We start from the raw sequence: 115,343 nt of genomic DNA on the forward strand, positions 1-115,343 counted from the left end.
CTCGAAGCCGGATACGAGGATATGCTAGCAAATTCACGAATTTATTCTTCCCTGAATTACATTTCTTCATCTATGCCAGACATACCTCAGGTCTATTTATACCGTGTCAAGGATAGCAAAGCCACGCTGCTCTCCCAGAATACACCGAAGCGTTGGCAGGGTATTCCGCCTTATCCTGACTCCAAGATCACTACCGATTCTACGGTATCCATACAGAGTACGCATTTAAGCCATAGCTATGGCCTAACGGCACCGATCCCGCAATTCATATCGGAGCCAGTGTTTACCTTGCACAGAAGAATCGAAAAAGTTCCCACCCCAACGGCGCTTGGGTATCTGTCGATTGATGTCAAACTAACGGCTTTATCTGACATCATCAGTCAGTTATATGATCAGAAACAAGAGAACATTTGGCTGCTGGATGGCGGTGGAAACATTGTCTACGGGGACAATAGTGAAGAATACGGAAAGAGGCTGAATGCCCCTTGGTACGATACACACATCGCTAACAATCAAAACTCGCAGGGATACTTTGAAGAGGATAAATCTATGTTTATTTACCAGAGTATCGAAGGTCCAGGGTTAAATTGGACGCTGGTGAAGCAGATTCCAGTGTCTTATCTTTTCAGAGAAGCCAAAGAGGCGGCAACGATCAATATAGCACTGCTAGTCCTGCTGCTGATTACAATTACTACGCTGACGATCCTGATTTCTTTTCGGATTACTGCCCCGATCAAGCAGTTGACCCGCTATATGAATCAGGTCCAAACCGGAAAACTTGATATCGATATCCGCCCCATGGGCAAAGACGAGATTGGTGTTGTTACAGAGCGATTCCGCAGTATGATGGATACAATCAACAATCTGATCTTGAGAGAATACAAGCTGGAATTGTCTAATAAAACGAATGAACTGCGGGCTTTGCAAGCACAGATCAACCCGCATTTCCTCAACAATACTTTACAGATCATCGGTACACTTGCCTTGGAGCTTAAAGTACCCCAAATCTACTCACTTCTTTCAGCACTAGCGAAAATGATGCGCTACAGTATGTACAATGAGGAGAAGATTGTCACCGTTAAAGACGAACTGGATCATGTTAAAGCTTACATCGAATTGCAAAAGGAACGTTTTGAAAATAAATTCAGTTTCCGTTACGATATGGAGGAATCTCTTTTAGAGACATTTATGCCTAAGATGATTCTGCAGCCCATTGTAGAAAATTATTTCAAACATGGCTTTAATCTGACCCGCTCAGATGGATTCATTGAGATCACCGCAGCAAAAGTGAGTGACACGCGGATGGAAATCTGTATTCAAAACAACGGAAATGCCATTCCTTCTGCGAAGCTGGATCTTTTGTGGCAGAAACTTCAACATTCCACTAGAACAGATATAGATTTATTAAGAAATACAGAGCCAGACAAGGAAACAACAGGATCTGGTATTGGTCTGCCTAACGTTCTGGCACGACTCAAGTTCGTATGCGGAGATAGTGCAACCTTGACTGTGGACAACCTCAGAGCAGGTGGGGTTGTCGTTAGACTGGAAATAGACATTATAGCGGAGCGTGAGACGATATGAAGGCGTTAATTGTTGATGACGAAGCGAGAGTTAGAAAGGCTGTTAGACTTCTTGTCGACTGGGACGCACATCAAATAGATGAGGTTTTGGAAGCCGGAAATGGAAATGAAGCCATTGAGGTTATTCGGCAAGCGAAACCAGCCTTAGTCATTATGGACATGATGATGGAATCCGGTAATGGCATAGAGCTGATGACATGGGTAAACGAATTTGCCGGCAACATCAAATTCATTGTGGTCAGCGGACATAATGATTTCGAGTTCGTGCGCCAGACCGTTCGCCATGGCGGAATTGATTACATCCTTAAACCCATTGAAGCAGAAGCAATAAATGTAGCGGTCGCTAAGGCGGTGTCCGCTTGGCGTTCAGAGGAAGCTGACCGGAGCGAACGACAGAAGCAGAGCATTCAGCTTAACGAATTCAAACCCATCTATGGAGAAAAGCTGCTATCCGCGCTAATCGATGACCCGATCAATTCGGAAATATCCTTCCGAAGATTGTGTAGCGATGGCATTATCCCGGACAATACCCACTCTTCTCGCCTAATACTGGTGCAGACAGACACAGGAAATAATCTCCTGCTTAAGCGTTTTGGAGGAGACACTGGGCTCTTGAACTACGCTATCGTCAATATTTGCAATGAATTTTTACAAGGTCAGCATAAAGGTGTGGCTTTTCGTTACTGGGGAGGTCCTTCGGAGATTGCTATTATTCTATGGGATATCCAAACGTCCGTTGTCGAGCTTATAGGCAGAATTAATCATGGTATCTACGCTACTCTGCAGGTCCGAATGCATTTCGGAATTAGCTGCATCGGCAGCCTGCCAAAGCAATTGCCTTTTCAGCGTGCAGAAGTTGCTGAGGCCTTGCAGCGTCGAAATTTATTAATTCATGAGGATTACTGTCATTTCTCCACTTCCTCCGAAGAGTATACCGAACGCAATGAGACCGCAAAAAAAGAAATGAACGGAAATGCATCACCGACGATCTTTGCTCATGTGAAGGAAGATTGGAAAATGGCGGTCATCAGTGGAAGTCCTGAGGTATTGTCCTCGGCAGCGCAGCATTGGGTAGATGAGCTTAGCCGAGGCGGGATTGTTACGCCGGAGATCCTAAACTCGTGGAAGAATGATGCACTCTTATTCCGTTCCCAGTTGGTACGGGAAATGTTAGGCCCTGAAGCCGATAGCGCGCTAGCCGAGCTAGAACAGGCCGACCAGCTTCACCCGGCTCCTTATACGAACGGTTACTCGTTCTCCTTATTCGCCTGGCGTGACTGGTCATTTGACCTGATGGAGCGACTGTCACAAGTGATAGCCGCTAAACAAGCTAAAGAAAGCAATCCAATGCATGAAATCGTAAAATATATCGAACTCAATTACGCCTCCGACCTTTCCCTTCAGGAGGTAGCCGGAAAGTTCTTTGTTAGCCGAGAATATATTTCACGCAGATTCAAACAGGAATACGGCATTAATTTTTCCGATTTTATTGTTAACATCCGGATAGATAAGGCTAAATTGCTAATGCAGAACCCTCGTCTGAAGCTGTTACAAATTTCCGAAATGGTCGGGTTTCATGATGTGAAGTACTTTAGTAAGGTATTTAAGAAACAGGTTGGTGCATCACCCAAGGACTACCGAAACCAATTAAATGATTAATACCAGCTTAAGAAGGCATCCGCAACCGTCTTGCCGGCTATGCCGTTCGGGTGCGGGTCGTCTGTTCCACTCATATATTCCGGTCTGATCCGGTGATCGTCTGGTGCAGGCAACGACAATAAGCTTGCTATATCAAATACACGGCTCACACCTATAGGCGGATTGGACAAAATCGAAGAATTCACCTTGCGCCAAGTCCCTTCTCTATCACCCTGGAAATTAAATGGCGGTACCGTACTTAGAATAATACTAGCTTCAGCATTTGCAGCCTTGATTTTGGAAATAATGGTCGTCAAATCACCAAGAAGCTCGTCCGCCGAACGGCAGCCAATATCAATATCATTTACTCCGAGTACAATCATCACTTCATCACTTTGCTTAGCTTTGTTTAGCCATGGACCATCCGCAGCAACATCATAAGCTCTAGCCCAGCCCGAACCGAGATTCCATACGCCAATATCTGTACCAAGGCCATCCGCGATTCTCGCGACCCAATATTCGTACTCATCCTTTAATGTCCGCACACCTTGAGTAATTGAATCCCCCAAGAACACTAGCTTCTTCTCAACAGATTTCTTATACCCAATGAAACTTGGCAGAACCAAAAGCTTATCAGACTCCGTGAAACCATCCGCTGATTGTTGCCCTGCAAGATTACCGGGCGCGTCATAAGCTGTTGCAAGCATCCCCTCAACGTTGAAGGGAACCGATTTACCAGCAGTGAGTGTCTTAATCGTCCACGTGAACGCCAAATAATGACCCTTCGGTAGAACAATACTTGTCTCATCACTCCAGAAGCATTCGCCCGCCGCAACGGCTTTAGAGACGCTCCCTTCAAAGGTAAGGGCATGTTGCGTATTCTCAATGATGCTTCCGTCTGGTTCTGTTCCTCCGTCAGCGATATAAGCTGTCTCGATAACCCAGTCGCCTCCAGGTTCACTACCTGTAGCTTCTTTCCCTTGATCCCATGTAGAATCTACCGCGTTGCTGTGCCAGAACTTTAGCTTCAATTTACCATTTTCCCTTAAGCGAATATAAGTCCGAAAGGTATGTGTGAACGGTTCTTGCTTATTCATTATAAAATTCGCGGCGGTTGAAAGAACCGTTGCTGAGGTGAAATCCGTCTGGTTCAATACTCCACTTCCCGTAATTAAATTAGTATTCATAACGTTTCCCCCGTTATTTCATTAAGATTGTAACACTAAAACCTCTCTTATAAACCAGGAGAACGGATCGTCCGCACAGTTTACAAGAGAGGTTATGGCTATATCAATATACTTTGAGAAACCATTTTATTTCAGTGTAATTGTAAACGATACGGATTTCGCACCTGCGTTTACTTTTACTGTAGTTTCATCTACTTGCTCTGCACCTTCTACGGATACGATAGTACCTAGATCTTTAAGGGAAATCGAGAATTCTTTACCACTGCCTTCTGCAGTAACCGTCACGACGTTGCCTTTACGCTCAGCCTTCACAGTCAGTTCAGGAGTACCTTTAAGATCGCGAACGGTTGCGGAAGTTGCAACACCATCTTCTAGGGAGTACAGACCGAATTTAACACCTTCAGCATAATCATAGTCCGGTTTGTTATCTACACTACCAGTTGCCAACAAGGAGTTCTGACGTACGTACAGCGGCAGGCTGAAGAAATCATACTTCTCTTTGCGCCATGATCCACCTTGTACGGTTTCACCAGTAAGCAAGTGTGTCCAGCGACCAGCAGGCAAGTAATACTTCGCTTCGCCGTCTTCTTGGAAGATAGGGGCTACAAGCAAGGATTCACCTAGCATGTATTGACGATCCAGCACTTCGCAAGTAGGATCTTCCGGGAATTCCATAACCATAGCCCGCATAGAAGCCCAGCCATGCTCATGAGCCTGTCCAGCTACATCATACAGATAAGGCATCAAGCTGCATTTGAGCTTAGTAAAGAAGCGGGTAACATCACATGCTTCATCATCATACGCCCAAGGCACACGGTACGAAGTACTACCATGCAGACGGCTGTGACTGGACAACAGTCCAAAGGCCAACCAGCGTTTGAATACATGCGCAGGAGCAGTGTTCTCGAAGCCACCGATATCATGACTCCAGAAACCGAAACCGGACAAACCAAGCGACAATCCACCGCGAAGGCTCTCTGCCATGGATTCATAATCTGCGTAGCAGTCACCGCCCCAGTGAACTGGGAACTGTTGGCCACCGGCAGTTGCAGAACGTGCGAACAAAGCCGCTTCATTCTTACCAAGCTTCTCTTCCAGTACTTCAAATACAACCTTGTTGTACAGTTGAGTGTAATAGTTGTGCATTTTCATTGGATCAGATCCGTCGAAGTAAACTACATCTGTAGGAATACGCTCGCCGAAGTCTGTCTTGAAGCTATCTACGCCCATATCTACCAAATCACGCAGGTAGCCGGCATACCATTCACAAGCCGCAGGGTTGGTGAAGTCCACCAGTGCCATGCCCGCTTGCCACAAATCACATTGATAAACGTCGCCGTTAGGTTTTTTAAGCAGATAACCATTTTTCTTGCCTTCTTCAAACAAGCGGGAACGTTGCCCGATATAAGAGTTGATCCATACACAGATCTTCAGACCTTTTTCTTTCAGACGTTTCAGCATGCCCACTGGATCTGGGAATACACTCGAATCCCACTGGAAGTCAGTCCATTGATACTCACGCATCCAGAAGCAGTCAAAGTGGAATACGCTTAGTGGCAAATCACGCTCTGCCATGCCGTCTACGAAGGAGTTTACTGTTGCTTCATCGTAGTCGGTTGTGAAAGAAGTTGTCAGCCACAGGCCAAATGTCCATGCTGGCGGAAGTGCAGGCTTACCAGTGAGTGATGTATAGTTGCTGATAACTTCCTTAATGGTAGGACCATCAATTACGAAGTATTCCAAGCTTTCTCCAGCTACGCTGAACTGAGCTTTTTTAACTTTTTCAGAAGCGATTTCATAGGAAACCAGTTCAGGATGGTTAACAAACACGCCGTAACCTTTGCTGCTTACATAGAATGGAACGTTCTTATAAGCCTGCTCGGAGCTAGTGCCGCCATCTTTGTTCCAAAGATCTACGGTCTGGCCATTCTTTACAAAAGCGGTAAAACGCTCGCCCAAACCGTATACGAATTCGCCTACACCGAGATCCAGCTCTTCACGCATAAACGTGTTGCCGTCTTGATCCGTGATATAAGCCATCGATTTGAAACCGCTACCTGTAATTCTCTCGTCGCCGCGATAGAAATCTACTGCCCATTGCTGGCCTTTGCGAATCACAACACGAAGTCCGCCGCTGATCAGCACAGTCTCCGAATCAGTTTCTTCAATCTTAACGTGATCTCCAGTCCCTTTCGTGAGTTCGAAGACCGGACCGCGTTCTTGTACGCCGTCATGATGAATAATCTTAACCCCTACCACACCTGGAAGCGGGGAATGAAATTTTACAGTAAGCAGGGTTGAATTCAGCGTTGCTGAACGCCCTGTGATTGGAGTCGTTTGAGTAATTGCTGTTAATCCTTCTGGAGTCTTTTCTACAACGTAATTTTGAACTGCGCCGTTAATCGTGATACCTTCACGAACTAGCCAGAGACCATCAGTAAATTTCATTGTGTACTTGCCACCTTTCAATTTGGTGTTTATAGTTGCATTATACCGATAAAAAATGAACAAAACTAATACTATATAGCTCATTTATAACACTATTTTGATGTTTTCCCGAAAGGAGTGGCATTTATGGACCGTACAACCCAGAGTTTGCTAAAAGAAGACAGGGTTCATGGCGATAGCATGTTTCCACTTGCAGCTTATTGGATAGAATTGCCCGCTGGAACACATGTACTCGATACACATTGGCATGAAGAAGCGGAGTTCTTTATGCTGCTAGAAGGAGAAATTCTGTTTCAAGTGGATACCGAATATTTCCCAGTTCGCGCCGGCGAGGCTGTATTTATCGAGTCCGGTGATATTCACGCCGCTTATGTACTGAACGAAGACACGCCCTGCAAATTTTGCGCGCTCGTGTTTCTCCCTGATCTTCTAGCTAGCGCCCAATATGATGCTATCCAGCAGAATGCCATTTTACCACTTCAGGAGAAAAGACAAAGCTTTCCTCGCCACCTTACACCGGATGTGCCTTGGCAACAAGAACTACTACGACACTTAGAGCGCATGATGGATGCTTATGACGCACAATCTCCCGGCTTTGAAGCTTTTATTAAAGGCACACTGCTTATTATGCTCTCGCAGATTGCCCCAGAGGATCGTTTCGTAAACCGCAGCCAGCTGGATGACGCTGATACTACTAAGATCAATCGTCTTAAGAAGATTATTCTCTATATTCAGGATAACTATCAGGAGCCGATTCGAACCCGCGATCTCTCCGAGCTTATTCCCATGAGTGAAGGACAGTTCTGCCGTTTTTTCAAAGAGATGACCCGAAAGACTCCAGTGGATTACATTAACTCTTACCGGATTCGCCAAGCTGCCGATCTACTGCAACAAAGCGACAGAAAAATATCCGACATCGCATTCGAGGTCGGATTTGATAATGTAAGCTATTTTATAAAAGTGTTTCGCAGAGCGATGAAATGTTCGCCCTCGGAGTTTAGGAAGGGATCCCGTTGATTTCTCGCTGTTCAACTTCTATTCATCTTTCGCTTCTTGAATCCAAACCGTCATTTCACCAACCCCACGGTTGGCCCAGGTGAAGTAGGGGATAAATTTCAACTCTAACTGTTCAATGCTCCAGCGTGAGTCATTGCGGTATAGTTCATCCGCCCATTCCTCCGTGGGCTTCATGCGCTGTCCGGCTGCCCGAATCACCTTCACTCCTCCTGGGGAACCCACCTGCTCTGCGATCGTAAACTCTGTCTTCCGCGGAAGCTGAAGCTGATACAAGCCTCTACCGTTATCCACCTGCTCCATACAGTATACGAACGGCCCGCGCTGAAGTGCGACCTTGCTAAACGTCTGTCTGACTTGCGGATGACTCTTCATGAGCTGGACCGGCATAGAGAATGCGATTTCAACCTCATCTCCAGGCTTCCATTCACGAGTTAGCGCAATATAACCATTCTTGTCTCCTGCAAAATAAGTCTTGTTCACTCCATCCACTGTAACCTCAGCTTGGTCGCACCAGTCCGGCATACGGAGTGCAAGCGTAAACTCACTGGTTTGTTCAGAAGTGATGATAAATTTGGATTTCCCGTCAGAGATGTACTGCGACTGTTGCTCAATCCTAACCAATGTCTCGTTTATACTTGCTTCCATCTGGCCTCCAATATAAAGCTGCACATAGATAGAAGCATCATGAACGGTATAAACGTACTGTCCGAGCGAAGCGAGTAGACGAGAGACGTTCGGAGGGCAACAAGCACAGCTGAACCACCCCTGACGTTCGGCCTTCACATGTTTATAATTTTTATTTTTACCTAGTACCTCTGGATAGACCTCCAACGGATTTACGTAGAAGAATTTCGTTCCATCCAGTGACATCCCGCTGATTACAGTATTGTATAACGCCCGCTCCAGCACATCTGCATATTTAGAGTCCTGATGTAGCCGTAGCATACGCTTAGCGAAGAATATCAGTCCAACCGATGCACAAGTCTCAGCGTAAGCTAAATCACCAGGCAAATCATAGTCTGCCGTAAAAGATTCCCCTTGCTCCATCGAGCCGATGCCGCCGGTGATATACATTCGTTTATTGACGATGTTATCCCATAATTCACAGCAAGCCGCCAGCATTCCGGCATCCCCGGTTTCAGCAGCGATATCTGCCATCGCCGTGCACATATAAACTAAGCGTACCGCATGTCCTTCAGCCTTGTCCTGTTCCCTCACAGGCAGATGAGACTGGCTATAATGATGATCGTGAACCATCGACAATTGAGGAAAATGTAATCCTCTCCCCCTCTTCTCCCACTCCTGCTCAAAATAATGAGGTTTCTTCCCCCGCTCATCCAAGAAATAGCGACTCAGGTTCAAATACTTCTCATTACCTGTGGCATGATAAAGTTTAACCAGAGCGAGTTCAATTTCCTGATGGCCATCATAGCCCTTCAGCTTCCCTGGCTCCTGTCCAAATACCGTATCTATGTAATCCGCAAACCGCGAAACGGCATCCAGCAGCTTTCTTTTACCCGTCGCCTTATAATAGGCTGTTCCAGCTTCGATCATATGCCCTGCACAGTACAACTCATGGCATTCCGCCAAATTACTCCACTCAAGACCGGGTTCCTTAAGCGTGAAATAAGTATTAAGATACCCATCCTCCCGCTGTGCTTTGACGATTATATCAATAGCGCCGTCTACTACCTTCTCCAGCACAGGATCACGTTTTTCCTCTATTAAATAGGCTGCTGCTTCTAGCCACTTAGCCACATCGCTATCCTGAAATACCATACCGTAGAATTCGCCCTGCTCGAGTCCAGCAGCGATTTTGAAATTGTGAATGGCATGGCTTGGCTCTGCATCTGATATACGATCGTTCAGTGCCTCCCATTGATAGGGAACCATTACCTCACGCACTAGACGAATATATTCTGACCAGAAAGGGTCCTCTATTTGATTTTTCCTTACCTCGTTTGTTGCTACTGACTGACTCATGTTAGATTCTCCTCTCTTCTCTGTAGGGTGTAAACTCACACCGCATCTGGTCTATCCCTTGACCCCGCCAACCGTCAATCCTTCAATAAAGAAACGCTGGAAGAACAGAAACAGAATTAATATAAGCAGGGTAGCTAACACCGCACCCGCAATCAGCGCATCGTAATTGTTACCTAGTGGGGACACAAATGAAGCGAGCCCAATGGGCAGAGTGAATTGTTCGGTCGTCCGTAGCACAATAATGTGGATTGTTCTAAAGTATCTCATCAACATTGTTCATATAATTACATTATTACAACTTTAAAAGGAAACGCTTTATTTATAATAATACATGTTATATCATGAAAATAAACGATGAATTACAACCTGTTTTTTAAAAATTACAACATTTTGGAGGTGTAAGATGAACTCCCCGATTCTTCACTTTATCACACCACCTATCCCTTATTTCATAGACTGTGGCCGCGCTCATTACGATGCTGGGGACTATCATATCAGTCGAAACCACATCGGTGTCTTCGATCTCATCATCGTTAAGAAGGGCATCCTTCCTATCGCAGAGAACGATTTGCAGTGGGAACTGAAAGAAGGTCAATTCCTCTTCCTTCGTCCAGATGCACATCATTACGGCTTCGCCCCCTGTCCCATCGAAACCGAAATTATCTGGATTCATTTCCAGACCTTTGGTAGCTGGAAAGAGTGTCAGGATATGGACGAATGTCTGGAAAATCAGAGCGAGCTCATCGAGAATCATAAACAAATAGCGTACTTGAATCACTGTGATGTATGCTCAATCTTTATTCCGAAACATATGGAAATCTCACAGAAAGCAATGGAAGTGCTGGAGTTCTTTTTCCATCTAGAACAGGAGCCCCAGTCCATGCGCAACTGGAAGCGCCAAGCCTCCTTCCAACAATTTCTGCAATTCTTAGACCGCGATCTTGCTGAAGCGTCAGATGCAACCGCAATTCAATTGGCTGAGAAGATTGAGCTGTTCATTCGGCAAAACTACACACGTGAAGTGACCAACTCCCTCCTTCAAAAGGAGCTCAACTATCATCCCAACTATCTCGCCAAGAATATGCTAAAAATATACGGTGTAACGCCTATGGGATATCTCCTAGCCTACCGTTTGGAGCAATCCAAAAGGCTGTTAATCCAAACGTCCTGGTCTATCGCACGTATTGCTGAAGAGGTTGGCTTTCATCATATTACTTATTACTCTTCCTGCTTCTCCAAGAAAGAAGGGATCTCACCCTCTAATTTCAGGCGAAAATTCACCTGTAAATAAGCAAGAAGAAACGGTTGCCCCCTTTATAAGATGACAACCGTTTCTTCAATCGATTACTTAAGCACGTTGTAAACGAATAACATTCCAAGATAATTTGGACAAGGAAGCCTCGAGGCGCCCATCGGCCGCTTTTGCATCCCCACGATCATGTGGCGTTACCGTATCTTGCTGCGCTACTGTATTTACCGCTTTTACATCCGTATTCTCCAGCACGGTATGCTGAATTACACGATAGCCTTCAAATCCTCGAATATCACATTCCAGTAGCAGCATATCCTCCATACTTTTATTTACAGCAAAAATAACCAATTCTTCATTCTCTTCGTTATAAACTACACTGGAGTCAAGTAGCGGTACATCCGTATAATCCTTACTGTCATATAGGGGTGAAGACACGATAGGATGCAGTACCGCACCCCGGCCATACAAGGACGCATGCATATACGGATAAAAAATACTTTGGCGCCAAGCCAAGCCTCCACTTACGGTCATAATAGGAGCAATCACGTTGACCAGCTGGGCCAAGCAAGCAATCTTCACACGGTCGGCATTATTCAGAAGCGTGATCAGCATACTTCCTACCATTAGTGCATCTTCAAACGTATACTGATCCTCCAGTTGGGCTGGTGCTACTTGCCAAGGATCAATCTGCTTATCTGACTCCAGCGTATGAAACCAGACATTCCATTCGTCGAAGGAGAGATACATTGTTTTCTTGCTGCGTTTCTTCGCTTTAATATAATCACACACTGCAACGATTTCTTTTATAAAAAGATCCATATCCAGTGATTTAGCTAGATAGTTAGCCGTATCGTTCTCCGTATTTCCATAGTAAGTATGCAGCGAAACATAATCTACCTGCTCGTAAGTATGATCCAGTACGGTAGCTTCCCACTCAGCGTAGGTAGGCATAGAACGGAAGGAGCTTCCGCAAGCCACCAGCTCGATGCTCGGATCGACCAATCTCATCGCTTTAGCGGTTTCGCTTGCTAATCTTCCATATTCAGTTGCTGTCTTCTGACCGATTTGCCAAGGGCCATCCATCTCATTGCCAAGACACCAGGTCTTAATGGCATGTGGTTGTTCGAAGCCATGAGATCTCCGCAAATCGCTATAATAGGAGCCAGACGGATGATTGCAATATTCAAGCAGATTTCGTGCCGCATCTACGCCTCTCGTGCCTAGATTGACCGCCATCATAACATCCGAACGGATTCCTTTTGCCCAGCGAATAAATTCATTGGTGCCCACTTCATTGGGTTCTGTCGTTCGCCACGCTAATTCCAGCCGCCGAGGACGATCTGCTGTTGGTCCTACTCCATCCTCCCAATTGTAACCGGATACAAAATTTCCGCCAGGATAACGAATCATCGGCACACCGATCTCTCCGATCATCGATGCTACATCTTGCCGAAATCCGTATTCATCTGCCGAAGGGTGACCCGGATCATATATTCCCCCGTATATCGCACGTCCCAAATGCTCGATAAATGAGCTGTAAATTCTAGGATCTACTTCTGCCAGTTTGAATTCCTTTTCTATTGTCATCTTGGCCTTTTTCAACATGGGCATCACTCTCTCTCGTCTTCACCTGCAAGTAAGCGCTATATTGATTATACTAACAACATTCAAAGGTTAATAAAATTAATAAATTGAACTACTTTTTTAAAATTTCCAACCACAATTTCTTATAATCAGTCAGCTAGAAATACTAATCTAACAAGGGCAAGCTTCGCTACATAGAAAAAGCAATCGGACCTCCTCCATTTCAGAGGGTTTGCCGATTGCTTTTTTAGATGCAAATGATGTTATTCTTTCGTTATTCCTTCCGAATCACAATAAAGCAGGTGCTGTCCGGCAGCGCTACTTCCTGCCCGCTCTCGTCCATGATCCTTACCCTATCACGCAGCGCTTCGGTATAACCTTCTTGCAGGTAATGCCGGAAGACCTCAATCTTCGCCTGCTTTCCTAAATTCCGTTCAATAAATGAGGCAAACTCCGTAGGGGTAAAATAACCAAACTGTTCCTGAACTTCATGAATGTAAGCCTCTTCGCCCCAAGTATACGTATATAAAAATTCCATAGCATCATTAACTGGCATAAGCACTTCTTGTTCCTCGAATCTCTCATATTGAATCTGACGTCCGGCAAAATCCTTCGCGTAACGCTCCAGCCATGCTAAACCGTCCTCCTCCAGAAAGCGAACTCTCCGCAGCAAAGATGTGGGTTCGGTCATAACCCCATCACGGATAATGATAACCCCGCCAACTGACAATACATCAAAGGCACTTCGCAGAGCGGCCGAGACGGTGTCATGATTGAACTTTTTACCATTAAGCGGTACATAAGAGTATAGCTCATGCAAAATCGAAGAGAAGATTACCGTGTCCACCGTTCCAGCCTCCACGAAATCTTTAAGATTCAGCGCATCTCCCTGAAGAACCTCCCAATGCCGTCCTTCCCGCTGCTTACGCTGACCTAGGGCTTCCACTACATTGCTCGATATATCAATGCCGATTGGGGTAACCTCTGGCATACGTTCTTCCAGCAAATCCAGCAGCACACCGCCGCCCGGGCCGATATCCAGCACCTTCTTCCCAGTGACATGTTCCAGAATCACAGCCTTATAATCTGCCGTACTATTCATTTGTGTTAAGTAGGTATCTTCATTATGAAAACGGTCGAAGGCGTCCCTCCGCAACTCGAACAGGTCGAACAACAGCAGCACAGCACGTTCATATAAAGGTGATTTTTCAGCTTCCATACAGAATTCGATCAGCTTCTCTGCCGCTGCTGAGAATTGGAACTGAAAAAACATCGTGTCTGGCAAATGCGCCTTAGAATATTGACGAAGTATTAGATGAGGGTTCTCAGCAGGTAAAGTCCCTTGTTCAATATTCTCCCATGTAAGCTCCGATAAATATTTTTCTATAATCCGCTTCTTATAAACATTGATCTTCTTAACACCCTTGTAGTCGTAGTAAATGCTGTTCATAACGTGCTCAAAGCTAATATGGCTTATGGGTTTATTCTGCGCCCTTTCGGCAGCAAGCACCATCACCTTCAGAAATTGCTCCAACGAGAAGGTCTGCATTGCAGATTCCACATACCAGAAGATAATCTTACTTAAAGACTCCAACCGTTCCGCATGGAAGCCTTCCTGTGTCAGCTTAGTCCATTCCGTAGTGAAATCCTCTCCTCTAGCGATCGGACCTAGACGCATTCTGCGCAGCCTTTCCTTCATCGGCATAGGACTAGCAAGGTTACCGGAGGAAATCAAGGCGATAAGCTGCTTCACTTCATGCTGTACATTCAGCCATAACTCCGGAGATACTGCTCCGATAATGCAATGATTGAGTACCGTCAGCAAGCGTTCCAGTTCCTCCGCAGTCAGCAGCTGCTCTTCCACAAGTTCATGGAGAGGCTTATTCACTTCTGAAGGCACCTCCCCACGAATTTGCTGCCCTATGAGTCCATGAGTCTCAATTAACCGATGAACCATCGCGCCTTTCTCGGAGACAGTCCTATCCAAATGTCTGTCATATATCTGTGCGGAACCAATGTTATGTACAAAACAATTAATACCTTCCTCCTGCCAAAGCAGCCGCTCTTTTGATGTGCCACCCTTAGCCGTTTCTGACCAGATTAACGTTTCTTCCACAAGCTCTTTGATCCAAATCGAACGGGGCAGCTGATCCAGAATCCGCAGACTGCGTTCCACATAGTCCAGCACTGGATTTCTGTGATCCAACTCTTCCAGAGATTCCACACGTTCCAAATTTACAATTTGCTCCTCGGCTTGGACAATAAGCTTCAGCCAAAGATTATCCTCCAAATGCTCTTGTACGCCTTCACGGTATAAGGTGATGGCTTCCAACGATTTCAGCATATACTCCTCCTTCGCTCCACAATGGAGACTATAAAGACTTATTATTATATATACACTCCCGTAAATTAAAAAACAGAACCAGGACTCATGAAATAGCCATGTCCAAGTTCTGTTTACATTCAAATCATTAAGTTCCGAACCGCTGCCGATATCCGCACTTGCGGCACAGCTCTTCTACTGCCTCTCTACGAGAGAACCCATAAAATAGATTATTCGCTCGCTCACCCTCAACGATTTCTGAGAACGGAGTCTCATGAATGTTTCCGAGGTTGATTACTCCTTCACCATCCAGACAGCACGGCACGACGGTACCATCTACGAGGATTGCTGCTTGGCTACGTAGCGCATGACAGAACCCTTTTCCGTCATCCTCTGGCTCGTTCAGCGCAGGCCAACGGAACTCATGGTCCTGATTGAGATACACGCGTGGGGCAATCTTGACGCCGCTGCCAGGTACGACCTTTTCTTCGATCTTGAAATCAAGGTTAAAGGCTTCCTCCAGCAGAGCAAGCGTCTCACGGTTACGATTCTTCTCCAAATTAGTCAGATTATCCTCCGTCAAATTCCACAACCGGAAGGAAATAATCACTCCTTGCGCAGAAGCTTCCCTTACAAAAGAAATGATCTCTGACAGATATCCTTCGCGGTTCTCTGAGCCTTCATGTCCATCAAAGCTATGCAGAGAGAAGTTCATCTGACGTAGTGCGGGTTTTCCAAGAATCTTAGGCCCAGCCTTATGAATTAACGTACCATTAGTTGTAATATTGACCTTGAACCCCTTGGCATGGGCGGCATCGAGCAGCTCACCAATCTTGGGATGCAGCAGGGGCTCACCTTTAACGTGAAGGTAAATATGATTACTATGTGGCTTAATTTCATCTAATATCGTATTAAACGTATCGAGCTTCATAAAGTTCTTCGTTCGGGCAGTTTGTGGGCAAAAGCTGCAGGCCAGGTTGCAGACGCTTGTTATCTCAATGTATACCTTTTTAAAAGTCTTCAAGTGCTGCTCCCCTTCTATTTATAAATCTGCGGCATAGCGGAGGCCGATCTGCGCTCTGGCTTCCTCCATAACCTCTGCTACCGCCAAGGAATTCGCATGCGTATTAATTCTACTCTCCCGTTCACCAATCTTAATTAGGTTGATGAATTCCTCAACCTCATAATACATAGACTCGTACACCTGAGGCTGCGTAAGCTCCTCGACAGTCCCGTCACGATAATGAATCTTCACTTGATAAGGCTGGTTGATCTTGTCGATCACCATTGTACCATTTTCCCCTTGAATCTCGGCTGGCAAATAGGAATCAGCGATTTTGGAATGCATCACAACTGCGTCCATATCATCGTATTGCATGACAATGCTTCCTTCGCCATCCACTCCAGAAGTAAGCATGAGACCCACGGCCTGTACAGACTTTGGTTTCCCGAACAAGACTACCATAGGATACAAGCAGTAAACACCAAGATCCATCAACGAGCCATTAGAGTAGGCTGGATTGAAGGCATTTAACACCGTTCCCTGCCGATAGGCATCATATCTCGATGAGTATTGACAATAGCTTGCGAAATAACGGCGAACTTGGCCGATTTTATACAAATTGTCTCTGATCACTCCGAAATTCGGCATGAATGTCGACTTCATCGCTTCTACTAGTAACACATCATTGTCCCGCGCAGCTTCAATCATAGCTCTAAGCTCCGCGCTGTTTGAGGCAGCCGGTTTCTCACAAAGCACATGCTTGCCATGATTTAAGCACATAATCGCCTGCTCAGCATGCATGGAGTTTGGGCTCGCAATATATATAGCATCGACATCTTTACTGGAAACCATATCTTCCAGATTCGTATAAATTGTAGCTCCAGCATATTTTGCAGCAAAGGCCTGACCCTTCTCCATTGTGCGGGAGTACACGGCTGTCAGGATAAACTCCTCATTCTCCAAGCCGGCTTGCACGAAGCGGTCTGTAATAAAGTTTGTTCCAATGACCCCGAAACGAATTGTCATGATAATCCCGTCCTTTTTAGTTCTTACTAAAACTCTATATGCTATTTTCTCACTCTCTGGGTGGTCATGTCTACTTTTCAGGACAATTTTCCGACAAATTCCGATAGATCCATCTTGTGAAAAAAAGCACCACTCTTCATCTTTCGTCAATACCACACTTTTCATAGTAAATGCAACATGATTTGTCCCAAGGTGCAGCAAGCATAAACGCCTTCGGCGTCCCTATATATACTTTCTAAAACGTTAAAAAAAGGCTCCCATTCTTAACCAAGAACAGGAGCCTTTTGAGCCATATTAAATTACAGCTTATTTATAAAAAGCCTGCAATTGACGTACAATTTCATCCTTGTCATGATCCACTACCATTTGGTGCTGTGGCATCTCGAACAAAGCTTTAATTTGTGCCGGGAATTCTTGCTTAATGTCGATCAGGGTAATCGCCTCATCAAACTTAGCTGGATGTGCGGTCGCAAAGGTAATCCCAATCTCATCCGAGCCATTAAAAGCCTCATAAGCCGCGATTCCACATGCAGTATGCGGATCAAGCAGATAGCTATGTTCTTTTTGATACTTAGTGATCGTATTTAAGCATTCGTCATTCTTCACACCCAGCGCTGCAAAATCCTGCTGCACCTGCTGAAGTGCTTCGCCTTCAACCGTAATCTTACCCTCAGTCTGCAGCTTGGACATATACGCAGATAACTTCTCGGAATCCTCGCCTACCAAATAATACAGATAACGTTCAAAATTGCTCGCCACTTGGATATCCATCGAAGGACTGTACGTGCTTGTAAAGCTGCCTGGCTTGTATTCACCAGTGTTCACGAAACGCTCTAAAATGTTATTTTCATTCGTAGCAATAATTAGTTTGTTAATCGGTAAGCCCATTTGCTTAGCCAAATATCCGGAGAAAATATTACCGAAGTTACCGGAAGGTACGCTGATGTTAATCTTCTTCTCGCTGCTGCCATCGACATGCAAATACGCATAAAAATAGTAGACGGTCTGCGCCAGAATACGCACAAAGTTAATGGAGTTAATCGCACGTAGGTGATAACGACCCTTAAAGTCGAGATCCGCGAACAGATCCTTAATCACCTTCTGGCAATCATCAAAGTTACCATGAACAGACAGGTTCAGTACATTGCTGTCATCTACCGTAGTCATCTGCAGCTCCTGCACTTTACTTACCTTACCATGTGGATGAAGAATACAGATCTTGATTCCTTCTTTACCGCGAACACCCTGAATGGCAGCAGCCCCAGTATCCCCCGAGGTTGCTCCGAGGATGTGGATGATCTTGTTCTGCTTTTTGGAAATATAAGAGTACAGCTCACCCATAAACTGCAGCGCTACATCTTTGAAGGCAAAAGTAGGCCCATGGAACAATTCCAGTACATATAAGGAATCATTTACTTGGTGAATTGGCGTTACTTCCGGTGCGCGGAAATTGCCATAACTAGTGTTGACCATTTCCTGCAAATCCTCGAAAGGAATCTCATCATTAGTGTAATAGGCGAAGATCTTCAGGAACAGCTCCTGGTAGCTAAGACTTCTCCACTCTTCCAAAGTAGCTGCTGAAACGACAGGAATCTCTGAAGGGACCATCAGTCCGCCATCATCCGCAAGTCCCATCAACACCGTATCGATAAAGCCTTTAGGTTCCACATTGCCTCTTGTGCTTATATACTTCATGCTCATCCTCCTGAACCCCTCTATATAATATATATAAATATAAATTTCACTTTATAGCTGCTTGTTTTCCCTATATACTACCACGTTTACGCGCTAAAGTCCGTTAATTCTTTGTCTTATTTTGTAGCTCTTTCCAGACCGTTTTGTTGCTGTACTGCCGCTCCGTGCTGACATCCTTGCCGAACCATTCAGGCGCCTTGAAGCTTTCCGCTTCCTCCAGAGATTCAAATTCAACCTCTAGAACGGACAGTTTTAGTTGAGAATAGACGTCGATCTCAACCGTTACGTCATTCCATACCGCCGTAATCCGCTCTTTGACCAAAGCTACCGCATTTACCGCCTCAATCATCTGATTATATAAACCTTCTGAGATAAAATATTCGATTTCTTCGCGTTTGATCCCTTTGCCATCCTTAAACGTGTGTGTGTAGGTTACCTCACCTGAGTCCAAATCCGTAATTTTACGCACGCGCAGCTCTTGTCCTCCGTCTATCGCCAGATACGTCTGATCGATATTATGCCGGGTCACAATCTTCAATTCACCTTCTTGAATTAGTCGCTCCGGAAATTCCGGCAGCAGAAACTTGCGTTCGATCTCCAAAGCCATGATGTTTCGCTCCTCTTCGTGCCATTTATTTTATATTAATAATCATCATAGGGGTGAGACAAACTCAAGTCAATGTGGATTACGGGGAAAATAGTCTGCTCCTGAAGAAAAAGTGAACCTGTTGCGCTCAGTGTGCTTGGGCGGATTCGTCATGCGGTTAGCGGGAGTGTGCTTGTGCAGATTCGTCATGCGTTGGCGGGAGCGTGCTTGGTGGGGTTCGTCATGCGTTTGGCGGGAGTGTGCTTGGGCGGATTCGTCATGCGGTCAGCGGGAGTGTGCTTGGTCGGTTTCGTCATGCGGTTGGTGGGAGCGTGCTTGGGCGGATTCTTCATGCGGTTAGCGGGAGCGTGGCTGGTTGGATTGTTCATGCGGTTGCGGGAGCGTGTTTGGTGGGATTCGTCATGAGTTGGTGGGAGTGTGGCTGGTTGGATTCGTCATGCGGTTGCGGGAGCGTGTTTAGTGGGATTCGTCATGCGGTCAGCGGGAGTGTGCTTGGTCGGTTTCGTCATGCGGTTGGTGGGAGCGTGCTTGGGCGGATTCTTCATGCGGTTAGCGGGAGCGTGGCTGGTTGGATTGTTCATGCGGTTGCGGGAGCGTGTTTGGTGGGATTCGTCATGAGTTGGTGGGAGTGTGGCTGGTTGGATTCGTCATGCGGTTGCGGGAGCGTGTTTGGTGGGATTCGTCATGAGTTGGTGGGAGTGTGGCTGGTTGGATTCGTCATGCGGTTGCGGGAGCGTGTTTAGTGGGATTCTTCATGAGTTGGCACGAGCGTGCATTAGGTGAGGTTCCTAATTGTCTTGCGGACTGTATAGTCGCTATTTACGAAAAAAGCGCCTTTTGGGGCAGCTATCGGACCCAGAAGGCACTATTCACTCCAAAACACCTCATTTTGCCACAGTTTTCAGCCAATAGCTGCACTGGAGTCCGAAAAAGCCCCAAATCAGCTACTTTTGAGCAAATAAGGACTCCTGTGTCCGTTGGCAGCGCAGACCGCATTTAATCTTCACTGAAATTACTTAGTAGACTAACCTCAATAATTGAAACAGCGGCAGTCATCGACTGGGAAAACAAAGCCCTAGACTGTCGCTGTTTAATTGAACTATAGTGTTCCGCGTTGTCTAAATATTCCCTAACAAAGCGGACAACTTTTTTTGATTTTCAGCAAGCCAAATCATTTCCTTTGCAAAGCGAGCTGGCGGTACACTATGTTGATCCATGTTAGCATTAATCCACCATGTGCTTTCCATATACCACAACAACTGTAATGAATGTGTTAAATAGCCCTCTACCACGTCGCGTTCCTCACTGTACCCTTCCATAAACGCCGATGCCAAGGAGACATCTAAATTATCATCTAAGGCACATGACATCACAGCACGAGCTACATCAAGTTGCGGATAGTCATATTTTAGTCGATCAAAATCTAGAATTGCAGTTAATCCGTTATCATTAAATAAAAGATTATCTACCCAAAGGTCACGATGTGCCCATCCTGTTTGAAGTAATTCGAGTAGTTCAATATTCATTTCTTCAGTAGCTTTAATTTGAGTTTCTATATCAGTAAGCAACTGAGGGTTACCAACTCCCTTAGTCTTTTCCCAAACGGAGTTCCAATGAGCTAAACGCTCCTCACGGCTTGGAGGAATAAATTGTGGGCTATTTTCACTGCCAAGTGTCCCGTCATTTAGCAATCGATGCATTTTTCCTGTTGCTCGGCCTAAATCGTATATTTGGTTGACATTAGTTTTACCTGATGAAATTAGTTTTCCCTGACAATATTCCATCACCAGGAAGCGTTCTCCATTATCAGATTCAAGCAAAATACTTTCATTCTGTGATAACACTTTCGGGCACGCTAGACCTTGGTCATACAATCTAATCTGTTGAGAGAGTGCTAACAATATCTCCTCTGGGTTATATAATTTATATCTTTCTTTGTTGTATTGTTTAAGTAAAAAATCTCCTGCATCCGTCGTAACTTTCCACTTTAAATTTAACCAGCCTCGTTTTATTGAAGTAGTATCAATTACATTCAAACCGAATGAACGATGAAATGTTTTTATGAGGTCATCCAAGATCATTTCCTCCGTTAATATTGTCTCCATTTGGTCAACTCCTATATTTATACTGTATAAGTTTTTATTCCTTATGGAGACCTATATAACCTCTGGGATAAATCTAAGTTTTTGCGCTATACTGCCCGTTAATAATCAATCTGTTATCAATTTGGAATACATATTGAGATCGTTAAACTTCCCGTTTACTCTTTCAGACTGTCTTAGTGTTCCTTCAAACGTAAAGTTCAGCTTCTGTAAGACTTTTACTGAATTCACGTTTTCGGGTTCCACTTTTGCTTCGATTCGATTCAGCTTTAATGATAAGAATGCGTAATCTAACAAAGCACAGATAGCCTCTGAAGCGTATCCTCTTCCCCAAAATGCTCTAGTAATGTCATATCCAATTTCCGCTTTTGCATTTTCAAAATCTAAGAAATTAAAACCACAAGAACCTATGATTTCATCGGATTCCATTTCAATTATAGAGAAACGAATAGCTTTGTTATCTTGAGAAAATTCATCAAGAAGCTTAATCATATCTTTCGCCTGACTTTCATCAGTAAAACAATCAACATTCATGAACTTGGTAACCTCTGGATCAGACCAAATTTTAAACAAACTAGGAGAATCCGAGACTTTCATTTTTCTTAAATGTAATCGTTCTGTACGTAACTCTGTAGTTAACATTATTTTTACCTCCATTAAATTTTAATAGTTGGTTTAAAAATAATGATCTCTGCGCATAGTTCAGTCCCTTCATTTAACATTCTCCATTAATGTATCACAACATCGCTAAAACGAATAATATACCTCTTTTCCCTCAAGAAAATCTCGACAAAGCGTGCTACATATTTTGGAGGCATGCTCTTGAATCCAGCCGTTCCTCTCAGAGTCATGAATGAAAAATACGTAACTAATAAAAATATCCATAAATATTTGTCCTTCAATGTACCGAATCTCATCCAGTGAAAAGCTTGTTTTAGATGCATAACCATCCAAAAGCGTTTTTCGGAGCTCACTTTTTAGCATGGAAGATGCGGAGCCCAAATCAAACAAGTAGTATCCGTAACCAAATAAGCAATAATCTATTAAGATTGGATTGTATTCTGACACAACGACATTCCCCAGTTGAAAATCAGCATGAATGAATCCCCATGAGTTGTCCCTAGCGTCCAGTTCTGTTAACTGTTGTTTTACTACGAATAGAACGCTACTAATAACATCGTAATCCTCCTGATTCAGGACTCCGTTGTTTGTACCCTGTCGAAGTTCTTTCAACGTTTCATCAATCTTTTGGACGTCGTAGACAGGTCTATGTAACTTCAAGGGCATTAACGTTCGTGAAAATTTATGTAAACTGGCAAGATTTTCGCCTAATCTAAATACAATTTGTTCAATGTTGTCTTCATCTTGGGTAAGCGTCGAACCTTCGATCCATTCTAAAAGAGTTGCCAAACTGGTACCAAATTGATCAGAAATATATTCAGTAACCAATTCTCCCTTTTGATTTACTACAGGTCTTTGAACCTTCAGTATGTTATTTTGATCGATTTCTCGTAGAAAAAACATTTCAGACTGCAATCCATCTCGAGTATGTTGCAAGCCTGAGAACCCTTCAGATATTGGTTTATGTATGCGTAACAAGTACTGCTTATTATCCGGTTTGTTGGTCACTTTAAATGTAATATTTTCATTATGTCTAATGAATTCAATGATTGGCTCGATGAACGAATACTGCAACAATACTTTCTCAGCTTCAATGATCACAAGACTTCCCTCCTTCAAATCTAGAGTATCCTTTATATTGTACCTGTTGCTCATTGTATTTACTTGGAATAAATAACTATATTTAAAAAGTATCCCCTTGAAGAGCTCTAATAAAAAAAAAATAGAGTTACATATTAGATCTCTAATACGTAACTCCAATTATTTTCATTAGCTATTTCATAGTCTTAATGCAAAATCAATACACCAAAGCCTTCCAGAGTAATCTCACCCGATAACGTTGTTCCGCTCAGTAAATCCGTTTTAGTCTCATGCAGATGTAAAGAGGCAGGCGTTTCACTATAGTTAAGTAAAAAAGTATAGCTGAAAGAAGCCCCGTTACGAATTTGCAGCTCTACTTCTGCTGGAAGCTCGATCCACTTTGCTGGCGACTGCAAACCGATTTGATCAATGATTATGGACGCTGCCTGTTCATTAAAGACTGCTCCGTAGTACCACACCTCACCCTTACCGCGACGATTTCTCGTAACCGCCGGTTTTCCCGCATAATAATCAGAGGCATAAACCGCCATGACTTCGGCCGAAGCATCCTCAATACGAAGAATATCATTAAAATCATCTGCCCCAGTAATCACTTCGGTCGCACCCGACCAGCTAATCGTTGTTGGCTGACGACTGCCCTTAACCATTGTGAATTCTTCGACTGTGATTCCGCATAAATCCCTAGCAGCACCTGGGAAAGGACGCATATAGCATTGGCCGCGTTCATCCTTATAGCCGGTTCTGCATCCGAAGATCAGTTTTCCACCTTGCTGAACATATGCATCTAGGAGTGACGCTGTCTCATCTGTCATGATCGCCGGGTGAGGATAGATAAGCACGTCGTACCGTGCAAGCTCTTCCAGCGTTGTCTTTTTGCGTAAATAGAGTACGTCATTTGGGATATGCTTCCGCTGAAGGGCCTTGTACCACTCCTTGTTACTCTTCCACATAAATGGACCATGCCAAACATCGTATTCTCCATCCCACTCATTAGCATAATCACGAACAATAGCAACGTTAGCCTGATTACGTGTACCGACAAGCGCTTGACCTGCCGCTGCCAACTCTTGACCGATCTGTCCCGCTTCCCGCACTCTTCGGTTCGGCTGGTTATGGTAGTCGTTAATGCCATGCCAATAAATTTCATTGCCCATCGTAGCGGTCCGCCAGCGGAAATATAGCACCATGTCGGCGCCATGAGCGATCGATTGATAGGTCCATAACCGCATCTGTCCCGGCTTCGGAGAAGGCATATCCATCCGGTTCACCCATCCCCCAGGTCCCGACTGCTGCTCCATAATACAGAAATTCGGGGAAATGGAACGAACAACCGATAATGACAGCCCCCAGCCTCTATCATTCAGCGGATTCTGCTCATTCGGATCATAAAAAATAGTAGAGAACTGAGGATAGGAATCATAGCTGAAGAAATCTAGCAATCCATCCGTCAATTCATGACTGTCGAGATGCCCGAACAGACCGTTTGTTGTTACCCATTGCTTAGGGGCGAGTTTACGGATGATATCCGCTTGGTTTTTGGCAAAAGAAATCGTATTGTCCGATATGAACCTTTTTTCATCCAAAGCCTGATGAGGATTGGGCTGCTTAGGTGATGGAGTCGGACGTGGAAGATATACCTGAGACCAATCACTGTAGCTCTGATTCCAAAAAACAGCCCCCCAAGCCTCGTTTAGCTGCTCAAGCGTGACATATTTATGCTGCAGCCATTCCCGAAAAGCCCTGTGGTCACTCTCCGAATAAAATTCACTGATCTCGCAGTTCAGTTCATTATCAATTTGCCAGCCAACCACACCCGGATGATTCCCATAATGTTCAGCCATTTGTTCCGTAATCCGCGCACACAGCTCACGGTATTTGAGGCTGCTGTAATTATAATGACGGCGCATGCCATGCTGAAGCGTAACACCTTCATAGGTCACATTGAGTACTTCTGGATACTTATAGGTCAGCCAAGCTGGAGGTGTAGCCGTCGGAGTGCCAAGCACAACCTGAAGACCATGTTTATGAGCTAGATCAATCACTCGATCAAAGAGCCCGAACTGAAATTCACCCTCAGCAGGTTCGAAAATCGACCAGGCAAACTCCCCGATCCGTATGATCGTGAAGCCTAATTCTCGCATCCGGCGATAATCGTCCTCCCACATGCTTTCCGGCCAGTGCTCCGGATAATAACAGACGCCAAGCTCGAACTTTTCTGTTGCGACAGGTTTCTTCATCATTACCTCCAAAGTATTAAAAATATGCTTTCGGTATTTTATAATTCTATTGTAGTATCAGTGATAAGAACCCTTATATAACAAAATATTGCGATCATATAACAATATTGCGTGATTGCCTTGGTTCACCTAGGGCATCTAGAAATGGGAGGCTCCAAACATGAAGAAACAATGGTATTTGCCGAATCCGGCTTTTTCAAAATATGTCTGTTATCCTGAGTTTCTAGGTCATTACACTGACTTTCCACAGCATACAGAGAGAAGAAGTGAAGGGTTTCTGGGAAGCTATAATCTACATTTGATCTTTGGTGGGGAGGGCTATGTATTTCATGACGGAGAACGCATTCCCATGAGCAGAGGAAGAGGTTTCCTATACCCTAAAGGGGCCTATCAGCAGTATGGCTCCGATCTAGGAGATCCTTGGGATGTTCGCTGGGTTCATTTCGGGACTGAAATTGCTTTACCCTTACTAGAGGATGCTGACCAGTCTCGTGCATACTTATTCACCTTTGATCCAGAAGCCAAGCTAGACGATCTATTCGACGAAATGTACTCGCTCAGCGAATCTTACGTGACACGTAGTGAGCCAAGACTATCCGCACTACTCTATGAACTTCTAGTGAAATTGCTACAGAACTCCGAGCCGCTTCACGGTTCAGTACCTCACGAGGTCAGACAGTCTATCCGCAGTGCCGCAGATATCATTCATGTCGAATGTGCCCGCCCATGGTCACTGGAATCGATGGCGAGACTAACAGGGTATAGCAGCTATCATTTTCTACGACTGTTCCGAATGATTATGGGCAAAACACCCAACCGTTACTTAACGGATTGTCGACTGGCCAGAGCCAAGCTTCTACTTGTATCTACTGGGCTCTCTGTTGCTCAGGTAGCGATACAATCAGGCTTTGCCCAATCCAGCTATTTCATTAAAGTGTTCAGAAAGTTTGAGGGCATGTCCCCTGTGAAGTATCGGCAAGCATTCGGATCATCTTCTTGAATACTTATACCAACACAAAAAACAAGCCAAGAACCGCGCTCTTAGCTTGCTTTCTTTTGAAATAAACGGTCTATTCCCGTGCCTTCAGCTTATAACATCCGCTAACATAATCCTGCTGGATATCCGGTAGCGTTAGTCCTATCTGCATCAATCGATCACCGCCATAAACCTCACCACTCGCTTCCAGTACATAATCGAGTTCTGGATTCAGGCCATTCAGCTTCAAGCTGCGGCGGGGCGGGTGCGGCACAGCCATTACCCGGAAGTAATAAACGAGCGCCTCACACTGATCGTCTGAGACGAACATCCATGCCGTTTCGTTACCCTCGAACGGGCTTTGCAGACGGTACAGATTGCCCTGCTGTACAAGACTTCGGATCTGTTTATAGTTCGCAACCTGTTCCTTCACAAGCTCCTTCTCTTCGTCTGTAAACTTCGTAAGATCCAGCTCGTAACCGAAATTACCGGACATAGCTACATCTCCACGGAAGGACAGCGGGGTGATCCGCCCTACCTGATGATTCGGCACAGCGGACACATGCGCACCTATCGAACTAACCGGATACACCAGACTTGTTCCATACTGAATCTTTAGCCGTTCCACAGCATCCGTATCATCACTAGTCCAGGTCTGCGGCATGTAATGCAGCATGCCTGGGTCAAAACGGCCACCACCACTACAGCAGCTCTCAAACAGAATATTTGGAAACTCTGAAGTGATTTGCTCCAATAGTTCATACAGACCAAGCACATAACGATGTGCGGTTTCCCCTTGGCGTTCAGCTGGTAGCTCTGCAGAGCCAATCTCCGTTAAACAACGGTTCATATCCCATTTCACATAGCTAATGGGCACAGTCGAGAAAATCTGGGACAGCGACTCATAAATATACTGGCGCACATCCTCCCGAGTATAGTCCAGCACCAGTTGCCAGCGCGCTTCGCTGCGGCGACGTCCCGGTACATGCAGACACCAGTCGGGATGCTTCCGGTAGAGCTCACTGTCTGGCGAGATCATTTCCGGTTCGAACCAGAGGCCGAACTGCAAGCCTAGATTGTTGACGCGCTGGGCGACATCAGTCAATCCACCTGGAAGCTTGCGCAGATCCTCCACCCAATCTCCGAGAGAGGAGTTGTCTGCATCTCTTTTGCCAAACCAGCCATCATCCAGCACGAATAGCTCGATCCCAAGCTTCGCTCCTTCGGCCGCAATCGACTCCAGTTTGTCCGCGTTGAAGTTGAAATAGGTAGCTTCCCAGTTGTTGACCAGAATCGGCCGTTCCTTGTCTCTATATAACCCTCTGCATAAACGGGTCCGGTATAGACGGTGATAGGTTCTCGACATTTCCCCGATCCCCTCGGATGAATACACCATAACTACCTCTGGGGTCTGGAATTGTTCCCCCGGCTCAAGCAGCCACGAGAAATCAAAGGAGTTCAGCCCCATCGTAAACCGTGTCATCCCAAAGGAATCAACCTCTGCCTCGGCTTCAAAGCCTCCACTATACACAAGACTGAAGCCGTATGCCTCGCCATGATTTTCATTCGTTTCAGGTTTCACCAGCGCTGCAAATGGATTTAACTGATGGCTGCTCATCCCTCTGCGGCTCCCAATGGTCGTTCCGCCTTGCATCAGACGTCTGCGAGTCAGATTACCTTCCCTTGACCAAGCTCCTGCCAAATAGATCATATCCATTTCGCCAGCATGAAAATCAACACTAGCACTCAGTGCTCGGAGTAATTGGAGCTTGGATTCCCCACCATTTGTGAACTCCACAGAGCGGGTAATTACGTTGGAATGCTCATATATGGTATATCGTAAAATAACAGTTACCTTGGCGTAATCATCCTTAAGCGTAAGCTCCAACGTCTGTGCTTCTTGATCAGACTCTACATATACCGAAGGCAAGCCAGCAAGCGCTGGTTTACCCTTCATTACCCGATACCCGCTGTATTTCAATTCCGTGATACGTGTGCCATCTTCAAGCCGAATTTGATAGGCAGGCGTTCTGAAATCTCCCGTGCCGTATTGTGGGTATTCCTGCGGAAGCCGGTCGAGACCTGTATTCCCCCCTAGATTCAACAGCCCTTCCAAGTTGCTGTCACTACGCAGCTTTTTCCCCCAATACACATGTGCCGGATAATCATTAATAAGCTGAAGAATATAGCTCATGCCTGCACTCTGTAAATGGAACAATCCTTTATCTTCATGAACCGAAATCCCCATCTCCTACTCCTTCTCTCTTTTAGGATTTACAGCAAAGCTTCGCTCACAAAATCAACCATCGATTGAACCCTTAGCCCTTTAGGAACGGCCGGAGTCCAGTCCCTTCCATCCTTCCCGCGTAGCGAGATCTCTATCGTCTTGGACTGACCAGGGAGTAGATCAAAGTAATTATCAGAGAAAATCCCTTCGTCTTCTGAGGTCAGGTATACGCCTCTAGACAATACATCACTTGACACTGTGAAGCTTAAACCATCACTATTCGGAGTTTCCGTTACGGTAATTACTGAACGCTGCAACGGAATTTCTTTTTCCGGGACAAAATAATGCACCTTGCGGTCTATCGTCTGACCATCAGCCTGCAAGCAGATTTCAAGCAATACATCGTCCGATCTCTGACCTTCTACCAGTTCTGCAACAGGAGACGAGAATACGATAGCAGCAGAATCGGCTCCCAGCTCAACCGGATGTGTCCACTCTCGCAGCACCGAACCGTTAAACTGATACAACTTAAATACCAACTCTGCGTTCATTGCTTTTATTAAATCAGATACGACATGAACGTCTATCCGCTCACGGTCAGTTCCGTCGATAGACAACAGAACATCCTGAAAGCTCTTGCGGACGGTATATTGCAATGCTTTCCAGCGACCGTTGTAATCCATGCCTGCCCAAGAAGCGACCGGCCAGCAATCATTCATCTGCCAGTATAAAGTGCCCATACAATAAGGTTTATTTCTTCTGTGACTTTCAATCGCCATTCGAATCGCTTCGGCCTGTAGGATATGACTCATATACAGAAATGATTTGAAATCCTTCGGCTGCGGCAGATACATATCCATGTATTCCTTGATCAGCAGATTTCCGCGTCCATTCTTCTGATGAGCCAGCATCACCTCTGAGGTAAGCTCCAAATCCTGCTCTTCCGCATAGCTCATTACGGTCTTCAGTTCCGGGAACGACTGGAAGCCGTATTCACTCATAAAGCGACCAACCTTCGTATTATAATTCTCAAAAGGCTCAATCCCGTGCCAGACGCCCCAGTAATGAACATCACCATCGCCTACAATCCGCGTCGCATGTTGATTCATATCTCCAGTCAAGTTCCGCATCGGCGAAGACGGCCAATAGTCCACATCTGGATGGAACGCGGCTACAGCCTCAGGCAGAATACGGTGGAATATTTCCTCATAATCAGCCCACATGGTCGCTCTATGCTCAGCGCTGAGTTTTTCTTTCCAGCCCCAGCCCATATTCTCTTCAAACTGTGACCAAGCCGAATCAATCTCGTTATTGCCACACCATAGAGCGATGCAGGGATGATTGCGCAATCTTTTGACGTTATATTCCGCTTCTTTCTTCACATTCGCAAGGAATGCTTCATCCCCCGGATACATGCTGCAAGCAAACATGAAGTCCTGCCAGACCAACAGCCCGTATTCATCACAGAGCTTGTAAAAAATCTCCTCTTCATAAAACCCGCCGCCCCAAACGCGCAGCATATTCATGTTCGATTCTACCGCCGTGGCAATTTCATGCCGATACCGTTCCTCGGTTACTTCTGTGATGAAGCTATCATTCGGAATATGGTTAGCACCTTTGGCGAAGACCGACACACCATTCAGCGCAAAAGAAAACGAAGCTCCCTTGGCATCATGCTCCCGAATCAGTTGAATGCTGCGGAGTCCGGTTCTTACGCTTTTGCTCCCCTCAACTTCCGTACCCTGCACCAAATCCGCTTGGAATGTATATAAATGCGGCTCGCCTAGCCCTCTGCACCACCAGAGCTGCGGCTGGTCTACCACAATATCCAGCTCTATTTGCTGAATGCCACACTCTAAAGTAACCGCTTGCATCCACTCTAAACCATCTGCACTCATTCGCAGCATTCCCTGCCATGCCACAGGAGCATCTACTTCTATGATTGCCGTTAGTCGAGCCTCTTCCTTAGTGATTACATTTTGGCGGATATATAGATCTGTGATCTGAACTGCGTCACGTCCCACAAGAGATGCCTCACGCCAAATCCCACTGGTCAAGAAACGAGGGCCCCAGTCCCAGCCGTAATGGTAAGGAGCTTTGCGAGCAAAAACACTAATCCGCTGTTCATCTAGTCCCCCAAGCTCGGATTGATCATTCGGTGCAGGTAATGCATACCCCAGCTTCGCTAGTTTAGGCAGATCCTCTTTTACTACAGAGCGGAATCTCACTCTTATATTGTTCTCTCCAGTTTTCAGCTGATCTTTGACATCCACTTTCCACGCTAAGAACATATTGTCCGCAGCAAGTACATGTACATTATTCACATACACGTCAGCATATGTATCAAGACCTTCAAAGATCAGCTCCGTGCAAGTAAGCTCTGACCACTCTTCACCAAGCTGCAAAGTCGTTTGATATTCCCAGTCCTTCTTATCAATCCATTGTAGCTCATGTTCATTTGTTCCATAGAAGGGATCCGCAATCTTTCCGTTCTTCAGTAAATCCGTATGGACCGTGCCTGGCACAGTAGCCGGAAGCCATTCCTCATCGCCGCAGCCTCTAAATTCCCACTTTGCAAGTTTCATCTCTAGATGTTTCATATTATCCTCCTCATATCTCTTCTACCATTTCATTGAATCCGCTTGATATTATTTGTATTTTGTTATCCATTCGTTAGGTATATACTAATTATAAACGCTCAAACAAAACAAATAAAGACAATAAATAATAATACAATACATTTCTAAACAGTTTGTTTAACGCTATAATCTTCATGTAAACGCTAACAATAAAACTAAAAAGGGGATTAGAGCATGAGTAAAAAGTTATATTCGTTATCTTTTGTTATGATTATGGCATTATCATCAGCCATTGCTGGCTGCGGTTCAAACACTAACAACAACACGAATAACAGCGCTGCCGCAACAGATAAACCCACAGCAACTAATGCAGAGAATACAGCTGGTAACACAACAAGCAATGCAGCTGCTGAACCTGCAGCAGGAGCTGATACCAGCGGTAAAATCACCTTTCTAACCAACAGAACAGATATGATCGGCAAAGAATACGACGAATATTTAAAGCGCTTTAATGAGAAATACCCGAATATTAAAGTCGAATTTGAAGCTTCCCAAACGGATTATAATCAACAAGCTAAAGTGAGAATGGCCAGTGGTGAGCTTCCTGACGTTATGTTCATCCCTACTATTCCTAACTCCGACCTGCCGAAGTATTTCGCTTCTCTAGATGATCTCGGTCTGAATGACCAAGTCACCTTTAAAGACTTCAAATCCTTTGATGGTAAGCTATACGGGATTACTACCGGGAACTCTACTTCAGGGATTGTATATAACAAAAAAGCATTTGCCGATGCCGGCATTACAGAAGTCCCTAAGACTTGGGATGAGTTTCTGGCTGCCTGCGAGAAGCTGAAAGAAAAAGGTGTCATTCCTCTGGCTTCCAACTTCAAAGACAAATGGCCGCTCAATGACTGGGTGTATGCAGTACCACGTGTGATTGAAGGTAAAGCAGACTTCCCAAATGAAAAGCTAAATACAGATACACCTTTCACTATGGATAATGGATACGGCAAAGCACTTGGACTGCTGAGAGAGCTGAATGAAAAAGGCTATCTGGAAAAAGACATTAACTCCACCAACTGGGAACAATCGAAAAAAGACATTGCTTCCGGTAAATTCGCAATGTACTTCCTGGGCAACTGGGTTATCAATCAAGTCATTGGCGCCGGCACTACTGCTGACAATGTAGGCTTCTTCCCACTTCCTTATGACAATTCAGGTACACCGTCTGCTCCACTAAGCCCAGACTTCTTCTACGCGGTATCCAAGAACAGTAAAAGTGTAGATGCGGCTAAGGTTTTTGTGAAATGGATGATTGAAGAGTCCGGTTACGAAGATTTTGCAGGCTTCATCTCCCCACTGAAAGGGAAGGAATCCTCGCTTGCTCAGCTTAAGGAGTTCCAATCCACGGGCGTGGTATTGCAAGAGGGTACTGTAGATGACGCTAAAGTAACTGAAATTAGCAATAAAGCACAGCTTGACTTGCCAGCAGTTGTACAGGAATTCGTTCTTGCTAAAGATCCACAATCGGTCTTTGACAAATGGAACAAGGCTTGGGCTAAAGCTAAGAAAGACCTCGGCTATTAATTCAAACCTTTGTTGATTAGAAGTACACTACGGCGCAAAATGGATTATCGCCTTTACGGATAATCCATTTTTCCTTTCCATACCATGCTTTTACGAAAGAAGGTCTAGCGATGTTCGGAACACTCTCCTATAACAAACAGAAGACGATAATAATCGTATCCTTCCTTACGATCCCATTGTTGCTGCTCGCAACATTTACGTACTACCCAGCGCTCAAGCTGATCTATTACAGCTTTACGAATTGGGATGGCTATAGTCCCGAGAAACCATGGGTCGGGCTTGATAATTACCGTGAAGTTTTCGCTAACCCTGCAATTTTCAAGGTGTTTACTCATAACTTTGCTTATTTCGCGATGGGAATTCTCCAGAATATCGTCGCTATTTATTTTGCAATTGTGCTGAATAGTAAGCTGAAAGGAAAAAATGCATTTCGAATCTTACTTTTCCTCCCTTACATTATGAACGGAGTCGCCGTCGCCTTTATGTTTGGTTATGTCTTTGACACCACGAACGGCTCCCTGAATATGTTCCTGAATAGCATCGGTCTAACCGGACTAGGACAGACCAGCTGGCTTGGAACAGAAGGACTGGTCAACTATTCTCTAGCCTCCACAGGATTTTGGCGTTTCATGGGCTATAACATGGTAATCTACATCGCTTCCTTGCAGGCCATTCCAAACGATATATATGAAGCCTCAAAGATCGATGGTGCCGGGCCTTTTCAGACGCTTTGGAGAATTACTTTACCAAATATGAAGCCTGTTATTCAGCTCAACTTATTTCTTACCGTCACAGGGGCACTGGAAGTATTCGATCTCCCGTTCGTGTTGACCAAAGGCGGTCCTGCAGGCGCCAGCGAAACTTACGTACAAAAAGTTGTAGATACTGCATTTGCTTATAACAACTATGGCCTTGCTTCTGCCATGAGTATTATCCTGCTCTTCTTTGTCGTCATCGTACTGTTAATTCAGCAACTAGTTCTTAGCCGGGGGGGAGACAAATAGACATGGCACACTCCAAATTCAGCTTCACAGGTGTTATTAAATACTTCACGCTGCTTATCGGCGTATTTGTTGTCCTATTTCCTCCTTATGTGGTTATCGTCAATGCCTTTAAATCAACTGACGAGTTTAACAGCAGCAGCTCCATGGCGCTACCCAATAGCTTTTTAAATTTCGATAATTTCATTGCCGTCTTTCAACGTGGAGGTCTACTTAACGGCTTTGGTAACGTATTAATTATTATCGCTATTACTTTAATTCTGAACATTCTGTTCGGCACTATGGTAGCATTTGTATTGGGACGCTTCTCTTTCAAATTAAAACCCGTTGTCTTCGGCGCTTATCTAATAGCCACCATTATTCCTAGTATCACGACACAAGTGGCGACTTTTGGTATCATCAAAAGCATGGGGCTCTACAATACACTTGGCGCCCCAATCGTGCTCTATATTGGAGCAGATGTGATTCAGATTATTCTATATTTGCAATTCATCCGTAATATTCCCGTGGATCTCGATGAAAGTGCAATGGTAGAAGGTGCATCTTTGTTCAGAATCTATCGAACGATTATTTTCCCATTACTTACGCCAGCTACAGCGACTTTAATTATATTAAAAACCATCAGTATCTATAATGACATGTACATCCCTTATCTATATATGCCAAAACAAAGCCTTGGCGTAGTAACAACGATACTGATGCGGTTCCAAGGGGTCAATTCAGGGGAGTGGAATTTGATTTGTGCGGCTATTCTACTTATTCTACTGCCTACAGTGATTCTATATTTCTTCTTACAGCGTTACATCTTTGAAGGCGTAACCAGCGGCGCGGTCAAATAAGGCAGTTCACTTTAAGAAAGGAACAACGCAAATGGTATCATACATCCGGCTAGTCCTACGAAAAATGTGGTTGTTCCTTGCCAATCTGCCGATGGAGCGAAAGCTGATCGTCGTATTTGTCTTTCTGATCTCGCTTCCTATCACTTATGTCAGTTATTTGTCCTCCCGCTCCATGTTCAATTCTGTTCTTGTCAATGCAACGGAAGGCGCGAACCAAATGACATCGAACGCCTCTGATACCATCGACCGTTATGTTGCCGATCTAAAAAGATACACAGCACTGCCGCTATATAATACCGATGTACAATTCTACCTAACTCAGCAAAATACCGACTGGGATAAGAATACTAGCATGGCGATGTTTCTGAGCTATTTGAAGCATATGAAGGAAGAGATCATCGCCGTGTACATGGTGGACCAGTACGGCTCTGTTTTTTATGATAGAGTTCCAGGGATCCACGAGCTGTATCCTGAGGAACGACTAGCCAAATGGAGAACCTTAAGTGAAGAAGCTGGGGCTGCTCCTGTCATTCAAGGCAGACATACGATTCGCATAAACTCCAATGCCCATAGAGAGGTTATTAGTGTACTGCGCACTATTAATTCTGTAAGCACGCTGGACAATATAGGAATTCTCGTATTTGATGTAGACATCAACCTGTTTAAGGGTATCATCGATCCTGTAAATGCGGTTACGCAAGGAAACTCCCTAATTGTAGATAATAACGGAAAACTAATCTATGCCAGTGAAGACTTAGCGGACTCCATTCAAGCTGGCAAGGAGCAAAGTCTGAACACACAGCTTTTGCTGCAGCATGTAAATCAGCAGCAGGATCATTTTCAAATAGAAATGAATGGCCAGTCTTATCTTGCAGTGTATAGTGTTTCGAAACAGACCGGTTGGACGACTATGGTTACAATTCCCTTGTCCCGCATCCTGTCTCCAATGCAGAAGAATCGCAATACACTTATATTGACTACACTGATCATTATTGCTTTTGCACTTTGTGTTGCGACTATCATCTCACATGCGCTGACCAAACCCCTTAAATCTTTAGTCCGTCTAATGAAACGGGTCCAGCACGGTAATCTAGATGTCTGGCAGCACTCCAAATATAATGATGAGATTGGAATGCTTGGCAGTCATTTTAATCGAATGATCATAAGGGTCAAGGATCTGCTGCAGGAAGTATCCCTCACCGAGAAGCGTAAGCAAAAGGCTGATATGCGGGCACTTCAGAACCAGATCAATCCCCATTTTATTTATAATACACTGGAGTCTATCCGTATGCTGGCAGAGAGCAATGATGACCCTCGTGTAGCGAAGCTCACCTATTTACTTGGACTTCAAATGCGTTACAGCATTGTCCGAAGCGAAGAAACTGTTACAATCAGACAAGAGCTGGATCATGTACGAAATTATTATCATCTGCTGCAAATCCGGTTTCCAGAGAAGTTCAGTCTAAACATTGACGTGCCAGAGAGATTTCTATATTTGCCTGTAATCAAACTTGTCTTTCAACCCATCGTAGAGAACGCAGTCTTTCACGGCTTGGATCAAAAAATAGGACTCGGCACCTTGAGCATCACCGCATGGAGTGAGCAAGGAGTTGTCGTATTCTGCGTAGAAGATGACGGTATCGGTATGGATGAAGCTACACTACGTTCCTTAAACAATAGCCTGCAAAATGGGACTGACGGTGAAATGTTCGGTATCGGGCTACGGAATGTGAATGAGCGAATCCGCCTACATTATGGCAACTCATTTGGGCTCCTTGTAGAGAGTGAGCTCGGAGTGGGTACTCGCGTTACCCTGCGCATAGAGGACTTTACTGCTAATCATAATGAAGATAAATTTAATTACGGAGAGGGGTTGCTCTGATTGCTGCGCATTGCAATTGTTGACGATGAAATCCTAATCCGCGAAGGACTGGCCCGAATGATCAGCAAAGAAAGTACTAAATTTCTGGTCATCGGCACTTACCCCGACGGGAAAAATTTACTTGATGAGTTACCCACCCTACAGCTTGATGTTGTGATTACTGATATTCGCATGCCACAAATCAATGGCCTTGAGCTGATTAAACAGTTAAAAGCCAACCATCCGCAAATACGCTCCATCCTAATGAGTGGATTTGTGGAATTTAATTATGCCAGAGAAGCTATACGCAGCTCTGCTGTAGACTACTTATTAAAGCCAATCGATAAAGTGCAACTGTTCGAACTGCTTTATCATTTGGAGGAAGAGCAGGAATCCTCTCGTAACAAGGAGGAACGTCACCGTTCCGGGCTCTTGCTGACACTTCTGCATATCGAAGAGCCTCCTTCCCCCTTGCTAATGTCGAGCCTTACCTTGCCCCAGCCTTATTTCTCGGTATTTGTGTTCAAAGGAAGATCTAGAGAACCGGTCTGTTCCTGTGCAGACAGTCTGAGGCAAGAGAAGGCATTTAGCATCGACAGCTTGGAGATTCAAAATGGATTATACGTCTGGTTCCTGTATTCTACAATTCCACTCTCAGACAGCGATTGGAACGACATCGGCGACAGAATTCGAATCTCTGCCAGTGGCATGACACTGCATGTAGGTACTAGCAGTTCCTATAATGATACCGCCAAGCTTAGACAAGCGTATCTGGATGCCAAGTTAGCTTGCAATGTCGGCATTTACAATCCAAATCGACTACATTACGCGAATATCCAACAGGTTCGTCAGCCAGAGGTAAATATTCTTGATTCATTTCATGCGATCAAAGAACCATTGATCCACGATCTGCAAATTCTGAATATGGAGGGTGTCTTAGAGCGGGTGCATACCTTATTCTCAGAGCTGAAATCACAACAAACTGCACCTGATCAAATTCTCCGTGTCTGTCGGTGGGTTGAAGAAACTGTACAGAAAGAACTGCAAGAGTTTGAGACCCTCTACAAAGGCGCTCCAGACCTTGGGCTAGATGAAAGAATTGCGTCCAGTATGAGCTTCAGTGAAATCGAGTGCGTGTTCACCGATCATTTTTCAAGCATTCTATCTGAGATCAGAACACATCGCCTAGAGATGTCCGGTACAGCTATAGAAACTATAAAGCGCTGGATCTCCGCCAACTATAATCAACATGCGGATCTGAATACCTTGGCGAACATGGTATTTTTGACACCAAGCTATTTAAGTAAACTATTTAAACAAGAGACTGGGCTTACACTAACGGACTACATCACGGAAATCCGGCTTCGTAAAGCCAAGCATCTGCTCAAGAGTGCCCCAGACCTAAAGATTCACGAGATTGGAGCAGAAGTTGGATACGGTGATCCTGCCTATTTCAATAAGCTTTTTAAACGTGTAGTCGGCGTTACACCCAATGAATATAAACGAATTTCTATCGTATAAGGAGTTTGATCACTTGCAATCACAGATTCACACGAGCAGCGATAATCATGAAATCACCGTCTATGACACCACAGAACTATACGGTGAACAAGGTGCGTTCCGCGTCATGCAGTTTTCCAATCAGGCCATTCAAGGTGCGATGGATCTCAATGACCCAGAACGAATTGTGTTTGAATATCCAAGAGCCATTATTCACTTGATGGAATTCAATGCCCCCGCTTTTGAGGACGTCTTTCTTATTGGTCATGGGATTGGAACGATTGCCGGGCATTTTCCGGACAAAAGATTTAAAGTAGCTGAGCTAGATAGTGAAGTAGTGGAATTAAGCCGCCGCTGTTTTGGATACAGCCAAGATAACGTGAAGATCGGAGACGGACGCCAGCTCCTTGAAGGTGAGGAACCACAGAAATATGATTACATCGTCTTAGACGCTTTCACCGCCGCAGGCACGCCGAGACATTTAATTTCCAGTGAATTTTTCAGCATCGCTCGTTCAAAACTGAATTCCGAAGGGTATATCCTTATGAATTTAATGGGAAAAGGAGAAAATGATCCGCACATTAACGCTATTTACACAACACTCGCGGAAGAGTTTATGTATATCAAATCCTTTTCACTGCCTTCAGAAGGGGCTGCGGATATCCAAAACATCATTATTATAGGTGGCTTTAAGCCGATTCGCTTTCAAGCTCGCCAGATGGCAGGCTTTAATGAAATCCAGCTTGGGCAAGGATATCTTATTCGGGATTAAGCTTTTAAAAATGACCTCATCCTCCACTTCACTGTGGATTTTGAGGTCATTTTTGGGTTGTTACTATCTGATATCCTTTACACCGGATTAGGGACAAAGCTGCCACCTCGGCAATACTTCAAATAATTTAGCGCATGTACTTGTCCAGTCATTTCTAGCTCACCCTGGTAGACAGGATCATGCCAGCCTTCAATATCAATAGTTCCCTTATAGCCGGCTTGGCGCAGAATCGAGATGATATCCACCCAATTCGTATCTCCAAAGCCAGGTGTCCGGTCCCACACATAAGTCTTAGGTCCATGAATCCCGTATTCCTTGACGATATCCCAAGCGATGGTGGCATCCTTGCCATGTACATGGAATACCTTATCCACCCATTTGCGTAGCTGTGGAATTGGATCAATCAGACCTATCAGCTGGTGGCAAGGCTCCCATTCCAGACCCAGATTGTCTGCCGGAACGGCATTGAACATCTTCTCCCAGGCTGAAGGATTGTGGGCGATGTTCCACTCTCCGGCCTGCCAATTTCCGCCCATAGCGCAATTCTCAAATGCAATTTTTAGGCCGCGATCCGCTGCCCTCTTGGACAATTCTCCGAACACCTCTGCAAATCTCGGAATCGACTCGTCAATCGACGAACCCGGCAGACGGCCAGTGAATCCGCCGATAATATCTGTGCCGAATAAATGGGCATGATCAATCAATCGCTCCCAACTGGCGAGTGTGTCAGCATTGTCTCCATCTCCTGAAAGTGGATTGCCATAAATTCCAACGGAAGAGATGACAAAATCATGCTCAGCAGCCAGCCCCCTTACTCGTGCAGCTGTTTCTACAAGATTGGTTTCACCTGTGGTCTGCCAAAAGTTCAGGTTAAACGATTCAAACCCATGCTGAACAATTTGCGGAATAACGGCGACTGCCTCCCCGCCACGAACCAGAGTACCTATTCTTAATGTGTCTTGCATTTGGGTTTACCACTCCAATGATATGGTTTATAGTCAGGATTAAACTTTAGCCTTGATCATCTTGCAGGAGCCACGCTTGAGCAATACCGCATCGTAGACAATATGCTGATGGCCTGACCGTCCAGAAATAAGATCAAACAAGACGCCCACACTGGATAAAGCCATTTCTGTACCTGGTTGGCTGATCGTATCAAGTGAAGGATGAAAATATTCCGCCATCTCAATCCCGTCAAAGCCAATGATTGAAATATCATCCGGGATAGACAACCCCGCGGTAAGTACAGCTTTGGCAGCACCGATAGCAATCGTGTCGGAAGCAGCAAATATTGCGGTTACTCCCTTATTCCTTTTAAGCAGTCTGCGCGTCGCATCAAATCCCGAGCTAGGACTGTATTCACAATCCTCCACCAACTGTGCATCGTAAGGCAGATTATGTTCTTCCAGTGCTTTTTTGTAGCCCAAATATCGTCGATTCCCCGTAGTTTCATCCAACAATGGGGACTTGGCTAAAAACCCGATATTCTCATGTCCAAGTGAGATCAAATAATTGGTGGCCTTATAAGCTTCTTTCAATTCATTAATGGTGACACTGGAAAAGATATCAGGGTCCACCTCTTGTGTGGAGGTGATCGTCGTCAGAACAAAAGGGACCGTCAGCTGCTTGAATTTCTCTTCGGAATGATTGTAGGTTCCGCCCATGAAGATAATCCCGCATAGATTTTTTTCTTTGGTCAGCTGGATCGCTGCATTGATTTCATCCGTACCATCCTCTACCTGATGAATAAGGAAGGGATAACCTCGTAGATTAGCCTGACGCTCGATCTCTTTGATCATATTGGAGAAGAACGGATTAGTAATCCCCTTGACCATTAGTGCAATGTTCTTAGACTCCGTAGTTTTTAAATTTCTTGCATTGGAATTGGGAATGTAATTGTATTCCTTAACAACATTCAGAACCTTTTCCCGTGTAGCCTTACTCACCAGCCCCTTATTGTTGATGACCCTGGAAACCGTCGAGATGCCCACACCGGAAATCCGCGCGATATCCTTGATATTTACGTCCACTATACTCCCCCACTTATAAGTAAGGGAGCTATATGCTACTATAGCTCCCTCACACCTTTTAACGTTCTTTAGTTCACTGGAACAAACTCAGCCAATTGCTTTTCTACTTCGGCAATAACCTTGTCAACTCCTGCTTTTTTCAGTTGCTCACGGTATTCCGCTACAGCAGCTTTAGGATCTTTGCTTGTTTTACCAAGCATCAATTGAATACCAAGCTGGGAATTCACGTTGGAGATGGAAGCAATTTCTGTAGTTACATTCGATGGATCAAAGCTAAAGCCATTGTATGGATCATCGATAGCGACTTTATCCCACTCTGCAAACAAGGAGTTACGAATTGGGTTTTCTGTATCCGTAGGAACTACGAATTTGTCATTACGAAGTGACCAAGCAGCGAAACCTCCGCCATCAGTTTTTTCGTTGAAGCCTGCAGGCTGCTTTTTAACACCATTTTCCATAACATATTGTTTGCCTTCAATACCGTTTTGGATGAGGTTGTAGTAGCTTTCGTCAGTCATAAACTTCTCGATCACCATCAAAGAGCGCTCTGGATTCTCGGAGTTCGTGCTGATTACAGTCGAGTTGTCAACACCCATCTTACGTTTGATCTTCTTGTTGGCTTCCGCAAAAGTGAAGAATGCAGTTTCTGCCTCTGGTTGTGCCTTCAAATCTGCACCGTATTGGCCGATCCAGTCCTGAGCATGAGTCAAATAACCTGCGGAGTTTGCTGCTCTGAAGTTATCTTTGCTGCCAAGAGTTGCAGACAGCACATCTTTGCCCCAGTATCCTTTATCTGCCCATTCACGCATCTTCACAGCCCAATCTTCAAATTCCTGAGTGTATGCTGGATGGAAGACGGTCTTGTAGTCCTCTGGACTTTTGGTCACAAGATTCAGTTCATTCAAAGATATACCAGGTGCGTTAAGCCACATTCCTGTAGTATCTACGAGCATTCTGAACATATTGGCTGCATCTTCAGCCTTACCGTTAATTGGTGGGAAGGACTCATTGGCAACTACGTTATCCATGTATTTAACCATATCATCGATAGTGGTGATTTTATCCATGCCGTATTTTTTCAGCAAGTCTACACGATAGGCATAACCATTTGGTGTATATTCGCTATAAAGACTCGGAACACCATAGATTTTACCTTTGTATTTAGTATTTTCCCATACACTAGCAGGGATTTCTGCCTTCAGCTTAGGAGCAACTTTATCGAGCATATCTGTAAGGTCCACTAAAGCGCCTTCACTAGCCAATGTAAAGTAAGATACTGGTGCTCCTGGAGATGCATGAGACATATCAAACTTCTCACCTGAAGCAAATAGCAACGGGTATTTCGTATTGATATCCGGCCAGTCAATATACTTCACTTCAATTGTAGCGTTGAGATCAGCTTTGAGCTTTTTGTTAATTTCAGCTAGAATCGCCTTATTTTGAACGCCTTCACTGCCCCACAGGTAGTACACCAACTTAGCTTCTTTGGAAGTGTCTACTCCGCCTGTATTCGTTGAAGCTTCTGGTGCCTTCGTAGCTGTCGAATCATTACTCGCTTCGTTGTTCTTCGATGAACAGGCTGTCAGTGCCCCAGTAAGCATGAGTACAGCAATTAAAGAAGACGCAATTTTTTTACCTTTCATTAGGTAAGCCTCCCTTTTCTCTTCTATTTATGAATTGCATTTATAATAAACGCGCCTTCGAAAAGGAGACGTCCATTAACCCTTTACAGCCCCGATGGTGAGGCCCGTTACGAAATAACGCTGTACAAATGGATATAAGAGAATAATTGGTCCAGTGGCCAATACAGCTGTAGCCATCTTAATGGACTGCGTTGGAAGATCGGCAGTATTGATAACCGCTCCCGAGTTGATCAGCGCCCCTAGGTTCGTCTGATTAACCATTCGCTGCAAGAAGTATTGGAGTGGATATTTCGTCGGGGAGTCCATATAAAGCATCCCGTTGTACCACTCATTCCAAAAGCCCAACGCTGAGAAAAGTCCAATGGTAGCCAAGGATGGGACAGCCAGCGGAATAAATATCCGCCAATAGATGCGGAAGTCACCAGCACCGTCAATGGTAGCAGATTCATATAAAGAATCCGGAATGGCCTTCATAAAATTACGCATTAGGAAGATGGACCATGCGCCAACCACGCCCGGTAGAATCATGGCGAATAAGCTGTCTTTCAAATCCAAGTGCTTGACCATCAGGATGTACGTTGGAATCAAGCCACCGCTGAAAAGTGTTGTAAAGTAAATTAGAAAGGAAAAGAAGTTGCGATATTTGAAATCCTTGCGGTTAAGCACGAACCCAGCCATCGACATCATGAACAGTCCAAGGACCGTACCCACAACGGTTATAAAAATAGTTACCTGATAAGCATTTATCAATTGCGTAGAGTTGTTGAACAACATCTCGTAAGCCTTAAAGGAAAATTCCTTAGGCAGCAGCTTGTAGCCCTCACGGACGATCTCCTGCTCATTCATGAACGATGAGGAGATCATTAGAGCAAAGGGAAATAAACAGAACAGTGAAAAGATAGTAATGCAGACATAGCTAATCGTTTTTATGATAATACTTCCGGAATCTTGTTTGATTTTTTGAGTTTCCATATTCATCACCCCTGTTTCGTGTCTGATCTAGAACAATGCGCTGTCCGGCTCGACCTTGCGTACAATAAAGTTAACTACAAGCACCAGAATCAGACCGAATAAGGATTGGTAGAAGCCTACTGCGGCGCCCATAGAGAAATTAAATTGTCCTACTAGTGAACGGAAGACATAGGTATCAATGATATCCGTCTGCGGATACAGTACGGAGTTCGTGCCAATCAGATTGTAGAAGAGGTCAAAGGAGCCTTTGAGAATTCCACCCATTCCGAATAGCAGGAGCAAAATAAAGGTTGGTTTGAGAATTGGTAAGGTCATATAACGGATTCGCTGCCAGGTTGTGGCTCCGTCCATATAGGCAGCTTCGTAGAGGTCATGATTAATCCCTGTGATCGTTGCCAGATAGACAATCATTCCGTATCCGGTACCAGCCCAGATCTTGAAGGCTACAATGATGTATTTCCATATGCCCGGATCAGAATAAAACTCGTAACGGTCTAGCCCCATTCCAGTTAACATCGTATTGATAAACCCGGAATTGAAATTGAATATATTGTAGGCAAACACACCGACGATAACCATGGAAATAAAGTTAGGTAGGAGAATGACCGATTGTGACACTTTCTTGAACCACTTGCCCGAGATCTCCGATAGCATAATGGCAAACACAATTTGAATAATGTTACCTAGAGCTAGGAAGACGATGTTGTAGAGCAACGTATTCTTGGTAATATTCCATAGATCGCCATTTTGAACCAAAAATTCGAAGTTTTTCAGACCGATAAAGTTACTTCCGAAAATACCTTTGTTGAGCTTGTAATCTACAAATGCAACATAAGCGCCAGGCATTACCGCATAGTGAAAAATAATGAAATATACGATTACAGGCAGCAACATTAGAAAAAGCACTTTGTTCTTAATGACTTCTCGGACAATACTTCCACCCGCAAGCTTAATTCTTGCCAATGAGCCCACCTCCAATTTGAAAGATGCATTTCGTCACATGCATAACTTAGCTTCCTTTCTTGTCCCGCAACCAGCATAAAACTGCTTGCTCATCCTTTATGAAAAAGCGTATCGGATGATATAGAAACGTTTCCATAATTTCTTTGAAACTCCCTGTACGAAAATCATACTCCCTAGATGTATGCGCTGTCAATTCATTTTATTTTTGAATTTCTAGTAATAAAAATCACATTTCACATCCTAAATATTATGAATCAACCATTTTAGCGAAGATAATTGACTTTTTATGGGCTTCGGACTAAGATCGATATGTATCGTTAATGGAAACGTTTCTATTTGTTCTTTCACAAACATGTCAGCCTCTATAAAGGGCGTCTGACAATGAACTCCCCGTACTGATCTATTTCATGTTTCATCTAATACTATTTTATCTGCGTGTGCATACGAAGCAGGATACTGAAAGCTATCCTATACTCGGAATCCGCTCTTGCTCTTAATGTTCTATAGCCCCCTGAAGGGTTCTGGAGTAGATCAAAATAGCGGTAAACACAATCTGCAAGCGCTCTCTTGTCGGTATAGCCCATCTATTTGTCACAATAACTTTCAATGCGCTCACGAGGAAGGTGTTAATCATGACTAAAGCGTTTATCCAAGATCTTGTGAACGACATGACTCTAGAAGAAAAATTGGCCCAATTAACCCAGCTAGGCCCTCACTATTGGGGGTTAGATGATACCGTGGATTTAACTGGCCCATTCAAGGAACTGAACATTCAGCCACAAATAATGGAGAACATCGGAAGCGTTCTGAACGGCATTGGCGCCAGGAATGTGATTGATCTGCAGACCCGGCATTTGAAAACCAACCGTCAGAAGATTCCCCTGCTCTTCATGGCAGATGTCATTCATGGTTACAGAACCATCCTTCCGATTCCGCTTGCGATAGGTTGTAGCTTTGACCTAGAAGCCTGCGAAAGATTCGCTGAAATTGCAGCCAAGGAGAGTGCGGCTGCCGGCATTCACCTCACTTTCTCACCAATGACGGATCTAGTACGCGATCCGCGCTGGGGACGGGTGATGGAGACATCCGGTGAGGACCCTTATCTAAATGCCCGTGTAACCGAGAGCATGGTGCGGGGCTATCAAGGCAAAGACCTAAAAGAAAAAGGACGCATCGCTGCTTGTGTGAAGCACTTCGCCGGCTATGGCGCTCCCGAAGGCGGTCGTGAATACAATACGGTGGATATGTCCCTCGGCGTATTACGCGAGTTCTATCTGCCAGCCTATAAGGCTGCAGTAGATGCGGGTGTAGCCATGGTGATGGCCGCATTCAATACGATCGATCGCATACCAGCAAGCGGTAATTCCAAACTTCTCCGCGGGATTCTGCGCGAGGAATGGGGCTTCAACGGCGTTACCATTGCTGATTTCAATTCCGTCAATGAGCTGATCCCTCATGGTGCTGCGCAGGATGGCAGTGAAGCAGCAGAGAAAAGTCTGGCCGCCGGACTGGATATTGAAATGATGTCCACCCATTATCTGAACCACGGTGCTGGTCTAGTCCAGGAAGGTAAGCTTGATATTTCCTTGATTGATGAAGCCGTCATCCGAGTGCTGGAGCTCAAGGACGCTCTCGGCTTGTTTGAGAATCCATTCAAGGATGCAGATCCACTAGTAGATGAGGCGCCTACGCCGAGCGCGGAGCATTTGCAAGCCGCGCGAGAGCTTGGTGCCAGCTCAGTTGTTCTGCTGAAAAATGACAATGACGCTCTGCCCCTTAAACGCGGTATGAAGATTGGACTAGCTGGTCCCTTCGCTACCTCCATTCATGTGCTAGGCGGCTGGTCTGGAACGGAAAAAGACCCTGCCGTATCACTCTACAGCGGCGTTTCTCAAAAAACTTCTGCTGCAGATATTATTACGGCCATGACTGGCGAGCTGGGAAGCATGCTGGACGGTGTTTTTGATGTGGAGGATGAAATCGAGGAAGCTTTCCAGCGCCTGAAAGATTGCGATGTGATTCTCGCTGCTGTCGGCGAGAATCAGCAGGATACCGGGGAAGGCGGAAGCAAAACCAATCTACGCCTGTCGACCAATCAGGAGAAGCTGATCTGGCGTCTGAAGGATACCGGCAAAAAGATCGTTACCGTTGTATTTAGCGGCCGACCGCTGGAGCTAAAGCCCGTTCTTGAGGCTAGCGACGCTTTGCTGCAAGCCTGGTTCCTAGGTACAGAATCAGGAAACTCACTAGCTGATGTGCTGTTCGGAGATTATAATCCTTCCGGTCGTTTATCTATGAGCTTTCCTTACTCGGTTGGGCAAATTCCTGTCTATTACAATGCTTATCAGACGGGCCGTCCTTATGATCCACTATATCCCAATGTTCGTTATGTAACTCGATATCTGGATTGCCCTAATGACCCGCTGTTCTGCTTTGGATATGGACTTAGCTACTCCAGTTTTGATCACAGCAACTTCAATGTTGATGCTGCCGATCGAGTTGTTGCCTCCATTGAGGTAGAGAATACTTCGGACATCGCCGGCAAGGAAACCGTTCAACTCTATATCCACGATGTCAGTGCAAGTGTCGTGCGTCCGATCAAGGAGCTGAAGGGCTTCCGGCAGATTACACTCGCAGCGCATGAGAAACAAGTGGTTTCTTTCGAGATCACTAGAGATATGCTGATGTTCTACGGAAAAGACGATCAATTGGTCTTCGAGCCCGGGGAATTTGATATTATGATTGGTAGAAACTCCGGAGATCACTTCACCCAGCGGATCTGGGTCGACTAACAATATTAGACAGTAAGGGAGATACCCTAATGAGACACAGTTTATCATTTCAACAAGATGGAACCTTGAAAATTGTACAGTTCACTGATCTTCACTGGATGGATGGAAGAGCCGAAGATCAGCGTACCCGGGAACTGATGGAACGCGTTCTAGAAGCGGAACAACCTGATCTTGTGGTTTTCACAGGTGATCTAATTTACACCGCCCCTGTATCACCAGGCGAAAAGGCGTGTGAAGACCCCGCCCAAGCTTTTCGGAATGCTGTCGCTGCTGTGGAGAAAACAGGTACACCTTGGGCCTTCGTATTCGGTAACCATGATACAGAAACCCTGATTTCTCGCAGTGAACTTATGCAAATTGCATTGGAACATCCCCACTGCCTGGCGGAAGCCGGTCCAGAGGATCTTGAAGGTTCAGGCAATTACACGCTTGAAATTAAAGATCAGGATGGCCATGCGGCTGCTGTTCTTTATTTCGTAGACTCCGGCAGCTATTCCGAGATGGAGCATATCCCTGGCTACAATTGGATTAGCCGGAATCAGATCAACTGGCTAACTGCTGAATCAGCTCGGCTGAATCCAAAGACTGCTGAGAACAGACTACCTGCATTGGCTTTCTTCCATATCCCGATTCCTGAGTACCAGGAAGCATGGTCAACACAAGTCTGTCATGGACATAAGTTTGAGCGTGTATGCTCACCACATGTTAACTCGGGATTGTTCACAGCTTTGCTTGAAATGGGCGATGTGCTTGGCACCTTTTGCGGACATGACCATATCAACGATTTTACGGGCAACCTGTACGGCATACGCCTCTGCTACGGGCGGGCGACTGGCTATAACACTTATGGAAAAGAAGGCTTTATGCGGGGAGCACGCGTCATAAAACTGACTCAGGGCACCAAGGACTTCGATACCTGGCTTCGTCTTGAAGACGGGTCCGTCTTACTCGAACAGCCGATTCATCAGCCTGAACCCGCTGCCGGTTCAGAGCACTAACCGTCTTACTCCATTTACTGCAATCGTATTTGCTCATCTATAGTTATAAAAAGAACCCGCGCTGTTGTGCATAGTGCAGGTTCTTTTTATGTTCCAATATTAGCTTGTTCCTATACTCCCCATTACATCGCTTTTTTTGTTAAAATAGAGTAGTCGACGTATTAAGCACTACAGCGTCAGTCATGGAACGGAGGCAAGTACCTGTGGATTATATTATTCTGGACATCGAATTCAACGGCCGTAAGTTTGCCAGCGAGCACCCTATGGAGGTCATTGAGATTGGAGCCGTCCGGTTAGACTCTTCATTGCAGTATAAGGATGAATTTTCTTCCTTGATCAAACCCATATATTTCTCTACCCTTAATTCTTTTATTAAGAAAAAAACCGGTATTCCCCAAGAGGAAATCGATATCGCCCCCCGCTTCCCGAAAGTCATCACTGCGTTTAGAGAGTGGCTTGATCTAAGTACAGACGGAGTACTGCTGCTTACTTGGGGTGGCGAGGACATGAAGCGCATCATCCAGGATGTGCGCATGCACAAGATGGACGATTCCTACTGGATGTCCGCTACGTATTTCGATTTACTGAAAGGTGTGTTGCGTGCTCGCGGCCTTAGCAATGATATCAGTGTCGAAGGTGCAATGGCTTTGTTTGAGCTTGAACCTTCTGGTTCTGCTCACCGTGCACTGGATGATGCAAAGATGACGTCGGAGATCTTCCGAGCTGTCTTTAATGATCTGGATTTCGAGCGCTCGCAGCATTACGTAGATACCTTCTCCAATGCCAAAGAACGCAAGACGGTCAAAGTCGCCATTAAAGCGATGAACTCGCAAAAAGTTGTACCTACCTGGGACCTTGTTCTCGAACACTACTTCTCAGATAAAACAACCCTAACCGATCCTCGGAAATTAGAGGAATTACAAAATTATTTTGCGGCGCAGATGGGTCAAAAATAACTTCAAGCACCAGCAAATCATAGCAGCGGCAGTCTTCCCAATGATCTTTAGCGGGTAACTGCCGCTGTTTTGGATACTCTAAAAAAACATTTGACCTTCACGCTACGTAAAGGTGTACATTGAATTTGTGGGAGGTGATACTACGGAATACACAGTACAGAAGCTCGCAGAGCTAGCTGGAATCAGTACGCGAACCCTGCGCTACTACGATGAGTTTGGCATTCTTAAGCCGGCGAGAATCAACTCCTCGGGGTATCGTATCTATGGCCGCGCCGAAGTAGATCTACTACAGCAAATCTTATTTTATCGAGAGCTTGGTTTAAGTCTGGAGCGTATCAAAGCTATTATGACCGAGCCGTCATTCGACGGAGCCAAAGCGCTGCGGGAGCATCATGACAAGCTGCTTGAAAAGAGACAGCAATTAGATTTATTAATCGCTAACGTCGAACAGACGCTAGCTCATCAGGAAGGGAGAATTACTATGAGTGACGCTGAGAAATTCGAAGGCTTTAAACAAAAGCTGGTAGAGGATAACGAGAAGAAATACGGTCAAGAAATACGGGAGAAATACGGGGACAGCACCGCGGATCAATCCAACAAGAAGCTTAAAGGTATGTCAGAAGAGCAATATGCAGCTATACAGCAGCTTGAGGAGGACATGTTCGAGACACTCTTACAGGCTATGGAGCATGGAGATCCTGCCAGTGTATTGGCACAAAAAAGTGCTGACCTGCACCGTCAATGGCTCTCCTTCTACTGGGATACTTATTCCAAAGAAGCACATGCTGGCGTAGCGCAAATGTATGTGGATGATGAACGTTTTACCAAGTACTATGACAAGCGACGCCCTGGACTCGCAGCGTTCTTAAGAGATGCCGTTCACGTATACACGGGAACAAAATAATAAGAAGAAACGCCTTCAGCGTCCTTTCAGGGACGATGATCGTTTCTGCGAAAAATAGAAGGATAATTTAAGCGTAAAACTTATACTTTCTTATATTTTGAAATAGAAAAAGAGCGGCACCGGAATTCCGGTTGCCGCTCTATTCCTATTATCCGAATAACCCTTATAAACTGCGATGCAGCAGTGACAGTACATTTCGCAGCTCAACCACAGCAACCTGACCTGGTGCAGAGGGCTTATGCGCCGCTCCAAAGGTAAGCGCTGAACCGAATATTTCACCGGCTAAACGGCTGATTACCCCAGCTCCCGCCATGGACATCGTTATAATCGGGCGGTCTGCATATTGCTCCTTCATGATATGGGTGGCTTCCAGTAAAGTCAGCACATCCCCCGCATCCTGAGGCATAACCGCAATTTTAGGCAAGTCCCCACCAAGCTCCTGCGCCTTACATAGTCGCGAGATGATCTCTTCTTGGGAAGGTGTTCCATGAAAATCATGATTCGATATAATGACAAAGACGTTATGAGCGTGAGCCGCTTCGACTAGTAGCTTTACATCCTGTTCCTCATTGAATAATTCAACATCTATGATATCTACTAAGCCACTTACGGCAGCAGCTGTATTCAGTGCTATGTAATAATCCGCACTAACCTGCTTCTCGCCGCCTTCTTTCGCACTCCGAAAAGTAAAAATCAGTGGTAACTCCGGAATTACAGAATGAATTTCGCTTAGCGCTGACTTGACCGCCTCTACGTCTTCAACCTCATCAAAAAAATCCGTCCGCCACTCCACCAAATCGGGTCTAAGCTCTTTCAGTGCTTCAGCTTCCTGCTTCAGTTCAGACAAGGTAGCTCCAATTAACGGAACACATATTTTAGGGATTCCTTCGCCGATCGTCACATTTTTTACGGTTATTGTCCTGCTCATAATTTCAGCTCCTTATCCTGTCGTCTAGTATAGATTCTTTACTGTTTATTATCCTGCCGATACCCGCTCTAGAAACTGTTCAACCTCTGAAAATCGCGGCAGTGATGGGATCGCGCCTTTTTTCCCTACAGCCAGTGCTCCAACAGCATTAGCGAAGCTCACTGCTTCCTCCAACGTTTTGCCTAAGACTAATTGCTGGGCTAATGCCCCATTGAATGAATCTCCGGCAGCGACCGTATCTATCGCCTTGACCGGGAATCCCGGAACTGACTTAGCACCCTCAGCATTAACGATCAATGCACCTTTAGATCCCAAGGTTACGATAACGTTCTGAACACCCTTTTGCAGCAAAATACTAGCCGCCTGCTCAGCAGTCTCTAAACTATCTACATTCATTCCAGTCAAAATTCCCGCTTCCGTTTCATTAGGCGTCAGATACGATACTTGACCCAACATCTCGTCCTTAAGCACTCTAGCTGGTGCTGGATTCAGAATGACCGGAATTCCATGACGATGTGCGATGGCAATAGCATACTCACTCATCGCCAGTTCCATTTCAAGCTGCAGCACAATCATCTCAGCTTGGCTAATCACAGACTCTAATGCTTGTATATCCTCCACAAAGAGATCAATATTCGCTCCGGGTACAACAATAATCCGATTCTCTCCATCTTCTTCAATAACGATTGAAGCTACACCTGTTGCCTCAGTCTCACTCACCGAGATATGTTCTATATGAATACCTTCTTGCTTAATAATCTCCAGCATTTCGCTGCCAAAGGTATCTTTTCCGACTCTGCCGATCATACTAACCTCAGCACCCAGACGTGCAGCGGCAACGGCTTGATTCGCTCCCTTTCCACCGGGAGATAGAGCAAAGGCTTGTCCCATAAGTGTTTCTCCTGCATTCGGTGCTCGGTTCGTACGTACTACCATATCCATATTTAAGCTTCCAATTACCACTATACTCAACTTAGACACCACCATTAATTATTCTTCAATCTCTTTATCTTAGGGTCTTCCCTTCACTTTTTGAACTTCTCATCACTAAAGTGACGAGATTCCTAAGTATGGAAACCTATTGGCTTCTAATTGATTAGGCTATCTCCGCAGTTCCTACGGTTAGAAGTCTTATCGCTTCATTTTTAAGATTTAAGCTTGCGTTAATATCTCTATCGTGATGGCTCCCGCATTCTGGACAATCCCATTCACGTAATGCAAGATTCTTAACGTCTTTGTTTTTATATTCGCAACTTGAACATCGTTGACTACTTGCAAAGTTCTTGGCTACGACTACAACTTGTTTTCCGTACCATTTTGCTTTGTATTCAAGCATAGTTCTGAATTGCGACCATGATACTTCACTTATCGCTTTTGCAAGATTACCATTCTTAAGCATATTACTTATTGATAAATCTTCAATACCGATTACATCGTGGTTTTTGATGATTTCAGTCGAGATTTTGTGCAAGTAATTTGCTCTAACATTGGTTATCTGTTCATGGATACGTGCGACTTTCTTCTTTTGCTTCTGATAGTTCTTAGCTTCGATAAGAGGACGTTTTTGCTTCAAAGCTAACTCTTGTCTTTTAGATAGTATGCGTTGTGCATTTGCCAGCTTCGCTTCCAGTGTACGAAAGAATTTAGGATTACCAAACACTGTGCCATCAGATAGAATAGCAAAATCTTTAAGACCTACATCTAATCCGACTTCTTTATTTGTTTTTGGAAGTGGTTCTACATTTGTTTCTGCAAGTATAGTTACAAAGTATTTGCCAGAAGGGTTACGTCTAATCGTAGCATTCAGAATGCGTCCTTCTACTTCTCTTGATTTCGCAAAGCGAACAAGTCCAAGTTTCGGTAACTTAATCTTATTGTCCATAACAGCAATATTTCCGTTTGTAAAATTCGTTTGATAGGACTGAGTAGGATTCTTTTTACTTTTAAACCTTGGAGCATCATTTTGCTTTTTGAAGAATCGCTTATAAGAATCATCCAGATTCCTCAAGGAATTTTGTAATGAAAACTTATCAGGTTCTTTTAGCCATTCTATTTCTTTTTTAAGATTTGTGAGTTCAGAAGAGCACGAAGCATATGTCATACCTTTGCCTGTTTCCTTATATGTTTCATTCCACTTATTTAGGAAGTAGTTGAAAACAAATCTTGAACATCCTATCGTTTTAGCAATTAGAGTTTCTTGTGCTTTATTAGGATAAATTCGGAACTTATAGGCTTTTTTGATTAACATAGCTTCACCTCACTTTCTGATTTTGGATGTATTCCCGTATCTGTGTCTCTGTATCCTCACTGACAGTAGCTACAAAGTAAGAAGGATTCCATAGTGACCTCCCCCCAATTTCTTTTTAAGTTGAGGGAATTCTTTGAACAACAATCTTGCGGATACACCTTTCAAAGCCTTAATGATTGAAGGTATAGAATGTTGCGGTGAACACTAGAAATCCTTAAACAAATTGCATTAGATAACAATTTTGAAATCGCTGAAATGGAAATCGACAACGACCACATTCACTTGTTAGTGTTAGTAAAACCTTGTGTCGATATTTTACGCACCATATATATGATACTTGATAGAGTACACATATCCTCGTCCATGCTTAATCTCAGGCATACGTTGTCACCTCATATTCATAATAACATATGCCATTAAAATATTTAGGCATATAAGTTAGTTTTTAAGTAAACATATGTCGGATAACTAACGTGTCATAGACACGCCTTATTCGAAGTTTTCTAACTCACGACTAAAGTCACGAGTTTGCGAAACCTAATTTATCAATCACTTCCGTTGATTTTGCCCCAAATTGGTTATTTTCACCAAATTGACGTTATGCTTTTATAGATAAAGTGTGCTAGAATGATGGTGCAATCGCTTCCACAACGATTGTCCACTGTTTTTTGAGCAAACGTTTGCATCGTAAATAATGCCAGCAGCTTTACTGCAATTCAATCTAATCCGCGATTAGGAGGCTTATCAAGTGAACGAACAAAAATTACCATCAGTAGCTTATTTCAGCATGGAGTATGGATTACATTCCGATTTCAAAATGTATGCTGGAGGTTTGGGTATTCTCGCCGGCGACTACATTAAGGGAGCCAAGGATATCAACGCTCCTATCATCCCCATTGGGCTGAAGTGGAAACAAGGCTATACGGACCAAAAGATTGATGCAAACGGTAATCCTTACGACTCCTATCACAATTATGTTTATGATTTCCTTGAAGATACAGGGGTGAAGGTAACCGTTAAAGTCAGAAAGACCAATGTGGTGTGCAAAGTATGGAAGACTGATTATTTTGGCAACAGCACATTGTATTTACTGGATACGGATATCCCCGAGAATAATGATGCATGGATTACAGGACAATTGTACGGTTGGTTTGGCGAAGAACGGATCGCTCAAGAGATCGTGCTTGGTATCGGCGGAGTAAAAGCTATGCGTGCTCTGGGAATCCCGATTGATGTCTATCATTTCAACGAAGGTCACGCAGCCTTAGCAGCCATCGAGCTAATTCGTGAGAAAATGTCCGGAGGCAGCACCTTTGAGGAAGCTTGGAAAGCTACTCGGGAAGAGGTTGTGTTCACTACACATACGCCGATAAAAGAAGGCAACGAAACCCATCCACTCGACCGTCTAGAGTATATGAGTGCATTCAATGGTTTAACCCGTGACCAGATGGAGCGAATCGGTGGTGAACCGTTCAACATGACGGTTGCCGGTCTGCGACTCTCCCGCATATCTAATGCAGTAGCGCAGCTTCATGCGGATACAGCCAATAAAATGTGGAAAGAGGTTGCTGGAAGATCGGACATCATTGGTATTACTAATGCTATTCATACCCCTACCTGGGTAGATGAAAGAATGACGCAAGCCTATGAAGAAAATGGCGATCTATGGGCAGTGCATCAAGAAATTAAGGGAGAACTGATCGATTTCATCAAAGAACGGTCTGGCATTAGCTTAAATGCTGACAATCTACTCATCGGCTTCTCACGCAGAGCTGCTCCTTATAAACGTAGTGACCTGATCTTCTCTCAGCCAGAAATTATTGAGCCTTATCTGGAGTCTGGTAAAATACAAATCGTCTTCTCGGGCAAAGCTCATCCACTCGATGATAACGGCAAAAAAATCGTCAGCAATCTAGTGGCGATGATGAAAAAATATCCGAAGAGTGTTGTCTTCTTGGAGAATTACGATATGACTATCGGAGCACAGTTGACACGCGGTTCTGATATTTGGCTCAACAATCCGCGTAGACCACTGGAAGCAAGTGGAACGTCCGGGATGAAAGCAGCCATGAACGGTGTATTGAACTGCTCTATTCTAGATGGCTGGTGGCCTGAAGCCTGCATCGAGGGTGAGAATGGCTGGCAGATTGGAGACGGCTTCGAGACTACTGACTTCGAGGTACTGGATAAGCATGACAGTGATGCACTATACGACACCCTATTGAATCGTGTACTCCCAACCTATTATGAGAATCGTAAACAGTGGGTACAAATGATGAAGAAGAGTATCGAAACTACACGCACTGAATTTGCCACTAAGAGAATGCTGGATGAATATTTCAACAGAATGTACATTAAAGCCTAAGTATAAGATACAGGTATCTTCTATATCACAAAAGAACAGCGTACCGCGCCAGTAATGGTTGAGGGACGCTGTTCTTTTTTTAATTCTACTTAGTAATTTATCACTCTATCTATCATATATATCTGAATGTGACGACGATTACCACATACTGTAATGTGGCAATTATTCAAAAAGTATTGCATTTTCCTCAAAAAACATTAATATAGAACTTATACTAAATCTAAAATCAAATCTTACGAGGTGATTCTATTAATGAGCTCCAATAATAATAATCTTACGACTAGCTGGGGTGCTCCAGTAGGCGACAATCAAAATTCAATGACAGCCGGTGATCGCGGTCCTACTTTGCTGCAAGATGTCCATCTGCTTGAGAAATTAGCCCATTTCAACAGAGAACGTGTTCCTGAACGTGTCGTTCATGCTAAGGGTGCTGGTGCTCATGGGTATTTTGAAGTCACTCAAGATTTAACCCAATATACAAAAGCTAATTTCTTGTCAGAGGTAGGCAAGCGTACACCAATGTTCATCCGTTTCTCAACGGTAGCTGGTGAGCTAGGTTCTGCTGATACGGTACGGGACCCTCGTGGTTTTGCTCTGAAATTCTATACCGAAGAAGGAAACTACGATCTCGTAGGTAACAATACACCTGTATTCTTCGTTCGTGATGCAATCAAATTCCCTGATTTTATTCATACACAGAAGCGTGATCCACAGACACACTTAAAGAACCCTAATGCGGTTTGGGACTTCTGGTCTTTATCGCCTGAATCTCTTCATCAGGTTACGATCTTGATGTCAGATCGCGGAATTCCTGCTACCCTGAGACATATGCACGGGTTCGGAAGCCACACCTTCAAGTGGGTAAATGCGGAGGGCAATGCCGTCTGGGTGAAATACCATTTCAAAACAGAACAAGGCATTAAGAATCTAGATGCAGATCTAGCTGCCAAAATCGCTGGGGAAAATCCAGATTACCATACAGAAGACTTGTTCAACGCTATTGATAAAGGTGATTTCCCTGCATGGAAGCTCTACGTGCAAATTATGCCGATCGAAGATGCGAAGACTTACCGCTTTGATCCATTCGATGTCACTAAAGTATGGTCGCAAAAAGATTATCCATTAATTGAGGTTGGCCGCATGGTGCTGGATCGTAATCCGGAGAACTACTTCGCGGAAGTAGAGCAAGTTACGTTCTCTCCTGGCTCTTTCGTTCCTGGTATTGAAGCTTCTCCTGACAAATTGCTCCAGGGTCGACTCTTTGCTTACGGTGATGCTCACCGTCACCGGGTAGGTCCTAACCATAACAGCCTGCCTATCAACCGTCCAAAAGTTGAAGTGAAGAACTATCAGCGAGACGGCGGCATGGCACTAGGTAACAATGGCGGATCAGGTGCCTATTACGAGCCTAACAGCTTAGGTGGACCTAAAGAAGCACCACAGCACAAAACATCACCATTCGAGGTATCTGGATATGCCGACAGTGTCTCCTACAATAGTGACGACCATTATACACAGCCTGGTGACTTGTATCGCCTGATGAGTGAAGAAGAACGTACCCGTCTTGTTCAAAATATTGTAGGCGCTATGACTCCTGTTGCAAGTAACGATATCAAACTTCGTCAAATTGGACATTTCTTTAAAGCTGATCCAGAATTAGGACAGCGTATCGCATCTGGTTTAGGATTATCCGTCCCAGACGGAATGTAAGACTATACATGCACTTATAACTGAAAGAGGACCTTTACCCATAGGTGGGAAAGGTCCTCTTTTTTCATAATAAGGTATAGTCGATTAAGTATTCCAATTAGGGGCTAGTTAGCTGAACACATAATACATAAGAACGATCACGATGCATAGCGTGGAAACAACAGATAAGCACGAAAAAAACGTATTCCAGTTATTGCCTTTCATTTGTCTTATACACGACCAGTATACTGCTTCTTTGATGCTCTGCCCCATCACGTGAAGATTTAACTACCGAACCGTAACAGATATTCACAATCTGTTCCTCCTGCAGCCCTGCCAAGAACTCATTAGCCTTATTCTCAGCGTACGAATTATCAGCATCTACAAACTCTTTTACTTGAATCATTCTGATCTCTCCTTTGATAAATTTATTAGTTACTTTTTATGTCTAGATTCTATAGGTAAACTCAACGAAATGTACATGGCGTATCACTCCCCTGGTAATATTTAATGTAAAAAATATCTTCAAAATATAGTATAGGCATTCCGCAGTTTTCTACGAAATGCCTATAACATCAGCCTATCATAGCACCCAACTATACAATAGTCAAACGTTTAAAATACATTATTTAGTAAGAATTAATTGCCTTTCCAAAATGGATTGGATTTACATATAGAAGCTGGTATACTGATCAGAAGGTTCCCTCTAGGGGACCTCTATTTGTATAGGAGGGGTTTTAACATGGAAACGCGTCATAACAAATTTGCAAAGAATGTGCTACTTAGAGGGGGTGAAATCTACTATGAACCATAGTCTAATCTATGAAGGCTCAAGGACACAACTGGTCCAGCAGCTTATCTATTTTGATGAGGAAAAAATCGCATTTCTAAATCAGTACTTCCCGGAACGCAGCAAACAAAGAAGCAACGCTGAAACGCTGTTGTCTCGTTATTGCTCCGAGCTGGAACAATTACTATCCCATTTTAATGGAGAAGACTTGAATTCACTCGTATTGATTGGAAGTCAGCTTCAGCTTCGTTACTTAGACGACAATACTATAGATACCTACACCATCGTATTTCCAAACCAGGCAGAACCCAATGATAACAAGATTTCAATGTTCTCGCCTATAGGTATGCAGTTGCTGTTGGCTCCGCTCGGCAGTACATGCCAGCTAGCGATTCCTTCAGGTCAGCTATTGGTAAAGATCGAAAGCATTAAGTTTATGAATTGTGGTGAGGTAGCCGTTCTAATTTAAGACAAATCACACATATCCACCGATGTAAACGGCGTCCCTTTTCAATCTTAAGGAAGAGGACGCTGTTCATCTATTCAGCCTGCTCAGTTTCTCATACTCTTATTTAAGCTTCAATCCTTCAGCCAGCTTGCTGACTGACTTCTCAATACGGGATGCTCTTGTTTCGGGTCTTTTCGCCCCCTCGATCCATGCCACGTACTCTTTCTGATAAGAATACGCCAGACTATTAAAATAGGCTTCTGCCTGCTCATGGGCACTCAGTGCGTCGAGAAAATCTTCTGGCGCTTCTACCTCCCGTAATTGATAATCTTGCTCCATCGTCACACGCACTGTGTCACCAGGCTGAGCTTTGGCCAGGTCTCGTAGTTCTTTCTTTACAACCATAAAATGCTTCCCGTTTCCATGGGGCATAAGTGTTCCTCTATAAGGAATTCCATTTACACTCCCTTTTACCTGTACCCTGGACTTCGTTTCAAATATTTCTTCAGTATCCAAAGGAACGTTAAGATAAGTCCAGCTTCCATTCGCATCAGGTCTCACTAATTTAGCTTCAAATTCGAACATAGTTACCTCCTCAAATAAATCCCTAAGTTCTATTGTATCCATACGAGTGTAACTATACAAAAAGCTTTCTTGAACCCTCGGCTCACAACCCATTATGAAAATGTTATTCCCTTATATTCATCCATTCCTTTTGCAGGACTAAGAGAAGCCTGCAAATGTGCAGGTTTTTATACAGATCTCCTCGTCATTAGGCTCGAAAACTGAAAATATACAGGTATATATCCTCACTTATGTCTCGCAAGCTTCTTCTGGAGCAAGAATTACTGCAGATTCGCAGGAATTCATTCTTTAACCATCCTCGTATCATTAAAAAATGTACTTTTGCAGGTTTATTCGCCGGTTATCGTTACTGATTAGTCAACCAGTAGCATCTTTGAGATACACCATGCCGCTTATACCCTTGATCGATCCTTACATTTACATAAAAAAACACCTGCCTATTATAGGCAGGTGTTTCTTAATTATAAGCGGGTGATGGGAATCGAACCCACGCTATCAGCTTGGAAGGCTGAAGTTCTACCATTGAACTACACCCGCAAAGATATAAAATCGGGATGACACGATTTGAACATGCGACCCCCTGGTCCCAAACCAGGTGCTCTACCAAGCTGAGCTACATCCCGTCAAAACATGAATTACTTAGTAATAAAAATGGCGCGCCCTGAGAGATTCGAACTCCCGGCCTTTTGATTCGTAGTCAAACGCTCTATCCAGCTGAGCTAAGGGCGCAAAAATTATGGAGCGGAAGACGGGAATCGAACCCGCGACCCTCGCCTTGGCAAGGCGATGCTCTACCGCTGAGCCACTTCCGCAAAATATGGTGCGCGTGAAGGGACTTGAACCCCCACGTCGTGAAACGCCAGATCCTAAGTCTGGTGCGTCTGCCATTCCGCCACACGCGCACACTTTAAAAATAATGGTGAGCCATGAAGGACTCGAACCTTCGACACCCTGATTAAAAGTCAGGTGCTCTACCAACTGAGCTAATGGCTCACATAATGGATTCTCCAAAAGTATTCGGATTCACCTTTAGGGAGTTATTTCACTTTGTAAAATGAAATGGCTGGGGATATAGGATTTGAACCTATGCATGACGGAGTCAAAGTCCGTTGCCTTACCGCTTGGCTAATCCCCAATAATAATTAACTAAATGGCGGAACCGACGAGATTCGAACTCGCGATCTCCTGCGTGACAGGCAGGCATGTTAGGCCAACTACACCACGGTTCCACAGACAAAATGCATAAGTAAAAATTGGTTGCGGGGGCAGGATTTGAACCTGCGGCCTTCGGGTTATGAGCCCGACGAGCTACCGGGCTGCTCCACCCCGCGTCATTAATAATAATTATATACTATTCACTTTCACTACACCAGCTTGTCCCAGAACAAAATGCACAAGGAAATTTGGTTGCGGGGGCAGGATTTGAACCTGCGGCCTTCGGGTTATGAGCCCGACGAGCTACCGGGCTGCTCCACCCCGCGTCGTTCTTAAGTATTCATTCCCTTCGGCCCCCGGAAAGTATCCGGAATCCTCAACGAAGCATTTGCTACTTTTTGGGGATGTTTTATGGTGGAGGCTGAGGGGATCGAACCCCCGACCCTCTGCTTGTAAGGCAGATGCTCTCCCAGCTGAGCTAAGCCTCCATGATATGACCCGTATGGGATTCGAACCCATGTTACCTCCGTGAAAGGGAGGTGTCTTAACCCCTTGACCAACGGGCCATGCTAATCTTATGTTCCAACGAACCACCAAGGCTTCTCATCCCTAACAGGGAAGTAAAATCATGGCGGAGAGAGAGGGATTCGAACCCTCGAGACGCTTGTGGCGCCTACACGATTTCCAATCGTGCTCCTTCGGCCAAACTCGGACACCTCTCCAAATGGCTCCCCGAACAGGACTCGAACCTGTGACAACTCGATTAACAGTCGAGTGCTCTACCAACTGAGCTATCAGGGAATATGGTGGGCCTTAGTGGACTCGAACCACCGACCTCACCCTTATCAGGGGTGCGCTCTAACCAGCTGAGCTAAAGGCCCTTTTATGGCATATTAATATTAAGGGCAAAAAAAATACCACGGGTAATGTGGTTGTCCGCTTGGCGGCGTCCTACTCTCCCAAGACCCTTCGGTCCAAGTACCATCGGCGCTGGAGGGCTTAACGGTCGTGTTCGGGATGGGTACGTGTGGAACCCCTCCGCTATCGCCACCAAACGGGCATTTACAGCGTAAATGCTCAGGCTTAATCGCCTGAAAACTGAATCCGAAACAAATCTGCGTTTTAAGTATAGGATAAGCCCTCGACCGATTAGTATTGGTCAGCTCCATGCATTACTGCACTTCCACCTCCAACCTATCTACCTCGTCGTCTTCAAGGGGTCTTACTAATTGGGAAATCTCATCTTGAGGGGGCTTCACGCTTAGATGCTTTCAGCGCTTATCCCGTCCGTACGTAGCTACCCAGCCATGCTTCTGGCGAAACAACTGGTGCACCAGCGGTACGTCCATCCCGGTCCTCTCGTACTAAGGACAGCTCCTCTCAAATTTCCTGCGCCCACGACAGATAGGGACCGAACTGTCTCACGACGTTCTGAACCCAGCTCGCGTACCGCTTTAATGGGCGAACAGCCCAACCCTTGGGACCTACTTCAGCCCCAGGATGCGATGAGCCGACATCGAGGTGCCAAACCTCCCCGTCGATGTGGACTCTTGGGGGAGATAAGCCTGTTATCCCCAGGGTAGCTTTTATCCGTTGAGCGATGGCCCTTCCATGCGGTACCACCGGATCACTAAGTCCGACTTTCGTCCCTGCTCGACTTGTAGGTCTCGCAGTCAAGCTCCCTTATGCCTTTGCACTCTTCGAATGATTTCCAACCATTCTGAGGGAACCTTGGAACGCCTCCGTTACTCTTTAGGAGGCGACCGCCCCAGTCAAACTGCCCGCCTGACACGGTCCCCGTACCGGATTACGGTACTAGGTTAGAACCTAGATACGATCAGGGTGGTATCCCAACGGCGCCCACCGAAGCTTGCGCTCCGATTTCTACGGCTCCCACCTATCCTGTACAGATCGTACCCAAATTCAATATCAAGCTGCAGTAAAGCTCCATGGGGTCTTTCCGTCTTGTCGCGGGTAACCTGCATCTTCACAGGTATTAAAATTTCACCGGATCTCTCGTTGAGACAGCGCCCAAGTCGTTACGCCATTCGTGCGGGTCAGAATTTACCTGACAAGGAATTTCGCTACCTTAGGACCGTTATAGTTACGGCCGCCGTTTACTGGGGCTTCGGTTCATAGCTTCGGGTTACCCCTAACCACTCCCCTTAACCTTCCAGCACCGGGCAGGCGTCAGCCCGTATACTTCGCCTTGCGGCTTCGCACAGACCTGTGTTTTTGCTAAACAGTCGCTTGGGCCTTTTCACTGCGGCCCCCTCGTGCTATTCACACTACCGGGGCACCCCTTCTCCCGAAGTTACGGGGTCATTTTGCCGAGTTCCTTAACGAGAGTTCTTCCCGCGCGCCTTAGAATTCTCTTCTCGCCTACCTGTGTCGGTTTGCGGTACGGGCACCTTCTCCTGGCTAGAGGCTTTTCTTGGCAGTGTGAGATCATGACCTTCGCTACTACAATTTTCGCTCCCCATCACAGCCCAGCCTTAACGATGTGCGGATTTGCCTACACATCAGCCTCACTGCTTAGACGGACACATCCATCAGTCCGCGTCACTACCCTCCTGCGTCACCCCATCGCTCATAGCGGATTACGGTGGTACAGTAATTTCAAACTGTTGTCCTTCGACTACGCCTTTCGGCCTCGCCTTAGGTCCCGACTTACCCTGAGCGGACGAGCCTTCCTCAGGAAACCTTGGGCTTTCGGCGGATCAGATTCTCACTGATCTTTTCGTTACTCATACCGGCATTCTCACTTGTATGCTGTCCAGCGCTCCTTACGGTACACCTTCAACCTACATACAACGCTCCCCTACCCCAGATACATACGTATCTAGCCATAGCTTCGGTGGTGTGTTTAGCCCCGTTACATTTTCGGCGCAGAGTCACTCGACCAGTGAGCTATTACGCACTCTTTCAATGGTGGCTGCTTCTAAGCCAACATCCTGGTTGTCTGTGCAACTCCACATCCTTTCCCACTTAACACACACTTGGGGACCTTAGCTGATGGTCTGGGCTGTTTCCCTTTTGACAATGGATCTTAGCACTCACTGTCTGACTCCCGGCAATAAGTATATGGCATTCGGAGTTTGACTGATCTTGGTAATCCTTGCGGACCCCGCAACCAATCAGTGCTCTACCTCCACTACTCTTATACCGAGGCTAGCCCTAAAGCTATTTCGGGGAGAACCAGCTATCTCCGAGTTCGATTGGAATTTCTCCGCTACCCCCACCTCATCCCCGCACTTTTCAACGTACGTGGGTTCGGGCCTCCAGTGCGTGTTACCGCACCTTCACCCTGGACAGGGGTAGATCACACGGTTTCGGGTCTACGTCCACATACTAAATCGCCCTATTCAGACTCGCTTTCGCTGCGGCTCCGTCTTCTCGACTTAACCTTGCATGTTAAACGTAACTCGCCGGTTCATTCTACAAAAGGCACGCCATCACCCATAGATAGGGCTCTGACTTTTTGTAAGCACACGGTTTCAGGTTCTATTTCACTCCCCTTCCGGGGTGCTTTTCACCTTTCCCTCACGGTACTGTTTCACTATCGGTCGCCAGGTAGTATTTAGCCTTAGCAGATGGTCCTGCTGGATTCATACGGGGTTTCACGTGCCCCGCACTACTCGGGATCCGTCTCGGAGAGAACACAGTTTAGGCTACAGGGCTTTTACCTCTATCGCGGGCCTTTCCAGACCTCTTCACCTACCATATTCCTTTGTAACTCCATGTGAGACGTCCCACAACCCCTAAGAGCAAGCTCTTAGGTTTAGGCTGTTCCGCGTTCGCTCGCCGCTACTGACGGAATCACTATTGTTTTCTCTTCCTCAGGGTACTTAGATGTTTCAGTTCCCCTGGTCTGCCTCTACACACCCTATGTGTTCAGGTGTGAGTAACTGCGAATTACCACAGCTGGGTTTCCCCATTCGGACACCCCCGGATCAAAGCTTGCTTACAGCTCCCCGAGGCAGTTTCGTTGTTCGCCACGTCCTTCGTCGGCTCCTGGCGCCTAGGCATCCTCCGTGTGCTCTTATTAGCTTAACCATCGTTCCGGTGTTTCGCTTGTTCGCACAATCGAAAACCTTCACTTAGCATCACTATTAATTTAAACTTGTTTGCACAAGTTCAGCTTAAAAGATGTTCTAAAACGCAAATTCGTTTCGGTATCCAGTTTTCAAGGATCAAGTTTAAAGATGAGAGCTTAAACTCTCAAAACTGAGCAACGAGTGAGTAACAGGCCTAAACCTGAGTTTTGGAAGTTTAACTTCCGATTTGAATGTCTTCATTGCAGAAGACGATTCTCCATAGAAAGGAGGTGATCCAGCCGCACCTTCCGATACGGCTACCTTGTTACGACTTCACCCCAATCATCTACCCCACCTTCGGCGGCTGGCTCCCTTGCGGGTTACCCCACCGACTTCGGGTGTTGTAAACTCTCGTGGTGTGACGGGCGGTGTGTACAAGACCCGGGAACGTATTCACCGCGGCATGCTGATCCGCGATTACTAGCAATTCCGACTTCATGCAGGCGAGTTGCAGCCTGCAATCCGAACTGAGACCGGCTTTGATGGGATTGGCTTCACCTCGCGGTTTCGCTTCCCGTTGTACCGGCCATTGTAGTACGTGTGTAGCCCAGGTCATAAGGGGCATGATGATTTGACGTCATCCCCACCTTCCTCCGGTTTGTCACCGGCAGTCACTCTAGAGTGCCCAACATTACTTGCTGGCAACTAAAGTTAAGGGTTGCGCTCGTTGCGGGACTTAACCCAACATCTCACGACACGAGCTGACGACAACCATGCACCACCTGTCTCCTCTGTCCCGAAGGCCGCCACTATCTCTAGTGGATTCAGAGGGATGTCAAGACCTGGTAAGGTTCTTCGCGTTGCTTCGAATTAAACCACATACTCCACTGCTTGTGCGGGTCCCCGTCAATTCCTTTGAGTTTCAGTCTTGCGACCGTACTCCCCAGGCGGAGTGCTTACTGTGTTAACTTCGGCACCAAGGGTATCGAAACCCCTAACACCTAGCACTCATCGTTTACGGCGTGGACTACCAGGGTATCTAATCCTGTTTGCTCCCCACGCTTTCGCGCCTCAGCGTCAGTTACAGCCCAGAAAGTCGCCTTCGCCACTGGTGTTCCTCCACATATCTACGCATTTCACCGCTACACGTGGAATTCCACTTTCCTCTTCTGTACTCAAGTCACCCAGTTTCCAGTGCGACCTTAGGTTGAGCCCAAGGTTTAAACACCAGACTTAAATGACCGCCTGCGCGCTTTACGCCCAATAATTCCGGACAACGCTTGCCCCCTACGTATTACCGCGGCTGCTGGCACGTAGTTAGCCGGGGCTTTCTTCTCAGGTACCGTCACTCCGATAGCAGTTACTCTACCGGACGTTCTTCCCTGGCAACAGAGCTTTACGATCCGAAAACCTTCATCACTCACGCGGCGTTGCTCCGTCAGACTTTCGTCCATTGCGGAAGATTCCCTACTGCTGCCTCCCGTAGGAGTCTGGGCCGTGTCTCAGTCCCAGTGTGGCCGTTCACCCTCTCAGGTCGGCTACGCATCGTCGCCTTGGTGGGCCATTACCCCACCAACTAGCTAATGCGCCGCAGGCCCATCCCTCAGTGACAGATTGCTCCGTCTTTCATTCTTTCTTCAGGAGAAAAAAGAAATTATCCGGTATTAGCTACCGTTTCCGGTAGTTATCCCAGTCTGAAGGGCAGGTTGCCTACGTGTTACTCACCCGTCCGCCGCTAAGTTATTTTGAAAGCAAGCTTTCAAAATAACTCCGCTCGACTTGCATGTATTAGGCACGCCGCCAGCGTTCGTCCTGAGCCAGGATCAAACTCTCCAATTAGTATTGAAAAGAGCGATATGCTCATTTTGAAACATCTGACGAGAAAATTAATTCTCTATTTTGGATTTCACTTGCGTGATTTCCTACTCACTCGTTGTTCAGTTTTCAAAGATCAAGTTCTCGTTGGCGCCGTTTAATGTCTCAGCAGCAACTCTTATACTATATCATGTTCGGCTATTTAATGTCAAGCTCTTTTTTTAACTTCTTTTTCGAGCTCGGCATGTGTATTTCTTGGCCGGACTTAGAATATATCATGTATAGATATTGATTGCAAGCATTATTTTTAAATTCATATTGTTTATTATTACGTTACTTCTTCATCATAATACTTCGCTTCTTTAGAGATCTTTTTCGACAATGCAATGGCCTCTTATAAAAACGTAATAAACACAAAGGAGCCCCAGCCGATAAGCTGAGACCCCTTTTCGATACAAGCTAAGCTTAAGTTCATTTCACGCAGATACTAGGTTACTTCTGCCCTTTTTCTAACAAAGCAAGGATTATGGTAACCGCCTCTGCTCTTGTTGCCTTCTGGTTAGGTGCGAATTGATTCTGTCCTACACCGTTCACAAGACCTGATTTAGCTGCTGCTGCAATATACGGCACGGCCCATGCTGGTACCTCTTTAGCGTCATTGAAGGTTAAGGTCGCTTTTGGATCTACTGTAATCCCTAGCGCCCTAACCACCATAACTGCTAATTCAGTACGAGTAAGCTCCTGCGTAGGACGGAAAGTACCATCATCATAACCGCTAATAATTTGCAGAGAGACAGCCTGTGCCACAAAAGACTTAGCCCATGCTGGAATCTTCGCAGAATCCTTAAAGCTTGATTTGTCACCATTGTCCGGCAATTGCAATGCACGTGCCAGCATAGTGATAAATTCAACCCGATTCACTTTCTGATTAGGACGGAAAGTATCATCCGGATAACCGCTAACGAACCCAGCGGCTAAAGCTTTTTCGATAACTGCTGCTGCCCAGTGACTGCTAGTATCCGTTAAAGATGGTTTAATTACTGGCGATACAGTTGGTGAAGGCGCCGTTGTCGGTGCCGGTGTAGCTGTTGGCGCTACTGTTGGTGTTGGTGATGCTGTCGGTTTTGTTGTTGGTGCTGCTGTTGGTCCTGTTGTTGGCGTCGTCGATGGTGCTGGTGTCGGCGTTGTAGTTGGTTCTGTTGTTGGTTCTATTGTTGGTTCTATTGTTGGTTCTGGTGGGTTAACTACAGACTCCTTAACAATACCGAACTCTTCAAGGACATATGGTTTAGCATCATTAACACGCTGATCAATCTCATAGGATACAGCTGTCAGCTTCCCAGCATCTACAGTAATGCCGACAAAGGTCTGAACTTGACCACGCATTGGACGTGTCGCGTCACTTGGGTCCGCTCCGTATTTAGCTGCTGTATTCTCATTAGCTACTTCGAAGAGATTATAATACGCCTCTCCAAGTTCTGGTTTCATGTTCTTGTAGTAAACCTTTGCTCCCGCTGTAGCAGGGATCAGATAGATCGTTCCGTCTGGATTAACTGTATACTCTACAGTTTGACCATTAAAGCTTTCCTTAATCTTCACTGTGTCCGCTGCAGTTCCGTCAGCCTTGATCGGCTTTGTCCGAGCATAAATATGGTCGTGGCCTTGAAGAACCAAGTCAATACCCAGTTCAGCCATCATTGGAGCAACCTTCGCTCTTTCTCCATTTGCTCCCATAATGTCTTTGTCAGTAGCATGGTTAGAGGTTGTGTATGGACCTTTATGCATAGCTACGATAATCCATTTCGCTCCAGCAGCCTTCGCAGCTTTTACGTCGGCCTTCATCCAATTCAATTGAGCTTCACTGAAGTTAGCGAATTCATCAGAATTCTCATTCGTGTTAAGCACTACAAAGTGCGCATTGCTGTAATCATAGGAATAGTAAGCTCCTGTTTCCGTAGGAGATCCTGCTGCTTCCTTAATATTGTAATGCTCATAAAAAGCATTCGCTTTATCCTCATGATTCCCCGCAACTGGAACGATTGTTGTATTGAGCAGGGTTTCCTGCGAATGACCAAGCAACCAATTCCACTGCGATTCATTTGTTCCGGTATCTACGATATCCCCGTTAATCGCCACAAACTCAGCATTCGGGAAGGTTGTAAGTGCTTTGGCCATTGTTTCTCCGGAAAGAATAGCCTCATCTTCTGTCTTAGCTTGTGTATCCGCCAAATCGATGAAAGTAAATGCACCTGTCTTCGCGGCAGTTTCGAAAGTTCCCACTTCACTCCAAAGACCAAGTGATTTATCACCTACACGGAAGTAGTATTTCGTATCAGCCTTCAAGCCAGAAGCTTCAGCTTTATGAACTAACTCATCTTTAGAATTTCTAGAAACCGCTGAACGTCCTTTAAATTCACTAGACTTAGCAAAGTCTGGAGTATCGCCCGTGTTCTCTACAACTTGAAGATCACTACCTGTAGACTTCGAAGCGGTATACCAAGTGAATCCCTTAGAACTAACCGGGTCACCGTTAAAGGTTACCGTCACTTTTTTGATAGAATCTGTAGAAACGATAGTAGCATCTGAATTTGTTCTGTCACTTACTGCTTTGATTACAAATTGATAGATTTTGTTCGGATCAGTATTTTCCACACTATAACTATAAGAAGTTTGACCTTCCGTAGTAGGAACGCTGACCGCCCAATTTGCTGATAGCAGATCATTTTGCTCATAAATGCGATATCCAGATACTGGCGCACCAGATGTAGGCGCATCCCAAGTTAACGTGATTTTACCGCCATCCGCTACTGCTGCTTTTGCATTTTGCACAGGTTTAACAGTTACGTCAGACTTTTGGATGCTGTACTTATCATATAAATCTGTAGAACCACCAGTTATTGTGGTGTAGGCTTCATATGAAAGCTCATCATTCGTTACAGTCATACCTGTGAACATTTCCTTACCAGGCTGCCCGTATTTAGCTGCAAATGGGAATGCGCCTGAGGCAACGTTGTATTTTTTATTGCCGGCTGCATTTGTAATCAGATATAACGTACCTTTAGGATCAGTAACTACTCCATTTGTGTCCGGAACAATATCCGTCAATGGCTTATTGTTGTACATTTGATAGCTTCTAGCAAAGGTGTGGTCATGCCCACCAATCACCATGTCAATGCCCAGCTCATCAAACACCTTCGTCAAATTTGCTCTGTAATAGAGCACATCTGTATCATTCGTGTGACTGGCAACAGAATAAGGCGATTTATGCAGGAGTACAACCTTCCACTTTTGATCGCTTTTCGCAGCTTCACTGCGTAGCCATTGCACTTGTTTATTGTAAATTTCATTGTTCTCAAGATTTGAGCTAGCACCATAATACTCTGTATTAATAACCATAAAGTGCGCTGAACCGTAGTCAAAAGAATATACAGAGCCATCTGGTTTTGCGCCCGTATTCGAAACATTAGGCAAATTAAAATGAGTCGTATAATTGTTATATGTCTTACTTTCATGATTACCTACCAATGGAACTAACGGAATGTTCGCCAGAATATCCTTTGGCTTGTTGAAGAACCATCCCCATTGCTCCTCAATATCACCGTTATCTACCAAATCACCGGAATTCAGAATGAATTCACTTGTTGGGAATTTCGCCAATCCCTCTTGAAGAGTATGATTCCAAATATCAAAATCTTCTTCAGTTGTTCCTTGAGAATCCGTTGTATATAGGAATTTAAAAGCTTGATTACTGGAGCTTTCTGTTTTAAAGGTTCCTACGTTGCTCCAATTATCAGCTTGTCCATCACCTGCACGGTAAGCATACTCCGTTCCCGGCTGCAAATGATCAGCAATGACCTTATGACTAGTCAATACAACTGATTTTTTAGCTGACTTATCCGCCTTTGTCATATATACACTTGTTGTAACGGATGTACCCTCGTAAGATTGAGCACCTCCGGATGGAAACTGACCATCCACTACTTTAGAGGCTTCTACTACTTCAAGCTTGGTGCCCGTCACACTCTCAGGTGCATACCAGTTAAATCCCATACTAGTCTGAGGATTTCCGTTAAAAGTCAGTGCGATGGAATCAGGCTTACCCACTCCAGGTTGTACTGGCTCCACTGCCGGATAAGCGGTCAGGCTCATAGCCCAATAAAGGTCGGAGCTACTATCACTGGATTGATGAACCTCAGCTGAAAGCTCATTATTTCCATCCTTCAGATTAGTCTTCACTACTTCAGTAAGGTCTACTTTGGTGTATTCGTTCGGATTACTTAGGTTACTTGGACTCTTTGTCTGAAAATTGATGTCACCCGTTGGCATAGCCTCGCGGTAGATTTCTGTACCGTTCAGATACAGTACAACTCCGTCATCAAATGCAAAATTGCCCTCGATTTCACCGGATTTCAGAACCTCTTCCATATTAACCGTTACGTTTGTACGGAAGTAGGAGGTTGGATATTTTTTACTTTTATTAGAACCGTAGCTAATATTTGTGTTCAGAGCACCAAATTGCTTGCTGCTGACTCCGGCTCCACTATCTTTATAACCAAGCGGCGCTTGGCCAGATGCCCATGTTGAATCGTCATATACGGACCGCCATGCCGTCCCTTGATCTGTTCCTTGATCTAAATACTTCCACGTAGAATTCCCTGCCAATATAGTAACAGGCTCTAGCGTTTGTAATTGTAGTAACCCAGCTTCCCCATTGCTGTCTTCAGCATAAGCTGGCATTCCTGTGAATGTAAGCCCCAATACCATAACGAAAGCTAAAGTCACGGATACAGCTTGTTTAAATAACCTGTTCATAATTAGTCTCCCTTACTATTCTTATGAAATGTTCGCATTCATTCATAGTAACTATTAAATATTTTCGCAATGTCTTTATAAACATAGATGTTTGTAAAGTACATCGTGTATGTATTCGTACAAAAGTGGTTACAGTAACGGCAAGGTTGACAATCAAGGAGGATAAACATGGACGATACTCATGCTTTTGTAGAAAAAGTACACGACACCCAAAAGAAAGCCGAAAAGAATAAAGAGCATCACGGTAAAGGAACTCCAAGTCAGAAATTGCCGAATAAACAGCACAGTAAGTAAAAATTAAAAAAGTATGGCACTAAAAAAAGCAGCAAGTCTCTCCAAACATGGGAGACTTGCTGCTTTACTTTTTGAGGCACGAAGATAGGTACTAATGGGGATTTATTTACTCCATTTCACGACATTCACTGCTACTTTTTCTAATTGCGTCTTACTCAGTGTTTTATTTGGGGAACTAATAGTAACAAAACGATCATCCAGTTTATAGGTCAAGAACAACGAATCGCTGGATGGACTATACCATTTGGCTTCGGTTCCATTAGAGAGCTTTACAGTTTCACCTTTGTATTCGTAAGAGTAATCACGAGGAGAAATGTTCACCTTCATTTGCTTAAATATAAAGTTCACCCCATCATCAGAACCAACTACTTTTTGAAATGCGTCTCCACTCACCATTTGAGTCGGTGCATAGGCTGTTTCGAACCCTTGGAAATTGGCGAAGGCTTTAACAATCTCTTCTTTCTGAGTGCTGCTGTACTGCACAGGTGTCAAAGAAACTTTGTCCGTTACCGCATTTCCGGTGCCTAGAAGGACCTGATTGTTCACCGCATCGAAGGTCACGGGTACCTTCATAACATCGGCTACCGCACGTACTGGAAGATAGGTTGTATTGTTATAAGTAATTGGCGCTAATGCGTTCCCTTTATTATCAACTGGCGTATAAGCCGTGCCATTCACCTTAAATCCAATGCTGTGATTGAGGTATGCAGTGATTTTCTGAAGTTTAGTTCCTGCGTATACACCAGCTGATCCTGTAACTACCATCCCAAATACCATTGTTGCTATGACTATTTTTTTATTTTTCACAAGTAAGCCCTCCTTGGAAGTTCAATCATTGTTCTTACTTTAGCTCAAACGAAACAAGAATATGTCTCTAACTTGTCTCTAACTTGTACCCATTTTGTAAAGAAAAAAATCAGGAGTTCAATCGTAAATGTAAAATAAAAACAGCAACCCGCTTATCCTAAAAAGGATCGTACGGATTGCTGTTAGAGTTTAACGTTGATACGGTAATGTAACCTTATACACTTCAGTATATAAAATTTCTCTATAAAGATTGAATTCCTCTTCATCCACTGGGTTAGGGTAAGTCATGATTTGAAGTGGTAAATCCTCATTTCCCTCACGCAGTGGAGGCTGCACATACTCGTAAGGATTCAAATGGAACCCCAGTCGCTCATAAAAGCCAATTCTCCGCTGTTCCATCTCACCTAATGGCGGTTCTACTTCCAAAAGCACAGGCTTGCCCGACTGACGGATATAGGTTTCCATCAGCTTTTTGCCAATGCCTCCACCTCTTATGGTTGGGTCCACTGCAATATGTTCTACAAAACGGAATCCAGGAAACTCCCAGCAGGCTATAAAAGCAATGATTTTCCCGTCAGCGTTCGCTTCGGTAATCAATCGATAATGTGGAACATCCAATAACTCCTGTTGTCCCGCATAGGTTCTGATCTCAGATGTGGGAAAAGAAGCTTCCATAATAGCGAATATTTCATCAAAATTTGTGTGATTCATAACATAAGTTCTCACTTTCTGGATTTATATTTACAAAGGTTATCTTAACCTTCTGAACCCTATTCTATCAAATTTAAGCATCAAGGTACTAGTACCTGGTACTAGGATAACATGCTATACTAAGCATAACAGCTATACACATCTTGTTAGATATAGGAGAGGTTCATATTGGATAATCAGCAGTGGATCGCACCTGAGTACTACAATCTCACTTCGGAAACGGAACGTCATGCTCCGGAAAAGATTGCACTTAAGTGGTTGAATGAACAAGGAGACTACGAGGAAATCACTTACGGGGAACTTCGCAAGCAAGCTAATCGACTTGCCGGGGGACTTGCAGCACTCGGTCTTCAGCAAGGGGACCGAGTGCTTGTTATGGTACCACGCCGAATTATCGCTTATGTCATCTATTTAGCTTCTCTGAAGCTAGGACTTGCCATTATCCCTTCTTCGGAAATGCTTCGCGCCAAGGATTTATCTTACCGTCTTCGGCATTCCGAAGCCAGAGCCGTTATTGCCTGGTCCGAGGTTACTGAGGAAGTTAATAAAATCTCGGATAATCTGCCTGCTCTAGATTACCGTCTTTCCGTATCAGGCAACATAGACGAAATCGGCAAAGGCTGGCTGGATTTAGAAAGCCTGATGATCGCTCAGCCGGATACCTTTACAGCAGTCGAAAGCCACCGCGACGATATGGCGATCTTGGCATATACCTCTGGAACAACCGGCAACCCTAAAGCAGTTGTTCATAGTCATGGCTGGGGTTATGCTCATTTGCGGATCACCTCGCCTCAATGGCTCGATATTAAAGAAACAGACACCGTCTGGGCAACAGCGGCACCGGGTTGGCAGAAGTGGATCTGGAGTCCCTTCTTAACCGTCCTTGGCAACGGGGCGACTGGTTTCGTATATAGTGGATCTTTTCATCCGAAGAAATATTTGCAGCTACTGCAAGATCACAACATTGAGGTATTATGCTGTACGCCAACTGAATATCGCTTGATGGCCAAATTAGAAGATCTCAGTCATTATGACTTGTCCCGCCTTCGCTGCGCAGTTTCCGCTGGAGAGCCTTTGAATCAGGAGGTCATCAACACCTTCCAACGTGAATTCAATATCACGATTCGTGATGGTTACGGTCAAACAGAAAGTACACTTATCATCGGAACACTCAAGGATACCCCTATTCGTATTGGCTCTATGGGTAAATCCATCGCTCCGGGCCTAGTTGAAGTGGTAGACGAGGATGGCATTCCGTTACCCGCTGGAGTCGTTGGAGATATCGCAGTGCACTTAAGTATGCCAGCGTTATTCCATACCTATTACAAAGACCCTGGGAGAAAAGAAAGCTGTACTCATGGTGAGTTCTTCGTAACTGGCGACCGGGCGCGGAAGGATGAGGAGGGTTATTTCTGGTTCGAGGGACGCGGAGATGACATCATTATTAGCTCGGGTTACACCATAGGTCCTTTCGAGGTAGAGGAAGCACTGATGAAGCATGCCTCAGTTAAGGAATGTGCGGTTGTAGCAAGTCCAGATGAGATCCGCGGCCATATCGTTAAAGCTTTTATTGTTCTGAAGGATGAGACTGCTGCTTCTCCTGAGCTTGTGAGAGAACTGCAATCCCATGTTAAAGAGTGGACAGCCCCTTATAAATATCCACGCAAAATCGAGTTCATTCAGGATCTTCCTAAGACAACCTCTGGTAAAATACGGAGAGTAGAGCTTCGTGACCAGGAGAACCGTGCTGCGCAGGAATAACATCGATAGGAACCGGAAGCTTTTGCTTGCTGATGCTTAAAAAAACAACAAGAGCAGCTAGTCCGCAATTGGACTGCTGCTCTTATTTATCATTACTCGGACCAATAATTTGCATCCGGGTTCAAAGCTGCGCCTACTTCGCCCTCTTTTACTAAATCGCAATCGAGGTAACCCTCTTCATCCAGGAAATAAACCTCCTGCTTGTAGAACTCACATAAAGTCTCTAGGAATTTCTCAGGTGATTCATACATTACAATCAGATCTCCAAAATCATGCAGTAGATCACAGACGCGTTCCACACCATCCGCAGATTTATAGTAACAAATGAAGTCACTGCCGTAATTCGTTAAGATCGGTAAGATAACGCCATCCACTTGATGGCCTTTTTCCTCCAATATTCCAGCTAAGATCTTCATCTCTGCTTCATATTCATCAATATGAATTAGACGATACCCTGGAATAAATTCGATCACACTTGGTTCTTCTTCCTCACTGCTTGTACCAGAAACTGTGCCATAAATAACTTTCAGCAGTTCAGGAGCTTCCGAAAGAAGTGCCGTAATCTTCGCTTCATTATCCCCCTTACCTAAGCTGGCAATATAGTCAGGACGTAATTCAGCGGAAAGCTTAAGGTATTCTTGAAATTGTTCTATTAATTTGTTAGTTTGCATGTTGTTATCCTTTACTTATTCGAGGAATTCCACATCTTCGTCAGCCACGCGTCAAAGTCAGCGCCCTTTTCACCTTCGTAAATATCGTACACGTCGATTCTCATTTTCTTCAACTTCTCTTTGAAATCTTCGTACGAATGGTCTCTTGGCAGGCTCTTCTTGATTCTCAAGAGTATTTTGGATACGCCTTTGACTAGCTCCGGTTTGTTCTTGGACGGTGCTTTAACATCTTCGCCGAATGCCTTCAGTTTAAGGTAAGCAGCTTCTTGAACTGTATATACAGGATCGCTCTCCATTAAACGCGTCAGGATATCGATAATTTGTTTGTGGTTGGTCTGTCCCAGTTCTTCAACAGCTTCTAGACGTGCTCTCCAATCCGCAGAACGGTTGGCTGCTTTCTTTAATTCTTCGTAATTCTCCGGTAGTTCATTATTGTTCAGTTCTTCGATCATTCCGTTCAATCCCCTTCTATTCAAAACTATCTATCTTACAGTAACAGTATAACCAACCATTGCGCAAGCTAAGAGAGGAAGATCTTTGCATGACCTTCTCATTCAAACATATTTCCACAAAATTGGGGTAAATTATTCGTAAGAAAGTGTCGCGCAACATTCTATAGACTTGATACGTTAGTTAACTAGATACATTCAGTCAAACACACCAAGGAGAGTGACCTAATTGAAAAAGCATACCTTCATTCTAGCGTTAACTATTGTATTAAGTGTGGTGCTTAGCGCCTGTTCCAGCAGCAACAATGAAGCCGTAGTCGAAACCAAGCTGAGTGCTAAAGAAATGGTCGACGAAATGCTCGCAAAAGTGGAACAACCTTCATTAATGGAAGTTGAAGCAGATATGGTGGGTCAGCTGTACCATCTAGATCCAGCATTACTTGAAGATTATAGCATTAGAATGCCCATGATGAATGTGAAAAGTAATGAAATCGCTATTTTAAAAGTTAAGGATGCAAAAGATATCTCTACGGTCGAAACCGCCGTCAAAGAGCGTGCAGCTGATATTCAAAAGCAATTCGAACAATACCTTCCGGATCAGTATGAGAACGCCCAAAATTATGAGCTGGTCAAAAAGGGCAATTACATCTTATTCGTGATTTCTGAGAGTGCTGATCAGCTCGTGACTGAATTCGATACCTTGTTTACTAAAAAATAATTAACGATGGTATTCAGCAGCCTACTTTTCCTATTCCTGTTTCTGCCGGCTGTCCTTGCTCTCTACTATGCTTCGCCTTGGCGAAGCAAAAACCTCATATTGTTCTTAAGCAGTCTGGTGTTTTATGCTTGGGGCGAACCCGTCTACATTGTAATTATGTTACTGTCCACCGTTACGGATTACGGCTTTGGTCTACTTCTTAGTAGACCGAAGCTAAATGCGGTACAGCGCAAGTGGATTGTGGTTAGCTCTATGATCATTAACCTAGGCTTGTTGTCGTATTTCAAATATGCAGATTTTCTCATCCAAAACATCAATGAACTTCTCGGTACACATATCCCTTTAACTGATTTACCATTACCCATTGGAATTTCGTTCTATACCTTTCAATCCATGTCCTACATCATTGACGTCTACAGAGGAACTGCTAAAGCACAGCGGAATTGGATAGATTTCGGTACGTTTGTAGCTTTGTTTCCGCAATTAGTAGCCGGGCCCATCGTTCAATATAACACCATAGCAGAGCAATTACGTAAGCGTTCCGTGGATATCCCTATGTTCGCAGTAGGCGTACGAAGATTCATTATCGGACTAGCCAAAAAAGTACTGCTCGCTAATAACATCGGTCTGCTCTGGCACACCATATCCAGCTCCAATCTAGATTCAATGCCCGCTTTAACCGCTTGGCTTGGCATTATTGCGTTTGCTTTTCAGATCTATTTTGATTTCAGTGGATATTCCGATATGGCCATTGGTCTTGGGCTTATGTTCGGCTTCCGGTTTAACGAAAACTTCAACAAACCTTATATTTCACAGAGCATTACCGACTTTTGGCGAAGATGGCATATTTCCCTTAGCAGTTGGTTTCGTGACTACGTCTATATCCCACTTGGTGGTAATCGGCGAGGATTAGGTATTCAAGTGCGCAATATCCTCATCGTATGGCTACTCACGGGAATCTGGCACGGGGCAAGCTGGAATTTTCTACTCTGGGGATTATACTTCGGGGTGATTCTTATCTTTGAAAAATGGTGGGGATTAAAGCTACTAAGCCGCTTACCGCGCTGGACTAGGCATCTCTATGCCATTGTACTTATCCTCATCGGATGGGTCTTGTTCGCCTTTGAAGAACTTCCGTTAGTACTTAGCTATTTGCAAGCGATGCTCGGCTTTAACGGCCAGCCGCTGTGGAATACAACTACTCTATACTTCACTTACACGAACGCGATTCTACTCTTAGTATTGATTTTAGCCTCTGTGCCTTTGAAACTCTTCAAGCGCATGGGTTCTAGAACGATTCCATCCCTTGTCTGGTATGGTGTACTATTCTTCCTATCTATCGCCTACTTGGTAGACGCAACCTTTAATCCATTCTTATATTTCAGATTCTAACCATTAGGGGGGTGATTGTTTATGAAGCAGCGGACCGATCGAATACTAGTGGCGGGATTTGTCACGACGCTTTTTCTGATTGGAATAACCTTTTTCTTGCTGCCTGTTCAGCGTTTCTCCGAGCTAGAGAACCGATATTTGCAACGCGCTCCACATCTGACGTGGGATAATTTATTATCCCGTAAATTTGCGGATGAGACTGAAAGCTTCGTAACCGATCATTTCCCTTTTCGAGCCAAATGGGTATGGGTCAAATCGGCGGTGGAGCAAATGAGGTTGCAGCAAGAAAATAACGGGATCTATAAAGGGAAAGACGGCTATCTTTTTGAAAAATTCGAAGCACCTGATTATACAAAGGTTCAGCAATATGCAGCGGCAGTGAAACGATTTGTCGATAAAAATACTGAAGCCAAGATGACCTTTCTACTTGCGCCGACATCGGTAGGCCTGTACAACGAGCGATTGCCCTGGCTAGCACCGGTATATTCGCAAGCCGAGGTGAATCAACAGATTGCTCAGGATGTAGAGGATAGCCTAACTTTTATTAATGGATTTGATGTTCTTGCTCCGCATGCCGCAGAGGCCATTTATTATCGGACTGATCATCACTGGACAACCTATGGTGCTTATTTGGCTTACGTAGCCTATGCTCAAAGTATGGGGTGGCAGCCTCTGTCACAGAGCGAATTCCACATGGAGACGGTGAGCGATTCGTTCCTTGGAAGCTATCATACGCGGAGCCAATTTATCGGAGTGGAGCCAGATTCCATTCAAGCGTATAAGCCCGTAAATGATACATCCACCAAGATGCACATTGTAGATACCGGTGAGACTCTAACAAGTATGTATGATCCAAGCTATTTGGAGAAAAAAGATAAATACTCTTATTTCCTAGGCGGCGTTCATGCCCTTATGAAAATCACAAGCCAGCTTGATCCTAAAGTAGTCAAACAGGAAAAGCTGCTCGTCATCAAGGACTCCTATGCGCATAGTCTCATCCCTTTCCTGACTCAGCATGTGCCGGAAATCCACGTGATCGACATCCGTTATTATAACGGGAGTATCAGTGAGTATATCGCTCAGAATGAAATCAAGGATGTATTGATGCTGTTTAATACGGCTACTTTTGTTGATAATGCTTCGATCTTGAAGCTTAACTGAAGGTATTGTGATGGATTAGGTGATGGCTAGTGGTAGTGCGATGAATATGGTGACGGGGCGTAACTACGGGAATGTTGTGGGCTGAATATGGTGCGGGCCGTAACTGCGGAATGTTTGGACTTTCGGTCGCTGTTGTCTCCAGATTTCTTTATTTATACCGTTTTTAACGGTTGAAATCCAGAGACAAAGGCGAACGCTCCGCTCCTACAGTTCCAAAATTCCCTCCTTTACTTTTAACCATATTTAATTGGGGATAAATCTAAGTTTGAAAGTTTTAATCCTTGAACATTTCCATCTTGAAAATTTCGTTATTAAAGTGGTCGACAATTCTGATGTATAAATTATGATCATTCAATACTCTCTCTGGGTGTGTTGTCCAGAAATTCAGTCTGGAATTGAGAGGAATGAATTGTGTTTCGTTCACTAATTCACCAACTCTTATAAGCGTATTCCCTTCCGATAACGTAACACCTGAAGAACTATTATCAGAACCCAAACTGATGCTATACCACTTATCTTTATCTAGACCATCGGCGTCCACCACAACCTCTATGACTCCATTTGCAAGACTAAATTTAGAGATGGAAACTTTAATATTATTCATTTCCTTAACAAAAAGCTCCACATTACCATTACCATTAGCCTTAGATTTAGAATTTTGACTACTAGTGAATTGATATATATTCATTATGAGGCTGATTATGAGTATAAGAGTTATAACAATAACTGAAGATTTCTTAAGAGACATTTATCCTCCCTCTATCAATTATTCACTTTTACAAATTACGGTTTAATTAACTCGAATATACCAAATTGCTCAATGTTCTGTAAACAATTGTTATAGACAAAGATACCCCTACCGATAGACTTTTTAATAGTGTCTACTCGATAGGGCACAAGTTTAAGTGCTGGTTGAGCTTCTTTTCATTCCTCAAACAACAAATCCAGTATCCGCTCATCGGCTTTACGATTCTTCCCTAAGGGTAACAATGAATATGAATCGCTGGATTGAAATTGATCTCAATAATACTGAAGCTGGGGCGATTAATATGGTGCGGGAATGTTAGACTTTCGGTCGCTGTTGTCTCCAGATGTTTTTGATTTTACCGCCTTCAGCGGATAACATCCGGAGACAAAGCATATGCTTCCGATGCGAGCTTTCCTTCGGAAAGCTTTCAGGCGAACGCTATCGCTCCTACAGTTCCAAAATTCCCTCCGTTACTTTTCACCATATTTGTGTGGGGTAAATAATAAGATCAAAACCGGAGTTTGATCAACTCGAGATCACCTGCAATGCGTTCGGACACCAGGATCCTTATTTCCAACAATTGCGTTGTTTTGGGATGCTAACGGACTCCAGAGTCTTTAATGGACTCAAAACACATGATATCGCCCCTGATTATGATGATTAACGTCTCTCGAGTCCGCAACTCGTCCGAAAGGCCTCAATATGCGTGAATAGCTGCATCTGAGTCCGTTACACATGAGCAAGGGGCCGTAATAGTAGTTTGATTGCACAATGTGCAGTAGATATTATTTTTTCAGGGGCGGAAAGGGCGTTTTCTAGTGTACCATCTGCAATGAAACGTCCCCAACCTCAAACCAAACACTAAAACTAATATACGAGTCCTCTAACGTGGCTTCGTATTTCAGATCATTCTTAGCTAGAATCTCCGCGACGATGGACAGGCCAAGTCCTGTTCCGGAGATTTCTTTGTTTCGAGACTCCTCGATGACATAGAATGGGTCCCAGATATACGCTAAATGCTTCTCTGTCAGTAGCGTAGTTTTATTAGTGATGGTGAATTTCAGAGTATCATGAGTGTCACTCGCTAGTGAGATTGCAAAGACGTTATCTTCCCCATATTTAATGGCATTACTAATTAAGTTGTTGAATATAATTTCTATCTGGCTGATATCCTCTTCAACGATGGATCGTTCAACCGAATGGAAGTCGGTCTGTAAGGTCAGGTTTTTATTTTTGAGCGTAATATTATATTGTGAGATCACTTTGAGTAGAAGCTCTTTAAGATCGAATTTTTCTTTATGCACTTCCGTCTTTTGGATCTTGGACAGTTTAATTAAGTAATCCACCATATCCGACGTATATTTCACCTGCTCCAAAATGATATCCGTATACGTGCCATCATCCAGATCGTCTTGAATACCAATCGTATAGGCTTGGATTAAGGATAACGGTGTTTTTACCTCATGTGAAATACTTGAGATCAATGTGTTTAAGCTTTGATTTTTCTTCTCCAGTTCTGCATGGGCGCTTTTCAGGCGCTGACTCATCTGGTTAATGCTTTTGGACAATTCTTCGATTTCATCCCCCGATTTAATCGTCACTTGTTTAAAATCGAGATTGGAGATATCCTTCGCCACATCCTGCAATTGCTCTAACGGTGTAATGATCTTCCTCGAAAAATAGGCCACTAACAGCAAACTGATAATAATCCCCAAAAGGATGGAATAGAAGCTGAATTGATTTACGATGTCTAAAGCATCTGTATTGTGTACAACTACAGTGCTGATAAGGATCAGATTGCCATCCTGCTCGTATATTTTCATTAACAGACTGGACTTCAATTTTCCCTGATTAAATAAAAGATTGACCGTATTTCCTTCGTTTACCTTTTGCAAAACCTCTTCCGTGATCCAGAACTTATTGAGTGCTACCTTCTCTTTAAACAGAGCAAATTGTAAATTATCGTTAATTTCTGCTACGCTTCCATGGTTTTTAACCCACACAATCGTTGCGTTATTATTGTTCTCGATCTCTGTTTCATTGTCCATAAGCTGATCCAGACTAAGATCCTTTACTTCGTCATAAATGGCGTTAATTTTAGTTTTCATCTTGTACAGGTAATAATCGGACGAGAAAAAGTTGTGCAATAAATAGGACGTCCCAAACACAATCAGCAGAATGATACTTACCATAATCAATAACTTGGTGCTTATTTTATTGATTTTTATCATGGAAGCTGTACCCCATTCCCCTATGTGTAATCACGTGGTCAGCCCCAATCTTATCGCGCAATCTCTTGATATGTGTATCCACGGTTCGTTCTTCACCAAGGTAGTCCATCCCCCAAACGGAAGATAACAAAGCATCTCTAGACAAAATCCGGCCTTTATTCTCATATAGGAAGGTTAGCAATTCAAACTCTTTTTTATAAAGGGACAGCTCCTCCCCATTCTTGTACACTTTCTTCCGCTCAAAATCGATTTCTAAGTCCCGTATTGCAGCTACTTTTTCGGTACCCAGCATTTTTTTGATTCTCAGCATTAAAATCCGTGGATCGAATGGTTTTCTTATATATTCATCTGCACCTATATCTAAAGCGCTAAATTCATCGTCATGGGAAGATCGGGCGGTCAGCATCACCACCTTGGCTAGACTAACCTGCTTGATTTCATTACACACCTCAATCCCGCTTCGCTTAGGCATCATCCAATCCAATACCACAAGATCGATCCTATTCGAAAAAAAGAGCTCAAGCGCCTCCTCCCCATCCGCAGCTACCCAAACGTTATAGCCCTCTTTTTCAAAATAAGTCTTCAATATCGTGGTCATATGCTTCTCATCATCGGCAATTAGAATGTTCAAGTCGCATCATTTACTCCTTTCTTTCAAGGCCTTTCTGCAATACTTCCCATATCGGGCTGTCCACTACTTTCCGAGGGGGCTGTTCGCCTTTCTCTATTGCTTGCCAATATTCCCAAGTTGGGGGCTTAGTGCCTAGCTCATAATCCATACCATCCCAAGTATCCTCTCGGAAAGCATAAAACGCCCAGTGCCAGCCGAAATCATCAAAAATCGAAATTAAATCCGCCATATATTGATCTGCACCTTTTACGAGTCGATTCGTTCCAAACTCTTCTGCAACAATCCGATTTGCGGGTATGTTATGTTCCTTTGCCCACTGCGCAACAGGTTCTAGAAATTCCTTTAAGGCTTCTTTATTAAAAGCTTTTTCCGTTTTATTGTCCCCAACCTTTATCGTTCCAGGATATTCATAGGTTAACCCTTTTTTCTTATTTTGACTGGTTAGCTCATAAGGCTCGTACATATGAAAAGCATACAACACATTCTCATCTTCGATCGGTTTCAAATATTTAAAGGCCCAAGGTGTAGCATACAGGCCAGAATTTACGATAATTGGCGTCTTGGAATCTACGGTACGAATAGCAGTCACTATCGTTTCATATAACAGATTTAAATCCGCAGGGGTGTTCTCCACTGAGCTATACCATTCGCTGTAATCCTGTGTCCAGAAATCATGAAATCCCGTCGCGGTCTCAGGATGTGGTTCATTAATCAGGTTATAACCGATCACCGCAGGGTGATCCTTCAAACGACTTGCTAGATCTCTCCAAAACACTGCCGCTTGTTCATGATAACTGAAATCTTTCCATATCCGATCATCATTTTTATAATTGTTGAACTGCCTCCAGCGATCTCCGGGGAGACTGAGGATGGTCAGCACCACTTTTGAACCCCGAGCCTCGGCTGCATCTAAGTCTGCTTTTAACTCAGCAAAATCCTCTTCAACAAGCCCTTCATACTTATCTGCATTCCCTATTAGAAAATCTTTATCCGGGTTCACGTCCGGTTTGTCATTAAACAAATAATCGCTGTCTTTTGCCCATTTATCTGGTGCTAATCGAATGAACTCAATATTCTGCTCTTTAGCAGCTTCATAGTTCTCCGGTAATGATTTTGAGTTCATGAAGTTTGTTCCTTTTCTCTGCGTATCCCAGAAGGCTAGCTTCTCATTCCTTTCCTTCTTCTCTTCTTTCTTCAGTTCATGATTGGCTTGCGGTGTTACTGAACTGCATCCTACAACCAACAATAAGATCAAAACGATAAAAGCTTTTGATTTCTTCATTTTCTCACCTCGCAACCTATCGTAGCGAATCTCTGTTACAAGAGTGTCACACAGGTGTGGATATTAAGCCATACAAATAGGTAATTGATGAATTTCATACGAATCCAAGAGATGTCCCCCCTTCTCTCATATTATATTTCTAGGAGGTGAGTATAATATGACAATCCAGTTTGTTGATTTAAGACTTTCCAACCAAGCTGCTTCGGATAATACACCCGTGGTCATTCCACTAGCAGCAACCCCTCTGGTGTTTGGGGATATTGGTATTCAGACTGTAGGCGTATCGCCTGATAATCAAGGCAATGTCCGCGTACTTTTGGCGGGATTTTTAAAAGTAGAGAACAACCCTCTTTTCAACACAAATACTATTATTGTTCGCAGAAACGGCACGATCATCTTCACAACAACATTTGGCGTAGCGATCAGCAGAGAAAATGAAGCTTTTGGTTTCACAGCAGTGGATGTTCCGCCGCCGCTGGCTGTCGCAGCAGGTCAAATTCAATACACTGCAGAAATCTTCACAAATGCAGCTGCCACAGATGCGTTTAATAACGTCCAAGCCAGAAACTTTAGTGGCGTCGCAGCAGCGGGTAACTCCTAGCGTTAATAACATGTAGTGAGTTGATGCGCGAATTGGCGCATTTAAGAGAAGAAGCTCAACCCAAAGTTACAGGTTGAGCTTCTTTTTTATTCCCCAAACAATAAATCCAAAATCCGTTCATCCGCTTTGCGATTCTTCCCTTTATAGGGATAACAGTGAATATGAATCGCTGGATTAAAATTGATCTCAATAATGCTATAGTTGGTATCCGTTGCCTCTTCTTCAATATTATCAATCATCATATCTACACCACAAAAAGTGGCCCCCGCAGCTTTAGCCGATTGGATCGCTATTTCTTTATAGCTGTCTGGTATCTCATCTGTAAAATCTAAGCTGTCTCCACCTGTGCTAATATTAGAGTTTTCTCGTAGATAGATAACCTCATTTAATGAAGGAACATCACCCCAAGCCCGAGCATGGTTCTTCAAGAACATTTCTTCTGCTTCGCCGATTTGAATTTTTTCAAGTGGCGTTTTGTAGCCATGACCTCTTAACGAGTCCCTATTCTTCTCGTGGACCAACTCTTCTATCGTATGTACACCATCACCGACCACATTGGCCGGAACCCGGTGCAATACTCCGACTACTTCATCACCCATCACTAGAAAACGATATTCTTTTCCTGTCATAAATTCCTCAAGCAGCACAGTTCGATCATGCTCGAAGGCGATCGTGAAGGCTTTTTGATAATCATCTTTGGAGAATTCGTCTGTAAAAATGGTAATGCCTAGTCCAAAATTCGTTGATTTGGGTTTGATCACGATCGCTTTATTACGGTAAGTTCCATAGGCATTCATAGCCTCTTTAAGATTTCGAAAAGCCTCTCCTGCCGGAACGCGAATCCCTTGTTGTCTGAGAACTTCCTTCGTAACAATCTTATTCTCCATAATGAGTACCGTGCTATAAGAATCTAGAGAAGTCTTCGTAGCTTGCTTAATGTATTCTTTATGATCGCCTTTAGTAAGGACTACGAAATTCTCCTCCCGATCAATCAATTGAAATTTAATGCCGCGTTTAACTGCTGCCTTCAAAAGCAACTGTGTAGACAGCTCTAGATCCTCATATCCGGCAAATTTATATCCGTTCTGAAGACTTTCCTTAGTATATTGTTTAGCTTTTTTCAGATGATATTGTACAAAAGAGGATTGCTGAACTTCTGACTTCACAATCACAGCAAAACTCCTGTCTGGATTTAGAATCTTATCCTTAGCTCCGTTCAGAACGTTCGAGAACTGTTTATCCTCTGGGTTCAACAGCTGTATCATCTCTTGCATCTCTTGAATACAAGTTAAAGCCTTCTGCTCCATCGTTTTACAAGCATCTCCATAATCATGCAAGCAGCCCTTTATCCCCTCCATGATCAGTTGATCATGATTGAGATTCGCCATCTTTTGATCCTCTACATCGAAAGGTTCGTCCTCCTTCAGTAGCATATATAGAATAAACAGATGGATAAAAACCATCGTTTCTTTGCTGATTCCTATTTTATACAGTGGATTCAGGTCAATAAAACGAAGCTCCAGATAGGCTATCCCATCTTGTATCAATTCTTCTAAAGGCTGTTTGCCTCTTGCTGTCTTCAATCTAACCGGACTATAAAACTCTTTTACACTTAGCAATTCTTCCGATTCGATCAACGCTTGTAAATCATGTACATACTCCTCAAGTGAATTAAAAGATACATATAGGGGTTTTTCATTTCGATACCCGCATTCGCTGTTCCGAAGTGAATTCATATTCAGATAATGAAAGCTTGTTTCGTCATCTGATTCGCTACGTGCCACACATTGTTCCATATAAGTCTTATCGAAGACAGGACTGGCACCTGTTAAATAGATGAGAAGCCAGCGGTATCGCAATAGGTTGCGGGCTATTTTTAAATAGGTAGCATCTTTGAAATCTTTAAAGCTCAACTGCGGATTAACTGTGTCATGAAGCTGTCTAAGAAATTGTTCGTCAAAAGAGAAATTGTAATGGATCCCGCTCAGCAATTGTCTTTTGCGACCATACTTGTCTGCTAGCTGATGTCTATATTCGTCCTCTACCGGATTGCCCATCTTAGCTATGGGAATGTCCTTATCATTCGGTAACATAGGCGGATTGCTGCTTGGCCACAGGTATTCTTCATGAAGCTCAAGCGAAACAATATCCTGCAGCGCCTCCATGAAGCTATAAGTCTCATCAATAGAATCAAACGATGGGGTGATCATTTCCACCTGACTCTCTGAGAAATCGGTTTGAATATAAGGGTTCTCCGTTTTCTTGCCAAAAGCTTTCGGATGCGAAGTCAGCGCAAGTCTTCCCTCTGGATCAACTCTGACATTTTCTTTCTCCAAACCAAATTCGCCGTGAAAAAGCTCCTTATTCAATTGGCTATCCTTTAGAAGCTGTATAAGTTTATGATTTAATAAAGCCATTTCTACTTTCACCCTTTGCTTATAGGTTTACCTGCTGTTTATTCATTCTGAACAAAGATCTCCTAAACCAGAACACAAGAATAACTCCCTTGAACACACTGCTTAGTGCGATCGACATCCACACCCCATTTAAACCAAAAGGCTCGGATAAGACTAAGGCTAGCGGGATTCGGAGTGCAGTAAATGTAATGCTGAATATAGGCGGAATATGGGTTTGACCGATGCCGTTAAATGCACCCACTGTCATCAATTCCAGACACATGAACAATTGTGAGTAACCGATAATCCGCATATAATCCGCGCCCAATGCCAGACTCGTCTGATCTGATAAAAACAATGAAAATAGCTGCTGCGGGAATGCAATAAATATAAGCGATACGATCACACCAAAGATGGAGGTTAAGATCAAGGCCTGACGATACCCCTGCCCAATACGATCCAATCGTCGCGCCCCATAATTTTGACCAAAGAAGGCGGCAATAGCTCCCTGTAGTCCTCCAATAGTCATATAGGAAATGGATTCAATTTGAATCCCGACTTTTTGAACCGCAATGGCATCCGCTCCAAAACGTACAATGATCTTGGCGATAATGATCGATATAATCGTAAAAGTAACCCTTTGGATCGTAATCGGAAGCCCCATGCGAATAACTTCTTTCATTTGAAGTCTGTCCCAGACCGAAGTATTTGAAATAAGCTCTGAATTTCTTGTCTTTATGACAAATAGAGCTGTCACTAATAGGTTTGCCGTTAACGTTGCTATGGCTGCCCCCGCTACTCCCCATCCCTCAAAGCTGCCCCATCCAAAAATCAAGAACGGATCCAGCACAATATTAACCATAAGACCAATAGAGAAGATCTGAAACGGCTGTTTACTATTTCCCATGGCATTTAAGAGCGTTGCGAATAACGTGTTCACGATGGAAAATACCGATCCAAATATCGAAATCATAAGAAATTGTCTAGCCATTCGTTCAACTTCTTCACTTCCAAGATCAAAAAAACCTATAAGCTGATTCTTGGTCAACAGAACTAAACTCATATAGAGAAGTCCTAATATAATAGACATCATAAAGCCGTTCTTCATATAAGATTTAGCCTTCTCTATCTGACCAGATCCCATACAATGCGCTACCTTAATCCCTGTACCGATCGTAATCATGGTCGATAATGCAATCGCTAGATTAATGAAAAAACTCGCCGTGCCAATCGCAGCAACAGGACCACTTCCTAATCTTCCAACCCATATCATATCGACAAGACCATAGGTGGTAGAGATAAAATTCGTCGCAATAATGGGAAGCGTTAATTTCATTAAGGTAGGCATAATAGGGCCCTGAGTCAAATCGTTTGCGCCCTTCAAGTCCTTCAAGTCTAATAACTCCTTCTTTATCTAATTTAAAAACGACCTTAAAGGGTCGAAACACTTTTTCAAGCCTATTATATAACCGAACACTTATATAATCAAATGATTATATTCGATTGATTTGTAGACATAAATGCAGAACTCCTTAAAAGTATAAATTATTTAGACATTAAGAAACAGTTCCTAGCGCACAATGTGCCACGCGGAGCTGTCTTTTTTCCATAATAATCAGTGGGCGATAGAACAGATCTTTCTAGCGGAGAGGGATTGCATAAAATTTCCTGTTTTTCGATCGAAAGACTATTGAAAACGATTAAAAGTTCGCTTACAATAAAACTAAACAAAAGTTCTATATTTATAGAACTAATTAGTGAATTAGCATCTTACTCAAAGAATGGAGCAGCTTATGGATTATAAAGTAGAAGTCGATTTTGCCCCCATGTATGAATGTGTTAGTAGTATGACTGCCTTTCTAAGCAAGCAGAACCATACTGCCATGGATTCCGGTAAGCTCTGGGTACGCGAAGTCCAAGCAAGATTTGCGCCGATGCTGCTTCGTAAAATGCAAGACGTCGTGAAGAAACTCGATGACTTCAGTTTGGCTCCCTACATTTGGTGCTGTCCTGGTGAGCGTTCGGTTAGTAGCTTTCTGGATTGGTTCGACGGGTTAACTTCGGGCGAACTATATGAAATATCTGGACGTTTCGGCCAATCGGTTCCCTCCAATCTTGCGGAACTTAGGGACATTGCCTCTGACATCCTGCGCGAATGGAATGCGGGATACTTCAGTGGAATCGACCCTAAAATCATCGAGGGACTTGAGCTGGAAGCTGAGTCCAGACGAACGATGCTGAACGGGAACAATGACATGGAAGTCTTTGAAGCAGCAACCGATGGAATGCGCCTCTATCCAACTGAGCATCTAAAGCAGGTCATTATCATTCCGCAATATCATGCTCGTCCATTGGTTACTACCTCCATGTATGATGAATTCGTATTCACTAGCTACTCTTGTGATGTTCTCCCTCCGGAAGCTGGACGCCCTGCTCCAGCACTACTTCGCCTTACCCGAGCACTCTCGGATGAGACGCGGCTGTTTATCCTTCGTTTACTCACAGGCAAACAGCTCAATTTCACAGAAATCGTGCGGGAGGTCGGACTTTCCAAAAGTACAATCCACTACCATCTTATTGCGCTGCGCGCAGCTGGGCTGGTCATTGTCCATACCAATGGTAAAAGCACTTCGTACAGCCTGCGATTGGAAGCCTTAAATGGGCTCCCCCAGCAGATTGGGGCGTATCTGGAGAGTTAGAAAAGGAGCTACTAAGCTATGATAAAACGCAGCTATTATGGTCTACTCTCGACCATTACTTTAAGCGCTTTTGGAGATGCTTTTGGCTTGCTAGCTATGGAGTGGCTCGTCTATGAGCTGACTGGCTCCAAGCTAGCGATGGGAGCACTCGCGCTCAGCTCCGGTATACCTGAGTTGCTGCTGCGTTTGCTCGGTTCACCGCTGTCCGATCGGTTGCACCGGGTTCGTTTTATGGCCTGCTTGGCAACCATTCGCTTGCTGGCTATAGCACTGCCACTCGGCATGGGTCTGGCTGGTCAATTGCAGCTGTGGCATCTGTTTGTCGCCGCAGGTCTCAGCGGAGCCTGCGCCGCATTGTTCATGCCAACGGCGATGGCTGTTATCCCCGGCGTTGCCGATAGCCGAAAGCTGGTGCGGGCTTTTGCTATCATCGATGGCAGCAAAAGTGCAGCAGCCCTGCTGGGGCCCGCCTTAGCTGGGGCGTTGACCGCTGCCAGTGGAGCGCTGCCAGCACTTAGCATCAACATGTTATGTTACATTGCGGCCATCACTACCTTGCTGTGTTTACAGAAGCTGCCGAAGCCTGCTCCAACCCCCGGCCGTTTCTCCATCACCGTCTACGTTCGCGAGATCGCCGAGGGTTTCACCTTCTATAAGCAATTTCCTGCAATGCTTACGATTATGATGATGGCCTCCATCAGTAATTTAAGCTCAATTGCCGTCTGGACCATGATGGTTCCTTTTGTACGCGAAGTGCTCCACCGCGATGCGGCGACGATGGGCACTTTGAGTACCGTTTTCGCACTTGGAACCTTAGTCGGACTAAGCATTATTTCCATGATAGGGGAAATTAAAAAAAGACGGCTTGTCATGCTCGGCAGTCTGGGGACCATAGGTTTAGTGACTACATTATGGGGGCTATTCCCTAGTTTTTCTTTTGCTCTCGCCGCCGTGTTCGCCACTGGAACGTTAGGCCCCTTCTTCGGCTCCTTAAGCTCTTCACTCCATGGACGTCTAGTTCCAAGCAATCTGCAAGGAAGAGTAAATTCTATCCGATTTCTGATCGGTGGCGGCTTGCAGCCTTTTGGTGCTTTTGCCGGCGGTGCGATTGCCCAGCTATATGGTGTGCCTGTACTTTTCGTAATCGCCGGACTGCTTCCAATGCTCTGCGCCAGCGCAGCCTTGCTGCTTCCCGGACTCAAAGCGCTGGATGGTGATCTCTCTACCCTTGAAGCCACTCATCGGCAACCCGATGCGGCGGTTCCCCCGCACGGTGTTGTCGCTGAACGATAAGTCAAGATATGTAGAAGAGTTCACTGATTCTAATAGAAACAGCGATAGCTATGGACAAGGAAATCACGTCCTAGACTAGCGCTGTTTACCTATCGAAAAATCTGAATTCCATCTTTCTTTAAATCCTTTCATGCCTAGATCTTTGAAGGCGGCGGATGGCAGTCTGTTTTTTTATAGTCTTGTTAACGTTCCATTCACACTACTCTGATAATGTCTATAAGCGTTAGGTGGATGATCATCCAAGCCCAATAAATGATGATACGGAGGATAATAATGTTAACATCTATGAAAAAAAGACTGATCGCTAGTCTAACCCTATTGGCTGTGATTGTTGCCGGATTAGGTGCGAGCCTGATATTACCTGGGAATCATGCCTCGGCCGAGACCAAGACGGATCAAGCCGTGCTACCCATAACTCAGACTGAAGCCCCTGCCAGTCTCGATGATACCGAGAGTCTCACTACCTTCGTTGATGGCATCATGGAAAAGGATATGAATCGACTGCAAATTCCGGGAGCGGTCATCTCCATCGTAAAGAACAACAAGATTATTTTGGCCAAAGGTTATGGTAGTTCCAATCTGGAAAAGGCAACACCCGTTGACCCGACAACCAGCATGTTTCGAATCGCTTCAACGACAAAGCTGTTTACCTGGACAGCCGTGATGCAACTGGTCGAGCAAGGCAAAATTGATCTGGATACAGATATTAACACCTACCTGAAATCAGTGAAGATCCCTGCTACTTATCCTGAGTCGATCACTATGCGCCATTTGATGACACATACAGCAGGGTTCGAAGAAGGTGGCGTTGGTTATCAAATCACTACAGACCCTGCCAAATTGCCGGGGTCAATCTCGGAAACACTCAATAAGCATATGTTGGCACGAGTAAGACCACCCGGACAGATAAGTTCTTATTCAAACTACGGTGCTACACTAGCAGGTCTAATTGTAGAGGAAGTTAGCGGTGTTCCTTACAATGATTATATAAAAAAGTATATTTTTGATCCGCTCGACATGAAATATTCGACTGTAGTAGAACCTTTGCCGGAGTCATTCATGCCCAACAAAGTTGTGGGGTACAAGAGCGAGAACGGCAGTTTTATTCCAGGCACACCTACATTCGAGGGCGGATTTCGTCCTGCCGGCTCTGGTACCGTATCTGCAGTAGATATGGCGCACTTCATGATCGCCCATCTGCAGAATGGTAAATATGGTGATCAGCAGATTCTGAGACCCGAGACAGCAGAACTAATGCATTCAACAGCATTTCAATTCGATAAACGTCTGCCAGGAGTGGATCTGGGGTTCGCAGAGAAACGAATCAACGGACTCACGTTGATCACTCATGGTGGTTCTGACCCCATGTTTAATACGGAATTATATCTTGTGCCTGCCAAGCATGTAGGCATCTTTGTATCCTACAACGGCGGTGAGGGCGGTGATTCCGCAGCAGACCTCATCCAAGCCTTTTTCAACCGCTACTACCCTGCTCCTGATGCTAGTCGGCCTGAATTCATCGCTTCTGATGAATCTATTCAGAAATATGCAGGAGCCTATGAATTTACCCGCCGAAACATCAGTGATATTGATAAGTTTTTCAACTTTTTCCTTCAGCTGAATGTCGCGGTTGAGGATAATAAGCTATCCTTGGGAAGTGGTAGTGAACAACAGTTATATAGAGAAGTCGCTCCGAATCTGTTCCAACTCGAGGGAGGTACCGAACAAATTGCCTTCCGCACGAATGAGTCCGGTAAGGTTACACATATGCTTTTGGGTATGGCACCGGATATGCCGCTGGAGCGTACCCCACTCTTAGATCAGAATAAATTTTGGCTTATCGCACTAGGGTTCTCGGGATTGATTTTCATCACTTCATTGCTTGGACTAATCTTCTCCAGACGCAAGATCAAGGCGATGACGCCTCCGGAAAAACGGGCCATCCGACTATCTGCGGGAACTGCTGGTTGGGCGCTGCTATCTTTCGTCACGATATTTATGGTGGTTATGTCCATGGACACGATGCAGAAGCTCAGCGGGATCAGTCTTTCGCTTTCTCTCAGTTTAGTTATGCCAATCATTCTGGTTGGTCTGACTCTAGCTCTGCTAATCTCGGCTATACTGGTTTGGAAGAATAAATACTGGACAGCTTTCAAGCGTGTGCATTATACGTTAGTGGCGTTTTCGGCTGTGGCGATGACTCTGTTCTTCTACTATTGGAACCTGTTGGGTTGGCAGTTCGGATAACGCCATTACTTGCCAAGAACAAAACAGATATAATGAAAGCTTAATAGAGGAGGAAAATCGTGGCTACTATACTTATCGCTGATGATGATGATAACATCCGAAAGCTAATGTCTTTATTTTTGCGAAAAGAAGGTTTTGACCTCAAAGAAGCCAGGGATGGTACCAAAGCGTTGTCCATTATAGAGAACTCGCGAGTCGATCTCGTCATTCTAGATATTATGATGCCAGGATTGAATGGTTGGGATCTGTGCAGAGAAATCAGGCGCTATGATGCCAACATCCCCCTCCTCATGGTGACGGCTAAAGCGGAATCTGCACACAAAGTGAAAGGCTTTCAACTCGGTACGGATGACTATCTGACTAAACCGTTTGATCCACTTGAACTCGTACTGCGAGTAAAAGCTTTGCTTAAACGCTCGCTGGTCGTTTCTTCACAGTCTGTGCAGTTGGGCAATGTGGCGCTCAACCGCCGCACTTTTCAGGTCACGCGTGGTGAAGAACCGGTTACGATTCCTTTAAAGGAATTTGAGCTGCTGTTTCTGCTGGCCAGCCATCCTGGGCAAATCTTTACAAGAGAACAGTTAATCCTCCAAATCTGGGGATTGAATTATGTAGGAGACGGCCGAACTGTAGATGTGCATATAAGTCGGTTGAGGGAGAAATTCAGCGGCAATGGCGAGCAATTTCAAATCGAAACGGCCCGCGGCCTGGGATATCGGCTGATCCCTACGCCATGATCAAGACGTTGTATGTACGCGTCATTCTCACGTTTCTAGGCATCATTATCTTTAGTCTAATCTGTTCCTTTTTCATTGGTTTGTATGTCTTTCAGAAACAAATAAGTTATGAGGGACAGAATGAAATGATCGTAGTGGGAAAAGAGATCATTCACCGCTATGATGACGCTAAACCAAAGGATGCGGACGAGTTCCTGAATAGTATGGTTAAGGTATCCGCATACCCTATCCACCTGTACAATCATGCCGGAGAACATACTTTTTATGGGCTCAAAGGTAGTCCGGCTGTCAATGTCCCTCCCGAAGCTGTCAAACAAGTACTGCAAGGAAAGTTCTACCGTTCCTCCACGGAAGATAAGGATACTTTTATCGGGATGCCCTTTATGTTGGATGGGGAGTGGCGTGCGATGTTCTTGCAGTATTCTGCTGAGAACGAAAATATCGTCAATCGGATGGTGCTCTTTGTGCTTTTGCTCGTGCTTTTGCTGGGTAGTGTATGCATTCTTTTTGCCGCCAGATATTTGGTAGAGCCGATCAAAGCACTGACGAATGCAACAAAAAGGCTGGCCAAGGGTGATTTCGAGGTGGAGCTTAAAGTGAACCGAATAGATGAAATCGGGGAATTGACACAAAGCTATGTGGAGATGGCAGGAGAGCTGAAGCAGTTGGAACAGATGAGGCAGGATTTCGTATCCAACGTTTCACATGAAATCCAGACACCCCTCACGTCGATTTCCGGCTTTGCCAAGGCGCTACTGAACCATGATTTAATCGTGGAAGAGGAACGCAGCGAATATCTTGATATCATCATTGCGGAGAGTGAACGTCTGTCGAGGCTAAGTGATAATTTACTGAAGCTCGCTTCCTTGGATTCTGAACATCATCCCTATAGCGTAAGTACCTTCAATCTTGACGAGCAGATTAGAACCATCGTTGTGACCTGTGAGCCCCAATGGTCAGCCAAAGGCATTGTTATCGATCTTGAACTGCCGGAAGCGATTAAAATTAAGGGTGATGAAGATCAGCTGAAGCAAGTATGGATGAATTTGCTCAGCAACAGCATCAAATTCACACCGGTAGGCGGGAATATTCGCATCAGTATAGATAGTAGTGCAACAGAAGTATCCGTCACCATCAGCGATAACGGAATCGGGATCTCCCCGGAAGAGTTCAACGCTGTATTCCAAAGGTTTTATAAAATAGACAAGTCGCGGAGTGGAAACAACAATGGCAATGGTCTGGGACTCGCGATCGTTAAAAAAATCATCTCCCTGCATCAGGGAAGCATAGAGCTGGACGGTGCGGTTGGAGAGGGAACGACGATTATCGTTAGGCTACCTTGTGTTAGAACAAAATCACCCCACGGGTGAATAAGCTTACAAGCCAGCGGTCATTTGTCTGCTGGCTCTTCTTTTTTCGCCAAGGTTCCATTACATACTGGACAGAAAAACTCTGGCGATTCTCAGTTCTCCAGTTCATACGAGCACTCGGCCACTATAAATTCAGGTACTGGATAGCTTCCAATTCGTCCATATTCTGCGCAGTTACTCTAAGTACAGAGTCCCAAAATCACAGCTGCAATGAAAATCTGGTTTATTCGAATGAACTCTGCTCCATGTTCCAAAGTGCGGATAGGTCGTATCGTCGCCGCACTTGTAAAAGTTTCCTCGCATCCTTTTTCCCGGCACTGCCCGAAAATCCGAAAAATATGATTGTACCCAAGCCCATGGGATCGAAAAGCTTAATTCCCAATACACTTCCCCTTTAACATTAATTTGATCCGTGGTGGATAGGATGTGGAAAAGTGCCGGATTGATAGTGATTGGGAAGCGATCATACCGATCCGTTCCTATCTGTAAGAGAATTGTGCCATTCGCATTGAATTCGAAATTCATATAGCGCTGGTCCGAATCCGGATCAGGCTGAAAAAAGAACTCGATGCAGCTATCCTTATACACGGGATCATTCATGTTTCTATATGTTCGTATTGGATTCTTTTCGTAAACCTTAAACTGAATCTTCAGATCCTCCTGACTGTAATTTAATCTCGCTGTAACGACCGGAGTATACCCTTTAAGCCATTGATACTGCTTGATGATCTGGACTTCTTCTGTATCTGAAACATCCGTCTGATTTGTCTGGCGGGAAATTACTAAGGTTTCCAATTTTCTTTCCATGGTTCATTCCCTTCTGTTCGCAGTCTCGATCCCCGAGATTTCGTACGGCCGTCTGCCGTTACCTGTATTTGCGGATGAAGGAGACCGCCCGCTCTATATCCCTCTCGGGCGCATCCCCCACTTCTCGCTCGATGGTCAGATACCCCTCGTATCCGATCTCCTGCAAGGCGGCGAAAGTAGGCGTCGAAATCCACCTTTCCCTCGCCCAACGGAACCTCCTGGAATATGGCACCGGAGCTTACAAGCTCGGCAATCCGTTGATGATCCAGCGGCTGGTACCCTATGGCACCGTACACATCCCTCGGATCGACCGGCTGATACCGAATGCCGTCCTTCACATGGGTGTGGACGATATAGTCCTTCAGCAGGTGTACACCCTGGACCGGGTCATCCCCTGTTACCATCACCATGTTGGCAGGGTCGAAATTCACGGCTACCCCTCTGCCTCCAAGGGTATCGAGAAAGGCCCGGAGATGGGCTGCCGTCTCCGGACCCGTCTCCAAAGCGAAGTACCCCTTCATCCTCGAAGCATAATCACAGAGTTCCGCACAAGCCATAAAATCAACCTCCTCCCACCCACCCTTATTTCGCGCAGGGTAACGTAATTCCTTCATGGATCGCCTGGTCGGCCAGGAGAGCGATCTCCATCGCCCGACAAGCATCCTCCATTGACGGTATAGCGGGCAAGTTGTTCTCCAGCATGGACAGGAAATAGTCCAGTTGGGCACCCGTAGGCTTCACGGAGAAGTCCATATTGATCTGCCGGATCGTTCCTTTCCGGTAGTCTTCAACCTCGACCAGATTTCCCAGATGCTGCTCCTCCCGCGGTCGATCGTTCTTGTAGATGATGCGGATCCTGCCTGCCGGTCCGATGAATTCCTTCCGGTTGTCAGTCGGCATCCCCTTGCCCCACCCCGTCTCGAAGTAGCCGATGGAGCCGTCCGATAGACGGAGGGTCATGAGTCCGTAATTGTAAGTGTACGGCGGGACTTCTTCATAGAGACGCTGACCGATCCCGTTGACGCTTACCACGTCCGCCCCTGTGGCCCAACGCATCACATCGATATAATGGACGCCGCAATCCACGATCGGTGAGACGTCCCGGAGCAGGGACAGGTGGGAATCCCAATTGTTGGAGGGTTTCAATTGGGTTAACCGAATAACCAAGGGGAAGCCGATGGCGCCCTCCCGGATCATCTTCATAACCGCCTGGTACGTGGTGTTATGGCGAAGAATATGACCGATCAGCACCTTGGTCTTGGCTCCACGGGCCAGCTTCATGAATTCCTGCGTTTCCCGTGTATTACCCGCCATTGGTTTCTCGCATAGGATATGCTTCCCTGCAGCGACGCAAGCTTCTGCTATCTCCAGATGGGAAGAAGGGTACGTGGCGATAATGACCAGATCCACATCGTCACGCTCGATCAAGGCCCGGTAATCCGTGCTCCAACACTCGGCTCCGTATTGGCTTGCCACTAATGATGCCCTGTCCCGGTTCCAGTCCACTACGCCGATTAACCGGACCCGCTTCTGCTGTGATATGGCGTCCAAGTGGAGAGAGCCCATATAACCGCAGCCTATCACGACCGCCCCGTACCTTTTCATGATGCATCCATCCTATTCTCACTCATTGAGGTTATTTTATGTTGATTCAATGCATATCCCACTCTTACATTTGCATAATCCCGGATTACTAAAGAATAATTTTCGTCTTGTTATGATACCTTATTACCTTTATTATATAAGAATGGTGGAGAGTTTTATTTAGCTATGAAAGTTACTTTTTGCACGATTCCGTTATTCTATCTAATTCTATATAAGGACTTGATGAGAGCTAGAAGGTGCCGCTAAAATGGGAACAACAATTATCGTTAGGCTACACTTGTCTTAGAATCAAAAAACAGGAGATGCTCCGGTGTACCGGAGCATCTCCTGTTTTTTAGGTTAGATCTAGGAGCATCGTAACTCAATGCTTTCTAGTCACTACCGCTCCCCTTCGGCTAAAAACCGAAGGGGGGTTCTTTGAGCCTTCCTTCGGTTTTGGGTTTGGTGTTCGCGCTGAAAGCAGCGGAGAGAACGGACTGATTGTGGAAAAGCGGAGCGTTCGCCTTTGTGTCCGGATTTTACCCTAGGGGGAAAAATTCAAAAAATCTGGACACAACAGCGATTGTAACAACAGTCCGTTCTCGGAGCGTCCGCCAGCGCAAAGCGCACAGCGCCTAGCACAAACAACCGCCAAACACCCTAAGGCTCAATCAAACCATACTTCGTTTTTATCCGATCCAACTTTTCAATCATAGGCTTAGCAATGAAAAAGAGGAACACCACCGTAGAAATCGCATGCACCATATCAAACCAAAAGGCTGAAATATAAGTGGTCATCAAAGCTGACCATGAGAACTCAGCAGTGAACATCATCAGCGAGCCTATATTGATAATGCCTCCATAAACTAAGAACGTCGCTAGACCTCCGAAGATGCACAGAGACAGCTTAGTCTTTTTAAGCAGACCCTTCTTGAAGAAAATGCCCGCCAAGAAACCAATAATGCCAAAACAGAACATTTGCCAAGGCGTCCAAGGTCCCTGCCCAAAGAAGAAATTTGAGACGAAGCCCGCAACAGCGCCCACCAGAAATCCTGCTTCAGCCCCTAAACTCACACCTGCGATGATCACAATAGCTACAACCGGCTTAAACTGTGGCAACATGAAAAAGGCTGCGCGTCCCGCCACCGCAATAGCTGCTAACACCGCTATGACGATGAGCTCCCTCGCCTGCGGCTTCCGTTTCTCGAACACGAGCGCAAAAGGAAGCATCGTATAGATAATGATCAAGAGACTGATAAAGTAATATTTCCGATCATCTAACACGAAGATACCTAACAATATCGTAGCCGGAATAACTATGAAGATTAATAGTGCCGCTAATAAAGTTCGACGACTCAAAGGGCGACCTGTTACCTGCTTCTTTGACATAAATCAATCACACCCTCTATCGTTACTCCCTCACTCCATACATGTCGCGCCATACGGTTGGCGGCAGTTGTATAGAAGCTGTTTCCCGCAAAAAACTTCTTCGCTTCATTCGTAGTAATGATACTTCCATCAAAGAACATCGCGCAAACCTCAGCATACTTGGCACAAAATTCAACGTCATGCGAAACCATTACGATAGTAACACCTTCGGCATTAAGCTTTTGCAGGAATAGGGCTAGCTTCTCTTTGAATGGCCCATCCAATCCTTTGGTCGGTTCATCCAATAGCAGGATTTTCGGTTCTAACAAAAGCACTTTTGCCAGCGCCGCACGCTGCTGCTCTCCACCACTTAGATCATACGGGTGCATGGAGAGGAGATGTTCTAGTTCTGCGAACTTAACCACGCTCTCTACTCTGGAGGTTTTTTCTTCCTTCGTTAAAGGGAGCTGGGATAACATCTCGTACAAATCTAGCTCAACTGTTTTTTTCACAAATAACGTTTGCGGATTTTGCGGGAGGATGCCCAGATTGTTAGTAAACAATGCTTTGGTATTCATCTTCGCAGGGTTGTTCCCGCCGATTAATACCTTCCCTCTGTAGGGCTGGAGGATGCCACTCATCAGTGACAGGGTTGAGGTCTTGCCTGTTCCGTTCCCACCCACAATGCAGTAGAACTGCCCCTGCTTTACTTCAAAAGACAAATCTTTAATGATGTCCGATCCGTTTTTATCATATTTAAACCATACATCCTTGAATTTTATGACTACAGGGCCGTCCTCTTTCGTACTTGGCCGAGATTCTGCCATCGTTGCAGGTGTCTTATCCTCTAGAAAAGCATCCAGCCATTGGCGTCCTTCCTTCACTGTAACGGGCCAAGCTAAGTCATTCTCTACTCCTGCGTAAATTTGCATCGGTGAAGGCATAGACAGAAACATCGGATGGTTCAGCTTGCTTAAAGCTTCGCCCACCTTTTGCGGAGTGTCATCGGCAATCAAGACTCCTTCATTCAGAACGATCAGCCGATCTGTAAGCGGAAGAACATCCTCTAGACGGTGCTCGGTCATAATAACGGTTGTTCCTAGCTCACGATTAATTTTTTTGACCGTCTCCAAAAAATCGGAAGCCGCGATTGGATCTAGCTGGGAGGTTGGCTCGTCAAGAATTAAAACAGAGGGATGCATAGCCATTATGGATGCTAAATTAAGCAGCTGCTTCTGACCGCCCGAAAGCTCAGTCACACTTTTATGAAACCAGGTCTGGATTCCAAAAAAACTGGCCATTTCAGCCACGCGCAGACGAATCGTAGAATTGTCATAGCCTAAGCTTTCAAGTCCGAAGGCCAGCTCATGCCACACCTTGTCAGTCACAATTTGATTGTCCGGACTTTGCAGTACATAACCGATTTCCGCTGCCTGTGTCCGCCCATCGATCTCTTCTACAGGTTGACCCTTATAATAAATCGCCCCTTGGCGTGTGCCGTGTGGGGTTAGGATTGATTTCAGTTGTCTAAGTAAGGTGCTTTTGCCGCAGCCTGACTTTCCACAAATCGTAATGAAGTCTCCGCTTGCAATCGTAAGATTAATATTCGAAAGAGCTGCTTGCTCTTGTTCAGGAAAGGTAAAGCTTAGTTCTTCGATTCGATAGATTTCCATTTCATTGCCTCCACCATATTGATGAGCACAGGGATCATACATAACGCAAAATAAGCGATATATATAAGGATACTAAAAGGTGTAATTGCGCTCGCTTTAATCGACGGATAATATCTCATCGTGTTCTCACCCATTGCTGCACCTACAGCTACCATCGCAATTAAACCTGTCATAATCAAAAGGACTACTTTGTCCCGGGCATCTAAACGAAAGATCGAAAAGCTTGTACGTCCCGGCAATCCATACCCTCTTGATTTCATGGAATCCGCCGTCTCAATCGCATTTTCCAAAGCCCAGGTGGTCATAATCGAGAGGATTGTAATCCCATTCCGCGCACGCGCGAGAAGATTTCCCTGTGTGACATCCCTGCCTATACATTTTTGAGCATTCGAAATCACCTTGATTTGCGCTAAATATCTAGGAACAAAACGAAGCACCATCGAAAAAATCAACGACAGTGCCGGTAGTATTTTTCCGAATATATAAATAAACTTATCCGAGGTCATCACGACGTTATAACAGGAGAACCATATGATTACCGTCACAAACATACACGCCGCTGCCACGCCATAAAGAATGGATTCCATCGTAATGGGGTTTCCGTTATTTAAATAGAACAGGATCGTTACCCCTTGATGATTAAAGACAGGATTCATAATAGCCATAAACAGCAAAAAGGGGATCATATACAGCAAATTAAATTTGATCGCCTTTTTTCCTTTTAACATAAAAGAGTAGACTATAGCACTAATCAGCCCAATAGCCTGAAAAATCGGATGCATGAACACCATGCTGAATAGCAACACAACAACAAAATAAAGAAAATTTACAAACGGATGAAAGGTAGAAAAGCTATCCTTCATTGTTTCTGTGCTCCTCCTGTGGCTCCATTACCACCTACATCTCGACCTAGATCACAAGTGTACACCCAATCAATGACATCGCCATCCTTGAGAACATAACGACTACTGCCGTAGTTAGGGAACCAGCCATTTACTTTGTACATCCAGCCACTAAGCTCTCCAGCATCAAATTCATACAGATTATTTATGCCTTCAATATAATTACTGTTATAGATCGGAGTCATGCTGAATTCCATATGGATTTTATTCTTCTTCATTTCTCTTAGTAAAACATCAAACACAGACTCGCCTTCATAGAAGGTTACCTTTTGCGCTTTATAAATGATACCATCTGCCGGCAATACTTCAAGCTTATCCTTATTGAAAATATCCATGTTATCTAAAATGGTTGCCGCCGAGACGGACAAAGTAGCCGTTAATTCTTTCTTCTTATTTACCGTTGCAGCTTGCCATTCCACTGGCTTAGGTTTGCCTGTTGGGACGGGATCAGTAAGAAACTTATCCTTTTTCGCTTCTTGCTTCGTTTCTGTTGTCGCTACTTTTGAATCTGGTTTTGCTACGGGTTTTGTCGTCGCTTTCGTTTCCGGTACGGACGTTTTAGCCGCTTTCGGTGTTGCGGTCGGTTGTGTCTTTGTAGCCGGTTTTGGTGTTACGGTTGGCTTTATAGCCTCTGTTAATGCTGCAGTTTCTGTTGGAGCTACTGTTTCTGCTGACGTTACCTCTTCAGTTGGCGCTACCGTTTCAACGGGCTTAGCTGTTTCATTAGGTGTAGCTGACGGTGCTATCTCCTTTGTCTCGGGATCGCTTGACGCTGTAGGCTCTGTATCAACATTCTGAGTGGAAGTGGTGTTGTCAGATGCTACTTCGTGAGACTCAGCACTATTGCTCGCAACCTTGTTCGGGCTCTTCTGGTAATTCCCACCCCAAAAGAAGGCGATCGCCAGTACACCAATAATTAGTATTGCTGTTAACCATTTTTTCTTGTTCATTTCTTAAGTTCCCCACCTTAAATAATAAGCAAGGGTATACATGCTACCCTTGCTTATCTCTCTAAATAAAGTTCTATTTAACGTCTGTCATGTTATAAAGATGATTCTGACCCTTAACGAACCGATCATAAGCAACTAATGCATACATTGCTTGATCCGTAGCCATAAGATCTACTTCTCCTGGTTTCGCACCTCCGTCGCTCACTCCACCCTGCTTCACGTGATAGAAGCCACCTTCAGGTGCAGCAAAGCCTAGCAACGCATCAACCACTGAGCGTCCATTTTTAATAAATCTTGAATCCTTATGTGGATCTATACCAAGGCCAGTTAAAGCTACAATCACCTGAGCAATGCTCTCGGAGTTCGTAGATTCCCAGCTTGCAAAACCACCGTCTGCTGTTTGTGTTTTGGATAACCAAGCAATTCCACGATCCACAGCAGCCGTTACTTTGGCATTGGTTTTGTAATAAGGAGTCAAGCCTTGAATAACCATCCCAGTGATATCCGGATCAGCTGCAGTAGCATTACTACCTAGTGCCCATCCCCCACCACTGATCTCTCTGCCCAAAATATAATCGATGAGCATCTCTCTTGTTGTCTGCGTCTTTACATTCTTAACCACAGGAATGTCGTAATGGTTGCTGTCCAGTGCGATAAGTGCAAACACAGGACCATTGATGCCTTGCTTGATTAAAGTATCAAAATCAGCAAGCGGTTCAAGCAGGTTATAACCCGCCACTTTATCAATATTTTTGCCGATTGAAGTTAATGCCAAAATAACTCTATCATATTCCGTATATTTTACGCTATGCAGCTTCCCTGATTTTTCTTTAAGGGTTGCTTCTACATTCGCATAGTACTTCGCGTAATAACTATCTGGAACCTTTACACCAGAACGTGCCAACCCGAACACTGTCCAGTCCCCACCAATCGTGGAGATGACCGGGTTTGTTACTGTTTTTTGCAAAAAGGCTGCTGTGTTCTGAATGTATGGAGTAACGGCTGTGTTCTGAATATTTGGAATAGCCACTTTGTTCCCACTCTTATAATCATGGGATCTAGTAGCTACAACGGCTGCCATTTCTCTTGTTACAAACTCTTTAGGTTTAAATTGATTATTATCACCTAACATAAGTCCAGTGGCAACAATGGTTTCCACGTCTGCTTTAGCCCACGCGGATGCTGTTCCAAGATCCTTGATCGCTGTCCCTGGCTTCGTAGCTGAGATTGACAATGCTCTAACGATAATAGCTGCCATTTGCTCGCGAGTAATCTTGTCATTTGGTTTAAATTCATTATTAAAACCTGTAATTAGACCTGCCTTATGAGCAGCATTCACATATGGATAGAACCAATCTCCCAGAGCAACATCCTTATAGGTAATTCCTTTATCACTCTTAAGATCAAGTTCCAATGCAGACACTAGGATCTTAGTAAACTCTGCTCTTGTAATATAATCTTTCGGATTCACCTGTCCATTGTTACCTTGGATAAATCCTTTTACTGTAGCTGTTTCAATCGCTGAGTACGCCCATGAAGAGATCTTATCGGCGTCTTTATATACTTCTTTAATATCATTCGTATTCTGGTTGGGAGCCTTCGATGTATCCTTAGGAGTTTCTGTTGGAGCTGTTGTACCCTCAGGATTAACACCGGTGGAGCTACCACCTGGTGCAGGGGTAGCGCTAGGTTTAGGCGTCGGAGTTGGTTTAAATCCTGATCCCAAGTCCTCACCTAGATCCGTAGTATAACGCCACTGAATACTTTCCCCAGCACTTAGGTTATATGAAGATGCGCCATAATTAGGATATGTTCCATTCACATTATACTTCCATCCACTACCATCGCCATGGTCAAATTCCCCATCACCAGCTATGGATTTGACATATACACTACCAAAATTTTGACTCCATGAATAATCATAGCTGATACTACGGCTATCTAGAACTCTTTGTAGCACAGACCATACTGTGTCACCTTGTTGTAGTTCAACCTTTACAGATGGCACTACATAACCTTTATTGATCGTAAGTTTATCCACGGATAAAGTTACGTATTGTTTCGATGGCGTGGTTTCACCACCACCAACGCTGCCACCATCACCAACAGGGGGTTGGACCATAATAGAAGTATAAGCAATGTAATCCGTGAAGTGATTGGTTTTTACAATTAAATCATTACCACTATCATAGGCATACTCAGACTTACCGCTCTCAAAACCTAAGGCATCACTTGCAAATTTTTGAATCGCATGAGGTGTGCCATCTTGAATATAGGCTGCATCTTTTCCTTTAAGGTCCTTAAAGGTTAAGGTAATAAATTTATTGAATTCTACTCTTGCGCTGCCACCCATGGAGAAAGCTTGAATAATGTTCTCTAGCTTTTTATCCGCAGGAATAATTGGATTCAGAGTATCTTTTAGTACTGATTCTGTGCCTGTTAATGGTGAAATCAATTCAATTGCAGAGGCATCCCCACCTCTAACTTTTGCACCCATAGGAATGACTACAGTTACATCACCTTTAGTAGCCTCTATCTGAGGAAGTTCGCTGTTACTAGGTAAGTTAACACTAACCTTCGATTGATTAGCCTCTGGAATGGTTACTGTGATTTCTTTACTGCTATCTCCGGAGCTGATCGGAATGATGTAATCATGAGCATCATCTGGAATTGCTACTACCGGTTTATCTCCTGAAGGTAGCTGTACTTCTACTTCTTTCGGTGTTTCGGGTTGTACCGTTGGTTGTGCGCTTGGTTCTACCGTTGGTTGTGCAGTTGGTTCTACGGTTGGTTGTTCAATTACCACATCATTCATATCAAAGAGACGGTTCTTATGATTGATCAGTCGATCGTAAGCAACAAGTGCATACGTAGCTTGATCCGTTGACATACCATTCACTGAACCATTTAAAGAGCTCTTAAACCCACCATTAGGTCCAGCATAGGCAAGAAGCGCATCTATAAGCGATTTTCCATTTTTTATAAACTTAGGATCAGTCTGTGGATTTATTCCTACGCTAGTTAAGGCAACAATAACCTGTGCGATGCTCTCGCTACTTGTGCCAAACATACCTGTAAATCCACCTTGGATGTTTTGGTTCGTGGACAACCATGTGATCGCCCGATCTACAGCGTCTTTTACATCTTCACGGGTATAATAAGGTGCAAGTGCTTGTATCGCCATCCCAGTCATATCGAAGTCTGCTTTGGTTACTCCTAAAGCCCATCCACCGGCATCTGCTGTACCTTTTTTAACCTCTTTATCTAAGATGTACTGAACCAGATTTGCTCTTGTACTTTGATATATTACTCCCTTTTCATCAGGCTCAGGGAATAGTTTCGGAATCTCGTAGTTATGACTATCTAAGGCAATCAGAGCAAATATGGGACCATTGTTCCCTTGCTTCTGAACATATTGATAATCAGCGAGTGCATTGATTAGATTATACCCCGCAACATCCGTGATATCTTTTCCGATAGAGGTAAGTCCTAGAATCGCTCTGGAATTCTCTGTGCTTCTACTAGCATCGAGTTTTCCGTCCTTCATTAATCCTTTTACTCTCTCAGCTACGTTGTTGTAGTAAAGATCGTAATAACCACTTGGTACTTCGTAGTTAGCACGTGCTAAAGATAGAATTGACCATTCTCCGCTACCTGTTCCAAAAGACGGATTCTTTACAGTGTTTAGGATATAGGCAAGACTTTTATTTAATTGTTGTTTGGCCACAACATTATTAGGTTGTTCTAGTTGAACATCTCTCATATCATATAGACGGTACTTATTATTGATCAGACGATCATAAGCAACAAGAGCATACGTGCCTTGATCCGTAGCCATAGAGTTTACTTGATAGTATGATGCTGGCAAACTCTTAAAGCCACCATTAGGTCCAGCATTGGCTAGGAGCACATCAATCAGAGACTTCCCATTTTTATTAATAAACTTAGAGTCACTATGTGGATCTATGCCAACTGCAGTTAAAGCAACGATCACTTGTGACATACTTTCTGTATTTAAAGATCCAGCTTGAATTTTCGAGTTACTTGCCAACCATTGAATTGCTCGATCCACAGCAGCTTTTACATTATCATGAGTTGCATAATATGGTGCAAGACCTTGTATCGCCATTCCAGTGATATCGACATCTTGCCAAGAACCAAAACCCCATCCACCACCGGTTATCTCTTGACTTAAAATGTGCTGAATCAGTTTTTCTCTTGTGGTTTGATCTTTAACCCCTTCAACTACAGGAATGTCATAATTCCGAGTATCTATGGCTATTAGAGCAAATATAGGGCCATTAATCCCTTGCTTCTTAACAAAATCAAAATCAGCGAATGCCTTTCTTAAATCATAACCTGCAACATTCGTGATATCCTTCCCGATAGAGGCAAGTCCTAGAATCGCTCTGGAATTCTCTGTGCTTTTAGTAGCATCGAGCTTTCCATCCTCACTTATTAATTGTTTTACACTATTAGTTAGATTGTTGTAGTAGAGATTATAATAACTACTTGGTACTGTGTAGTTGGCCCGTGCTAATGAAAGAACTGACCAATCTCCGTAATCTGTTGCAAATTGTGGATTCTTAACGCTTTTCAAGATATAAGCCAAACTTCTATCTAACTGATCTTTGGCAGTAATATTGTAAATAACTTGATACGTTACATCTACTGCTTTGTTCTTTGCTCCATCAACAGCCGTTACTGTTATTGTATTGCTACCTGGGTTAAGAGACGCTTTGTATTCACCATTAGTAGCATTTAAAGTGACCGAATTAACTTTTACAGACGGAACAATATCTTTATATACGTTATCTGTTACAACTACTTTGAAGCCTACATCTCTACTCGAAAATTGCTGGTTATTTTGTATACCTTCTATTGATATAGTAGGGCTCTCAGTATCTGGCTCTTGCACTACCACATTGCTCTGTTCTACTACAGATTGATCAAACTCCGTTGTCACTACTACAGGATCATTATTCGCCCCATTCGCATGAGCCGGAACTACACTTGTAGAGAACGTCGTGATAAATACAGCTACAATGAGTAACCAAGCTAAAAACTTATTTTTCTTCATTTTTCTTTAACCCTTCCCTTCATTTCCTATGATAAAAAACAGAGTAAACTTCTTCAGCAATACAAAAAAACCACTCAACATAAACGTCGAGAGGTTTAAGATAGTGAACCGCAATAAAAGCAGGCATATACTATATCAAGCACCTCTCTATCGCTCGTAGAGTTTGATGGTGTAACAGAAACAGGCTGATATTCTGGCTCAAGTATCATCATCCTTGCTACCTTCCCAGTTTCCCAGTGGCATATTACAAGGACTCCTCTTTCACAGCGGCGGGACCGCGCGGGAATTACACCCGCTTTCCATTTAACCAATCTATGATTGTTCTTTCGAAACATTCATAATTGGCACCTATTGCTAATATTAAATTTTCCATCCCCCATCATATCTAATATATATGCTTTTGTCATGTTATATTTGTTTTTTTACGTAAATGAAAGGATTGATCAAGGGTGTAAGCGGCAGGGGGGAGCTTAAAGATGCTAATGGCTTGATGGTTGACTTAGCAGTAACGATAACCGCTGAATAAACCTGCAAAAGTACATCTTTTAATGATACGAGGAGGACAGGAGCATGATTCCTACAAATCTGCAGTTATTTTTGCTCCTGAAGAAGATTTCGAGTCATAAATGAGGATATTCCTGTACATACGCAGTTTTTGATCTTCATGAAGAAGATATCCCATTAAAAAACTGTATCTATGCAGGCTTTCTCTAGTCCATCGGGAGGTACAAAGCGAAAAGTATGGATGAATAACATTTTACATTGTGGGATGTGAGCCGTGGACTCTTGAAAGTTTTATATAGCGAGTAGTTGGCGATAATCTCATTGAATATCAGATGATTTTAACCACAATATACTCTTTTTCTCTCAGCTCAAAGCCATCCTCCAGTGACAAAGAAGCCAGATCAAAGATGCGATCAAGCTTTTTATTACGCGGATGATCCTCTTCCTCTGCCCAACATGTATAAAGCTCAAACTCAGAGCCTGATACTCCATAATCTGTCATAACCTTAAATAGCTCTCGACAACACTTAAGTGAAGCGTTATACGATCCGGTTAGCGTATCTTTCAGCTTAGGAGATACGGAGAAGCCGCCCCAATTAGGTGAAATCCGGTACACAAACGGACTCCGAAAATGCATGCGAATTACCTCGTTCCAATACCCAAGCTCCTCAATAAAAATGCCCGCCGCATCCTCTTCCGAATCATATACAAGACAATCCTCATCTCTAAGATGAGATAGATCTACGATATCATCCAGAGGAATCATACCTTGATCACGCAGGGCCTCCCTCTGCCTTAAATACTCTGGGGAATTTTTCACTTCGTTATATGTCTTAGATGACAGTACACTGCCTCTTTCTCCTAACGGAAGCTCTGTAGCCGAGCCTATGTAATGAAATCTGCTCATTGGATTGTCCTCCATCACTTTGGGATAACTTCAAAACACTAATTTTTATATGAATTTACCACAAATTAGTAAGGTACACACTAGAAATGTTCTATGTTAGGGTATTTGGTAAGCGTTTACAACTAAAAAAGGAGGAATACATGTTCATCTATGCAACAAAGTGCTGAGGAAAGATCAGGTTTTACGCATCCTAAAAAATGATCTCACAAAGGAGAATTCAATGACTACACGAATCCAAAAATCATTCTTATCATTGACCCTTGTCACCGCTCTTCTGCTCTCTCTGTTCTCATCGATTGCCGCCGCTGATTCTAAGGACGAGCAACAAGCTAAGGCAGCGCCAAAGAGTAAGATCCAATCCTATGTAGACAATATGCAGCCCGGATGGAACCTCGGTAATACTTTAGATGCTACGGGTGAGGATGAAACCTCCTGGGGCAATCCGCGTGTGACCCAAGAACTGATTAAGAAAATCGCCGCTCAAGGCTACAAAAGCATCCGGATTCCGATCACATGGGATTCACACATAGGCGAAGCACCGAACTACACCATTGAACAAGCTTACCTCGACCGTGTCGAAGAAGTTGTCGGCTGGGCGCTGGACGCTAAGCTGTATGTAATGATCAATGTTCATCATGACTCCTGGTTATGGGTAAGCCATATGGAGGAGAAGCATGATGAGACGCTGGTGCGTTATAATGCAGCATGGACTCAAATTGCGGACCGCTTCAAGAATAAATCCGATAAGCTGATGTTCGAAAGCATCAATGAACCCCGCTTCACAGATGGTGGAAGCACAGATGAAGCGAAGATGGAGCAAATGCTTACAGAGCTCAACACCTCCTTCCATCAGATCGTTCGAAATTCCGGTGGAAAGAATGATGTACGTCCGCTAGTTCTCCCTTCATTAGAGACTTCTCCTACGCAGCCTAGAATAGATCAGCTCTACAAAACGATCACAGCACTCAACGACCCGAATATAATCGCGACCGTTCACTATTATGGCTTCTGGCCGTTTAGTGTGAATATTGCTGGTTACACCACGTTTGAAAAGGATACAAAAAACGATATTACCCAAACTTTTGATAACGTTTACAACACATTCGTAGCGAAAGGAATTCCTGTTATCGTCGGCGAATTCGGGTTACTGGGCTTCGATAAAGACACAGGTGTGATTGAACAAGGCGAGAAGCTGAAATTCTTCGAGTATCTTACCTATTATTTAAAAGAAAAGAAAATGACCACCATGCTCTGGGATAACGGGCAGCATTTCAACCGCAAAATGTATAAGTGGTCGGACACCGAGCTTCACAATGTATTAATGTCTGGTCTGAAGGAACGTTCCTCCAGCACCGAAAGCGACCTGCTCTACCTGCAAAAAGGGGCAACGATCAAGGACACCAAAGTGAAGCTAAACCTGAACGGCAATAAGCTAACCACCATTAGTGTAAATGGAAAAAATCTAACCAAGGGCAAAGATTACACCTTGAATGGTGAAGAGTTAACGCTCAAAGCTAGCCAGCTCAAAAAGCTCACAGCTTCCCAAAAATATGGCGAAAATGCCGTGTTATCCCTGAAATTCAATAAAGGCGTTACGTGGAGACTTAAGGTCATTGTGAATGACACTGTCAAATTAAGTGACGCAAAAGGTACGACTGAATCGTTTGCCATCCCAACTACCTTTAATGGCAACCAGCTTGCCACGATGGAAGCTGTCTATACCACTGGCGGCAATGCAGGCCCGCAAGACTGGACTCCATTCAAGGAGTTCGGCAATACCTTCTCTCCATCTTATAACACGAAAGAAATCAAGCTGCTTCCAGCGTTCTTTAAAGATGTGAAAGACGGTGAAGTCATTCTTAAATTCCACTTCTGGAATGGCGACATTATTACGTACAAAATCACGAAGAGTGGAACCAGTGTAGTAGGAAAGTCATCTTAACGTTCCGTTGTACAGCATAAATAAGGGTGTCCCTTCACGGGGACACCCTTATTTTCAAACTACATCATATATAAACTTCTTCATACGAGATCAACAACAAACGATAGACCAGATATACTCCAAGGTAGGCCCCTGTAATAAGGAACATTGGGTTCAGAAAAATCGCATGGATCGAGGTCATAAATACCGTGTTATCTCTTAATATTTCATATATGGCTAGGGCAGAAATATTACCTAAGATAAGCGCAGACAACACAGAAGCTACATTGAAAACAATACGCCACTTTATCCATTTGCGTTGTATCATTAGCATGGCGATAGGAACCAATATACTGCCAAGTACGATTAGAAATTTCATTAACCCCACCCCGGTATCTCTTTAATCGTCCAGTTCAACACTTTCGATTTGACCTTCGGCATTCACTGTCCACTCGATTTCAACACCTGTCTTCAGTCCAAGCTTGTCCTCATCTTCGATCACTACATGATCGGGAATAGTTATGGTTTGCTCTCCCCCACCTTCGACTTTAACAGTAACCTGTTTACCGTTAGCCGCAGTAATCCTCCCATCATATTCAATCTGATGCAGAACAATCTTTTGACTCGGATCCGTAATGGTGACCCGCTTGCCGCCGTCTGTCAGCAGCTCAATCTTTTTATGATAACCATCCTTTAACGTGACTTCCTTAATCACTCTCTGAACGCTAACACCCGCCGGAATTCCCTCTGCATTTGTACCAGACGATGTATTGGGTTGTTCTGTAGCATTGTTCGTAGCCACTGGTGTAGTGGCTTCTGTTGTAGGCGTTGGAGTGGCTACCTGTGTGGTTTCATTGGCAGCTTTAGAGCAGCCACTTAATAGGACAGTGCAGGCACAGATCAAACAGAGAATTGAAGCTCGAATCTGGCGTTGTGTTTTTCCTTTATTCTGTGTCATCATTTACCTCCGAATTTAAATTTTTTCCAGTTCTATTAGTGGAAATAGTTTTACCTCTTATCTTTCTTTTATTCACCAGAAAATGGGCCACCTGAATTACACCCTTATTATCACAGCGTCATAGCGCGCCCATATCTAGCTAAATACGCTTCCTTCTCCTTATAATCCGGCATGAGGCTTCCAACCTTTCGCCAAAAGGAGCGGTCATGATTCATATGAAGCAAATGGCATAGCTCATGGATGATCACATAGTCGATAACCTCCACAGGAGCCATCGCTAGGCGGTAATTAAAGGTTAGCTTTTTATCAGAGCTACAGCTTCCCCACTTGGTTCTGGACTCTACAATCTCGATGGTCTTTGGCTTTACTCTAAGCTGCGTCTGATATTTATTAATCCGTTCGCCTACAATTTTCTTGCAGCTTGCGAAATAGAATTTCTTCAGCTTAAGTTTAAGCTCTTCCTCATTTAAATCTCCTGTCTCTATTAGCTCTTGCAGCGAATAATATTTACCTAGATGCAGGAACTTTCCCTCATCTTCATACTCTTTGAGCTTTGGCGTTTCACGAGCTGCTTCAATTTTTTGAAGTTTCTCTACTATTAATTTACCATTGCGCAGAGCCACTTCTTTAATCGTCTCTTCACTTGTTTTCTTGGGAACCTTAAGCGTTATGCGCCCTGAAGAATCTATATGAATGGAGATTTTCTTGCCGTTTCCATATTGAACATTAAACTCGATCACCTGATTGTCGTAATCAATCTTCATACCCACCATCGTCTCTATAAGGTTATTCGCAGCAAAAAAAGAAGAACGCTTTTAGGCGTTCCCCCTATTTTAACATGATTTATCAATACACTGGAAATCCTGCCACAAACATCGCTAGGTACAAAAGACTCCCCACAACAGAAACTACAGTAAGTTCAACATCCTTTGACCTCTCTTCAGTGAGTGTGACAGCAGCAAAAGCTAGTGGAAATGCAACAAGCAAATACCGCGGGGCTGACAGCAGCCAGGTAGCTCCCACTACGAACGCAAAATACACAATAAAATAGGCGGTGTATGAAGGTCGTAACTTTGTCGCACCCCTGAACATGATAATCAGTGCAGAGAATATAGCGATTAAATTAGGCAGCCACATCCCGAGGAAAGAACGACTATCTCCACTCTTAAAGGTGCCCACGGCATATTCCATCTGATATCTTACCGTATCAAAAAAGAGATAAAACCGCTGAGACCAATGCTCTCTCTGATAAATGCTGAACTGAAATGCATTTCCCGTAACGTAGTAATTGATATACAGATAAACCAGCAAACCCATTGATATGATAGCGAGACAGCCCACGGCGGTGGTAATTCTATGTATGAACGCTTTTTTATCTAATAATTTGTAGTTGCCTATCAGATCCCGACTAAATTCAATCGCAACCGGTACAATCAGAAGCACCCCAGGAGAACGAGTATACGCTGCAAGTGCACCACATAAGCATCCAATAAGCCATTCTTTTTTTCTCACAAAATATAAACACATCAGCGATAGGGCTAGAAATAGAGATTCGGTCATCGGAATGAAGAAAAAGAACTCAGCAGGGAATATGAAAATATACTTCACGACTCGCATAGCATTCTTTCGATGCAAGTCTAGTGCAGCAAGCTCATAAGCGACCAAAGCTGCGACAATTGAAGAGATATTTGAAACGATGAATCCAGCAACAAGATAATTTCCTACGAATACCTGAACCACTTTTAATAAATTCGGAAAAAAGGGAAAGAACACAATATGGTACCTTGCATCTCCCTCGGTCACGTACCCGTTCTCCGCAATCCCCAAATAATGAGAAGCATCGATCCCAAATATATGCCAGGTCTCAGCGATTTTACTAAACAGACCCCCTGAATACCCATTCTGTATTATCAAAAATACATAACCGATGAGCATAAGCAGAATTCGACTCGCTAATATCCAGCCAATAATATAAAGCCAAGTCCGCCTTCTATCCCGCTCCTTCCTCTCCTGAATTACCTCCTCTGCTGTATTCGACAGCATAAAGTCTGACAAGACAGGTATCGTGCGGAGTCCCAATAACACAAAAAGTAGGAAACAGACCACGGAAGCAATTGTGCCCATCACGGTCCAACTATTGGTCGAAAGTACCCAGTAAATAGCCGTCACCGTCATAACTAGCATGAAGATGAAGGATATGATTTTGTCGTGCTTTTTCATTTGATCCTCCAATTATTTAGTTCAAACAATAGTATAAAAAGGGTATTATTTCCTATAGAAGTATCATAGTCTTTGTGTATTTTTTTGTAAATCATATATTATCTCTTCCTCACTCCCCCCCATAGCTGAAATAAAAGTTCAAAGGCAATTCATCATCACTTTGAAAACTGTTCGACATCCTGTAGGTTATATACAATTTATCCTCGCCCTTACCGTATGACCATGATTCTTCGATAGAGCCTGTTAATGGCTTTAGCGGAAGAGTCATTCTGTCAATCGTTAGGATAGATTTTTCGACTTTTTCAGCCTTCTCCTCATCCGCAGGTTTGTATTGGTTCATAAAAGCACGTACCAGTTCTCTCGCATCTTGATAACCGCTTTCCGATCTGGGGAAAACCGTTCCTACCCGGTAACCAATGATTTTATTGGTCTTAATATCTACCACAATCTGCTGTATAAACTCCTTTTGATTCACAGATAAGATATCATCCTGCATAATTGTACCCAAGGTTGTATCGTATTCACCCACAGCATCCGCAATTTGCAAAGCAGCAAGCCCTTCTTCACGCGGCTGCATGAACACAGCCCGATGCTCTTCCACATGTGTGAAAAGCTCAGCATACTTGGGTCTGTCCTTACTGCATGCAGTGAATACCAGCAAAAGAATGACTATTCCACAAATGAGATTGAAATATGATTTTTTCAAACGAATACACCTCCTGGCCTGACGAAACCGGTTTGGTTGATCAACCTCCTAAACCTTACCATATATTAGAAAAAAGACACAGATATTCATGCCTTATATTAGAAAAATAAAGCATACCAACGGCAGTGGACCCCAAAGAAAAAGCCCGAGCGTTTATGCTCGGACTTAATATCATTCAAATGGATAAATCCAGAAATGCTCTGTTCCAAAACGATCTTGGATTTCTTTATCCTCTAAAGTTTTGCTACCTAACAGTTCAGCGGCTTGGAATTGGGATTTATGCGCCTGAATGGACGCCATCTTTTGCTTCAGGAAATCTCTCACATCATTGATTACCTGATACTCCCCAATCTCAGCAATATTTTTAGCAAAAGCTATGCAGTGAACAGGTGGTCTTTCTGCCTTAGGCAGTCTTCCAACGGTTCGAATCACCGCAGCTCCGGTGGCATCATGATCGGGATGAACGCTGTACCCCGGATAGAACGTAATGATCAGTGAGGGGTTAAGCTCCTTCAGAAGCGCGTCAATGTGACTATCCAGCAGAGCTTGATCCTCAAATTCAATCGTCTTATCGTGGAAACCAAGCATTCTTAAATCCTGTATTCCAATCGCTCGGCAGGATTCTTCCAGCTCAATTTTGCGTATCTCTGGGAGGGTTACCCGATTCGCGAATGGCGGGATGCCC

82 protein-coding genes, 15 tRNA genes, 3 rRNA genes, 3 pseudogenes and 1 riboswitch (2 of these 104 only partly in view) are annotated in these 115,343 nt (G+C 44.4%); of the genes and pseudogenes, 32 read left to right on the plus strand and 71 right to left on the minus strand.

From position 1 onward, the window contains the following. Together NSS67_RS30050 and NSS67_RS30055 are read left to right on the plus strand one after the other, a co-directional pair. A protein-coding gene (locus tag NSS67_RS30050; RefSeq protein ID WP_339317443.1) for a histidine kinase crosses the window boundary here: on the plus strand, positions 1–1,584 show its 3' portion. 210 nt of this gene lie to the left of the window's left edge; only the last 1,584 of its 1,794 coding nucleotides appear in the window; its start codon lies beyond the left edge, outside the window; the stop codon is at positions 1,582–1,584. Next, a complete protein-coding gene (locus NSS67_RS30055; RefSeq protein ID WP_339317444.1) occupies positions 1,581–3,242 on the plus strand; it encodes a response regulator in 1,662 nt (553 codons plus the stop codon). The genes NSS67_RS30050 and NSS67_RS30055 overlap by 4 nt, the downstream gene beginning before the upstream one ends. Here NSS67_RS30055 and NSS67_RS30060 read toward each other — a convergent pair. Both NSS67_RS30060 and yicI read right to left on the minus strand, forming a co-directional pair. Beyond that, positions 3,239–4,408 carry a GDSL-type esterase/lipase family protein gene (locus NSS67_RS30060; protein WP_339317445.1) on the minus strand — a complete coding sequence of 390 codons (1,170 nt, stop codon included), beginning with the start codon at positions 4,406–4,408 and terminating at the stop codon, positions 3,239–3,241. The genes NSS67_RS30055 and NSS67_RS30060 overlap by 4 nt on opposite strands. Positions 4,409–4,534: 126 nt before the next feature. Next, positions 4,535–6,856 (minus strand): alpha-xylosidase, encoded by a 2,322-nt coding sequence (gene yicI, locus NSS67_RS30065; RefSeq protein ID WP_339317447.1) that lies wholly within the window; start codon positions 6,854–6,856, stop codon positions 4,535–4,537. A 126-nt stretch (positions 6,857–6,982) separates the two neighbouring features. Between yicI and NSS67_RS30070 the strand changes: the two genes are divergently transcribed. Further along, entirely contained in the window at positions 6,983–7,873 is an 891-nt protein-coding gene (locus tag NSS67_RS30070) for an AraC family transcriptional regulator (protein WP_339317448.1), read from the plus strand. An 18-nt stretch (positions 7,874–7,891) separates the two neighbouring features. On the opposite strand, the gene NSS67_RS30075 is transcribed toward NSS67_RS30070, so the two are convergent. Continuing rightward, positions 7,892–9,856: a beta-L-arabinofuranosidase domain-containing protein gene (locus tag NSS67_RS30075; RefSeq protein ID WP_339317449.1), complete on the minus strand. Its 1,965-nt coding sequence runs from the start codon at positions 9,854–9,856 to the stop codon at positions 7,892–7,894. Positions 9,857–9,907: 51 nt separating this feature from the next. Further along, positions 9,908–10,099 (minus strand): annotated as a pseudogene (locus NSS67_RS30080) (arabinose transporter permease); the annotation flags it as partial. A 160-nt stretch (positions 10,100–10,259) separates the two neighbouring features. On the opposite strand from NSS67_RS30080, the gene NSS67_RS30085 reads away from it, so the two are divergent. Then, the gene (locus NSS67_RS30085) at positions 10,260–11,147 is read left to right on the plus strand and encodes a helix-turn-helix transcriptional regulator (RefSeq protein WP_339317450.1); all 888 of its coding nucleotides are present in this window, start codon (positions 10,260–10,262) and stop codon (positions 11,145–11,147) included. A gap of 57 nt (positions 11,148–11,204) precedes the next feature. Here NSS67_RS30085 and NSS67_RS30090 read toward each other — a convergent pair whose 3' ends face one another. The 6 genes from NSS67_RS30090 to NSS67_RS30115 form a co-directional block, all read right to left on the minus strand. Then, a complete protein-coding gene (locus NSS67_RS30090; RefSeq protein WP_339317451.1) occupies positions 11,205–12,695 on the minus strand; it encodes an alpha-N-arabinofuranosidase in 1,491 nt (496 codons plus the stop codon). 271 nt (positions 12,696–12,966) lie between these two features. Then, complete coding sequence (locus tag NSS67_RS30095; RefSeq protein ID WP_339317452.1) at positions 12,967–15,036, minus strand: class I SAM-dependent methyltransferase; 2,070 nt, start codon at positions 15,034–15,036, stop codon at positions 12,967–12,969. Between the two features lie 127 nt (positions 15,037–15,163). After that, the gene (locus tag NSS67_RS30100; RefSeq protein ID WP_339317453.1) at positions 15,164–16,039 is read right to left on the minus strand and encodes a radical SAM/SPASM domain-containing protein; all 876 of its coding nucleotides are present in this window, start codon (positions 16,037–16,039) and stop codon (positions 15,164–15,166) included. 18 nt (positions 16,040–16,057) lie between these two features. Then, positions 16,058–17,044, minus strand: coding sequence for a Gfo/Idh/MocA family oxidoreductase (locus NSS67_RS30105; RefSeq protein WP_339317454.1), 987 nt, complete (start codon positions 17,042–17,044; stop codon positions 16,058–16,060). Positions 17,045–17,350: 306 nt separating this feature from the next. Continuing rightward, positions 17,351–18,739: a threonine synthase gene (gene thrC, locus NSS67_RS30110; RefSeq protein ID WP_339317455.1), complete on the minus strand. Its 1,389-nt coding sequence runs from the start codon at positions 18,737–18,739 to the stop codon at positions 17,351–17,353. Between the two features lie 103 nt (positions 18,740–18,842). Beyond that, the gene (locus NSS67_RS30115) at positions 18,843–19,346 is read right to left on the minus strand and encodes a CYTH domain-containing protein (protein WP_339317457.1); all 504 of its coding nucleotides are present in this window, start codon (positions 19,344–19,346) and stop codon (positions 18,843–18,845) included. A gap of 203 nt (positions 19,347–19,549) precedes the next feature. On the opposite strand from NSS67_RS30115, the gene NSS67_RS30120 reads away from it, so the two are divergent. Further along, positions 19,550–20,089 carry a hypothetical protein gene (locus NSS67_RS30120; RefSeq protein WP_339317458.1) on the plus strand — a complete coding sequence of 180 codons (540 nt, stop codon included), beginning with the start codon at positions 19,550–19,552 and terminating at the stop codon, positions 20,087–20,089. Positions 20,090–20,464: 375 nt separating this feature from the next. On the opposite strand, the gene NSS67_RS30125 is transcribed toward NSS67_RS30120, so the two are convergent. The 4 genes from NSS67_RS30125 to NSS67_RS30140 form a co-directional block, all read right to left on the minus strand. Continuing rightward, entirely contained in the window at positions 20,465–21,451 is a 987-nt protein-coding gene (locus NSS67_RS30125; protein WP_339317459.1) for a phosphotransferase, read from the minus strand. Between the two features lie 105 nt (positions 21,452–21,556). Beyond that, entirely contained in the window at positions 21,557–22,105 is a 549-nt protein-coding gene (locus NSS67_RS30130) for a GNAT family protein (protein WP_339317460.1), read from the minus strand. Between the two features lie 90 nt (positions 22,106–22,195). Beyond that, positions 22,196–23,170 (minus strand): phosphotransferase, encoded by a 975-nt coding sequence (locus tag NSS67_RS30135; protein WP_339317461.1) that lies wholly within the window; start codon positions 23,168–23,170, stop codon positions 22,196–22,198. A gap of 185 nt (positions 23,171–23,355) precedes the next feature. Further along, complete coding sequence (locus NSS67_RS30140; protein ID WP_339320748.1) at positions 23,356–25,407, minus strand: beta-galactosidase; 2,052 nt, start codon at positions 25,405–25,407, stop codon at positions 23,356–23,358. A 160-nt stretch (positions 25,408–25,567) separates the two neighbouring features. On the opposite strand from NSS67_RS30140, the gene NSS67_RS30145 reads away from it, so the two are divergent. Further along, on the plus strand, positions 25,568–26,407 hold the full coding sequence (locus NSS67_RS30145; protein ID WP_339317462.1) for an AraC family transcriptional regulator: 840 nt from the start codon (positions 25,568–25,570) through the stop codon (positions 26,405–26,407). 70 nt (positions 26,408–26,477) lie between these two features. On the opposite strand, the gene NSS67_RS30150 is transcribed toward NSS67_RS30145, so the two are convergent. Continuing rightward, complete coding sequence (locus tag NSS67_RS30150; RefSeq protein ID WP_339317463.1) at positions 26,478–28,631, minus strand: alpha-galactosidase; 2,154 nt, start codon at positions 28,629–28,631, stop codon at positions 26,478–26,480. A gap of 26 nt (positions 28,632–28,657) precedes the next feature. Then, positions 28,658–31,210, minus strand: a complete 2,553-nt coding sequence (locus NSS67_RS30155; RefSeq protein ID WP_339317464.1) for a glycoside hydrolase family 2 protein — start codon at positions 31,208–31,210, stop codon at positions 28,658–28,660. Between the two features lie 213 nt (positions 31,211–31,423). Here NSS67_RS30155 and NSS67_RS30160 point away from each other — a divergent pair, with 213 nt between their 5' ends. From NSS67_RS30160 to NSS67_RS30185, 6 genes are all read left to right on the plus strand, one after another. Further along, positions 31,424–32,776: an extracellular solute-binding protein gene (locus tag NSS67_RS30160; protein WP_339317465.1), complete on the plus strand. Its 1,353-nt coding sequence runs from the start codon at positions 31,424–31,426 to the stop codon at positions 32,774–32,776. 110 nt (positions 32,777–32,886) lie between these two features. Then, positions 32,887–33,780, plus strand: a complete 894-nt coding sequence (locus tag NSS67_RS30165) for a sugar ABC transporter permease (RefSeq protein ID WP_339317466.1) — start codon at positions 32,887–32,889, stop codon at positions 33,778–33,780. Between the two features lie 2 nt (positions 33,781–33,782). Continuing rightward, entirely contained in the window at positions 33,783–34,616 is an 834-nt protein-coding gene (locus tag NSS67_RS30170) for a carbohydrate ABC transporter permease (protein WP_339317467.1), read from the plus strand. 31 nt (positions 34,617–34,647) lie between these two features. After that, complete coding sequence (locus NSS67_RS30175; protein ID WP_339317468.1) at positions 34,648–36,498, plus strand: sensor histidine kinase; 1,851 nt, start codon at positions 34,648–34,650, stop codon at positions 36,496–36,498. Continuing rightward, positions 36,499–37,998: a response regulator gene (locus NSS67_RS30180; protein ID WP_339317470.1), complete on the plus strand. Its 1,500-nt coding sequence runs from the start codon at positions 36,499–36,501 to the stop codon at positions 37,996–37,998. 13 nt (positions 37,999–38,011) lie between these two features. Further along, a complete protein-coding gene (locus tag NSS67_RS30185; RefSeq protein WP_339317471.1) occupies positions 38,012–38,749 on the plus strand; it encodes a fused MFS/spermidine synthase in 738 nt (245 codons plus the stop codon). A gap of 77 nt (positions 38,750–38,826) precedes the next feature. Here NSS67_RS30185 and NSS67_RS30190 read toward each other — a convergent pair whose 3' ends face one another. The 5 genes from NSS67_RS30190 to NSS67_RS30210 all read right to left on the minus strand — a co-directional run bounded on the left by NSS67_RS30190 (position 38,827) and on the right by NSS67_RS30210 (position 44,357). Beyond that, entirely contained in the window at positions 38,827–39,714 is an 888-nt protein-coding gene (locus NSS67_RS30190; protein ID WP_339317473.1) for a sugar phosphate isomerase/epimerase, read from the minus strand. A 39-nt stretch (positions 39,715–39,753) separates the two neighbouring features. Continuing rightward, positions 39,754–40,779: a LacI family DNA-binding transcriptional regulator gene (locus NSS67_RS30195; protein ID WP_339317474.1), complete on the minus strand. Its 1,026-nt coding sequence runs from the start codon at positions 40,777–40,779 to the stop codon at positions 39,754–39,756. A gap of 68 nt (positions 40,780–40,847) precedes the next feature. Next, complete coding sequence (locus tag NSS67_RS30200) at positions 40,848–42,422, minus strand: DUF3502 domain-containing protein (protein WP_339317475.1); 1,575 nt, start codon at positions 42,420–42,422, stop codon at positions 40,848–40,850. Between the two features lie 75 nt (positions 42,423–42,497). Then, on the minus strand, positions 42,498–43,394 hold the full coding sequence (locus NSS67_RS30205) for a carbohydrate ABC transporter permease (protein ID WP_339317476.1): 897 nt from the start codon (positions 43,392–43,394) through the stop codon (positions 42,498–42,500). Positions 43,395–43,421: 27 nt separating this feature from the next. After that, positions 43,422–44,357 (minus strand): ABC transporter permease subunit, encoded by a 936-nt coding sequence (locus NSS67_RS30210; RefSeq protein ID WP_339317477.1) that lies wholly within the window; start codon positions 44,355–44,357, stop codon positions 43,422–43,424. Between the two features lie 632 nt (positions 44,358–44,989). Between NSS67_RS30210 and bglX the strand changes: the two genes are divergently transcribed. The 4 genes from bglX to NSS67_RS30230 all read left to right on the plus strand — a co-directional run bounded on the left by bglX (position 44,990) and on the right by NSS67_RS30230 (position 50,007). Beyond that, entirely contained in the window at positions 44,990–47,149 is a 2,160-nt protein-coding gene (gene bglX, locus NSS67_RS30215) for a beta-glucosidase BglX (protein WP_339317479.1), read from the plus strand. A gap of 29 nt (positions 47,150–47,178) precedes the next feature. After that, a complete protein-coding gene (locus NSS67_RS30220) occupies positions 47,179–48,147 on the plus strand; it encodes a metallophosphoesterase family protein (RefSeq protein WP_339317480.1) in 969 nt (322 codons plus the stop codon). Between the two features lie 182 nt (positions 48,148–48,329). Beyond that, entirely contained in the window at positions 48,330–49,103 is a 774-nt protein-coding gene (locus NSS67_RS30225) for a 3'-5' exonuclease (RefSeq protein ID WP_339317481.1), read from the plus strand. A gap of 112 nt (positions 49,104–49,215) precedes the next feature. Next, positions 49,216–50,007, plus strand: a complete 792-nt coding sequence (locus NSS67_RS30230; protein ID WP_339317482.1) for a MerR family transcriptional regulator — start codon at positions 49,216–49,218, stop codon at positions 50,005–50,007. A gap of 163 nt (positions 50,008–50,170) precedes the next feature. On the opposite strand, the gene aroD is transcribed toward NSS67_RS30230, so the two are convergent. The 4 genes from aroD to NSS67_RS30250 form a co-directional block, all read right to left on the minus strand. Continuing rightward, positions 50,171–50,935 (minus strand): type I 3-dehydroquinate dehydratase, encoded by a 765-nt coding sequence (aroD, locus tag NSS67_RS30235; RefSeq protein WP_339317483.1) that lies wholly within the window; start codon positions 50,933–50,935, stop codon positions 50,171–50,173. 48 nt (positions 50,936–50,983) lie between these two features. Then, positions 50,984–51,916: a ribokinase gene (gene rbsK, locus NSS67_RS30240; protein WP_339317485.1), complete on the minus strand. Its 933-nt coding sequence runs from the start codon at positions 51,914–51,916 to the stop codon at positions 50,984–50,986. 115 nt (positions 51,917–52,031) lie between these two features. Next, positions 52,032–53,183, minus strand: coding sequence for an IS200/IS605 family element RNA-guided endonuclease TnpB (gene tnpB, locus NSS67_RS30245; protein ID WP_339317486.1), 1,152 nt, complete (start codon positions 53,181–53,183; stop codon positions 52,032–52,034). Between the two features lie 69 nt (positions 53,184–53,252). Then, positions 53,253–53,348 (minus strand): hypothetical protein, encoded by a 96-nt coding sequence (locus tag NSS67_RS30250; RefSeq protein WP_339317487.1) that lies wholly within the window; start codon positions 53,346–53,348, stop codon positions 53,253–53,255. 42 nt (positions 53,349–53,390) lie between these two features. Here NSS67_RS30250 and NSS67_RS30255 point away from each other — a divergent pair. The 3 genes and pseudogenes from NSS67_RS30255 to katA form a co-directional block, all read left to right on the plus strand. Continuing rightward, a pseudogene (locus NSS67_RS30255) lies at positions 53,391–53,474 on the plus strand (transposase); the annotation flags it as partial. 457 nt (positions 53,475–53,931) lie between these two features. Continuing rightward, the gene (gene glgP / locus NSS67_RS30260) at positions 53,932–55,548 is read left to right on the plus strand and encodes an alpha-glucan family phosphorylase (protein WP_339317488.1); all 1,617 of its coding nucleotides are present in this window, start codon (positions 53,932–53,934) and stop codon (positions 55,546–55,548) included. Positions 55,549–55,800: 252 nt separating this feature from the next. After that, positions 55,801–57,258: a catalase KatA gene (gene katA / locus NSS67_RS30265; protein WP_339317489.1), complete on the plus strand. Its 1,458-nt coding sequence runs from the start codon at positions 55,801–55,803 to the stop codon at positions 57,256–57,258. Positions 57,259–57,448: 190 nt separating this feature from the next. Here the strand turns inward: katA and NSS67_RS30270 are convergent, their stop codons facing one another. Further along, positions 57,449–57,643 (minus strand): sporulation protein Cse60, encoded by a 195-nt coding sequence (locus NSS67_RS30270; RefSeq protein ID WP_339317490.1) that lies wholly within the window; start codon positions 57,641–57,643, stop codon positions 57,449–57,451. Positions 57,644–58,040: 397 nt separating this feature from the next. On the opposite strand from NSS67_RS30270, the gene NSS67_RS30275 reads away from it, so the two are divergent. Beyond that, positions 58,041–58,496, plus strand: coding sequence for a GreA/GreB family elongation factor (locus NSS67_RS30275; RefSeq protein ID WP_339317491.1), 456 nt, complete (start codon positions 58,041–58,043; stop codon positions 58,494–58,496). A 99-nt stretch (positions 58,497–58,595) separates the two neighbouring features. Here NSS67_RS30275 and NSS67_RS30280 read toward each other — a convergent pair whose 3' ends face one another. The 20 genes from NSS67_RS30280 to NSS67_RS30375 form a co-directional block, all read right to left on the minus strand. Further along, positions 58,596–59,060, minus strand: coding sequence for a YdeI/OmpD-associated family protein (locus tag NSS67_RS30280; RefSeq protein ID WP_339317492.1), 465 nt, complete (start codon positions 59,058–59,060; stop codon positions 58,596–58,598). Positions 59,061–59,526: 466 nt separating this feature from the next. After that, positions 59,527–59,597, minus strand: a tRNA-Gly gene (locus NSS67_RS30285). Positions 59,598–59,609: 12 nt separating this feature from the next. Further along, positions 59,610–59,683 (minus strand) — tRNA-Pro (locus NSS67_RS30290). Positions 59,684–59,712: 29 nt separating this feature from the next. Beyond that, a tRNA-Arg gene (locus NSS67_RS30295) sits at positions 59,713–59,789 on the minus strand. A gap of 8 nt (positions 59,790–59,797) precedes the next feature. Further along, a tRNA-Gly gene (locus NSS67_RS30300) sits at positions 59,798–59,872 on the minus strand. Positions 59,873–59,878: 6 nt separating this feature from the next. After that, positions 59,879–59,962, minus strand: a tRNA-Leu gene (locus tag NSS67_RS30305). A 15-nt stretch (positions 59,963–59,977) separates the two neighbouring features. Continuing rightward, positions 59,978–60,053 (minus strand) — tRNA-Lys (locus NSS67_RS30310). Positions 60,054–60,120: 67 nt separating this feature from the next. After that, a tRNA-Gln gene (locus NSS67_RS30315) sits at positions 60,121–60,195 on the minus strand. Between the two features lie 16 nt (positions 60,196–60,211). Continuing rightward, positions 60,212–60,289, minus strand: a tRNA-Asp gene (locus NSS67_RS30320). 25 nt (positions 60,290–60,314) lie between these two features. Continuing rightward, a tRNA-Met gene (locus NSS67_RS30325) sits at positions 60,315–60,391 on the minus strand. 73 nt (positions 60,392–60,464) lie between these two features. Then, positions 60,465–60,541: transfer RNA gene (locus tag NSS67_RS30330), tRNA-Met, on the minus strand. A gap of 86 nt (positions 60,542–60,627) precedes the next feature. After that, positions 60,628–60,703: transfer RNA gene (locus tag NSS67_RS30335), tRNA-Val, on the minus strand. Between the two features lie 6 nt (positions 60,704–60,709). Then, positions 60,710–60,781: transfer RNA gene (locus NSS67_RS30340), tRNA-Glu, on the minus strand. 63 nt (positions 60,782–60,844) lie between these two features. Continuing rightward, positions 60,845–60,937, minus strand: a tRNA-Ser gene (locus NSS67_RS30345). 3 nt (positions 60,938–60,940) lie between these two features. Next, a tRNA-Asn gene (locus NSS67_RS30350) sits at positions 60,941–61,016 on the minus strand. Between the two features lie 3 nt (positions 61,017–61,019). Continuing rightward, positions 61,020–61,096: transfer RNA gene (locus NSS67_RS30355), tRNA-Ile, on the minus strand. Between the two features lie 57 nt (positions 61,097–61,153). Beyond that, positions 61,154–61,270: ribosomal RNA gene (rrf, locus tag NSS67_RS30360) — 5S ribosomal RNA — on the minus strand. A gap of 74 nt (positions 61,271–61,344) precedes the next feature. Then, positions 61,345–64,271 (minus strand): 23S ribosomal RNA (locus NSS67_RS30365). A 264-nt stretch (positions 64,272–64,535) separates the two neighbouring features. After that, positions 64,536–66,091, minus strand: a 16S ribosomal RNA gene (locus NSS67_RS30370). The 16S, 23S and 5S rRNA genes sit together here with 15 tRNA genes alongside, the layout of an rRNA operon. Positions 66,092–66,559: 468 nt before the next feature. Then, positions 66,560–70,879, minus strand: a complete 4,320-nt coding sequence (locus NSS67_RS30375; RefSeq protein ID WP_339317493.1) for an S-layer homology domain-containing protein — start codon at positions 70,877–70,879, stop codon at positions 66,560–66,562. Between the two features lie 168 nt (positions 70,880–71,047). On the opposite strand from NSS67_RS30375, the gene NSS67_RS30380 reads away from it, so the two are divergent. Then, positions 71,048–71,173 (plus strand): DUF4023 domain-containing protein, encoded by a 126-nt coding sequence (locus NSS67_RS30380; RefSeq protein WP_339317495.1) that lies wholly within the window; start codon positions 71,048–71,050, stop codon positions 71,171–71,173. A gap of 102 nt (positions 71,174–71,275) precedes the next feature. On the opposite strand, the gene NSS67_RS30385 is transcribed toward NSS67_RS30380, so the two are convergent. Continuing rightward, positions 71,276–71,980 carry a hypothetical protein gene (locus NSS67_RS30385; RefSeq protein ID WP_339317497.1) on the minus strand — a complete coding sequence of 235 codons (705 nt, stop codon included), beginning with the start codon at positions 71,978–71,980 and terminating at the stop codon, positions 71,276–71,278. A gap of 189 nt (positions 71,981–72,169) precedes the next feature. After that, entirely contained in the window at positions 72,170–72,691 is a 522-nt protein-coding gene (locus NSS67_RS30390) for a GNAT family N-acetyltransferase (protein ID WP_339317499.1), read from the minus strand. Positions 72,692–72,856: 165 nt separating this feature from the next. On the opposite strand from NSS67_RS30390, the gene NSS67_RS30395 reads away from it, so the two are divergent. Continuing rightward, complete coding sequence (locus tag NSS67_RS30395; RefSeq protein WP_339320749.1) at positions 72,857–74,452, plus strand: AMP-binding protein; 1,596 nt, start codon at positions 72,857–72,859, stop codon at positions 74,450–74,452. A 92-nt stretch (positions 74,453–74,544) separates the two neighbouring features. Here the strand turns inward: NSS67_RS30395 and NSS67_RS30400 are convergent, their stop codons facing one another. Both NSS67_RS30400 and NSS67_RS30405 read right to left on the minus strand, forming a co-directional pair. Beyond that, on the minus strand, positions 74,545–75,123 hold the full coding sequence (locus NSS67_RS30400) for a hypothetical protein (protein ID WP_339317500.1): 579 nt from the start codon (positions 75,121–75,123) through the stop codon (positions 74,545–74,547). Positions 75,124–75,134: 11 nt separating this feature from the next. Further along, on the minus strand, positions 75,135–75,575 hold the full coding sequence (locus NSS67_RS30405) for a HEAT repeat domain-containing protein (RefSeq protein ID WP_339317501.1): 441 nt from the start codon (positions 75,573–75,575) through the stop codon (positions 75,135–75,137). A 226-nt stretch (positions 75,576–75,801) separates the two neighbouring features. Between NSS67_RS30405 and NSS67_RS30410 the strand changes: the two genes are divergently transcribed. Genes NSS67_RS30410 through NSS67_RS30420 form a run of 3 tightly spaced genes read left to right on the plus strand, consistent with a single transcriptional unit; the run spans position 75,802 to position 78,843 of the window. Further along, a complete protein-coding gene (locus NSS67_RS30410; protein ID WP_339317502.1) occupies positions 75,802–76,290 on the plus strand; it encodes a DUF4358 domain-containing protein in 489 nt (162 codons plus the stop codon). 6 nt (positions 76,291–76,296) lie between these two features. Then, positions 76,297–77,682, plus strand: coding sequence for an MBOAT family O-acyltransferase (locus NSS67_RS30415; RefSeq protein WP_339317503.1), 1,386 nt, complete (start codon positions 76,297–76,299; stop codon positions 77,680–77,682). Positions 77,683–77,703: 21 nt separating this feature from the next. After that, positions 77,704–78,843, plus strand: a complete 1,140-nt coding sequence (locus NSS67_RS30420) for a DHHW family protein (RefSeq protein WP_339317504.1) — start codon at positions 77,704–77,706, stop codon at positions 78,841–78,843. 274 nt (positions 78,844–79,117) lie between these two features. Here the strand turns inward: NSS67_RS30420 and NSS67_RS30425 are convergent, their stop codons facing one another. The 4 genes from NSS67_RS30425 to NSS67_RS30440 form a co-directional block, all read right to left on the minus strand. After that, entirely contained in the window at positions 79,118–79,591 is a 474-nt protein-coding gene (locus tag NSS67_RS30425) for a hypothetical protein (protein ID WP_339317505.1), read from the minus strand. A gap of 815 nt (positions 79,592–80,406) precedes the next feature. Further along, a complete protein-coding gene (locus tag NSS67_RS30430; RefSeq protein WP_339317506.1) occupies positions 80,407–81,822 on the minus strand; it encodes a HAMP domain-containing sensor histidine kinase in 1,416 nt (471 codons plus the stop codon). Then, entirely contained in the window at positions 81,806–82,453 is a 648-nt protein-coding gene (locus NSS67_RS30435; protein WP_339317508.1) for a response regulator transcription factor, read from the minus strand. The genes NSS67_RS30430 and NSS67_RS30435 overlap by 17 nt, the downstream gene beginning before the upstream one ends. A 10-nt stretch (positions 82,454–82,463) precedes the next feature. Continuing rightward, entirely contained in the window at positions 82,464–83,735 is a 1,272-nt protein-coding gene (locus tag NSS67_RS30440; RefSeq protein WP_339317509.1) for a cellulase family glycosylhydrolase, read from the minus strand. 157 nt (positions 83,736–83,892) lie between these two features. Between NSS67_RS30440 and NSS67_RS30445 the strand changes: the two genes are divergently transcribed. Beyond that, on the plus strand, positions 83,893–84,336 hold the full coding sequence (locus NSS67_RS30445; protein ID WP_339317510.1) for a hypothetical protein: 444 nt from the start codon (positions 83,893–83,895) through the stop codon (positions 84,334–84,336). Between the two features lie 86 nt (positions 84,337–84,422). On the opposite strand, the gene gshAB is transcribed toward NSS67_RS30445, so the two are convergent. Together gshAB and NSS67_RS30455 are read right to left on the minus strand one after the other, a co-directional pair. Next, positions 84,423–86,753 (minus strand): bifunctional glutamate--cysteine ligase GshA/glutathione synthetase GshB, encoded by a 2,331-nt coding sequence (gene gshAB, locus NSS67_RS30450; protein ID WP_339317512.1) that lies wholly within the window; start codon positions 86,751–86,753, stop codon positions 84,423–84,425. Between the two features lie 19 nt (positions 86,754–86,772). After that, positions 86,773–88,125: an MATE family efflux transporter gene (locus NSS67_RS30455; protein ID WP_339317513.1), complete on the minus strand. Its 1,353-nt coding sequence runs from the start codon at positions 88,123–88,125 to the stop codon at positions 86,773–86,775. A gap of 400 nt (positions 88,126–88,525) precedes the next feature. On the opposite strand from NSS67_RS30455, the gene NSS67_RS30460 reads away from it, so the two are divergent. The 5 genes from NSS67_RS30460 (at position 88,526) to NSS67_RS30480 (ending at position 95,078) form a co-directional block, all read left to right on the plus strand. Next, positions 88,526–89,431, plus strand: a complete 906-nt coding sequence (locus tag NSS67_RS30460) for a winged helix-turn-helix domain-containing protein (protein WP_339317515.1) — start codon at positions 88,526–88,528, stop codon at positions 89,429–89,431. Positions 89,432–89,449: 18 nt separating this feature from the next. After that, complete coding sequence (locus tag NSS67_RS30465; protein WP_339317517.1) at positions 89,450–90,724, plus strand: MFS transporter; 1,275 nt, start codon at positions 89,450–89,452, stop codon at positions 90,722–90,724. Between the two features lie 285 nt (positions 90,725–91,009). Next, on the plus strand, positions 91,010–92,971 hold the full coding sequence (locus NSS67_RS30470; RefSeq protein ID WP_339317519.1) for a serine hydrolase domain-containing protein: 1,962 nt from the start codon (positions 91,010–91,012) through the stop codon (positions 92,969–92,971). Between the two features lie 59 nt (positions 92,972–93,030). Continuing rightward, positions 93,031–93,708, plus strand: a complete 678-nt coding sequence (locus NSS67_RS30475; protein WP_339317520.1) for a response regulator transcription factor — start codon at positions 93,031–93,033, stop codon at positions 93,706–93,708. Then, positions 93,705–95,078, plus strand: coding sequence for a HAMP domain-containing sensor histidine kinase (locus NSS67_RS30480; RefSeq protein WP_339317522.1), 1,374 nt, complete (start codon positions 93,705–93,707; stop codon positions 95,076–95,078). The genes NSS67_RS30475 and NSS67_RS30480 overlap by 4 nt, the downstream gene beginning before the upstream one ends. 174 nt (positions 95,079–95,252) lie before the next feature. Here NSS67_RS30480 and NSS67_RS30485 read toward each other — a convergent pair whose 3' ends face one another. The 9 genes and pseudogenes from NSS67_RS30485 to NSS67_RS30525 all read right to left on the minus strand — a co-directional run bounded on the left by NSS67_RS30485 (position 95,253) and on the right by NSS67_RS30525 (position 108,853). Then, positions 95,253–95,885: a carbohydrate-binding family 9-like protein gene (locus NSS67_RS30485; protein ID WP_339317523.1), complete on the minus strand. Its 633-nt coding sequence runs from the start codon at positions 95,883–95,885 to the stop codon at positions 95,253–95,255. Between the two features lie 58 nt (positions 95,886–95,943). Continuing rightward, positions 95,944–96,439: pseudogene (locus NSS67_RS30490) on the minus strand (sugar phosphate isomerase/epimerase); the annotation flags it as partial. A gap of 28 nt (positions 96,440–96,467) precedes the next feature. Further along, complete coding sequence (locus tag NSS67_RS30495) at positions 96,468–97,490, minus strand: Gfo/Idh/MocA family oxidoreductase (RefSeq protein ID WP_339317524.1); 1,023 nt, start codon at positions 97,488–97,490, stop codon at positions 96,468–96,470. 639 nt (positions 97,491–98,129) lie between these two features. After that, positions 98,130–98,858 carry an ECF transporter S component gene (locus NSS67_RS30500; RefSeq protein ID WP_339317525.1) on the minus strand — a complete coding sequence of 243 codons (729 nt, stop codon included), beginning with the start codon at positions 98,856–98,858 and terminating at the stop codon, positions 98,130–98,132. Then, complete coding sequence (locus tag NSS67_RS30505) at positions 98,840–100,510, minus strand: energy-coupling factor transporter ATPase (protein WP_339317526.1); 1,671 nt, start codon at positions 100,508–100,510, stop codon at positions 98,840–98,842. Before NSS67_RS30505 ends, NSS67_RS30500 begins: the two co-directional genes overlap by 19 nt. Further along, positions 100,483–101,373: an energy-coupling factor transporter transmembrane component T gene (locus tag NSS67_RS30510; RefSeq protein WP_339317527.1), complete on the minus strand. Its 891-nt coding sequence runs from the start codon at positions 101,371–101,373 to the stop codon at positions 100,483–100,485. The genes NSS67_RS30505 and NSS67_RS30510 overlap by 28 nt, the downstream gene beginning before the upstream one ends. Then, positions 101,370–102,362, minus strand: coding sequence for a DUF4430 domain-containing protein (locus tag NSS67_RS30515; RefSeq protein WP_339317529.1), 993 nt, complete (start codon positions 102,360–102,362; stop codon positions 101,370–101,372). Before NSS67_RS30515 ends, NSS67_RS30510 begins: the two co-directional genes overlap by 4 nt. Before the next feature lie 73 nt (positions 102,363–102,435). After that, positions 102,436–107,442, minus strand: coding sequence for an S-layer homology domain-containing protein (locus tag NSS67_RS30520; protein WP_339317531.1), 5,007 nt, complete (start codon positions 107,440–107,442; stop codon positions 102,436–102,438). A gap of 165 nt (positions 107,443–107,607) precedes the next feature. Beyond that, a riboswitch (cobalamin riboswitch) is annotated at positions 107,608–107,809 on the minus strand. A 465-nt stretch (positions 107,810–108,274) separates the two neighbouring features. Next, positions 108,275–108,853: a hypothetical protein gene (locus NSS67_RS30525; RefSeq protein WP_339317532.1), complete on the minus strand. Its 579-nt coding sequence runs from the start codon at positions 108,851–108,853 to the stop codon at positions 108,275–108,277. 220 nt (positions 108,854–109,073) lie between these two features. Here NSS67_RS30525 and NSS67_RS30530 point away from each other — a divergent pair, with 220 nt between their 5' ends. Further along, positions 109,074–110,795 (plus strand): cellulase family glycosylhydrolase, encoded by a 1,722-nt coding sequence (locus tag NSS67_RS30530; protein ID WP_339317533.1) that lies wholly within the window; start codon positions 109,074–109,076, stop codon positions 110,793–110,795. Between the two features lie 64 nt (positions 110,796–110,859). Here the strand turns inward: NSS67_RS30530 and NSS67_RS30535 are convergent, their stop codons facing one another. The 6 genes from NSS67_RS30535 to bshB2 form a co-directional block, all read right to left on the minus strand. Next, positions 110,860–111,153 (minus strand): transposase, encoded by a 294-nt coding sequence (locus NSS67_RS30535; RefSeq protein WP_339317535.1) that lies wholly within the window; start codon positions 111,151–111,153, stop codon positions 110,860–110,862. A gap of 21 nt (positions 111,154–111,174) precedes the next feature. Beyond that, positions 111,175–111,735 carry a hypothetical protein gene (locus tag NSS67_RS30540; RefSeq protein ID WP_339317536.1) on the minus strand — a complete coding sequence of 187 codons (561 nt, stop codon included), beginning with the start codon at positions 111,733–111,735 and terminating at the stop codon, positions 111,175–111,177. A 107-nt stretch (positions 111,736–111,842) separates the two neighbouring features. Next, complete coding sequence (locus NSS67_RS30545) at positions 111,843–112,496, minus strand: SprT family zinc-dependent metalloprotease (RefSeq protein WP_339317537.1); 654 nt, start codon at positions 112,494–112,496, stop codon at positions 111,843–111,845. An 82-nt stretch (positions 112,497–112,578) separates the two neighbouring features. After that, on the minus strand, positions 112,579–113,952 hold the full coding sequence (locus NSS67_RS30550) for a hypothetical protein (protein WP_339317538.1): 1,374 nt from the start codon (positions 113,950–113,952) through the stop codon (positions 112,579–112,581). A gap of 109 nt (positions 113,953–114,061) precedes the next feature. Continuing rightward, positions 114,062–114,658 carry a hypothetical protein gene (locus NSS67_RS30555; RefSeq protein ID WP_339317539.1) on the minus strand — a complete coding sequence of 199 codons (597 nt, stop codon included), beginning with the start codon at positions 114,656–114,658 and terminating at the stop codon, positions 114,062–114,064. 171 nt (positions 114,659–114,829) lie between these two features. Next, positions 114,830–115,343, minus strand: partial view of a bacillithiol biosynthesis deacetylase BshB2 gene (bshB2, locus tag NSS67_RS30560; RefSeq protein WP_339320750.1) — the 3' portion only. Its footprint extends 140 nt past the window's final position; 514 of the gene's 654 nt are visible here — the last part of the coding sequence; the start codon falls outside the window, past its right edge; the stop codon is at positions 114,830–114,832.

This window comes from Paenibacillus sp. FSL R10-2734 (genome assembly GCF_037963865.1).
Taxonomy (GTDB): Bacteria; Bacillota; Bacilli; order Paenibacillales; family Paenibacillaceae; genus Paenibacillus_AQ.

What these genes read in the sequence shown, in the direction of transcription:
- NSS67_RS30055 (WP_339317444.1), top strand. Translation starts at nt 1,581, where the DNA reads ATGAAGGCGTTAATTGTTGATGACGAAGCGAGAGTTAGAAAGGCTGTT.
- NSS67_RS30060 (WP_339317445.1), bottom strand. Translation starts at nt 4,408, where the DNA reads ATGAATACTAATTTAATTACGGGAAGTGGAGTATTGAACCAGACGGAT.
- yicI (WP_339317447.1), bottom strand. Translation starts at nt 6,856, where the DNA reads ATGAAATTTACTGATGGTCTCTGGCTAGTTCGTGAAGGTATCACGATT.
- NSS67_RS30070 (WP_339317448.1), top strand. Translation starts at nt 6,983, where the DNA reads ATGGACCGTACAACCCAGAGTTTGCTAAAAGAAGACAGGGTTCATGGC.
- NSS67_RS30075 (WP_339317449.1), bottom strand. Translation starts at nt 9,856, where the DNA reads ATGAGTCAGTCAGTAGCAACAAACGAGGTAAGGAAAAATCAAATAGAG.
- NSS67_RS30085 (WP_339317450.1), top strand. Translation starts at nt 10,260, where the DNA reads ATGAACTCCCCGATTCTTCACTTTATCACACCACCTATCCCTTATTTC.
- NSS67_RS30090 (WP_339317451.1), bottom strand. Translation starts at nt 12,695, where the DNA reads ATGACAATAGAAAAGGAATTCAAACTGGCAGAAGTAGATCCTAGAATT.
- NSS67_RS30095 (WP_339317452.1), bottom strand. Translation starts at nt 15,036, where the DNA reads ATGCTGAAATCGTTGGAAGCCATCACCTTATACCGTGAAGGCGTACAA.
- NSS67_RS30105 (WP_339317454.1), bottom strand. Translation starts at nt 17,044, where the DNA reads ATGACAATTCGTTTCGGGGTCATTGGAACAAACTTTATTACAGACCGC.
- thrC (WP_339317455.1), bottom strand. Translation starts at nt 18,739, where the DNA reads ATGAAGTATATAAGCACAAGAGGCAATGTGGAACCTAAAGGCTTTATC.
- NSS67_RS30115 (WP_339317457.1), bottom strand. Translation starts at nt 19,346, where the DNA reads ATGGCTTTGGAGATCGAACGCAAGTTTCTGCTGCCGGAATTTCCGGAG.
- NSS67_RS30125 (WP_339317459.1), bottom strand. Translation starts at nt 21,451, where the DNA reads ATGGAGACAATATTAACGGAGGAAATGATCTTGGATGACCTCATAAAA.
- NSS67_RS30130 (WP_339317460.1), bottom strand. Translation starts at nt 22,105, where the DNA reads ATGGAGGTAAAAATAATGTTAACTACAGAGTTACGTACAGAACGATTA.
- NSS67_RS30140 (WP_339320748.1), bottom strand. Translation starts at nt 25,407, where the DNA reads ATGAAGAAACCTGTCGCAACAGAAAAGTTCGAGCTTGGCGTCTGTTAT.
- NSS67_RS30145 (WP_339317462.1), top strand. Translation starts at nt 25,568, where the DNA reads ATGAAGAAACAATGGTATTTGCCGAATCCGGCTTTTTCAAAATATGTC.
- NSS67_RS30150 (WP_339317463.1), bottom strand. Translation starts at nt 28,631, where the DNA reads ATGGGGATTTCGGTTCATGAAGATAAAGGATTGTTCCATTTACAGAGT.
- NSS67_RS30155 (WP_339317464.1), bottom strand. Translation starts at nt 31,210, where the DNA reads ATGAAACATCTAGAGATGAAACTTGCAAAGTGGGAATTTAGAGGCTGC.
- NSS67_RS30160 (WP_339317465.1), top strand. Translation starts at nt 31,424, where the DNA reads ATGAGTAAAAAGTTATATTCGTTATCTTTTGTTATGATTATGGCATTA.
- NSS67_RS30165 (WP_339317466.1), top strand. Translation starts at nt 32,887, where the DNA reads ATGTTCGGAACACTCTCCTATAACAAACAGAAGACGATAATAATCGTA.
- NSS67_RS30170 (WP_339317467.1), top strand. Translation starts at nt 33,783, where the DNA reads ATGGCACACTCCAAATTCAGCTTCACAGGTGTTATTAAATACTTCACG.
- NSS67_RS30175 (WP_339317468.1), top strand. Translation starts at nt 34,648, where the DNA reads ATGGTATCATACATCCGGCTAGTCCTACGAAAAATGTGGTTGTTCCTT.
- NSS67_RS30190 (WP_339317473.1), bottom strand. Translation starts at nt 39,714, where the DNA reads ATGCAAGACACATTAAGAATAGGTACTCTGGTTCGTGGCGGGGAGGCA.
- NSS67_RS30200 (WP_339317475.1), bottom strand. Translation starts at nt 42,422, where the DNA reads ATGAAAGGTAAAAAAATTGCGTCTTCTTTAATTGCTGTACTCATGCTT.
- NSS67_RS30205 (WP_339317476.1), bottom strand. Translation starts at nt 43,394, where the DNA reads ATGGAAACTCAAAAAATCAAACAAGATTCCGGAAGTATTATCATAAAA.
- bglX (WP_339317479.1), top strand. Translation starts at nt 44,990, where the DNA reads ATGACTAAAGCGTTTATCCAAGATCTTGTGAACGACATGACTCTAGAA.
- NSS67_RS30220 (WP_339317480.1), top strand. Translation starts at nt 47,179, where the DNA reads ATGAGACACAGTTTATCATTTCAACAAGATGGAACCTTGAAAATTGTA.
- NSS67_RS30225 (WP_339317481.1), top strand. Translation starts at nt 48,330, where the DNA reads ATGGAACGGAGGCAAGTACCTGTGGATTATATTATTCTGGACATCGAA.
- aroD (WP_339317483.1), bottom strand. Translation starts at nt 50,935, where the DNA reads ATGAGCAGGACAATAACCGTAAAAAATGTGACGATCGGCGAAGGAATC.
- tnpB (WP_339317486.1), bottom strand. Translation starts at nt 53,183, where the DNA reads ATGTTAATCAAAAAAGCCTATAAGTTCCGAATTTATCCTAATAAAGCA.
- katA (WP_339317489.1), top strand. Translation starts at nt 55,801, where the DNA reads ATGAGCTCCAATAATAATAATCTTACGACTAGCTGGGGTGCTCCAGTA.
- NSS67_RS30270 (WP_339317490.1), bottom strand. Translation starts at nt 57,643, where the DNA reads ATGATTCAAGTAAAAGAGTTTGTAGATGCTGATAATTCGTACGCTGAG.
- NSS67_RS30275 (WP_339317491.1), top strand. Translation starts at nt 58,041, where the DNA reads ATGAACCATAGTCTAATCTATGAAGGCTCAAGGACACAACTGGTCCAG.
- NSS67_RS30280 (WP_339317492.1), bottom strand. Translation starts at nt 59,060, where the DNA reads ATGTTCGAATTTGAAGCTAAATTAGTGAGACCTGATGCGAATGGAAGC.
- NSS67_RS30375 (WP_339317493.1), bottom strand. Translation starts at nt 70,879, where the DNA reads ATGAACAGGTTATTTAAACAAGCTGTATCCGTGACTTTAGCTTTCGTT.
- NSS67_RS30380 (WP_339317495.1), top strand. Translation starts at nt 71,048, where the DNA reads ATGGACGATACTCATGCTTTTGTAGAAAAAGTACACGACACCCAAAAG.
- NSS67_RS30390 (WP_339317499.1), bottom strand. Translation starts at nt 72,691, where the DNA reads ATGAATCACACAAATTTTGATGAAATATTCGCTATTATGGAAGCTTCT.
- NSS67_RS30400 (WP_339317500.1), bottom strand. Translation starts at nt 75,123, where the DNA reads ATGCAAACTAACAAATTAATAGAACAATTTCAAGAATACCTTAAGCTT.
- NSS67_RS30405 (WP_339317501.1), bottom strand. Translation starts at nt 75,575, where the DNA reads ATGATCGAAGAACTGAACAATAATGAACTACCGGAGAATTACGAAGAA.
- NSS67_RS30415 (WP_339317503.1), top strand. Translation starts at nt 76,297, where the DNA reads ATGGTATTCAGCAGCCTACTTTTCCTATTCCTGTTTCTGCCGGCTGTC.
- NSS67_RS30420 (WP_339317504.1), top strand. Translation starts at nt 77,704, where the DNA reads ATGAAGCAGCGGACCGATCGAATACTAGTGGCGGGATTTGTCACGACG.
- NSS67_RS30425 (WP_339317505.1), bottom strand. Translation starts at nt 79,591, where the DNA reads ATGTCTCTTAAGAAATCTTCAGTTATTGTTATAACTCTTATACTCATA.
- NSS67_RS30430 (WP_339317506.1), bottom strand. Translation starts at nt 81,822, where the DNA reads ATGATAAAAATCAATAAAATAAGCACCAAGTTATTGATTATGGTAAGT.
- NSS67_RS30440 (WP_339317509.1), bottom strand. Translation starts at nt 83,735, where the DNA reads ATGAAGAAATCAAAAGCTTTTATCGTTTTGATCTTATTGTTGGTTGTA.
- NSS67_RS30445 (WP_339317510.1), top strand. Translation starts at nt 83,893, where the DNA reads ATGACAATCCAGTTTGTTGATTTAAGACTTTCCAACCAAGCTGCTTCG.
- gshAB (WP_339317512.1), bottom strand. Translation starts at nt 86,753, where the DNA reads ATGGCTTTATTAAATCATAAACTTATACAGCTTCTAAAGGATAGCCAA.
- NSS67_RS30460 (WP_339317515.1), top strand. Translation starts at nt 88,526, where the DNA reads ATGGATTATAAAGTAGAAGTCGATTTTGCCCCCATGTATGAATGTGTT.
- NSS67_RS30465 (WP_339317517.1), top strand. Translation starts at nt 89,450, where the DNA reads ATGATAAAACGCAGCTATTATGGTCTACTCTCGACCATTACTTTAAGC.
- NSS67_RS30470 (WP_339317519.1), top strand. Translation starts at nt 91,010, where the DNA reads ATGAAAAAAAGACTGATCGCTAGTCTAACCCTATTGGCTGTGATTGTT.
- NSS67_RS30480 (WP_339317522.1), top strand. Translation starts at nt 93,705, where the DNA reads ATGATCAAGACGTTGTATGTACGCGTCATTCTCACGTTTCTAGGCATC.
- NSS67_RS30485 (WP_339317523.1), bottom strand. Translation starts at nt 95,885, where the DNA reads ATGGAAAGAAAATTGGAAACCTTAGTAATTTCCCGCCAGACAAATCAG.
- NSS67_RS30495 (WP_339317524.1), bottom strand. Translation starts at nt 97,490, where the DNA reads ATGAAAAGGTACGGGGCGGTCGTGATAGGCTGCGGTTATATGGGCTCT.
- NSS67_RS30500 (WP_339317525.1), bottom strand. Translation starts at nt 98,858, where the DNA reads ATGTCAAAGAAGCAGGTAACAGGTCGCCCTTTGAGTCGTCGAACTTTA.
- NSS67_RS30505 (WP_339317526.1), bottom strand. Translation starts at nt 100,510, where the DNA reads ATGGAAATCTATCGAATCGAAGAACTAAGCTTTACCTTTCCTGAACAA.
- NSS67_RS30510 (WP_339317527.1), bottom strand. Translation starts at nt 101,373, where the DNA reads ATGAAGGATAGCTTTTCTACCTTTCATCCGTTTGTAAATTTTCTTTAT.
- NSS67_RS30515 (WP_339317529.1), bottom strand. Translation starts at nt 102,362, where the DNA reads ATGAACAAGAAAAAATGGTTAACAGCAATACTAATTATTGGTGTACTG.
- NSS67_RS30520 (WP_339317531.1), bottom strand. Translation starts at nt 107,442, where the DNA reads ATGAAGAAAAATAAGTTTTTAGCTTGGTTACTCATTGTAGCTGTATTT.
- NSS67_RS30525 (WP_339317532.1), bottom strand. Translation starts at nt 108,853, where the DNA reads ATGAGCAGATTTCATTACATAGGCTCGGCTACAGAGCTTCCGTTAGGA.
- NSS67_RS30530 (WP_339317533.1), top strand. Translation starts at nt 109,074, where the DNA reads ATGACTACACGAATCCAAAAATCATTCTTATCATTGACCCTTGTCACC.
- NSS67_RS30535 (WP_339317535.1), bottom strand. Translation starts at nt 111,153, where the DNA reads ATGAAATTTCTAATCGTACTTGGCAGTATATTGGTTCCTATCGCCATG.
- NSS67_RS30540 (WP_339317536.1), bottom strand. Translation starts at nt 111,735, where the DNA reads ATGATGACACAGAATAAAGGAAAAACACAACGCCAGATTCGAGCTTCA.
- NSS67_RS30545 (WP_339317537.1), bottom strand. Translation starts at nt 112,496, where the DNA reads ATGAAGATTGATTACGACAATCAGGTGATCGAGTTTAATGTTCAATAT.
- NSS67_RS30550 (WP_339317538.1), bottom strand. Translation starts at nt 113,952, where the DNA reads ATGAAAAAGCACGACAAAATCATATCCTTCATCTTCATGCTAGTTATG.